The sequence below is a fragment of the Amycolatopsis acidiphila genome (assembly GCF_021391495.1).
In the GTDB taxonomy this organism is placed as follows: Bacteria; Actinomycetota; Actinomycetes; order Mycobacteriales; family Pseudonocardiaceae; genus Amycolatopsis_E; species Amycolatopsis_E acidiphila.
On record NZ_CP090063.1, the window covers coordinates 7778764 to 7891495 of the forward strand.

Annotated in this window: 119 protein-coding genes and 9 pseudogenes (2 of these 128 running past the window's edge); 62 read left to right on the plus strand and 66 right to left on the minus strand. The window is 67.4% G+C overall.

Going from position 1 to position 112732, the window contains the following annotated elements:
* From LWP59_RS38165 to LWP59_RS38205, 9 genes are all read left to right on the plus strand, one after another.
* On the plus strand, positions 1-369 hold the end of the coding sequence (locus tag LWP59_RS38165) for a 2-keto-4-pentenoate hydratase (RefSeq protein WP_144639214.1). The gene continues 432 nt to the left of window position 1, outside the view; only the last 369 of its 801 coding nucleotides appear in the window; its start codon lies beyond the left edge, outside the window; the stop codon is at positions 367-369.
* Positions 366-1280: an acetaldehyde dehydrogenase (acetylating) gene (locus LWP59_RS38170; RefSeq protein ID WP_373300077.1), complete on the plus strand. Its 915-nt coding sequence runs from the start codon at positions 366-368 to the stop codon at positions 1278-1280. Before LWP59_RS38165 ends, LWP59_RS38170 begins: the two co-directional genes overlap by 4 nt.
* On the plus strand, positions 1280-2407 hold the full coding sequence (gene dmpG, locus LWP59_RS38175; protein WP_144639151.1) for a 4-hydroxy-2-oxovalerate aldolase: 1128 nt from the start codon (positions 1280-1282) through the stop codon (positions 2405-2407). Before LWP59_RS38170 ends, dmpG begins: the two co-directional genes overlap by 1 nt.
* Complete coding sequence (locus LWP59_RS38180; protein ID WP_144639149.1) at positions 2404-3186, plus strand: 2-keto-4-pentenoate hydratase; 783 nt, start codon at positions 2404-2406, stop codon at positions 3184-3186. The genes dmpG and LWP59_RS38180 overlap by 4 nt, the downstream gene beginning before the upstream one ends.
* Positions 3186-3392 (plus strand): 2-hydroxymuconate tautomerase, encoded by a 207-nt coding sequence (locus LWP59_RS38185; RefSeq protein WP_229858579.1) that lies wholly within the window; start codon positions 3186-3188, stop codon positions 3390-3392. The genes LWP59_RS38180 and LWP59_RS38185 overlap by 1 nt, the downstream gene beginning before the upstream one ends.
* A gap of 4 nt (positions 3393-3396) precedes the next feature.
* Complete coding sequence (locus LWP59_RS38190; protein ID WP_144639145.1) at positions 3397-4836, plus strand: aldehyde dehydrogenase; 1440 nt, start codon at positions 3397-3399, stop codon at positions 4834-4836.
* Between the two features lie 330 nt (positions 4837-5166).
* On the plus strand, positions 5167-5418 hold the full coding sequence (locus LWP59_RS38195) for a class III extradiol ring-cleavage dioxygenase family protein (RefSeq protein ID WP_144639143.1): 252 nt from the start codon (positions 5167-5169) through the stop codon (positions 5416-5418).
* Complete coding sequence (locus LWP59_RS38200) at positions 5415-6272, plus strand: alpha/beta fold hydrolase (RefSeq protein WP_144639141.1); 858 nt, start codon at positions 5415-5417, stop codon at positions 6270-6272. The genes LWP59_RS38195 and LWP59_RS38200 overlap by 4 nt, the downstream gene beginning before the upstream one ends.
* A gap of 90 nt (positions 6273-6362) precedes the next feature.
* Positions 6363-6740: a Rieske 2Fe-2S domain-containing protein gene (locus tag LWP59_RS38205; RefSeq protein WP_222425550.1), complete on the plus strand. Its 378-nt coding sequence runs from the start codon at positions 6363-6365 to the stop codon at positions 6738-6740.
* On the opposite strand, the gene LWP59_RS38210 is transcribed toward LWP59_RS38205, so the two are convergent.
* Together LWP59_RS38210 and LWP59_RS38215 are read right to left on the minus strand one after the other, a co-directional pair.
* A complete protein-coding gene (locus tag LWP59_RS38210; protein ID WP_144639139.1) occupies positions 6722-7078 on the minus strand; it encodes a DUF397 domain-containing protein in 357 nt (118 codons plus the stop codon). The genes LWP59_RS38205 and LWP59_RS38210 overlap by 19 nt on opposite strands.
* Before the next feature lies 1 nt (position 7079).
* On the minus strand, positions 7080-7499 hold the full coding sequence (locus tag LWP59_RS38215) for a DUF5753 domain-containing protein (protein ID WP_233459050.1): 420 nt from the start codon (positions 7497-7499) through the stop codon (positions 7080-7082).
* Between the two features lie 112 nt (positions 7500-7611).
* On the opposite strand from LWP59_RS38215, the gene LWP59_RS38220 reads away from it, so the two are divergent.
* Entirely contained in the window at positions 7612-8895 is a 1284-nt protein-coding gene (locus tag LWP59_RS38220; RefSeq protein ID WP_144639112.1) for an IS256 family transposase, read from the plus strand.
* Positions 8896-8937: 42 nt separating this feature from the next.
* On the opposite strand, the pseudogene LWP59_RS38225 reads toward LWP59_RS38220, so the two are convergent.
* A pseudogene (locus LWP59_RS38225) lies at positions 8938-9432 on the minus strand (Scr1 family TA system antitoxin-like transcriptional regulator); the annotation flags it as partial.
* A 256-nt stretch (positions 9433-9688) separates the two neighbouring features.
* On the opposite strand from LWP59_RS38225, the gene LWP59_RS38230 reads away from it, so the two are divergent.
* The 11 genes and pseudogenes from LWP59_RS38230 (at position 9689) to LWP59_RS40845 (ending at position 16058) form a co-directional block, all read left to right on the plus strand.
* Positions 9689-9949 carry a hypothetical protein gene (locus LWP59_RS38230; RefSeq protein ID WP_144639137.1) on the plus strand — a complete coding sequence of 87 codons (261 nt, stop codon included), beginning with the start codon at positions 9689-9691 and terminating at the stop codon, positions 9947-9949.
* Complete coding sequence (locus LWP59_RS38235) at positions 9946-10083, plus strand: hypothetical protein (RefSeq protein WP_186383265.1); 138 nt, start codon at positions 9946-9948, stop codon at positions 10081-10083. The genes LWP59_RS38230 and LWP59_RS38235 overlap by 4 nt, the downstream gene beginning before the upstream one ends.
* The gene (locus LWP59_RS38240; protein ID WP_144639135.1) at positions 10080-10451 is read left to right on the plus strand and encodes a hypothetical protein; all 372 of its coding nucleotides are present in this window, start codon (positions 10080-10082) and stop codon (positions 10449-10451) included. Before LWP59_RS38235 ends, LWP59_RS38240 begins: the two co-directional genes overlap by 4 nt.
* Entirely contained in the window at positions 10448-10684 is a 237-nt protein-coding gene (locus tag LWP59_RS38245; RefSeq protein ID WP_144639133.1) for a hypothetical protein, read from the plus strand. Before LWP59_RS38240 ends, LWP59_RS38245 begins: the two co-directional genes overlap by 4 nt.
* 53 nt (positions 10685-10737) lie before the next feature.
* Entirely contained in the window at positions 10738-11151 is a 414-nt protein-coding gene (locus tag LWP59_RS40840; RefSeq protein WP_308431799.1) for a hypothetical protein, read from the plus strand.
* 13 nt (positions 11152-11164) lie between these two features.
* Entirely contained in the window at positions 11165-11404 is a 240-nt protein-coding gene (locus LWP59_RS38255; protein WP_233921964.1) for a hypothetical protein, read from the plus strand.
* A gap of 7 nt (positions 11405-11411) precedes the next feature.
* The gene (locus LWP59_RS38260) at positions 11412-11675 is read left to right on the plus strand and encodes a helix-turn-helix transcriptional regulator (RefSeq protein WP_144639131.1); all 264 of its coding nucleotides are present in this window, start codon (positions 11412-11414) and stop codon (positions 11673-11675) included.
* A 604-nt stretch (positions 11676-12279) separates the two neighbouring features.
* Positions 12280-12924 carry a hypothetical protein gene (locus LWP59_RS38265; RefSeq protein ID WP_229858588.1) on the plus strand — a complete coding sequence of 215 codons (645 nt, stop codon included), beginning with the start codon at positions 12280-12282 and terminating at the stop codon, positions 12922-12924.
* 2 nt (positions 12925-12926) lie between these two features.
* A complete protein-coding gene (locus LWP59_RS38270; protein WP_144639129.1) occupies positions 12927-13781 on the plus strand; it encodes an IS30 family transposase in 855 nt (284 codons plus the stop codon).
* A 637-nt stretch (positions 13782-14418) separates the two neighbouring features.
* A pseudogene (locus LWP59_RS38275) lies at positions 14419-15401 on the plus strand (reverse transcriptase domain-containing protein); the annotation flags it as partial.
* Between the two features lie 138 nt (positions 15402-15539).
* A complete protein-coding gene (locus LWP59_RS40845) occupies positions 15540-16058 on the plus strand; it encodes a group II intron maturase-specific domain-containing protein (RefSeq protein WP_233922008.1) in 519 nt (172 codons plus the stop codon).
* Here LWP59_RS40845 and LWP59_RS38285 read toward each other — a convergent pair.
* The 4 genes from LWP59_RS38285 to LWP59_RS41345 all read right to left on the minus strand — a co-directional run bounded on the left by LWP59_RS38285 (position 16006) and on the right by LWP59_RS41345 (position 17851).
* A complete protein-coding gene (locus LWP59_RS38285) occupies positions 16006-16452 on the minus strand; it encodes an integrase core domain-containing protein (RefSeq protein WP_233921965.1) in 447 nt (148 codons plus the stop codon). The two genes, LWP59_RS40845 and LWP59_RS38285, sit on opposite strands and share 53 nt — an antisense overlap.
* 35 nt (positions 16453-16487) lie before the next feature.
* Positions 16488-16844 (minus strand): IS3 family transposase, encoded by a 357-nt coding sequence (locus tag LWP59_RS38290; RefSeq protein WP_233921966.1) that lies wholly within the window; start codon positions 16842-16844, stop codon positions 16488-16490.
* 206 nt (positions 16845-17050) lie between these two features.
* Positions 17051-17272: a group II intron maturase-specific domain-containing protein gene (locus tag LWP59_RS41340; RefSeq protein WP_222425549.1), complete on the minus strand. Its 222-nt coding sequence runs from the start codon at positions 17270-17272 to the stop codon at positions 17051-17053.
* Positions 17273-17470: 198 nt separating this feature from the next.
* Entirely contained in the window at positions 17471-17851 is a 381-nt protein-coding gene (locus tag LWP59_RS41345) for a hypothetical protein (RefSeq protein WP_407653136.1), read from the minus strand.
* A gap of 447 nt (positions 17852-18298) precedes the next feature.
* Between LWP59_RS41345 and LWP59_RS38295 the strand changes: the two genes are divergently transcribed.
* From LWP59_RS38295 to LWP59_RS38310, 4 genes are all read left to right on the plus strand, one after another.
* Entirely contained in the window at positions 18299-18589 is a 291-nt protein-coding gene (locus tag LWP59_RS38295; RefSeq protein ID WP_101440879.1) for a transposase, read from the plus strand.
* A gap of 136 nt (positions 18590-18725) precedes the next feature.
* The gene (locus tag LWP59_RS40555) at positions 18726-19301 is read left to right on the plus strand and encodes a DDE-type integrase/transposase/recombinase (protein WP_407653137.1); all 576 of its coding nucleotides are present in this window, start codon (positions 18726-18728) and stop codon (positions 19299-19301) included.
* A gap of 186 nt (positions 19302-19487) precedes the next feature.
* The gene (locus LWP59_RS38305) at positions 19488-20570 is read left to right on the plus strand and encodes an IS110 family RNA-guided transposase (RefSeq protein ID WP_222425547.1); all 1083 of its coding nucleotides are present in this window, start codon (positions 19488-19490) and stop codon (positions 20568-20570) included.
* A 22-nt stretch (positions 20571-20592) separates the two neighbouring features.
* Positions 20593-20790, plus strand: a complete 198-nt coding sequence (locus tag LWP59_RS38310; RefSeq protein ID WP_144639120.1) for an IS3 family transposase — start codon at positions 20593-20595, stop codon at positions 20788-20790.
* A gap of 670 nt (positions 20791-21460) precedes the next feature.
* Here the strand turns inward: LWP59_RS38310 and LWP59_RS38315 are convergent.
* The gene (locus LWP59_RS38315) at positions 21461-21772 is read right to left on the minus strand and encodes a transposase (protein WP_101436350.1); all 312 of its coding nucleotides are present in this window, start codon (positions 21770-21772) and stop codon (positions 21461-21463) included.
* 378 nt (positions 21773-22150) lie between these two features.
* On the opposite strand from LWP59_RS38315, the pseudogene LWP59_RS38320 reads away from it, so the two are divergent.
* Positions 22151-22669: pseudogene (locus LWP59_RS38320) on the plus strand (IS30 family transposase); the annotation flags it as partial.
* Here LWP59_RS38320 and LWP59_RS38325 read toward each other — a convergent pair.
* The 3 genes and pseudogenes from LWP59_RS38325 to LWP59_RS38335 all read right to left on the minus strand — a co-directional run.
* Positions 22617-23291 (minus strand): IS3 family transposase, encoded by a 675-nt coding sequence (locus tag LWP59_RS38325; RefSeq protein ID WP_107503638.1) that lies wholly within the window; start codon positions 23289-23291, stop codon positions 22617-22619. The pseudogene LWP59_RS38320 and the gene LWP59_RS38325 overlap by 53 nt on opposite strands.
* 63 nt (positions 23292-23354) lie before the next feature.
* Positions 23355-24428 (minus strand): IS110 family RNA-guided transposase, encoded by a 1074-nt coding sequence (locus LWP59_RS38330; protein ID WP_101434552.1) that lies wholly within the window; start codon positions 24426-24428, stop codon positions 23355-23357.
* A gap of 210 nt (positions 24429-24638) precedes the next feature.
* A pseudogene (locus LWP59_RS38335) lies at positions 24639-24926 on the minus strand (transposase); the annotation flags it as partial.
* Between the two features lie 299 nt (positions 24927-25225).
* Here LWP59_RS38335 and LWP59_RS38340 point away from each other — a divergent pair.
* The 7 genes from LWP59_RS38340 (at position 25226) to LWP59_RS38365 (ending at position 33821) form a co-directional block, all read left to right on the plus strand.
* On the plus strand, positions 25226-26296 hold the full coding sequence (locus tag LWP59_RS38340) for an IS110 family RNA-guided transposase (RefSeq protein WP_229858590.1): 1071 nt from the start codon (positions 25226-25228) through the stop codon (positions 26294-26296).
* 270 nt (positions 26297-26566) lie between these two features.
* Positions 26567-27919, plus strand: a complete 1353-nt coding sequence (locus LWP59_RS38345; RefSeq protein WP_144639118.1) for a hypothetical protein — start codon at positions 26567-26569, stop codon at positions 27917-27919.
* Positions 27920-27934: 15 nt separating this feature from the next.
* The gene (locus LWP59_RS38350; protein ID WP_222425546.1) at positions 27935-28897 is read left to right on the plus strand and encodes a site-specific integrase; all 963 of its coding nucleotides are present in this window, start codon (positions 27935-27937) and stop codon (positions 28895-28897) included.
* On the plus strand, positions 28836-29132 hold the full coding sequence (locus LWP59_RS40560; protein ID WP_208637360.1) for a tyrosine-type recombinase/integrase: 297 nt from the start codon (positions 28836-28838) through the stop codon (positions 29130-29132). Before LWP59_RS38350 ends, LWP59_RS40560 begins: the two co-directional genes overlap by 62 nt.
* Entirely contained in the window at positions 29129-31402 is a 2274-nt protein-coding gene (locus LWP59_RS38355) for a tyrosine-type recombinase/integrase (protein WP_144639116.1), read from the plus strand. The genes LWP59_RS40560 and LWP59_RS38355 overlap by 4 nt, the downstream gene beginning before the upstream one ends.
* On the plus strand, positions 31392-31835 hold the full coding sequence (locus tag LWP59_RS38360) for a DUF6262 family protein (RefSeq protein ID WP_144639114.1): 444 nt from the start codon (positions 31392-31394) through the stop codon (positions 31833-31835). Before LWP59_RS38355 ends, LWP59_RS38360 begins: the two co-directional genes overlap by 11 nt.
* A 702-nt stretch (positions 31836-32537) precedes the next feature.
* Entirely contained in the window at positions 32538-33821 is a 1284-nt protein-coding gene (locus LWP59_RS38365) for an IS256 family transposase (protein WP_144639112.1), read from the plus strand.
* Between the two features lie 42 nt (positions 33822-33863).
* On the opposite strand, the pseudogene LWP59_RS38370 reads toward LWP59_RS38365, so the two are convergent.
* Positions 33864-34358: pseudogene (locus LWP59_RS38370) on the minus strand (Scr1 family TA system antitoxin-like transcriptional regulator); the annotation flags it as partial.
* Positions 34359-34614: 256 nt separating this feature from the next.
* Here LWP59_RS38370 and LWP59_RS38375 point away from each other — a divergent pair.
* The 10 genes from LWP59_RS38375 (at position 34615) to ltrA (LWP59_RS38420) (ending at position 40985) form a co-directional block, all read left to right on the plus strand.
* Entirely contained in the window at positions 34615-34875 is a 261-nt protein-coding gene (locus LWP59_RS38375; RefSeq protein ID WP_144639137.1) for a hypothetical protein, read from the plus strand.
* Positions 34872-35009 carry a hypothetical protein gene (locus LWP59_RS38380; protein ID WP_186383265.1) on the plus strand — a complete coding sequence of 46 codons (138 nt, stop codon included), beginning with the start codon at positions 34872-34874 and terminating at the stop codon, positions 35007-35009. The genes LWP59_RS38375 and LWP59_RS38380 overlap by 4 nt, the downstream gene beginning before the upstream one ends.
* Complete coding sequence (locus LWP59_RS38385) at positions 35006-35377, plus strand: hypothetical protein (RefSeq protein WP_144639135.1); 372 nt, start codon at positions 35006-35008, stop codon at positions 35375-35377. Before LWP59_RS38380 ends, LWP59_RS38385 begins: the two co-directional genes overlap by 4 nt.
* Positions 35374-35610: a hypothetical protein gene (locus tag LWP59_RS38390; protein ID WP_144639133.1), complete on the plus strand. Its 237-nt coding sequence runs from the start codon at positions 35374-35376 to the stop codon at positions 35608-35610. The genes LWP59_RS38385 and LWP59_RS38390 overlap by 4 nt, the downstream gene beginning before the upstream one ends.
* A gap of 53 nt (positions 35611-35663) precedes the next feature.
* Positions 35664-36077: a hypothetical protein gene (locus LWP59_RS40850; RefSeq protein ID WP_308431799.1), complete on the plus strand. Its 414-nt coding sequence runs from the start codon at positions 35664-35666 to the stop codon at positions 36075-36077.
* 13 nt (positions 36078-36090) lie between these two features.
* Positions 36091-36330, plus strand: coding sequence for a hypothetical protein (locus LWP59_RS38400; protein ID WP_233921964.1), 240 nt, complete (start codon positions 36091-36093; stop codon positions 36328-36330).
* Between the two features lie 7 nt (positions 36331-36337).
* Positions 36338-36601, plus strand: a complete 264-nt coding sequence (locus LWP59_RS38405) for a helix-turn-helix transcriptional regulator (RefSeq protein WP_144639131.1) — start codon at positions 36338-36340, stop codon at positions 36599-36601.
* Positions 36602-37205: 604 nt separating this feature from the next.
* Positions 37206-37850 carry a hypothetical protein gene (locus LWP59_RS38410; RefSeq protein ID WP_229858588.1) on the plus strand — a complete coding sequence of 215 codons (645 nt, stop codon included), beginning with the start codon at positions 37206-37208 and terminating at the stop codon, positions 37848-37850.
* Positions 37851-37852: 2 nt separating this feature from the next.
* Positions 37853-38707, plus strand: coding sequence for an IS30 family transposase (locus LWP59_RS38415; protein ID WP_144639129.1), 855 nt, complete (start codon positions 37853-37855; stop codon positions 38705-38707).
* 637 nt (positions 38708-39344) lie between these two features.
* Positions 39345-40985 (plus strand): group II intron reverse transcriptase/maturase, encoded by a 1641-nt coding sequence (gene ltrA / locus LWP59_RS38420; RefSeq protein WP_144639127.1) that lies wholly within the window; start codon positions 39345-39347, stop codon positions 40983-40985.
* Here the strand turns inward: ltrA (LWP59_RS38420) and LWP59_RS38425 are convergent.
* The 3 genes from LWP59_RS38425 to ltrA (LWP59_RS38430) all read right to left on the minus strand — a co-directional run bounded on the left by LWP59_RS38425 (position 40933) and on the right by ltrA (LWP59_RS38430) (position 43251).
* Positions 40933-41856, minus strand: a complete 924-nt coding sequence (locus tag LWP59_RS38425; RefSeq protein ID WP_144639124.1) for an IS3 family transposase — start codon at positions 41854-41856, stop codon at positions 40933-40935. The two genes, ltrA (LWP59_RS38420) and LWP59_RS38425, sit on opposite strands and share 53 nt — an antisense overlap.
* Positions 41857-41979: 123 nt before the next feature.
* Positions 41980-42201, minus strand: a complete 222-nt coding sequence (locus LWP59_RS41350; RefSeq protein WP_222425549.1) for a group II intron maturase-specific domain-containing protein — start codon at positions 42199-42201, stop codon at positions 41980-41982.
* A 15-nt stretch (positions 42202-42216) separates the two neighbouring features.
* Entirely contained in the window at positions 42217-43251 is a 1035-nt protein-coding gene (ltrA, locus tag LWP59_RS38430; protein WP_308431800.1) for a group II intron reverse transcriptase/maturase, read from the minus strand.
* Here ltrA (LWP59_RS38430) and LWP59_RS38435 point away from each other — a divergent pair.
* The 4 genes from LWP59_RS38435 (at position 43237) to LWP59_RS38450 (ending at position 45729) form a co-directional block, all read left to right on the plus strand.
* The gene (locus tag LWP59_RS38435) at positions 43237-43527 is read left to right on the plus strand and encodes a transposase (RefSeq protein ID WP_101440879.1); all 291 of its coding nucleotides are present in this window, start codon (positions 43237-43239) and stop codon (positions 43525-43527) included. The two genes, ltrA (LWP59_RS38430) and LWP59_RS38435, sit on opposite strands and share 15 nt — an antisense overlap.
* An 8-nt stretch (positions 43528-43535) precedes the next feature.
* On the plus strand, positions 43536-44240 hold the full coding sequence (locus tag LWP59_RS38440; protein WP_229858594.1) for an IS3 family transposase: 705 nt from the start codon (positions 43536-43538) through the stop codon (positions 44238-44240).
* A gap of 186 nt (positions 44241-44426) precedes the next feature.
* Positions 44427-45509 (plus strand): IS110 family RNA-guided transposase, encoded by a 1083-nt coding sequence (locus tag LWP59_RS38445; protein WP_222425547.1) that lies wholly within the window; start codon positions 44427-44429, stop codon positions 45507-45509.
* 22 nt (positions 45510-45531) lie between these two features.
* Positions 45532-45729 (plus strand): IS3 family transposase, encoded by a 198-nt coding sequence (locus LWP59_RS38450; protein ID WP_144639120.1) that lies wholly within the window; start codon positions 45532-45534, stop codon positions 45727-45729.
* A gap of 670 nt (positions 45730-46399) precedes the next feature.
* Here the strand turns inward: LWP59_RS38450 and LWP59_RS38455 are convergent.
* Positions 46400-46711 carry a transposase gene (locus LWP59_RS38455; RefSeq protein ID WP_101436350.1) on the minus strand — a complete coding sequence of 104 codons (312 nt, stop codon included), beginning with the start codon at positions 46709-46711 and terminating at the stop codon, positions 46400-46402.
* 379 nt (positions 46712-47090) lie between these two features.
* Here LWP59_RS38455 and LWP59_RS38460 point away from each other — a divergent pair.
* A pseudogene (locus tag LWP59_RS38460) lies at positions 47091-47609 on the plus strand (IS30 family transposase); the annotation flags it as partial.
* On the opposite strand, the gene LWP59_RS38465 reads toward LWP59_RS38460, so the two are convergent.
* From LWP59_RS38465 to LWP59_RS38475, 3 genes and pseudogenes are all read right to left on the minus strand, one after another.
* A complete protein-coding gene (locus LWP59_RS38465) occupies positions 47557-48231 on the minus strand; it encodes an IS3 family transposase (protein WP_107503638.1) in 675 nt (224 codons plus the stop codon). The pseudogene LWP59_RS38460 and the gene LWP59_RS38465 sit on opposite strands and share 53 nt — an antisense overlap.
* A gap of 63 nt (positions 48232-48294) precedes the next feature.
* Positions 48295-49368: an IS110 family RNA-guided transposase gene (locus LWP59_RS38470; protein ID WP_101434552.1), complete on the minus strand. Its 1074-nt coding sequence runs from the start codon at positions 49366-49368 to the stop codon at positions 48295-48297.
* 210 nt (positions 49369-49578) lie between these two features.
* Positions 49579-49866: pseudogene (locus tag LWP59_RS38475) on the minus strand (transposase); the annotation flags it as partial.
* A gap of 299 nt (positions 49867-50165) precedes the next feature.
* Here LWP59_RS38475 and LWP59_RS38480 point away from each other — a divergent pair.
* The 7 genes from LWP59_RS38480 (at position 50166) to LWP59_RS38505 (ending at position 58761) form a co-directional block, all read left to right on the plus strand.
* A complete protein-coding gene (locus tag LWP59_RS38480; protein WP_229858590.1) occupies positions 50166-51236 on the plus strand; it encodes an IS110 family RNA-guided transposase in 1071 nt (356 codons plus the stop codon).
* A gap of 270 nt (positions 51237-51506) precedes the next feature.
* Positions 51507-52859 carry a hypothetical protein gene (locus tag LWP59_RS38485; protein ID WP_144639118.1) on the plus strand — a complete coding sequence of 451 codons (1353 nt, stop codon included), beginning with the start codon at positions 51507-51509 and terminating at the stop codon, positions 52857-52859.
* A 15-nt stretch (positions 52860-52874) separates the two neighbouring features.
* Complete coding sequence (locus LWP59_RS38490; RefSeq protein WP_222425546.1) at positions 52875-53837, plus strand: site-specific integrase; 963 nt, start codon at positions 52875-52877, stop codon at positions 53835-53837.
* A complete protein-coding gene (locus LWP59_RS40565) occupies positions 53776-54072 on the plus strand; it encodes a tyrosine-type recombinase/integrase (protein WP_208637360.1) in 297 nt (98 codons plus the stop codon). The genes LWP59_RS38490 and LWP59_RS40565 overlap by 62 nt, the downstream gene beginning before the upstream one ends.
* Positions 54069-56342, plus strand: a complete 2274-nt coding sequence (locus tag LWP59_RS38495) for a tyrosine-type recombinase/integrase (RefSeq protein WP_144639116.1) — start codon at positions 54069-54071, stop codon at positions 56340-56342. Before LWP59_RS40565 ends, LWP59_RS38495 begins: the two co-directional genes overlap by 4 nt.
* Positions 56332-56775: a DUF6262 family protein gene (locus LWP59_RS38500; protein WP_144639114.1), complete on the plus strand. Its 444-nt coding sequence runs from the start codon at positions 56332-56334 to the stop codon at positions 56773-56775. The genes LWP59_RS38495 and LWP59_RS38500 overlap by 11 nt, the downstream gene beginning before the upstream one ends.
* A 702-nt stretch (positions 56776-57477) precedes the next feature.
* Complete coding sequence (locus LWP59_RS38505) at positions 57478-58761, plus strand: IS256 family transposase (RefSeq protein ID WP_144639112.1); 1284 nt, start codon at positions 57478-57480, stop codon at positions 58759-58761.
* On the opposite strand, the gene LWP59_RS38510 is transcribed toward LWP59_RS38505, so the two are convergent.
* From LWP59_RS38510 to LWP59_RS38560, 11 genes are all read right to left on the minus strand, one after another.
* The gene (locus LWP59_RS38510) at positions 58758-58964 is read right to left on the minus strand and encodes a hypothetical protein (RefSeq protein ID WP_144639110.1); all 207 of its coding nucleotides are present in this window, start codon (positions 58962-58964) and stop codon (positions 58758-58760) included. The genes LWP59_RS38505 and LWP59_RS38510 overlap by 4 nt on opposite strands.
* Positions 58961-59902: an ATP-binding cassette domain-containing protein gene (locus LWP59_RS38515; protein ID WP_101436357.1), complete on the minus strand. Its 942-nt coding sequence runs from the start codon at positions 59900-59902 to the stop codon at positions 58961-58963. Before LWP59_RS38515 ends, LWP59_RS38510 begins: the two co-directional genes overlap by 4 nt.
* 54 nt (positions 59903-59956) lie before the next feature.
* On the minus strand, positions 59957-61588 hold the full coding sequence (locus LWP59_RS38520) for a long-chain fatty acid--CoA ligase (RefSeq protein WP_144639108.1): 1632 nt from the start codon (positions 61586-61588) through the stop codon (positions 59957-59959).
* A 52-nt stretch (positions 61589-61640) separates the two neighbouring features.
* A complete protein-coding gene (locus tag LWP59_RS38525) occupies positions 61641-62048 on the minus strand; it encodes an SCP2 sterol-binding domain-containing protein (protein ID WP_144639106.1) in 408 nt (135 codons plus the stop codon).
* A gap of 59 nt (positions 62049-62107) precedes the next feature.
* Positions 62108-63607, minus strand: a complete 1500-nt coding sequence (locus tag LWP59_RS38530; RefSeq protein ID WP_144639104.1) for an aldehyde dehydrogenase family protein — start codon at positions 63605-63607, stop codon at positions 62108-62110.
* Between the two features lie 58 nt (positions 63608-63665).
* Positions 63666-64292: an RNA polymerase sigma factor gene (locus LWP59_RS38535; RefSeq protein ID WP_312878744.1), complete on the minus strand. Its 627-nt coding sequence runs from the start codon at positions 64290-64292 to the stop codon at positions 63666-63668.
* 60 nt (positions 64293-64352) lie between these two features.
* Positions 64353-64667, minus strand: a complete 315-nt coding sequence (fdxA, locus tag LWP59_RS38540; protein WP_144639102.1) for a ferredoxin — start codon at positions 64665-64667, stop codon at positions 64353-64355.
* 43 nt (positions 64668-64710) lie between these two features.
* Positions 64711-65733, minus strand: coding sequence for an NAD(P)/FAD-dependent oxidoreductase (locus LWP59_RS38545; protein WP_144639100.1), 1023 nt, complete (start codon positions 65731-65733; stop codon positions 64711-64713).
* A 62-nt stretch (positions 65734-65795) separates the two neighbouring features.
* Positions 65796-66779, minus strand: a complete 984-nt coding sequence (locus LWP59_RS38550; protein ID WP_144639098.1) for a R2-like ligand-binding oxidase — start codon at positions 66777-66779, stop codon at positions 65796-65798.
* A gap of 51 nt (positions 66780-66830) precedes the next feature.
* A complete protein-coding gene (locus LWP59_RS38555; protein WP_101436364.1) occupies positions 66831-67937 on the minus strand; it encodes an NDMA-dependent alcohol dehydrogenase in 1107 nt (368 codons plus the stop codon).
* A gap of 191 nt (positions 67938-68128) precedes the next feature.
* On the minus strand, positions 68129-69583 hold the full coding sequence (locus LWP59_RS38560) for a sensor histidine kinase (RefSeq protein WP_229857381.1): 1455 nt from the start codon (positions 69581-69583) through the stop codon (positions 68129-68131).
* On the opposite strand from LWP59_RS38560, the gene LWP59_RS38565 reads away from it, so the two are divergent.
* A complete protein-coding gene (locus LWP59_RS38565) occupies positions 69542-70234 on the plus strand; it encodes a response regulator transcription factor (protein ID WP_144639096.1) in 693 nt (230 codons plus the stop codon). The two genes, LWP59_RS38560 and LWP59_RS38565, sit on opposite strands and share 42 nt — an antisense overlap.
* Before the next feature lie 199 nt (positions 70235-70433).
* Here LWP59_RS38565 and LWP59_RS38570 read toward each other — a convergent pair whose 3' ends face one another.
* The 20 genes from LWP59_RS38570 to LWP59_RS38665 form a co-directional block, all read right to left on the minus strand.
* A complete protein-coding gene (locus LWP59_RS38570; protein ID WP_144639092.1) occupies positions 70434-71786 on the minus strand; it encodes a peptidylprolyl isomerase in 1353 nt (450 codons plus the stop codon).
* On the minus strand, positions 71783-74071 hold the full coding sequence (locus LWP59_RS38575) for an MMPL family transporter (RefSeq protein ID WP_144639089.1): 2289 nt from the start codon (positions 74069-74071) through the stop codon (positions 71783-71785). Before LWP59_RS38575 ends, LWP59_RS38570 begins: the two co-directional genes overlap by 4 nt.
* Positions 74072-74136: 65 nt before the next feature.
* Positions 74137-75435 (minus strand): MCE family protein, encoded by a 1299-nt coding sequence (locus tag LWP59_RS38580; RefSeq protein ID WP_229857380.1) that lies wholly within the window; start codon positions 75433-75435, stop codon positions 74137-74139.
* Positions 75436-75444: 9 nt separating this feature from the next.
* Positions 75445-76707, minus strand: coding sequence for an MlaD family protein (locus LWP59_RS38585; RefSeq protein ID WP_101436370.1), 1263 nt, complete (start codon positions 76705-76707; stop codon positions 75445-75447).
* Positions 76704-78032: an MlaD family protein gene (locus LWP59_RS38590; RefSeq protein WP_144639087.1), complete on the minus strand. Its 1329-nt coding sequence runs from the start codon at positions 78030-78032 to the stop codon at positions 76704-76706. Before LWP59_RS38590 ends, LWP59_RS38585 begins: the two co-directional genes overlap by 4 nt.
* A gap of 5 nt (positions 78033-78037) precedes the next feature.
* Complete coding sequence (locus tag LWP59_RS38595; protein WP_101436372.1) at positions 78038-79321, minus strand: MlaD family protein; 1284 nt, start codon at positions 79319-79321, stop codon at positions 78038-78040.
* The gene (locus LWP59_RS38600; protein ID WP_101436373.1) at positions 79321-80766 is read right to left on the minus strand and encodes an MlaD family protein; all 1446 of its coding nucleotides are present in this window, start codon (positions 80764-80766) and stop codon (positions 79321-79323) included. Before LWP59_RS38600 ends, LWP59_RS38595 begins: the two co-directional genes overlap by 1 nt.
* Positions 80763-81998 (minus strand): MlaD family protein, encoded by a 1236-nt coding sequence (locus LWP59_RS38605; RefSeq protein ID WP_101436374.1) that lies wholly within the window; start codon positions 81996-81998, stop codon positions 80763-80765. The genes LWP59_RS38600 and LWP59_RS38605 overlap by 4 nt, the downstream gene beginning before the upstream one ends.
* Before the next feature lie 3 nt (positions 81999-82001).
* Entirely contained in the window at positions 82002-82835 is an 834-nt protein-coding gene (locus LWP59_RS38610) for an ABC transporter ATP-binding protein (RefSeq protein ID WP_101436375.1), read from the minus strand.
* A 37-nt stretch (positions 82836-82872) separates the two neighbouring features.
* Complete coding sequence (locus LWP59_RS38615) at positions 82873-83745, minus strand: ABC transporter permease (RefSeq protein ID WP_101436376.1); 873 nt, start codon at positions 83743-83745, stop codon at positions 82873-82875.
* 20 nt (positions 83746-83765) lie between these two features.
* On the minus strand, positions 83766-84623 hold the full coding sequence (locus tag LWP59_RS38620) for an MlaE family ABC transporter permease (RefSeq protein WP_101436377.1): 858 nt from the start codon (positions 84621-84623) through the stop codon (positions 83766-83768).
* A 146-nt stretch (positions 84624-84769) separates the two neighbouring features.
* Positions 84770-85192: a hypothetical protein gene (locus tag LWP59_RS38625; protein ID WP_101440881.1), complete on the minus strand. Its 423-nt coding sequence runs from the start codon at positions 85190-85192 to the stop codon at positions 84770-84772.
* A gap of 13 nt (positions 85193-85205) precedes the next feature.
* The gene (locus LWP59_RS38630; RefSeq protein ID WP_229857379.1) at positions 85206-85889 is read right to left on the minus strand and encodes a hypothetical protein; all 684 of its coding nucleotides are present in this window, start codon (positions 85887-85889) and stop codon (positions 85206-85208) included.
* A 283-nt stretch (positions 85890-86172) separates the two neighbouring features.
* On the minus strand, positions 86173-87195 hold the full coding sequence (locus tag LWP59_RS38635) for a ribose-phosphate diphosphokinase (protein ID WP_144643589.1): 1023 nt from the start codon (positions 87193-87195) through the stop codon (positions 86173-86175).
* A gap of 94 nt (positions 87196-87289) precedes the next feature.
* Positions 87290-89125 carry a phosphoenolpyruvate carboxykinase (GTP) gene (locus tag LWP59_RS38640; protein WP_101436378.1) on the minus strand — a complete coding sequence of 612 codons (1836 nt, stop codon included), beginning with the start codon at positions 89123-89125 and terminating at the stop codon, positions 87290-87292.
* Positions 89126-89160: 35 nt separating this feature from the next.
* A complete protein-coding gene (locus tag LWP59_RS38645; protein WP_101436379.1) occupies positions 89161-89982 on the minus strand; it encodes a hypothetical protein in 822 nt (273 codons plus the stop codon).
* Positions 89983-89987: 5 nt separating this feature from the next.
* Positions 89988-90194: a hypothetical protein gene (locus tag LWP59_RS38650; RefSeq protein ID WP_101436380.1), complete on the minus strand. Its 207-nt coding sequence runs from the start codon at positions 90192-90194 to the stop codon at positions 89988-89990.
* Positions 90195-90357: 163 nt separating this feature from the next.
* A complete protein-coding gene (locus tag LWP59_RS38655; RefSeq protein WP_101436381.1) occupies positions 90358-91887 on the minus strand; it encodes a hydrogenase large subunit in 1530 nt (509 codons plus the stop codon).
* Positions 91884-93365 carry a proton-conducting transporter transmembrane domain-containing protein gene (locus LWP59_RS38660; protein WP_101436382.1) on the minus strand — a complete coding sequence of 494 codons (1482 nt, stop codon included), beginning with the start codon at positions 93363-93365 and terminating at the stop codon, positions 91884-91886. Before LWP59_RS38660 ends, LWP59_RS38655 begins: the two co-directional genes overlap by 4 nt.
* A 29-nt stretch (positions 93366-93394) precedes the next feature.
* Positions 93395-94060, minus strand: coding sequence for a hypothetical protein (locus LWP59_RS38665; RefSeq protein ID WP_101436383.1), 666 nt, complete (start codon positions 94058-94060; stop codon positions 93395-93397).
* A gap of 254 nt (positions 94061-94314) precedes the next feature.
* Between LWP59_RS38665 and LWP59_RS38670 the strand changes: the two genes are divergently transcribed.
* Positions 94315-95559 (plus strand): IS110 family RNA-guided transposase, encoded by a 1245-nt coding sequence (locus tag LWP59_RS38670; protein ID WP_144643590.1) that lies wholly within the window; start codon positions 94315-94317, stop codon positions 95557-95559.
* 24 nt (positions 95560-95583) lie between these two features.
* Here LWP59_RS38670 and LWP59_RS38675 read toward each other — a convergent pair whose 3' ends face one another.
* The 7 genes and pseudogenes from LWP59_RS38675 to LWP59_RS38705 all read right to left on the minus strand — a co-directional run.
* Positions 95584-96531 (minus strand): respiratory chain complex I subunit 1 family protein, encoded by a 948-nt coding sequence (locus LWP59_RS38675; RefSeq protein WP_101436385.1) that lies wholly within the window; start codon positions 96529-96531, stop codon positions 95584-95586.
* Positions 96528-98546, minus strand: a complete 2019-nt coding sequence (locus LWP59_RS38680; protein WP_101436386.1) for a proton-conducting transporter transmembrane domain-containing protein — start codon at positions 98544-98546, stop codon at positions 96528-96530. The genes LWP59_RS38675 and LWP59_RS38680 overlap by 4 nt, the downstream gene beginning before the upstream one ends.
* Positions 98543-99028: an NADH-quinone oxidoreductase subunit B family protein gene (locus LWP59_RS38685; RefSeq protein ID WP_208637361.1), complete on the minus strand. Its 486-nt coding sequence runs from the start codon at positions 99026-99028 to the stop codon at positions 98543-98545. The genes LWP59_RS38680 and LWP59_RS38685 overlap by 4 nt, the downstream gene beginning before the upstream one ends.
* Positions 99029-99134: 106 nt before the next feature.
* On the minus strand, positions 99135-99491 hold the full coding sequence (locus LWP59_RS38690) for an ArsR/SmtB family transcription factor (protein WP_101436387.1): 357 nt from the start codon (positions 99489-99491) through the stop codon (positions 99135-99137).
* Positions 99492-99928: 437 nt separating this feature from the next.
* Positions 99929-100264, minus strand: coding sequence for a group II intron maturase-specific domain-containing protein (locus LWP59_RS38695; protein WP_101436388.1), 336 nt, complete (start codon positions 100262-100264; stop codon positions 99929-99931).
* Positions 100265-100296: 32 nt separating this feature from the next.
* A pseudogene (locus tag LWP59_RS38700) lies at positions 100297-100536 on the minus strand (site-specific integrase); the annotation flags it as partial.
* Positions 100537-100645: 109 nt separating this feature from the next.
* Positions 100646-100780 (minus strand): annotated as a pseudogene (locus LWP59_RS38705) (transposase); the annotation flags it as partial.
* Positions 100781-100858: 78 nt separating this feature from the next.
* On the opposite strand from LWP59_RS38705, the gene LWP59_RS38710 reads away from it, so the two are divergent.
* The 3 genes from LWP59_RS38710 to LWP59_RS38720 all read left to right on the plus strand — a co-directional run bounded on the left by LWP59_RS38710 (position 100859) and on the right by LWP59_RS38720 (position 102989).
* A complete protein-coding gene (locus LWP59_RS38710; RefSeq protein WP_183123704.1) occupies positions 100859-101512 on the plus strand; it encodes a class I SAM-dependent methyltransferase in 654 nt (217 codons plus the stop codon).
* A gap of 189 nt (positions 101513-101701) precedes the next feature.
* Complete coding sequence (locus LWP59_RS38715) at positions 101702-102337, plus strand: hypothetical protein (RefSeq protein WP_143271397.1); 636 nt, start codon at positions 101702-101704, stop codon at positions 102335-102337.
* A 28-nt stretch (positions 102338-102365) separates the two neighbouring features.
* On the plus strand, positions 102366-102989 hold the full coding sequence (locus LWP59_RS38720; RefSeq protein WP_143271398.1) for a hypothetical protein: 624 nt from the start codon (positions 102366-102368) through the stop codon (positions 102987-102989).
* A gap of 17 nt (positions 102990-103006) precedes the next feature.
* On the opposite strand, the gene LWP59_RS38725 is transcribed toward LWP59_RS38720, so the two are convergent.
* The 9 genes from LWP59_RS38725 to LWP59_RS38765 all read right to left on the minus strand — a co-directional run bounded on the left by LWP59_RS38725 (position 103007) and on the right by LWP59_RS38765 (position 111250).
* On the minus strand, positions 103007-103270 hold the full coding sequence (locus LWP59_RS38725) for a DUF1883 domain-containing protein (protein WP_101436391.1): 264 nt from the start codon (positions 103268-103270) through the stop codon (positions 103007-103009).
* 108 nt (positions 103271-103378) lie between these two features.
* Positions 103379-104680 carry a hypothetical protein gene (locus LWP59_RS38730; RefSeq protein WP_101436392.1) on the minus strand — a complete coding sequence of 434 codons (1302 nt, stop codon included), beginning with the start codon at positions 104678-104680 and terminating at the stop codon, positions 103379-103381.
* Between the two features lie 355 nt (positions 104681-105035).
* Positions 105036-106223 (minus strand): tyrosine-type recombinase/integrase, encoded by a 1188-nt coding sequence (locus LWP59_RS38735; protein WP_144643591.1) that lies wholly within the window; start codon positions 106221-106223, stop codon positions 105036-105038.
* Positions 106223-106420, minus strand: a complete 198-nt coding sequence (locus LWP59_RS38740) for a helix-turn-helix transcriptional regulator (RefSeq protein ID WP_229857378.1) — start codon at positions 106418-106420, stop codon at positions 106223-106225. Before LWP59_RS38740 ends, LWP59_RS38735 begins: the two co-directional genes overlap by 1 nt.
* A 15-nt stretch (positions 106421-106435) precedes the next feature.
* Positions 106436-108046 (minus strand): replication initiator, encoded by a 1611-nt coding sequence (locus LWP59_RS38745; RefSeq protein ID WP_144643592.1) that lies wholly within the window; start codon positions 108044-108046, stop codon positions 106436-106438.
* Positions 108043-108444: a hypothetical protein gene (locus LWP59_RS38750; RefSeq protein ID WP_229857377.1), complete on the minus strand. Its 402-nt coding sequence runs from the start codon at positions 108442-108444 to the stop codon at positions 108043-108045. The genes LWP59_RS38745 and LWP59_RS38750 overlap by 4 nt, the downstream gene beginning before the upstream one ends.
* Positions 108441-109985 (minus strand): FtsK/SpoIIIE domain-containing protein, encoded by a 1545-nt coding sequence (locus LWP59_RS38755; protein WP_144643593.1) that lies wholly within the window; start codon positions 109983-109985, stop codon positions 108441-108443. Before LWP59_RS38755 ends, LWP59_RS38750 begins: the two co-directional genes overlap by 4 nt.
* Positions 109986-110498: 513 nt before the next feature.
* Positions 110499-110783 carry a GntR family transcriptional regulator gene (locus tag LWP59_RS38760; RefSeq protein WP_144643594.1) on the minus strand — a complete coding sequence of 95 codons (285 nt, stop codon included), beginning with the start codon at positions 110781-110783 and terminating at the stop codon, positions 110499-110501.
* A 14-nt stretch (positions 110784-110797) separates the two neighbouring features.
* Entirely contained in the window at positions 110798-111250 is a 453-nt protein-coding gene (locus tag LWP59_RS38765) for a hypothetical protein (RefSeq protein WP_144643595.1), read from the minus strand.
* Positions 111251-111429: 179 nt separating this feature from the next.
* Here LWP59_RS38765 and LWP59_RS38770 point away from each other — a divergent pair, with 179 nt between their 5' ends.
* Positions 111430-112197 carry a GntR family transcriptional regulator gene (locus tag LWP59_RS38770; RefSeq protein WP_144643596.1) on the plus strand — a complete coding sequence of 256 codons (768 nt, stop codon included), beginning with the start codon at positions 111430-111432 and terminating at the stop codon, positions 112195-112197.
* Between the two features lie 15 nt (positions 112198-112212).
* Positions 112213-112732 carry the 5' portion of a YdcF family protein gene (locus LWP59_RS38775; RefSeq protein ID WP_144643597.1) on the plus strand. Its footprint extends 146 nt past the window's final position, so the window shows 520 of its 666 coding nt (coding positions 1-520); the start codon lies at positions 112213-112215; its stop codon lies off the right edge, out of view.

Here is a 112732-nt window from a genome sequence, read left to right on the forward strand (position 1 = left end):
CGGGACTGGAAAATCAAGCTCGTCGACACCATCGCTGACAACGCCTCCTCCGCCGGGGTGGTGCTGGGCAGTACCGCTACCCCGCTGTCGCAGGTGAACGTCCGGCTGGTCGGTGGGGTGCTGTACCACAACGGGGAGCTAGTGGGTACCGGCGCGGGCGGTGCAGTGCTCGGCTCGCCGCTGAACGCGCTGGTGTGGCTGACGAACACGCTCGGCGCCCGCGGCGTGACGCTGCAGGCCGGGCACGTGGTGCTGCCCGGGTCGATCACCGCGGCGGTGCCGGTGGCGGCCGGTGATGTAGCCACGGCGACGTTCGCCGGCCTGGGGTCGGTGACCGCCCGGTTCTCGAAGGAAGGTGGAGTCAAGTGACGGCAGTGGGAGATTCGGCGCGCAGGGCCACAGCGGCCATCGTGGGGCCGGGCAACATCGGTACCGACCTGCTGGCGAAGCTGCGCCGCAGCGAGCGGATCGAGGTGCGGTACATGGTCGGCGTGGACCCGGCCTCCGACGGGCTGGCCCGGGCGGCCAAGCAGGGTGTGGAAGCCTCCGCCGAGGGGGTGGACTGGCTGCTGGCCCAGGAGCGGCCGGACCTGGTGTTCGAGGCCACCAGCGCCACGGCGCACGCGGCGCACGCGGTCCGCTACGCCGAGGCCGGTATCCAGGCGATCGACCTGACCCCGGCGGCGGTCGGCCCGTTCGTGTGCCCGCCGGTGAACCTGCCCACCCATATCGACGCGCCGAACGTCAACATGATCACCTGCGGCGGCCAGGCCACCATCCCGATCGTGGCGGCCGTGGCGGCCGTGACGCCGGTGCCGTACGCGGAGATCGTGGCCGCCATCGCCTCCCGCTCGGCCGGGCCGGGCACCCGGGCGAACATCGACGAGTTCACCGAGACCACCGCGCACGCCATCGAAGAGGTCGGCGGTGCGACACGGGGCAAGGCGATCATCATTCTCAACCCCGCCACGCCGCCGATAATCATGCGGGACACCGTGTTCTGCGCGATCGATCCCGACGCCGACCGCGACGCGATCAGCGCCTCGATTCACCGGATGGTGGACAAGGTTCGGACATACGTGCCGGGTTACACACTGCGTGCCGACCCGCAGTTCGACGACCCGCGCGAGGGCTGGGACGGCCGTGCCCGGGTCGGGGTGTTCCTGGAGGTGCGCGGCAACGGCGACTACCTGCCCGAGTGGGCGGGAAACTTGGACATCATGACGGCGGCCGCCGCGCGGGTGGGCGAGTTGCTGGGAGAAGCGAAGGTAGCGGCCTGATGACCACGAAGACGACGACGGCACGAGCATCGCAGGGTCGCCTGCGCCGCGGGCAGCGCAACACCGAGGAGCTGGCTCCTGTGACCGAGCAGGACCGCGGGCAGCAGTTGGACGTCCGGATCACCGATACGACGCTGCGCGATGGTAGCCATGCGATGTCGCACCGCTTCACCGAACGGCAGGTGCGCGATGTTGTGGCCGCGCTGGACACCGCCGGGGTGCGGGTCATCGAGGTGACCCATGGTGACGGGCTGGGCGCGTCCAGCTTCAACTATGGTTTCTCCACTACCGACGAGATCCGCCTGGTCACTGCAGCGGCCGAGGAGGCGGTGAGCGCGAAGATCGCGGTGCTGCTGTTGCCCGGCCTGGGCACGGTGGCGAACCTGCGGCAGGCGCACGACGCCGGGGCTCGGGTGGCCCGCATCGCCACTCACTGCACCGAGGCCGATGTGTCGATTCAGCACTTCGGTGCCGCCCGCGAGCTGGGCATGGAAACCGTCGGCTTCCTGATGCTGGCGCACATGATCAGCCCTGAGGAGCTGGCCGCGCAGGCGCGGATCATGGTCAACGCTGGGTGCCAGTGCGTCTACGTGGTCGACTCCGCCGGCGCGTTGCTGCCCGACGGCGCGAAGGCGCGCGTCGAGGCGCTGGTCGCCGAGGTCGGCGACCAGGCGCAGGTCGGGCTGCACGGGCACCAGAACCTCTGCCTCGGAGTGGCCAACTCGCTGGCCGCCTACCAGGCCGGGGCGCGGCAGATCGACGGCACGCTATGCGCGCTGGGCGCCGGGGCGGGTAACTCGCCGACGGAGGTGCTGGCGGCGGTGTTCGCGAAGATGGGAGTGCGCACCGGGCTGGACGTGCCGGGGCTGCTGGCCGCCGCCGCCGAGGTCGCGCTGCCGTTCATCCCGCGGCTGCCCTGGGCCGAGCGCAACGCGATCGTGCAGGGCTATGCCGGGGTGTATTCCTCGTTCCTGCTGCACGCCGAGCGAGCCGCCCACCGCTACGGGGTGCCCGCACACGAGATCCTGCAGAAGGTCGGCGAGGCTGGCTACGTCGGCGGCCAGGAGGACATGATCATCGACATCGCGCTGCAACTGGCAGGCGAACGGGAGAAGGCCACAGCATGACGGAGTGGAACGTGGAACGGGCTGCCACGGTGCTAGCCGCCGCCGAAGCCGACCGCGCCGACCGCGGCCCGGTCACCGACGAGTGGCCCGAGCTGGACCTGGACACCGCCTACCGGGTGCAGGACGAAATTCTGTGCCGCAAGGTCGCGTCCGGCGAGCAGATCGTCGGCGTCAAGCTCGGGCTCACCTCGCGGGCCAAGCAGCAGCGGATGGGCATCGACTCCCCGTTGACCGCGTGGCTCACCGACCGGATGGCACTGCCGGCTGGCGCGCCGCTGGTCACCGGCGAGCTGATCCACCCTCGGGTAGAGCCGGAGATCGTGTTCGTGCTCGGCGAGCGGCTGTCCGGGCCCGGCGTCACCGCGGCGCGGGCGATGGAAGCGGTCTCGCACGTCTACGCCGGACTGGAGGTCATCGACAGCCGCTACACCGACTTCAGATTCACCCTGCCCGATGTGGTGGCCGACAACGCCTCCTCAGCGCGGTTCACGGTCGGCGGGGTGATCCGCAAACCCGACGAGCTGGATCTCGCCCTGGAAGCCTGCCTGCTCGAGGTCAACGGCGAAGTGGTTGACTCCGCTACCGGCGCCGCCGTGCAAGGGCACCCGGCCGAGGCGCTGGCGCTGGCGGCGAACACCCTCGCCAAGCGGCGAGTGGTCCTGGAGCCGGGATGGATCGTGCTCACCGGCGGTCTGACCGACGCGGTGTTCGCCCACCCCGGCAGCCGCATCAGCGCCCAGTTCGCCAACCTTGGCTCGGTCACTCTGAGGTGCGAGTAATGCCGATGGTGGAAATCACCCTCGCCGAGGGCCGTACCCCGCAGCAGATCCGAACGCTGCTGGCGGCGGTGAGCGACGCGGTGCATCGCTCGATCGGTGTCCCCAAGGCGAACATCCGCGTGGTGGTACGGGAAGTCCCCCCAACACACTGGTGCGCAGGCGGCGTGACGCTGGCCGAGCGCGCCGCGGCAGCGAAGGAGACCTGAGGTCATGGAGTTCTTCGGGCACATCATCGACGGCGACGAGGTGACGTCGGCCTCCGACGCGACGTTCGCCTCCGTCGACCCCTACCTCCGCCAGCCGTGGGCGGAGGTCGCCCTCGGCGACGCCACCGACGCCGACCGTGCGGTGACCGCGGCGCGGCGGGCGTTCGACGAAGGCCCCTGGCCGCGGATGGGGCACGGCGAGCGGGCGCGGATCCTGCACCGGCTGGCCGATCTGATCGAGGCCCACGCCGACGAGCTGGGTCTGGCCGACACCCGGGACATGGGCAAGCCAATCAGCCAGTCCCGCGGTAACGACGTGCCACGGGCGGCGGCGAACTTCCGGTTCTTCGCCGACCACGCCCGACTGTCCACTGCGGACACACTACCGATGGACTCGGGGCACCACACCTACACCCGGTTCGAAGCCGCCGGAGTCGTTGCGGCAATCGCGCCATGGAACTTTCCGCTGATGCTGGAGACCTGGAAGGTCGCTCCCGCGCTCGCGTGGGGTAACACCGTGGTGCTCAAACCCGCCGAAGACACCCCCGCCTCGGCCACGATCCTAGCGCGCCTCGCCCTGGAGGCAGGGCTGCCACCGGGCGTGCTCAACGTGGTGCACGGTTACGGCCCCGACTCCGCCGGCCAGGCCCTGACCGAACACCCGTACGTCGACCGGATCACCTTCACCGGCGAGTCCGGCACCGGTCGCATCATCGCCGCCGCCGCCGCACGCAACCTCACCCCGGTGAGCCTGGAACTAGGCGGCAAAGGCGCCAACCTGGTGTTCGCCGACGCCAACCTCGACACCGCCGTGGACTGGTCCATCAAGGCCATCTTCACCAACAGCGGGCAGGTGTGCCTCGCGGGCTCCCGACTGTACGTGCAGCGCGACGTCTACACCGAGTTCCTGCGACGTTTCACCGCCGCGGCCGAGGCAATGATGATCGGTGACCCCAACGACGAAGCCACCCAGATCGGTCCACTGGCCTCGCGTGAGCACTACACCAAGGTACGAGACTACGTCGAGACAGTGGAATCCGAGGGCGGCACGATCCTCAGCGGCGGACTGGGCGACGGCTGGACCGTGCGGCCCACGGTGGTCACCGACCTTGGCCAAGACGCCCGCCACAGCAGGGAAGAAATCTTCGGGCCGCTCGCGGTGGTAATACCATTCGACACCGAGGCCGAAGCGGTCACCCTGGCCAACGACAGCCATTACGGCCTGAACGCCATGCTGTTCACCGACAACCTGCACCGAGCACATCGCGTTTCTGCCGCACTGCACGCCGGCACAGTGTGGGTGAACTGTTTCTTCGTCCGCGACCTGCGTGCACCCTTCGGCGGTGTCGCTGACTCCGGCATCGGCCGCGAAGGCGGCAACTTCAGCCGCGAATTCTTCACCGAACCCAAAGCTGTCGTCATACAGATCAACCAATCGGAGTAGGTCTCGCCACTGCGAACCGATCCGGTGTGCTCACCCGACAGTCCGCGGCTGACGGCGGCTGGAGCAGACTGTACAACTGTTCCAACGTGACACCGCGCTGGCTGGCGAGGCCGGGGCGCTGCCAGGGTGGGGACGCTGTCCGCTGCGTTCCCACCGGCCGACCGTAGTGCGATCAACACCCAGGTGCCTTGATCAGATCCCCTTGGGGGCGGGTGATCACGCGCCGAGTTCGTCGGCGGGCGAAATGGTCGGCCACGATTCCGTCACTCCGTCCAGTGGCTGGGGGTGGTCCTGGCCCGCTGTGGTCATGGGACCGATCATCCATACGCAGTGGCAACTCGGGTAGGGCAAGGCGCCGCCGGTCCGCTCTACGAGTCGCTGGTGGTGGGCGACTACGAGGCGTGGTTCAAGACCAGTGCCGACGACATCGTGCGGTTCGGCCAGCAGGAGATGCTGCTGTGGTTCTGCCTAGCCGGAGCGATGGCCGAACTGGGTCACCGGCCCACCTGGTCGACGTTCGTGGAGACCGAGGTCTTCAACTCCAACAAGTGCTTCGTCGTCTTCGAGGGGAGCAAGGCATGACCGCCACCGTGGCCGCCACCGTGCTGGCCGAGAAGTTCGTGGACGTCGGAGGGATCCGCACCCGCTACCTGGAGGCCGGATCCGGGGCGCGGACCGTCGTGCTGCTGCACGGATCCGGGCCGGGGGTGAGCGCCTGGGCCAACTGGCGGCTCACCATGCCGGTACTCGCGCAGGACTACCGCGTGCTGGCCCCGGAGATGGTGGGTTATGGCGCCAGCCGCGGACCGGCCGATATCCGCTACGGCGTCGCCACCTGGCTCGAGCACATGATCGGCTTCCTGGACGCGCTCGACGTGCCGCGCGCGTCGTTCGTCGGCAACTCGATGGGCGGGCTGATCTCCCTGCACATCGCGATCACCCAGCCGCGGCGCCTCGACCGAATGGTCCTGATGGGCACGCCCGGGATCGGTATGCGCCCCACCGAGGGGCTCACCGCGGTACGCAAATACGAGCCGTCACCGGAGAACATGCGGGAACTGCTCACCTCGTACTTCGCCCACGACCCGTCGATCATCGGCGACGACCTGGTGCAGGCCCGCTACGAGGCGAGTATCGCGGGCGACGCGCACGAGATCTACCGGTCCATGTTCTTCGACCCCCGCCACTCCGGCAACGACCTGGCCCTCGACGCGGACGCCGTCCGCGCCGTCACCGCGCCGACCCTGCTGGTGCACGGCATGCACGACAAGGTCATCCCGGTCGACGTGAGCTGGACCATGGCCGGGCTCCTCCCGAACGCGGACCTGCACGTCTTCGCCCGCTGCGGGCACTGGACCCAGATCGAGCGCGCGGACGAGTTCTCCCGCCTCGTCGCCGGCTTCCTCGGCGACAGCCACCCGGAAGGTGCGTCATGACGGTCACCGACTCCGCCCCCACCCACCGTCAGTACCGGCGTCGGACTGGTCGAGGAGGAGGCGCGACGGTTCCGGGTGCACCGCTCCAGCATGACCTCCCCGGCGATCCACGCGCTGGAGCTGGAACGGGTCTTCGCCCACAGCTGGCTCTACGTCGGCCACGAGTCCGAGGTGCGCGGGCCGGGCGACTACGTGCGCCGTCCGGTCGGCGGGCGGCCGGTGTTCATGGTGCGCTCGGTCAAGTCCGGCGCGATCCGGGTGTTCCACAATACGTGCACCCACCGCGGCGCGGTGGTGTGCCGCAAGGACTCCGGCAACCAGGGCCACGGCGGAAGGGTGATCCACCGTGGCCCGCCGCCCGGAACGCGGGCGTTGCCGAACACCAGGTCAAGGAGCGCGCCGATGGACCGCTCTCGTACGGGGATCGCGCCGCCTCCCCTGGTTGGTGATCAGGCGATGGCGAGCTGAGGGGTGAAGTCGAACTCACCGTCGGCGGCTCCGGCGAGGAAGGCGGACCACTCGCCTTCGTCGAAGCGAAGCTCGACCTCGGTGGTGAGCGACCTGACCAGGGTGTCGCTGCCGACCTTGGTGATGGAGGCGACCCCATTCGCGCTGGTGGAGCCATCTTCGGCGGCGTCACGGACGAAGGCTCTCCAGGCGCGATAGGGGAAGGTGATAGTACCTGCGGCGGGATGCTTGCTATGCCGGATAACCACGCCCTCGGCTGCCGGGGCGACCTCGACGCAGTTCTCGCCGTTGCTGCTGCGGGTGGAGGTCCGCCACTCAAGGCGGTCGGCGGGGGTCATCTCAGTCCTCCGAGTTGGTTGTCAAGGTCTCGATGCGCGCGGCGATGGCGTCGGCGGTATCGGACACCGACAGCGCGGCGGCACACAGCCGGTCGGCTGACAAAGTATACGCCCCGACTTGATCTTGGTCCTGAACGTAGATGGCTCCGGTGGGGTACTCGATGTAGCCGATGCTTTGGGCTTCGTCGAAGTCCAGCAGCAGGAAGTCCCCATCGAGCCCGTCATGGACGGCGACGTTGACCGGCATGACGTGTAGTTCGACGTTGTCGCGCTGCATCAGGGTGAGCAGGTGTTCCAGTTGTGCCCGCATGACCTGCGGGCCGCCGACGACACGATCAAGGACGTACTGCTCGATGACGGCGCGGAACCGCAGCGGGTTGGTCTCGTCGGTGAGCCGCTGTCGCGCCATGCGGGCGCGCACGAGCAATGCTTGGAATCTGTGGATGGCCGGGAGGGGGCGTACCTTCCCGGTGACCGGTTGAAGGTTCCAAGCATGGCCGACGCGCCAACGTCGGCCGGGAAGGTACGACCCGATGCTCACCGTAGTCCCTGACCCTGCCGCTGGCGATGACGGCGCTCCTGTCGGCTCGCGGTCGTTGATTGATGAGATCGTGCGTGAGGGCGCGTGTCGGATGCTGGCCGAGGCTCTGCAGGCCGAGGTGGACGCCTACATCGCGCGGTTCGCCGGCGAGCGTGACGAGCGCGGCCACCGCCTGGTCGTGCGTAACGGCTACCACCAGCCGCGTGAGGTGCTCACCTCGGCGGGCGCGGTCGAGGTGACGGCGCCGCGGGTCAACGACAAGCGCACCGATCCCGAGACTGGTGAGCGGATGCGGTTCTCCTCGGCGATCCTGCCGCCGTGGGCGCGTAAGACCCCGAAGATCACCGAGGTACTGCCGCTGCTCTACCTGCACGGCCTGTCATCCGGGGATTTCGTGCCCGCGCTGGGGCAGTTCCTGGGCTCGGCGAAGGGCTTGTCGTCGGCGGTGATCACGAAGCTGACCGAGCAGTGGAAGGCCGAGCAGCGCGCGTTCGCCCAGCGTGATCTGTCCACTGTGGACTTCGTGTATCTGTGGGCAGACGGGATCCACGTCAACATCCGCCTGGAGGAGGCGAAACTGTGTCTTCTGGTGATGATCGGGGTGCGCGCCGACGGCCGCAAGGAACTCGTCGCCTTGGCCGATGGCTACCGCGAGTCCACCGAGTCTTGGGCGGATCTGCTTCGGGACTGCAAGCGCCGCGGGATGCGTGCCCCGGTACTGGCCGCCGGGGACGGCGCGCTGGGGTTCTGGGGCGCGCTGCGCGAGGTGTTCCCTGAAACCCGCGAGCAGCGCTGCTGGTTCCACAAGATCGCCAATGTGCTGTCCGCTCTCCCGAAGTCGGCGCACCCCGGTGCGAAGAAGGCCCTCGCGGAGATCTGGAACGCCGAGGACAAGCGGCACGCGCTGGACGCGGTGAAGGCCTTCGACGCCGCCTACGGCGCGAAGTTCCCCAAGGCGGTCGCGAAGATCACCGAGGACATTGACGTGCTGCTCGCGTTCTTCGACTTTCCGGCCGAGCACTGGGTGCATCTGCGCACCACCAACCCGATCGAGTCGACCTTCGCCACCGTGCGGCACCGCACCAAGGTCACCAAAGGGCCAGGCTCGCGCGCCGCCGGGCTCGCGATGGCGTTCAAGCTCATTGAGTCAGCACAGGCCCGCTGGCGCGCGGTGAACGCACCCCACCTCGTCGCGCTCGTCCGCGCCGGAGCCCGCTTCGAGAACGGACAACTCGTCGAACGACCCGACGACCACACCCAACCCGCAGCAGCCTAAAAGATCTTCATCCACAGATCTTGACAATTGCTCGGCGCGCACGACCTGCTGGGCGTCCATCGGCGGGACGCGGAGGTTGCCCACCAGCAGCGCGGCGGCGTAGTCAGGCGTCTGAAGTTGGCCGGGCAGCAACAGCGACTCGTAGGAGAACTCGGCGGCGGCGAGCCCTTCGAGCCCGACGAAGATCTTGAACCAGTTGGGCAGTACGTCGCTGAACGGTGCCCACCAGGTGCCCTGATCGGCACGCGCCGCCAACGACGCCATGCGGTCGACGTGCTCCACGTCCGCGTCGTACGCCCGGAGCAACGCGGTGACCTCGTCGGGTTTCTGCTGTGTCTTCCCGGTCTCCAGGTAATTGATCTTTGCCTGGCTGCAACCGAGCACCTTGGCCGCTTCGGTCTGCTTCAGGTTCGCGCGCTCACGGGCGACCTTCAGGTCATGCCCGATCAGGAAACGCAACGCGGACGGGTCTGCGCGATGGTCGGCCACTGATGCCCTCCCGTATGCCTGCCAGATCACACACAGTGTCGCATCCATCGAGTCACATAACACCAGGTCCACCCAATGGATGTATAGATCATTGTATATATACAAGCTAGGTTACGGTGGTGCCGACATGGAGACGGTACACAAGGCGGACGGGACGCCAACGCGCGGGTGAGCAGCCGCGCTGCGGCTGTCCGACGCCGAAGCCCCGGCGGGGCCGGGCCGGACCCCCGACCTGGCCCGGCTTCGCCGGTACCACCAGCCGACCCGCACCCGCGCGGATCGGTGCGGCGAGCGGAGAGCGGTCATGTGGCGAACGCGACGCAAGCCTGGTCAGTGGGTGGCGGCGTGCCGGGATGTCGCCGACCGACGCCGGGAAATCCTGGTGCTGCCCACCGACGATGACCGGGTGGCGCTGGTCTTCCCGCCCGGCGAGGTCGCCGTGTTGGAGCCGTTGCAGGCCGGTCGCCTGCGCGCCGCGCTGCGTGACGCGGTGTTCGCGCTGGACCAGCCCCCGACACGCGAGGAGCACCAGCACGCCGTCCCGACCGTGCGGGCCAGCGCATGAGTCCCGCCGGGCAGGTCGTCGTGCTGGTCATCGCGGCCACGGTGTTCGTCGTCCGGTTGATCGCCGCGATCTACCACGCGCGGGTCGACGGCCGGATCGCCGCCCGCCGCGCCCGCCAGGAGCGACAGCCGTGAGCCCGCTGTCCGCGCGAGCCGCCCGCGAGCTGGGCAGACGCCTGCGCTCCGCTGGGTTCCGTCCCCTGCCCGACGTGGCCGACGACGGCGAGCTGATCGGCACCCGCCTGTGGCGAGTGCGCGCCGGATACGTGGAATACCTCGCGCTGCGCCCCAACGGACTCGCCCACGCCGTCCGCGCCGAAGCCACCTTCGACTACCAGAACCCCACCGAGCACGGCCCGGTGATCGAGCACCACTCCGGTCACGCCATCAACGCCCTCGACTGGCTGCTCACCAGCGCCAATCCGCCCTCCGGCGACCTGCTCCGCCCCTACGCCGCACCCGACGCCTCAGGCGAGCCCGACGAGCCAGGCGGTGGCCGATGACGACCCCGCCCCTCGCCGTGGACTGGCTCATGTCGGCCTACGACGCCACCTGGCACGCCTTTCCCACCGCGCAGCTCGCCGACCCGCGGCGCACGTTCTACCAGGCCATCTGTGACCACTCCGTGCCCGCACGGCACGCCGAGCGCACCGCGCCGCGCGTGTTCTGCCCCGCCTGCCTGGTGCTCTACGGCGCCCAGATCCCCGACGACCAGCGCTGGCAGATGGATGGCTGACCCGATGCCCGCACTGACCCTGCCCACAACCGGCAACCAATTGGAGGCACGTCATGACCACCGCAACGCCGACCCGCTCGGACGAGCAACAGGCCGCCGAACCCGCGCGTGAGCTGCCGAAACACCGTCACCTGCTGGACCAGGTCGTTCCCGACCCGTCAGGGCTGACGCCGTTGAGCGACGAACCGGGATTCGCCGCGATCCTGGAAAACATGGTCGCCGACGAGGCACCCCGCCTGTTCGCCATCGTGCAGGAGTACGGCGAGCGCGTGGACGGGCGGATCGCCGCGTGGGGCATCGCGTTCGACGACGGCCACGCCGAGATCGTGGCGCGCGGCGTGCAGGGCAGGCTACGCGCGCCGGAGGACGCGCTGCGCTTCTTCAACCTCGGTAGCCACATCCGCGCCCGACTGGTGTGGTTCAACCCGGACGCGGCCACACCGCCCGAGGACGACGAGGCTGCCTGAACCGGCGCTGGGCGTGTCGGCCGACGGTGTGCCGTGGCTGCCGGGAGTGTTCCGGCCGCTCTACCACGCCATCCCCGACAACCAACGCGCCACCGACTTCGGCGGCGTCATCGTGCTGTGGGCCGCCTGCGGAGCGCCCGTGACGCCCTGGGCGGGCAGCACCCTGCCGTACCAATCGTGCCCCGACTGCGAACGCCTCGTCGGCCCCATGCCGACCACAAACCCGGCCCGTCACGGCCAGAGGAAGGAGTGAACCAATCGTGGCCCGATCATCGCGCCCGCTGGCCAACCGGCGCGTCGTCGTCGGCTACACCCAAGAGGGACTGGCCGAGGCGCTGGGGGTCGATCGCACCACGATCGGCCGCTGGGAACGCGGCGAACAGCAGCCCCAACCGTGGCAACGCCCCGACCTCGCCCTCAAGCTCGGTATCACGCTGGAAGAGCTGGACGGGCTGTTGCGGCATCCCAACTCCGGGTTGCCGACGGTGCCCGTTGGGCCTGGGGCGGTCGGTCTCGGAACCTAAACTCCGTGTACAAGATTCACTCACCTGGGTAATCATGGAACGACAAGGCTGGCAAGGAGCGTGGAGACCATGAATACCCGCCTCGGCGTCGTCACGCGCCGGGTTAATGACTCGCGTCGCACATGGACTGCGATCGTCGACCAGCACGCTACGTGGATCGCGGTGAACCCTATCCAGGGCTGCCCGAAGGTCTGCTCGTACTGCTTCTTGAACGAGCGGGGGCAGACCGCTGTTCGACCTGAGCAGTTGGCCAGCCCAGCGGAGACGGTCGACCTGCTCACCGCATCGCCGTACTACGCGCCGGATCGCCCGGTCGCGCTGTACACGTGGACCGATGTGATGGCGCTGCCGAATTCCCGCGCGCACCTCGCCGATCTGCTGGCCGTGCTGGTCGACCGGAAGATCCCCAACCCCATCGTGCTGATAACCAAGTGCCCGATCCCCGATGACACGGTCGACGCGGTGACCACGGCCCGGCAAGCCGGGCTACGGACGATCGTGTACCTGAGCTATTCCGGCTTGGGGCGCGACCTGGAACGCGGTATCCGGCACGAGGAGTTGAAGGCCAACTTCCCCCGGCTGGCCCGACGCTGGTGTACCGGTCGTGCACTACTGGCGGCCCGCGTTTCCGGAGTCCGCGACCACGCGCACGATGGAAGCGGTCTTCGACTGGGCAGCGACGTACGCGCACTGCACCGTGGCCGCCGGTCTGAAGGTGGAACCCGCCGCGCTGCCCCGATTAGCCGAGCGGTGGCCGGAACTGGCCACCACGCCGGGCGTCACCGCAGCCGAATGCGTGTACCCGCAAGCGTTCTGGGACTTCATCCACGCAACCCACCAGCGCCGCCCCGGCTATCCGTTGTTCCACACCAACTCCTGCGCGTTGGCCTACGTTCTCGGCCAACCCGACCGGTTCGGGGTGTTTGGCAGCAACGTGTGTACGGCGCGAAATCACTGTCCGAGTGCGCAACGGCAGCGCTGTGAAGCCGACAACCTCCGCAGACCGGCACTGGCGGAGGCGACCGTTCGCGCCGCGCTGGCCCGGCGTGGACACGCCAACACGGCGTTCACCCTCGACCATCCCCGTGGAGAAGTCGTGATCCATGCGATCCTGCCCACCAACGCCGCCGCCGCGCTGACGCACGACCTGGGCATTCGGGTCCGCGTCGCCCGTCAGCACAGCGACCCCTACTGGAACAGCTGTCTTTGCCGCCTAGTTTTGGCCCCACTTGTCCGCCTTAGGTTCTAGCGGTGGTTGCAACGCCGAGCCTGAAAGGTGTTGCAGTGACTGGGTTTCGCCGGAACATCCGTAAGCGTGGTCCTGAGCCATTGGCTGCCAAGCGTGATCAATATCTTCAGCTCATGGATCAGGGCGTGAGCAACTCGGCGGCGTGCCGAGAGGTGGGGATCAACCGGCGGACTGGAACGCGGTGGCGTTACGGCCGGACCGAAACGGACAGCGCGGGGCGGACCTACTCCTACCCGTCGATCACCGAGCAGCCGCGGGTTATCTCGTCGCGGTTTCTGTCCGAGGACGAACGGGTGAGCATCGCTGACCTGCTGCTGGCCGGCCATTCGATCCGGCAGATCGCTCGCCAGCTCAAGCGCGACCCGGGCACGATCAGCCGCGAGATTCGTCGCAACCGTGACCCGAAGACCGAGAACTACCGGCCCCATCAGGCCGAACGTCGCGCTCAGGTGCGTCGCGCCCGGTCAAAGGAAGGCAAGCTGCGGCGCAACACCGAGCTGCGGGAGTACGTGCAACAGCGCCTCGACCAGCGCTGGAGTCCGGAACAGATCAGCTCTACGTTGCGGCGCGAGTTCGCCGAGGACCCGGAGATGCAGGTCGCCCCGGAGACGATCTACCAGGCCCTGTATCGACCCGAACGTGGTGGTCTGCACCGCGAGGCCGCCACGAAACTGCGCACCCGCCGACGCGCCCGGCGCAAGCGTCGCCGCCCGGACCAGCGCGTCACCCGGTTCGTCGACCCCGGTGCGCTGATCAGCGAGCGGCCCGCCGAAGTACTTGACCGTGCCGAACCCGGGCATTGGGAAGGCGACTGTGCGACACGAAGTTGCACGAATTTGAGTGGACTGACCGATTGAGAGGCGGCTGATGGCAAGGCCGTAGGTGCAGTCACGGGTCCGTGTCCGTACGACCCGTCCCCGCCTCTGACGTGCGATGCTGGTAACGGCGTGATGCGAAGCTCAGGGGAAAGCCCAAGGGCTCCCGTTCCATCCGGGAGCTACCGGCAAGGGGAAGACCGGACGGGTGAACGCAAGTGAACTCCCGATGATGCCTCGTGATCCCAAGCCCCGCCGATGGAAAGTTCCAGCGGGGTGCATGGCTGGCCGCTGAGAAGCGGCAGGCGCTGGCCGGCAGAGGTCACTCCGGCCAGGTGGACACCGCCGCCTCGGGGTAAAGGGAGCACCCACCCCGGTCGCATCTCGTTCGTGTGGAACGTGGAAACCCCGTTGAGGTCCGGGTCGTCGTGGCCCGGTCGGCCGACCGCGAGGAAGGCTCAACTCCCCAGCGGGAACAGGATGGCCCAAGAAGCCAATGCCGGAAGCCGAAAGGAAACGGGAACCCGGGCATGATGACCAGCCTCTCCGCCGGTCGCCCCGCATAACCGTCCGGATACGGGTGTTCTGCCCGGACCCGAAAGGGTGCTGACGTGGGCCAGGTGAGCTTGTACGGACTCACTGGACAAAGACGACGGAACCGAGAGACAAGTTGGACACCATGACCGACACGGCCGGAGCGGTCTCGACCATCCCGCCGACCGTCGCGACGGTGAACGGACCCGAGGACGAAGACCTGGACTGGGCGTCGATCGACTGGCACCGGGTCGAGGAAGACGTACGGCGTCTGCGGCAGAGGATCTTCACGGCATCGCAGGCAGGGGACCGCAAGAAGGTCCGCAACTTGCAGAAGCTGATGCTCCGGTCCCGATCGAACACGCTGCTGAGCGTGCGGCGGGTCACGGAAATCAACGCGGGACGAGCGACTGCGGGAGTCGACGGGAAGGTGGTGCTTCTATCTCAGTCCAAGGCCGAGTTGGCCGACTGGGTCCAGCACCGTGCCCGACCGTGGACTCCCAAGCCCGTCAAGCGGGTGTTCATCCCCAAACCAGGGACCACGAAGAAGCGCGGCCTCGGGATTCCGGTGATCATTGACCGGTGTCTGCAAGCGGTGGCACTGGGCGCACTGGAACCCGAGTGGGAAGCGCGGTTCGAGCCGAAGTCGTACGGCTTCCGGCCCGGCCGCGGCTGTCACGACGCGATCGGGGCCATCTACTCCACGCTCAACGGGAAGAACCCGCAGCGCGTGTGGGTGCTCGACGCGGACCTGACGGCGGCGTTCGACCACATCAACCATGAACGGCTGATGACCGCACTCGGTACCTTCCCCGCCCGGGACTGGTCCGGCAGTGGCTCAAGGCCGGGGCGGTGGATCGAGGCCGGCTCGCTCCGACCGAAGCGGGAACTCCGCAAGGCGGGGTGATCAGCCCGTTGCTGTTCAACGTGGCCCTGCACGGGATGGAGGAAGCCGCAGGGGTCCGCTACTACACGACCGGCAGAGACGCTGGGAGTGCGCAGAGCGGGAGCCCCGTGCTGGTGAGGTACGCAGATGATTTTGTCGCGATGTGCACCAGCCGTGAGCAAGCCGAACAGGTCAAGGAACGGCTGAGTGCATGGCTGGCACCAAGAGGGCTCGTCTTCCACGAGGACAAGACGCGCATCGTCCACGCGGACAGCGGGTTTGACTTCCTGGGATTCAACGTCCGCCGCTATCACGGCAAGCTGCTGATCAAGCCGAGCGCAGCGGCTCAACGACGGATCCGGGAACGGCTGAGCGCCGAGATGCTGGCCCTGAGAGGGGCCAACGCGGGTGCGGTGCTCAAGAGGATCAACCCGATCGTGCGGGGCTGGTCTGCCTATTACCGGACGGTGGTGTCCAGCGAGGTGTTCACCGCGCTGGACAATCACATGTGGACGCTCGCTTACAAGTGGGCCAAACACAGCCACCCGAACAAGCCGAAGCACTGGATATCCGACAAGTACTTCGGCCGGTTCAACAAGGCCAGGCAGGACCGGTGGGTGTTCGGCGACCGCGACAGCGGCGCCTACCTGCTCAAGTTCTCCTGGACGAAGATCGCCCGGCACCAGTTGGTCAAGGGCAGGGCGTCTCCGGATGACCCGGCGCTGGCGTCCTACTGGGCCCAGCGGCGTCGCAAGGGACCGCCCCCACCGGTCGACCGCATGACCATGCGCCTGCTTCAGGCACAGCAAGGTCGTTTGAGGTTCCCCCCGAACAGTGGACAGGTCTTCAAGCAGCTTTCGCTGCGCCTGTCAGGGACTGCTCGTAACACACAGGACTGAGCATCCCGATCGCGGAGTGACGTCGACTATCGTTGTACCGTCCGATCCAATTGTCAACCGCAGCAACAATTTCTGCCTTGGTAGCAAAGGTATGACGGTAGTAGTACTCATGCTTGAACGTCGACCAGAACGATTCCGCAGGGCTGTTATCCCAACATATTCCGGTATCACCCATCGATCGTTCCAGCTTATGTGCGGCACAGGCGTTCGCGGTCAACGCCGCAGTGAACTCCCCGCCACGATCGGAATGCAGCACCGTGCCGGCGACACCGCCGCCACGGCAGGCCGCCGCCGCGTCGATGGCCTGACGCACCATGTCCGCGCCGATATGGTCGGCCACGACGTGCCCCAGCACACGGCGAGAATGCCCATCCCGGATCGCGCACAAGTACATATCACCCTCACCGCAGGACAGGTAGGTGATGTCGGTCAGCCAGACCGCATCCAGCCGCCCTGGTCGAAGTGCCGCCGCACCAGATCCGGCGGAAACGACGCCGTCGGATCGGCCACCGTGGTACGCACCTTGAACGTGCGCGGACTGATGCCCTCGATCCCGATCTCCGCCATGATCGCCGCGACGGTCTTCTCGTTCACCGTCTCGCCTCGGTCCCGCAGCTCGCTGGTGATCCGCGGTGACCCGTACGTGCCATCGGAACCGGCGTGCACGTCCAGGATCTTCACCGTCAGATCCGCGCGCCGCTGCTGGCGCGGCATCAGCACCGTGCTCCTGGCGCGTTTCACGTACGCGTAGTAGCCGGATGTCGAGACACCCAGCAGCCGTGCCATGCGCCGCACGGAGAATCGTGTGTTCTTGGGTGAGGTGGCGCCGGCGGTCTCGGCGGGTTCGTCGGGGCGGCGTACTTCACCATCAGATCGAACCGTTCCGGTTCTTCTGCATCGCAGCAAAGTACGCCGAGGGTCGAGTGGCCCGGGGGAATCGCACCCCCGGGCTCTCACAGAACCGTGCGTGACAATCTCTCGTCACACGGCTCCTACCATCCAGTCGCCATGAACCCACGGGTGTATTGCCAGTGCGCGAACAGCCGGGGATACCCCAGCCCCAACGCTTTCCACCAGGCATTGACCTTCTTGAACCCGTGCAACCGCCGATACTTCTTCCGAGCCCACCGCACCAAGTAGGTGTTGATGCGTTTGCACAGCGCATACAGCTTCGACCGATAGAACCGGCCGTAGTACTGCAACCAGCCCCGCACGATCGGGTTGATCCATCACGCGATCTGGCCCAGAGTCCAGTCGGTATGCCGATGCAGCCGCCAACCGCGCACTTCGCGGTTGATCCGCTTCTCGGCCTCTTTGCTGATCGCAGGCAGGAACGACCCGAACAACTGACCGTTTTTGTCCCGCGCGTCCGCGCCCGGAACTCGTACCCCAGAAACGTGAACGACGTGTGCTCATACGAGCCGGTCCGCCGGTTCCAGTTCTGGCAGTACACGACTTTCGTCTTGTCCGGGTGCAGCGTCAGCCCGACCTTGGTCAGGCGCTTGGTGATGGCGTCGCGCAGCATCAGCGCTTGCTTCTCGCTGACACAGTGCACAACGGCGTCGTCCACAATACCGCTCGTACGCGACGCCCGGGAACTTCCGAGCCATCCACGCGTCGAAGGCGTAGTGCATGAATAGGTTCGCCAAAATCGGGGATACCACAGACCCTTGAGGGTTCCCCGGTCCCGTCGTTCCAGCGTCCATCCGAACGTTGCAGCGGCGCGGACAGCCACCGCTGCACATACAACACCACCCAAGCTGAGTCGGTGTTGGCCCGGACGCCTTCATCATCAGTTCGTGATCCACGGTGTCGAAGAACTTCGAGATGTCCAAGTCGAGCACCACTCGGCTTCAAACACCGCCGCCGGCACGCCGCGACCGCGTGCAGCGCCGAGCGTTTCGGCCGATAACCGTACGAGTCGGGATGGAACATGGCTCCACCCGCTTCTCGATCTCCATGGCCACCACCGTCTGCGCAACCCTGTCCGCAACCGTCGGAACACCCAGAACACGAACTCCGCCACCGGTTTTCGGGATCTCCACCGCCCGCACGGGCGGCGGAAAGTACGTCCCGAGGACATCCGATTCCAGACCTTGTAGAGATGTTCCGCAAGTCGGCTTCGAATTCCTCGATCGACACACTGTCGACCCCGGCGGGCACCCTTGTTGGCCTTGAGCTTCCCCCGGTTGTCCGGACACCTCACTGAGGTGACCGCCGGTCACCAGGAGGATGTTCTCGTGCCTGCACCACACCTGCCTGAGTTCCGTCAGCGTGCCGTCGAGCTGGCCCGGCTGGGCGACAAACCCGTCGCCGCACTGGCGAAAGATCTGGGCATCAGCCAGTCCTGCCTGCGCAACTGGATGGCCCAGGCCGACACCGACGAAAACGGTTCGGCCACCCGGCTCTCCAGCTCGGAAAAGAAGGAACTGGCCGAGCTGCGCCGCAAAAACCGGCAACTCGAACTGGAAAACGAGATCCTGAAACGGGCCGCCGCCTACTTCGCGCGCGAGAACATCCTCCCAAAGTAACGTTCCCGCTGGTCCACGAACTCGCCGCCGACGGAATCGACGTCGCGGTGGCCTGCCGGGTCCTGAACGTGTCCCGTTCCGGGTATTACGACTGGCGCGATCGGCCGAATCCGAGCGAGACCGGGACAACGAGCTGCTGCTGAAACACGTCGAGCAGATCCATGCCGATTCCCGACAAACCTACGGATCACCGCGAGTCCACGCCGAATTGACGCTGGGCTTGGGCCTGCCGGTGAACCGCAACGCGTCGAACGGCTCATGCGCGAGGCCGGCATCCAGGGCCTCTACCGGCGGAAACGAGCCCGGACCACCATTCGCGACCCGGCCGCCGAACCCGCCCCGGACCTGGTCAACCGCCACTTCGCCGTCACCGAGCCGGACCGGCTGTGGATCACCGACATCACCGGAGCACCCCACTGCCGAAGGGAAACTGTACTGCGCCGCGGTCATGGACGCCCATTCCCGGCTGATCATCGGCTGGTCCATCGCCGGCCACATGCGCACCGAACTCGTCACCGACGCGCTCGGCATGGCCATCATCCGACGCAAACCCGACCACAATGCGACGATCCTGCATTCCGACCACGGCTCCCAATACACCTCCTGGGCATTCGGACAGCGACTCCGCGCCGCCGGACTGCTCGCCTCCATGGGCACCGTCGGCGACTGCTACGACTGTGAGACTGTCTTTCGTCGCTCGAGTCCGGCGTGACCCGTGTTACGACTGGCCCTGCGGGTGCCCTGGCGTTGATCTGTCCGCCGGCTCGAGCGACGCCAGAGGGTGGCGCGCCGAGTGGGCAGTGACCTCATAGGAGCCTGATCGCAGCAGGTCCCATCACAGTCCTGTCCGCCCGCCCGGCTGCGCCGTGACCACGCAGCCCGGGAAGGACACGCGCCAGTGCCAAGCATCCCCCATCCCTCTCGTCCACGCATCGTCGTCGGCGTCGATACCCACAAACAGACCCACGTCGCTGTTGCGTTGAACCAGGTCGGAGCCGTGATTGGCGAAACCACGATCCCGGCGCACCGGGCTGGCTACGCCCAGCTGCAGCGTTGGGCGTGCGAGCTGGGCGAGCACGAGGGCGAGGTCGAGTTCGGCGTGGAGGGCTGCGGGTCCTACGGTGCTGGGCTGGCCTCGTTCCTGCGTCGGGCGGGTCATCGGGTCGTCGAGGTCAACCGTCCCGATCGCAGCGTGCGGCACCGGCGCGGCAAGGACGACACCATCGACGCGGAGACCGCGGCCCGTGCGGTGCTGTCGGGCGCCGCGACCGCGGTGCCCAAGACTGGCGACGGTACCGTCGAGATGATCCGCCAGGTCAAAATAGCGAAAGACACCGCGACCAAAGCGCGCAGCCAAGCGATCATCACGCTGAAGACCATCATCGTGAACGCGCCAGCCGAGCTTCGTGAAATTCTCGAGCCCCTCGGCGACAAAGCGCTGATCGAAGAATGCCGGAAACTTCGCTATGAATCGATGAGCGGTCCCATCGATGCCGCCTGCTACACGCTGCGCGCACTGGCCGACCGATACCACGCACTCGACCAGGAAACTCGCCTGCACGACCGCGTCCTGGCCACACTCACCAACCGCGCCGCACCCGCGTTGACCAGCCTGTTCGGCATCGCCGAGGACTCCGCGTCCGAGCTGCTGATCGTCGTGGGCGACAACCCTGACCGCATCAACAGCGAGGCAGCCCTGGCCAAGCTCTGCGGCGCCTGCCCCATTCCCGCGTCGTCAGGAAAAACGTCCCGCCACCGCCTCAACCGAGGCGGCCACCGGCAGGCCAACGCCGCACTGCACCGCATCCTCGTGGTCCGCATGCGATTCCACGAACCCACCATCACCTACGTCACCCGCCGCACAGCAGAAGGCAAAACCAAGAAAGAGATAATGCGCTGCCTAAAACGGTTCCTGATACGTGAAATCTATCAAATAATCGTGGCGCCGCACAAGACGAACCCTCTGCCATCTACAACTTGACAACTATAGGAGCATCAACGCGATGATGGAATCGTTCTGGGGAACCCTCCAACTCGAACTCCTCGACCAGAAACAATGGGAAACCCGCGACCAGCTTGCCAACGCGATATTCGAATGGATAGAATGCTGGTACAACCCGAAACGGAGACACTCCGCCATCGGGATGCACAGCCCCGTCACCTTTGACGCCTTGCACACCCGGTCAGACCAAGATCACTGACCCCACACCGCAGGTGTCCGCCAAACGGGGGGAAACTCACCTTGACCCTGCCAAACGCTTTTGCCACAGCCCATTTCGAAATTTCGAACGGCTTCATCAACGGCCCTGATCGACTCACGCGGCTCCTCCCGGCTGCTGCCGGTTGACCGCATCAGCGACCCGAATGGTCCGGCCCCTTCGCTCCACACCCATTACAGGCGCTTCACCACTACTACGAGCCGGTCCGCCAGCACGCCCCGCATCGGTACTCAACGCCTTACAGTTCTTGCTGCTTGGCGCACTCCCTCTCGCTGCCGAAGCAGCAGTATCAGGGCATGCCTTCCCACGTTCCGTGCGAACGCCGCAGATCAGGCTCACGTCGCCTCCATGCCGGACACCGCCTGGCCAGAAATCGGGACCCCCGCCAGACTTATCCCGGTGCCAAAAAGACGCCCCGGTTTCGATGTCATCTGTTTCCATTTCGACACGTCGTCAGCGATTCACTCACGTTCGTCTTCCTGATCCCCGCCTGACGCCCTCCAACGGGGCACCTTTTCCTCATCGCTCACCACGACGGTCGTCAGCCAACGCAGCATGAGGTGGTTTGGAGCCTCCCACCCGACGGGCGACTCCGAAGGGCCACAACCCCTTCATCATCCGCACAGCACCACGATCTGCTACCTGACCTACTTCACGCAGCGTCTCGTGTTCGTGGCACACCTTTTACCAGGAACGCGTTGTCCTTCTCCAACTCGCCGACCTGCCGTCGCAGCCGCGCCAGCTCGGCCCGCTCGGCCGGCTCCAGGGGTTTCTCCCCGTGGACCTCGGCGGCGGCGATCCTGCGCCGCTCGTCTTTGACCCAGGTGCTCAACATCCCTGGGTCGATTCCCAGTTCGCGGGCGACGTCGGCGATCGTGCGGTCGGAATCGATCACACGATGCGCAGCCTCGACCTTGTACTCGGCCGTGCAGGACCGGCGTTTGCGAGGAGGCATGATGGACATCCTTCCAGCAGGACGGTCGTCCTGCTAACTCGGTGTCCACTCCCCGGGGGGAACCTCAGTTGCCCGACCTGCGGAGGACTTCTGTTGCACGCCGATCACCCGCCACGAAGCCCCCACGAATGGGAAACGTGGCGGGCCGTCATCAGGAAGGCGATCTCCAAGCAGTACATCGCCTTCACAGACGATGACTCGCCGGACGATCACAGGCTCCGTCTCCTTCACACCCTTTGTCGGCGACGGATTGGAGCCGTCAGGCCGACAAATCCCGCGCCTTCTCCTGACCCCGAGCCCTTGGGGCTTGCTTGAGCCGTGTGCGGTGAACAGCTGCTTGCACGGTTCTGAGGGGCGGGGACGCAGTAATGCGTCCCCGCTACCCGACTGATCATCGGCGTGGGCAGCTCCGCGATCGGCACGCTGGTCGACCGGAGCACCAGGTTCACGATGCTGCTTCACCTGCCTCGCATGGACGGTCACGGCGTCGAACCGCGAGTGCACAACGGTCCCGCTCTCGCCGGCCGCGGCGCCGAGGCCGTCCGGGACGCGATCGCCTCGGCCATCGCCACGCTGCCCGAACCGCTGCGGCGGTCGTTGACGTGGGATCGCGGAAAGGAGATGGCCCAGCACGCCCGGCTGCGCATCGATACCGGCATCAAGGTCTACTTCGCCGACCCGCACAGTCCCTGGCAACGCGGCACCAACGAGAACACGAACGGCTTGCTGCGCCAGTACTTTCCCAAGGGCACCGATCTGTCCCGCTGGAGCCGTGACGAACTCGACGCCGTTGCTGCCGCTCTCAATAGCAGGCCCCGCAAGGCACTTGGCTGGAAGACGCCTGCCGAAGCCCTCAACGATCAGCTATTGTCGCTCCAGCAAGCCGGTGTTGCGACGACCGATTGATCTCAAGCTGACTGCCCGCGTCAGAATGATGAACCAGCTTGTCCTCACCTTCCTTCCACTGGTACGATCTGTCCCGCAAGCCAATTTCGATGGCGTCGATGGCGTCGAGGACTAGGTCTGTTTCCTTGGACATGCTGCACGTCCACCCGACGATTTTTCGGGAGAACACGTCAATCCCGAACGCGGTATACACAGTGCCCGCCCAGGTGGACACGTAGGTGAAGTCCGCCACCCACAACCGATTCGGCGCGCCCGCCGTGAACTGGCGTTTCACCAGGTCCAGGGCTCGGACACCGTCCTTGTCGGACACGGTGGTACGGACCGTCTTCCCACGAACAGCGCCGGCCAGGCCCATGTTCCGCATGAGCCGCTCCACCCGGCACCGCCCCACCGCGACGCCTTCACGCCGCAATTCCCGCCAAATCTTCCGGGCGCCGTAAACCTGGTAATTCTCGTCATACACGCGCTGGATTTCCTTCTTCAATTCCTCATCACGCACCTCCCGCGCCGACTTCGGGCGCGTCAAAGCCGCATAGTAAGTGGACGGAGCGATCTTCACACCGAACTCGGTCAGCGTGGTACAGATCGGCTCGACTCCGAACCGGTCCTTGCATTCCGTGATGAACGTTACGAGCGTGACTGTCGAGGGTCGAGCTCCCTGATGCTCCTATGTCAAGCCCCTATGTCAAGCCGCCTGCGGCAGCGGTGCAGATTCGGTTGTGGTCGGCCGCTTGGCCGGCGCGGCACGGTGCTCGTCGGCCAGAAGTGCGCGGAACACAACGTCGGAGAGCCGTCGCCGGAGCAGGCGGATGGCCTCTTTGCGGGTCTTGCCGCGCGCGAGGAGCTTGTCGACGTAGTCCTTGCCCGGTCCGATGCCTCGAACCTGGGTGATGGCGATCATGTGCAGGGCGCAGTTGATGGTGCGGTTGCCGCCGCGATTGAGCCGGACCTTGCCAGAGCTGCTGCCCGACCAGACGGGGATCGGGGCGGTTCCACTGAACCGGGCGTAAGCGTCCTTCGAGCGAAACCGTTGCGCCCCAGCCGTTTCCCCAAGGATAACCGCGGCGCCCAGAACCCCGCAGCCGGGGACTTCCAGCAGCGTGGGCGCCAGGACGCGCACCCGGTCACGCAGTTCACGCTCCAGGGCGTTGATCTGCATCGTGAGCTCCCGGCAGCGAGCCAGCAGTTCGCGGGCGATGCGCGCCACAAGACCGTCGCGGCCGGCCAGGCGGCGGGCCAACTCATCGATGACGCAGTAACGGCGCAGACCACGCGCGGGGACATGCAAGTTCGGGTCGATTTCGTGCAGGTGCCAGCGCAACCGATTGATCAGCTCCGTGCGCTGCTCGACGAGGTTGTGGCGGTAGTCGACCAGCAGCTTCACCTCGCGAGTCGGCCCATCCAGCTGCGCGACGGCCAGGTCTGGCTCGCGCAGAGCCGCGTGCGCCACTGCCAACGCATCGATCGGGTCGGACTTCCCGGGCGCGCGCCCGCTGCGACGGGACGCGGCCATCAGATGGGTGGGCACCCGCGCCACCGCGCACCCGGCGCTCAGCAAGTCACGTTCCAGCCTGCGTGTGACATGCCGGCAATCCTCGACCGCGAAGCGCGCGTTCGGCCACTGGCCGGCCCATTCCACAATCTTCAAGTGGTCCTCGCTGGTGGTGCCGACCGTCCGCTCGGCCAGCTTCCGGCCGATCCCGTCAACGGCTACCAGCGTGTGGCTGCGTTTGTGCGCATCCACACCGATCACGACCATGCTCAACCCGGGTTCCCTTTCCTCGCAGACCGATGACACCATCGGGCGAGGCGGGCACGCGTCAATCGGGCCTGCGGCGCGCTCCTATGAAGCCACATCCTCGCCCAGCGGGTGTCCGGCGGGGCCGCACATCAGGACAAGCCACCAGTCGCCTGGGGCAGCGAAGAAACGAGCGAACCCTGCCGGACACCAAGATCATGACATTGACGCGAAGAAAATCGACGCCGCTTTCAAAATCTCCGTCGCCCGACGCAATTCTCGGTTTTCGCGTTCAAGCTCACGAATCCGCTCCGCCTCCGCGCTCGTCGGCCCCGGTCGCTCCCCGGCACCCGCCTCCGCCTGGCGCACCCACCGGCGCAGCGTCTCCGCCGTCACCCCCACCTTCTCCGCGATCGACCGGATCGCGTCCCACTGCGACGAATACTGCCCCACCTGCTCAAACACCAACGCAACCGAGCGTTCACGCAGCTCACGCGGGTACCTCGACGACCGTCCCATGATCATATTCTCCACTCACACGTGGAGTCTCCATCAAACCCAGTGAGACTTGCGGGGCAGACGTCACCGGCGGGGTCTGACTCGATCAAACCCTGACCTCGAATGGGAGTGTCTTCGCCCCGATCTGTCGGCCTTGCCGGGGCGTCTGCTTGGTACGCGCCGGAGGGCCGGGACGTGACTTGATAGGAGCTTGCGACCGCCCATCACTGGTTTGTCCGCCCAGCCGTCCGGCGCGTGCCGCCTTGCCCGGAACGTCCCGCAGGAAGGCGACAGGCCCCAGGATGGCACAACGCGGTCAGATGAAAAAGCCCAGCAAGCGCAGGATTGCCGGTGGGGTGGACACCCACGGCGACACCCATCACGCGGCGGTGGTGCTGCTCAACGGCGCGCGGGTGGCCGATGCGGAGTTCCCCGCCACCCAGCGGGGATACGACCAGCTGCTGAGCTGGCTGCGCTCACACGGCAGACTGCACGCGGTCGGCGTGGAGGGCACCAGTTCTTACGGGGCGGGCCTGGCGCGCCACCTGGCCAGCACGGACGTGACGGTTGTCGAGGTCAACCGGCCCGACCGCCGCCAGCGCCGCGCGAAGGGCAAGTCCGACCCGCTCGATGCCTACGCCGCCGCCGAGGCCGTGCTCGCCGGCCGGGCCACGGCCATTCCCAAGGCGGGCAGCGGAATCGTGGAGGCAATCCGCACCCTGCACACCACCCGCGCCGGCGCGGTTAAATCCCGTACGGCCGCGATGAACGAGCTACGGTCGCTGCTGGTGACCGCCCCAGCCGACCTGCGCGACCGGCTACGCGGCCTCGGCGCGGTCGGCCTGGTTGAGGCATGCCTGCGCTTGCGCCCGGCAGGCGACCCGGCCAGCCCGCAGGCAGCTGCCCGGGTGGCGCTACGCGCCTTGGCCCGCCGCCACCGCAACCTGACCACCGAGATCGCTGATCTGGATGCCCAGCTGCGGCCGCTGGTTGAACGGGCCTGTCCCCGGCTGATCGCCATCCACGGCGTGGGCTACGAGACCGCCGCCCAGCTCCTGATCACCGCCGGCGACAACCCCGACCGAATCGGATCCGAGGCCGCCTTCGCCGCTCTCTGCGGCACCGCCCCAATCCCCGCTTCCAGCGGCAAGACCCACCGCCACCGCCTGTCCCGCGGCGGCGACCGCCAAGCCAACCGCGCCCTGCACCTGATCGCCTGCACACGCTTGGCCACCTGCCCCAGAACCCGCGCCTACCGCGACCGCCGCGCCCAGCAACAACTATCCACAAAGGACATCCTTCGCTGCCTCAAACGCTACCTCGCCCGCGAGATCTACAAAGTCATCACCACACTGCACGCCCCCGACCACGAACTTCCAGCTACCGCTTGACAAACCATAGGAGCATCAGTGACCAAACGCGTTCAGTCTTCGCGGGAGCGACTGTCTGCGTCGAAGCGGGTCTGGCATTGCCGGTGAGAACCACGGGACCGGTTTTCGATGAGGACGTCTGGGATTTCACCGAGGTCATCGGTCTACGGGTGCAGATGACGCCGGCCCGCCGCCGGTTCGACTTCACCCTCATCGCCGACGCCCGCTGGCGGCTGGTTGCCAAGGAACTGGTCCCTGGCCCTGCTTGCGCCTCGACACGAAGCCGTCGCGGTGCTGCCGCGCGCCCTGCGCACACCGCTGCACCCACAGACCTGCCACGGACGACTGGCCGAGCTGACCCGGTGGTTCACCTGGCTCGCCAAGTACGGCATCGTCAGCCTCGACGAGGTCGACGAGGACTGCTGCGCGGCATACCTGGCCCACCGCCGCTACGTTCGTGACGCGGACGGTGTCGTTGTCGGTGATCGCAGTCCCGCCGTCCGCCGAGCCGCTGCGCAGACGGTCGTCGACTTGCTCAACTATCGGGAGCTGTTCACCACTGATCGGGTCCGGGCGGACCTGCGGCCTTGGTCGGGCGCTTCTCCATCGGCCGTCGCCGAGATGCGATCCGGCCGGGACGGCAACACCACCCCGCCACTGGACGATCGAGTGCTGCAACCTCTGCTGGCCGCAGCGCTCTACCTGGTGACCGTGATCGGCCCGCGCACGGCCGAACTCACCGCTCAGATGCGCGAGCAACGCCAGTGGAAGCGTCGCCGAGACCCCGCCCATGACCTCCGCAAACAACCCCCAGAATCTCGAAAGGGATTCGCCCGCGTCCTCAGCGAATACCGGCAGGCCCGTCGACCGTTGCCGTTGCTTCCCGACCATATCGTCGCCGAGCGCGTGGACGCGGGCTGGTCCGTCAACGACCCGCTGACCCCGCTCGCGCTCGACAATTTGGCCAGGCAAGCCGGCTACGTCGTCTTCAACCCGAGCTGGACGCGCACGCTGCGCGATGTGATCGAGTCGACGCTCGACGTCGTCGGGGCAGAGAAACCCTTGGGACGCAACGCCACACACGTTCCTCTCGCCAACAACGACAACGAGACGGTCCCCTGGACTCTTCCCTTGCATGACGCCGAGGCACGCACGTTACTGGGTGCAGTCCGCACCGCGGCAATCATCACGATCACCCTGACCAGCGGGATGCGCTCGAGCGAGCTGATGGAGCTGCGGGCCGGCTGCCGCCAGCCCCCGCAAGAACACGCACCGGGGCTGGTGCGCTACCGGCTGGCCAGCCGCGTCGTCAAGGGCAAGCCGCTGGGCGGCGTCGAGGACGAGTGGGTCGTCGTCGAACCGGCCTACCTGGCCGCCGGCCTGGCCGAGCAACTCCTGGACGATCCCCAGTCCGGCGCCCTGTTGTTCGGACGGTTCGCCTTCGACGTCCGCTATCGATGGTTCCGCAACTGGGTGAATGGTCCCACTGGTCGCCGACTCGGACTGGCTTCCATCCCCGAGGACAACGTCACCATGCGCGCCATGCGCCGAACCCTGGCCCTTGAACTGGCCTACCGCCCCGGAGGGCTGCTGGCCGCGAAGGTCCAGCTGAAGCACATTTCCGTTGTTATCTTGAGCTGCTGAACGTGTGTCTTCCATGTGCGCCACGGGTTCGTGGGGCGGCGTGATCGACCTGGTGGACGTGGTTATCTCCGGCTCGTCTATCACGTTGATCACGTTGGAGGAGTTGTGCACGTTCAGCGCGTGGCGATGCCCGCGTCCCGGGTTCCATCCTGGACCGTCCTGAACGAGGACGGTATCCAGGTCGAGCCGATCGAGCGGTATCTGACCTACCTGACCGACATCGAGCGATCCCCGAACACCGTCAAGGCGTACGCCCATGATTTGAAGGACTACTGGGTCTTTCTGTGGCAGCGCGGGTTGGACTGGCGGGAGACCCGGTTGGAAGACATCGGTGAATACGTCGCGTGGCTGCGGCTGCCGCCGGCCGGCCGCGACGGCCACGTGGCCGTGTTGCCGTCGGTCCAGCCGCACGTGACGGCGTCCACGGTCAACCGGAAGCTCTCGGCGCTGGCGGCGTTCTACACCTACCAAGCGCGCAACGGCGTGGACGTCGGCGAGCTGCTGACCACCTGGCAGCTACCGGGCCGCCGGGGCGGGTGGAAGCCGTTCCTGCACCACATCAGCAAGGGCAAACCCCAGCCTCGGCGGGCGATCTCGCTGCGGGCCGAGAAGAAGCTCCCTCGCGTCCTGACAGTGGCGGAGATGCAGTCCATCATGGACGCCTGCGGTCGACTGCGGGATCGCTTCCTGCTTGCGTTGTTGTGGGACAGCGGCGTTCGCGTCGGCGAAGCGTTGGGGCTTCGGCACGCCGACATCGCCGCGGCTGAACGCGAGGTGACGATCGTGCCGCGGATCAACGACAACGGCGCGCGGTCGAAGTCGCGCGAGCAGCGCACCATCCCGGTGTCGGCGGAACTGATCCGGTTGTGGGGCGACTATCTGCACTGCGCAGTATGGCGATCTGGACTCGGACTACGTGTTCATCAACTTGTGGGCCCAGCCCCTGGGGCACCCATGGTCCTACCCGGCAGTCTATGACCTGGTGCGACGACTACGGCGGCGAACGGGGATCGCGTTCGACCCGCATTGGTGCCGGCATTCGGCGGCGACCAGGATGTTGCGCGACGGAGTCCCGATCGAGGTCGTGTCCAAACTCCTCGGTCATTCCTCTGTGACCACCACGCTTTCCGTCTATGGGCACCTCACGGCCGAGGACGCCCGGCGGGAGTTGGAGAAGGCCGGCTGGTTCACGGGGCGCGAGGTGAGCTGGTGACCACGTCCAAGGTGACGCCCGTCGGCGCGGTGCGTCCAGGCCTGCTGGAGAAGCTGGTCGCCGCGGTCCGACCGGAGTTCAGAGCAGAGATTCTGGCGTTCGGCCCGGACGATCCTGTCTTGGGTGGAAAGCCTTGCCGGGTAACGGGATGCGGGCGCACGGGTCGTATCCGAGGGTTGTGCTTCGGCCATGACAGCCGTTGGCGGCGCGAAGGAAAGCCAGACCTGGGCCACTTCATCGCCACTACCGACCCGAGGATGAAGGGTCACCAGCCCTTGGCGTCGTGCCGGATTCCGGGCTGCCTCAGGGGACGGAAGGAACGGGGGCTGTGCACGCGCCACCACTACGCCTGGCAGCGGTCGGGCCAGTCCGACCTCAACCAGTGGGTGGCCGCGCTGCCGCCGGTAGTGGAGCCCGATCCGCCGGCGACATGCCGGATCGCCTACTGCGACCTATGGGTCCATGCGGACTTGCCGTTCTGCCTGACGCACGGCATCCGCTGGAAAGAACAAGGCCGGCCGGACATCGACGACTACGCCCGCGGCTACGAGAACGACTCCACACCCGGCCACGAGCGCATCGACCTGCGCGAACTGGACGCGCATCTGCGACTGGAGACGCAGTACGCCTTGCAGTGCCGGCACGACGATGCAGCGATCCGGATCGCGCCGAGCGCGGTGCAGGTCGTGGTCAACTTCCTCGCCGCCACCGAGGTTTCCTCGCTGCTGGACCACGACGAACACGCTTGGCTACAGGCGTGGAAGCAACGATTCCCCAAGCGAGCACGGTTCTCCAACGGCGACTCCGGTCGCGCGCTGCTCATCTATGCGCGCCGCAAGGTCGAGGAGTCGCATCTCGGCCGAGGCTGGGACGTCGAGTACCGCCGTGACGTCTGGCGGCTGCGCAACCTAGGGGTCGAGGAGGGGCCCGCGACGGTGCGGTTCGACCAGATCAGCCAGACCTGGCTCAAAGAACTGGCCAAGCGGTGGATCCGGTGGCGGCTGAGCAGCGGCCTCGGCACCGGATCGGCCACCAAGGCCGCGCTCGCGCTCACCAGCTTCAGCCGGTTCCTGACCTCGCCCGCCGTCGGTGTCGACCGGCTCGCCCAGGTCGACCGGCCCCTGCTGGAACGCTACCTGGCCGACCTGCACACCGAGCTGGCCGGCAAGAAGATCCACGGCGAACGCATCAGCCAGCTGCACCTGTTCCTGCAAGCCATCCGCCGGCACGGGTGGGATGAATCGCTGCCCGCGAATGCGACGCTCCACAGCGAGGACTTCCCCAAGAAGGGGCAGTTGCTTCCCCGGGCGCTGGCCGAACACGTCATGACGCAACTGGAAGATCCCCACAACCTCAATCAGTGGAACGACCCCGACCGTCGGCTGATCACCCTCATCCTCATCCGCTGCGGGCTCCGGCTTGGTGACACCCTGCGCCTGGCCGTCGACTGCGTCGTCCACGACGCCGACAACGCCCCCTACCTGCGCTACGTCAACCACAAAATGAAACGCGAGGCCCTCGTGCCCATCGATGAGGAACTCGAAGCCCAGATCATCAAGCAGCGACGAAAAGTCAGCGACTGCTGGCCGAACCGGATCCCAGTGCTCTTTCCCCGCTCCAGAGCCAACCCCGACGGCAGCAAGCGCGCCAGCCACTCCGGCTACCAGCACGCGCTGGCCGAATGGCTGCGCCGCTGCGACATCCGCGACGCCCACGGCAACCCTGTCCATGTCACCCCGCACCAATACCGACACTCACTCGGAACCCGGTTGATCAACCTCGACGTCCCTCAAGAAGTCGTCCGACGCATACTCGATCACGATTCTCATGCCATGACGGCCCACTACGCCCGGCTGGCCGACACCACAATCCGCCGGCACTGGGAAAAGGCTCGCAAGGTCAACGCGACCGGCCAAACCGTCACCCTCGCCCCGGACGGCCCGATGGCCGAGGCGGCCTGGGCCAAGCAACGCATCGGCCGCGCCACCCAGGCCCTGCCCAACGGCTACTGCTCGTTGCCGCTGGTCAAGACCTGCCCGCATGCCAATGCTTGTTTGACATGCCCGATGTTCGTCACGACCGCCGAGTTCCTGCCCCAGCACCGGCACCACCATCAAGAAGTCCTTCAGATCATCTCCGCGGCCGAGGCCCGCGGCCACACCCGGCAGGCGGAGATGAACCGGCAGGTCGCCGACAACTTGGAGAAGATCATCACCACGCTTGAGGTCGACGATCCCGGCCAGCAAGAGGCGGCCGCCGATGCGTCCTGACAACACTAAGCCGATCATCGCCGCCGCCCGGCGGCGCCACGAGTTGACACGGGCCAAAGCGATCCAAGCACTACGCGAACTCGACCATGCCGGCACGCCGGTCACCTTCCACACTGTCGCCACTGCGGCTGCAGTCTCCCGGTCCTGGCTCTACGCCCAGCCCGACATCCGGGCCGAGATCGAGCGCCTCCGCGAGGCCACGGGACGCACGCCCACGCCGCCGATCCCGGCCAGCCAACGCACGACCGAGTCCTCGGCCCTGGCCAGGCTCGATGCTGCACTCAAACGAAACCGTGAACTCGCAGAGGAAAACCAGCGCCTGCGGCGCCAACTGGCCCACGCCCTCGGCCAGCTTCGTCATACACCCGACGCCAGCGACCCGACTGCTCCCGGCAAACGACGTCGCTCTTCGGTAACGATCGGGCCCTGCTGACAGGGATCCCACTACCAGCGGCGGCCGCGTCGGCGACACCGTTCACGACGTGGCCGCCCAGGTCACAGCCGGGATCAAATCGAAAGCTCAAGATAACCGTTGCTACGCCGTAGTCCTTCGCCGTGACCTCCCAGCCCAGGCATTCGATACCCGACCAGAAGTTCCCCACCCGAAATGAGGGGCGGGTGCGCACCGCGAACCAGCCCAGATCCACCGGGTTCGAGCTGGCGGCCCATGAAGAGGCGTAACAACACCGGTTTCTCGCGTATACCTTCCCGTCTCGCTCACCGCGCCCGGCCCATCCGGCAGTGCTGGACCGACGCGACTTCGTCGAGGCTGCTCCCACCCTCCCCGGCGACCCCCGGTTCAGGCTGCCTCCAGCTGCACCAGGCCGCTACGACGACCCAGCGATGGACGGTCTTCCACCTCCATCCGACACATCAGCGCCTCGTGGCGCACCGGACTTTGTGCCAGAGCCGGAATCCGGTCCGGACGAGCCCGTCCGCCTGGGCAAGGCCCGCGTCCAACACGTCTCGTTCGCCGCCTTGGCCAGGACGACCAGCCGTTTGACCAGGCCCCGTGCCTGGGTCGAGCAATGCTTGGAATCTGTGGATGGCCGGGAGGGGGCGTACCTTCCCGGTGACCGGTTGAAGGTTCCAAGCATGGCCGACGCGCCAACGTCGGCCGGGAAGGTACGACCCGATGCTCACCGTAGTCCCTGACCCTGCCGCTGGCGATGACGGCGCTCCTGTCGGCTCGCGGTCGTTGATTGATGAGATCGTGCGTGAGGGCGCGTGTCGGATGCTGGCCGAGGCTCTGCAGGCCGAGGTGGACGCCTACATCGCGCGGTTCGCCGGCGAGCGTGACGAGCGCGGCCACCGCCTGGTCGTGCGTAACGGCTACCACCAGCCGCGTGAGGTGCTCACCTCGGCGGGCGCGGTCGAGGTGACGGCGCCGCGGGTCAACGACAAGCGCACCGATCCCGAGACTGGTGAGCGGATGCGGTTCTCCTCGGCGATCCTGCCGCCGTGGGCGCGTAAGACCCCGAAGATCACCGAGGTACTGCCGCTGCTCTACCTGCACGGCCTGTCATCCGGGGATTTCGTGCCCGCGCTGGGGCAGTTCCTGGGCTCGGCGAAGGGCTTGTCGTCGGCGGTGATCACGAAGCTGACCGAGCAGTGGAAGGCCGAGCAGCGCGCGTTCGCCCAGCGTGATCTGTCCACTGTGGACTTCGTGTATCTGTGGGCAGACGGGATCCACGTCAACATCCGCCTGGAGGAGGCGAAACTGTGTCTTCTGGTGATGATCGGGGTGCGCGCCGACGGCCGCAAGGAACTCGTCGCCTTGGCCGATGGCTACCGCGAGTCCACCGAGTCTTGGGCGGATCTGCTTCGGGACTGCAAGCGCCGCGGGATGCGTGCCCCGGTACTGGCCGCCGGGGACGGCGCGCTGGGGTTCTGGGGCGCGCTGCGCGAGGTGTTCCCTGAAACCCGCGAGCAGCGCTGCTGGTTCCACAAGATCGCCAATGTGCTGTCCGCTCTCCCGAAGTCGGCGCACCCCGGTGCGAAGAAGGCCCTCGCGGAGATCTGGAACGCCGAGGACAAGCGGCACGCGCTGGACGCGGTGAAGGCCTTCGACGCCGCCTACGGCGCGAAGTTCCCCAAGGCGGTCGCGAAGATCACCGAGGACATTGACGTGCTGCTCGCGTTCTTCGACTTTCCGGCCGAGCACTGGGTGCATCTGCGCACCACCAACCCGATCGAGTCGACCTTCGCCACCGTGCGGCACCGCACCAAGGTCACCAAAGGGCCAGGCTCGCGCGCCGCCGGGCTCGCGATGGCGTTCAAGCTCATTGAGTCAGCACAGGCCCGCTGGCGCGCGGTGAACGCACCCCACCTCGTCGCGCTCGTCCGCGCCGGAGCCCGCTTCGAGAACGGACAACTCGTCGAACGACCCGACGACCACACCCAACCCGCAGCAGCCTAAAAGATCTTCATCCACAGATCTTGACAATTGCTCGGCGCGCACGACCTGCTGGGCGTCCATCGGCGGGACGCGGAGGTTGCCCACCAGCAGCGCGGCGGCGTAGTCAGGCGTCTGAAGTTGGCCGGGCAGCAACAGCGACTCGTAGGAGAACTCGGCGGCGGCGAGCCCTTCGAGCCCGACGAAGATCTTGAACCAGTTGGGCAGTACGTCGCTGAACGGTGCCCACCAGGTGCCCTGATCGGCACGCGCCGCCAACGACGCCATGCGGTCGACGTGCTCCACGTCCGCGTCGTACGCCCGGAGCAACGCGGTGACCTCGTCGGGTTTCTGCTGTGTCTTCCCGGTCTCCAGGTAATTGATCTTTGCCTGGCTGCAACCGAGCACCTTGGCCGCTTCGGTCTGCTTCAGGTTCGCGCGCTCACGGGCGACCTTCAGGTCATGCCCGATCAGGAAACGCAACGCGGACGGGTCTGCGCGATGGTCGGCCACTGATGCCCTCCCGTATGCCTGCCAGATCACACACAGTGTCGCATCCATCGAGTCACATAACACCAGGTCCACCCAATGGATGTATAGATCATTGTATATATACAAGCTAGGTTACGGTGGTGCCGACATGGAGACGGTACACAAGGCGGACGGGACGCCAACGCGCGGGTGAGCAGCCGCGCTGCGGCTGTCCGACGCCGAAGCCCCGGCGGGGCCGGGCCGGACCCCCGACCTGGCCCGGCTTCGCCGGTACCACCAGCCGACCCGCACCCGCGCGGATCGGTGCGGCGAGCGGAGAGCGGTCATGTGGCGAACGCGACGCAAGCCTGGTCAGTGGGTGGCGGCGTGCCGGGATGTCGCCGACCGACGCCGGGAAATCCTGGTGCTGCCCACCGACGATGACCGGGTGGCGCTGGTCTTCCCGCCCGGCGAGGTCGCCGTGTTGGAGCCGTTGCAGGCCGGTCGCCTGCGCGCCGCGCTGCGTGACGCGGTGTTCGCGCTGGACCAGCCCCCGACACGCGAGGAGCACCAGCACGCCGTCCCGACCGTGCGGGCCAGCGCATGAGTCCCGCCGGGCAGGTCGTCGTGCTGGTCATCGCGGCCACGGTGTTCGTCGTCCGGTTGATCGCCGCGATCTACCACGCGCGGGTCGACGGCCGGATCGCCGCCCGCCGCGCCCGCCAGGAGCGACAGCCGTGAGCCCGCTGTCCGCGCGAGCCGCCCGCGAGCTGGGCAGACGCCTGCGCTCCGCTGGGTTCCGTCCCCTGCCCGACGTGGCCGACGACGGCGAGCTGATCGGCACCCGCCTGTGGCGAGTGCGCGCCGGATACGTGGAATACCTCGCGCTGCGCCCCAACGGACTCGCCCACGCCGTCCGCGCCGAAGCCACCTTCGACTACCAGAACCCCACCGAGCACGGCCCGGTGATCGAGCACCACTCCGGTCACGCCATCAACGCCCTCGACTGGCTGCTCACCAGCGCCAATCCGCCCTCCGGCGACCTGCTCCGCCCCTACGCCGCACCCGACGCCTCAGGCGAGCCCGACGAGCCAGGCGGTGGCCGATGACGACCCCGCCCCTCGCCGTGGACTGGCTCATGTCGGCCTACGACGCCACCTGGCACGCCTTTCCCACCGCGCAGCTCGCCGACCCGCGGCGCACGTTCTACCAGGCCATCTGTGACCACTCCGTGCCCGCACGGCACGCCGAGCGCACCGCGCCGCGCGTGTTCTGCCCCGCCTGCCTGGTGCTCTACGGCGCCCAGATCCCCGACGACCAGCGCTGGCAGATGGATGGCTGACCCGATGCCCGCACTGACCCTGCCCACAACCGGCAACCAATTGGAGGCACGTCATGACCACCGCAACGCCGACCCGCTCGGACGAGCAACAGGCCGCCGAACCCGCGCGTGAGCTGCCGAAACACCGTCACCTGCTGGACCAGGTCGTTCCCGACCCGTCAGGGCTGACGCCGTTGAGCGACGAACCGGGATTCGCCGCGATCCTGGAAAACATGGTCGCCGACGAGGCACCCCGCCTGTTCGCCATCGTGCAGGAGTACGGCGAGCGCGTGGACGGGCGGATCGCCGCGTGGGGCATCGCGTTCGACGACGGCCACGCCGAGATCGTGGCGCGCGGCGTGCAGGGCAGGCTACGCGCGCCGGAGGACGCGCTGCGCTTCTTCAACCTCGGTAGCCACATCCGCGCCCGACTGGTGTGGTTCAACCCGGACGCGGCCACACCGCCCGAGGACGACGAGGCTGCCTGAACCGGCGCTGGGCGTGTCGGCCGACGGTGTGCCGTGGCTGCCGGGAGTGTTCCGGCCGCTCTACCACGCCATCCCCGACAACCAACGCGCCACCGACTTCGGCGGCGTCATCGTGCTGTGGGCCGCCTGCGGAGCGCCCGTGACGCCCTGGGCGGGCAGCACCCTGCCGTACCAATCGTGCCCCGACTGCGAACGCCTCGTCGGCCCCATGCCGACCACAAACCCGGCCCGTCACGGCCAGAGGAAGGAGTGAACCAATCGTGGCCCGATCATCGCGCCCGCTGGCCAACCGGCGCGTCGTCGTCGGCTACACCCAAGAGGGACTGGCCGAGGCGCTGGGGGTCGATCGCACCACGATCGGCCGCTGGGAACGCGGCGAACAGCAGCCCCAACCGTGGCAACGCCCCGACCTCGCCCTCAAGCTCGGTATCACGCTGGAAGAGCTGGACGGGCTGTTGCGGCATCCCAACTCCGGGTTGCCGACGGTGCCCGTTGGGCCTGGGGCGGTCGGTCTCGGAACCTAAACTCCGTGTACAAGATTCACTCACCTGGGTAATCATGGAACGACAAGGCTGGCAAGGAGCGTGGAGACCATGAATACCCGCCTCGGCGTCGTCACGCGCCGGGTTAATGACTCGCGTCGCACATGGACTGCGATCGTCGACCAGCACGCTACGTGGATCGCGGTGAACCCTATCCAGGGCTGCCCGAAGGTCTGCTCGTACTGCTTCTTGAACGAGCGGGGGCAGACCGCTGTTCGACCTGAGCAGTTGGCCAGCCCAGCGGAGACGGTCGACCTGCTCACCGCATCGCCGTACTACGCGCCGGATCGCCCGGTCGCGCTGTACACGTGGACCGATGTGATGGCGCTGCCGAATTCCCGCGCGCACCTCGCCGATCTGCTGGCCGTGCTGGTCGACCGGAAGATCCCCAACCCCATCGTGCTGATAACCAAGTGCCCGATCCCCGATGACACGGTCGACGCGGTGACCACGGCCCGGCAAGCCGGGCTACGGACGATCGTGTACCTGAGCTATTCCGGCTTGGGGCGCGACCTGGAACGCGGTATCCGGCACGAGGAGTTGAAGGCCAACTTCCCCCGGCTGGCCCGACGCTGGTGTACCGGTCGTGCACTACTGGCGGCCCGCGTTTCCGGAGTCCGCGACCACGCGCACGATGGAAGCGGTCTTCGACTGGGCAGCGACGTACGCGCACTGCACCGTGGCCGCCGGTCTGAAGGTGGAACCCGCCGCGCTGCCCCGATTAGCCGAGCGGTGGCCGGAACTGGCCACCACGCCGGGCGTCACCGCAGCCGAATGCGTGTACCCGCAAGCGTTCTGGGACTTCATCCACGCAACCCACCAGCGCCGCCCCGGCTATCCGTTGTTCCACACCAACTCCTGCGCGTTGGCCTACGTTCTCGGCCAACCCGACCGGTTCGGGGTGTTTGGCAGCAACGTGTGTACGGCGCGAAATCACTGTCCGAGTGCGCAACGGCAGCGCTGTGAAGCCGACAACCTCCGCAGACCGGCACTGGCGGAGGCGACCGTTCGCGCCGCGCTGGCCCGGCGTGGACACGCCAACACGGCGTTCACCCTCGACCATCCCCGTGGAGAAGTCGTGATCCATGCGATCCTGCCCACCAACGCCGCCGCCGCGCTGACGCACGACCTGGGCATTCGGGTCCGCGTCGCCCGTCAGCACAGCGACCCCTACTGGAACAGCTGTCTTTGCCGCCTAGTTTTGGCCCCACTTGTCCGCCTTAGGTTCTAGCGGTGGTTGCAACGCCGAGCCTGAAAGGTGTTGCAGTGACTGGGTTTCGCCGGAACATCCGTAAGCGTGGTCCTGAGCCATTGGCTGCCAAGCGTGATCAATATCTTCAGCTCATGGATCAGGGCGTGAGCAACTCGGCGGCGTGCCGAGAGGTGGGGATCAACCGGCGGACTGGAACGCGGTGGCGTTACGGCCGGACCGAAACGGACAGCGCGGGGCGGACCTACTCCTACCCGTCGATCACCGAGCAGCCGCGGGTTATCTCGTCGCGGTTTCTGTCCGAGGACGAACGGGTGAGCATCGCTGACCTGCTGCTGGCCGGCCATTCGATCCGGCAGATCGCTCGCCAGCTCAAGCGCGACCCGGGCACGATCAGCCGCGAGATTCGTCGCAACCGTGACCCGAAGACCGAGAACTACCGGCCCCATCAGGCCGAACGTCGCGCTCAGGTGCGTCGCGCCCGGTCAAAGGAAGGCAAGCTGCGGCGCAACACCGAGCTGCGGGAGTACGTGCAACAGCGCCTCGACCAGCGCTGGAGTCCGGAACAGATCAGCTCTACGTTGCGGCGCGAGTTCGCCGAGGACCCGGAGATGCAGGTCGCCCCGGAGACGATCTACCAGGCCCTGTATCGACCCGAACGTGGTGGTCTGCACCGCGAGGCCGCCACGAAACTGCGCACCCGCCGACGCGCCCGGCGCAAGCGTCGCCGCCCGGACCAGCGCGTCACCCGGTTCGTCGACCCCGGTGCGCTGATCAGCGAGCGGCCCGCCGAAGTACTTGACCGTGCCGAACCCGGGCATTGGGAAGGCGACTGTGCGACACGAAGTTGCACGAATTTGAGTGGACTGACCGATTGAGAGGCGGCTGATGGCAAGGCCGTAGGTGCAGTCACGGGTCCGTGTCCGTACGACCCGTCCCCGCCTCTGACGTGCGATGCTGGTAACGGCGTGATGCGAAGCTCAGGGGAAAGCCCAAGGGCTCCCGTTCCATCCGGGAGCTACCGGCAAGGGGAAGACCGGACGGGTGAACGCAAGTGAACTCCCGATGATGCCTCGTGATCCCAAGCCCCGCCGATGGAAAGTTCCAGCGGGGTGCATGGCTGGCCGCTGAGAAGCGGCAGGCGCTGGCCGGCAGAGGTCACTCCGGCCAGGTGGACACCGCCGCCTCGGGGTAAAGGGAGCACCCACCCCGGTCGCATCTCGTTCGTGTGGAACGTGGAAACCCCGTTGAGGTCCGGGTCGTCGTGGCCCGGTCGGCCGACCGCGAGGAAGGCTCAACTCCCCAGCGGGAACAGGATGGCCCAAGAAGCCAATGCCGGAAGCCGAAAGGAAACGGGAACCCGGGCATGATGACCAGCCTCTCCGCCGGTCGCCCCGCATAACCGTCCGGATACGGGTGTTCTGCCCGGACCCGAAAGGGTGCTGACGTGGGCCAGGTGAGCTTGTACGGACTCACTGGACAAAGACGACGGAACCGAGAGACAAGTTGGACACCATGACCGACACGGCCGGAGCGGTCTCGACCATCCCGCCGACCGTCGCGACGGTGAACGGACCCGAGGACGAAGACCTGGACTGGGCGTCGATCGACTGGCACCGGGTCGAGGAAGACGTACGGCGTCTGCGGCAGAGGATCTTCACGGCATCGCAGGCAGGGGACCGCAAGAAGGTCCGCAACTTGCAGAAGCTGATGCTCCGGTCCCGATCGAACACGCTGCTGAGCGTGCGGCGGGTCACGGAAATCAACGCGGGACGAGCGACTGCGGGAGTCGACGGGAAGGTGGTGCTTCTATCTCAGTCCAAGGCCGAGTTGGCCGACTGGGTCCAGCACCGTGCCCGACCGTGGACTCCCAAGCCCGTCAAGCGGGTGTTCATCCCCAAACCAGGGACCACGAAGAAGCGCGGCCTCGGGATTCCGGTGATCATTGACCGGTGTCTGCAAGCGGTGGCACTGGGCGCACTGGAACCCGAGTGGGAAGCGCGGTTCGAGCCGAAGTCGTACGGCTTCCGGCCCGGCCGCGGCTGTCACGACGCGATCGGGGCCATCTACTCCACGCTCAACGGGAAGAACCCGCAGCGCGTGTGGGTGCTCGACGCGGACCTGACGGCGGCGTTCGACCACATCAACCATGAACGGCTGATGACCGCACTCGGTACCTTCCCCGCCCGGGGACTGGTCCGGCAGTGGCTCAAGGCCGGGGCGGTGGATCGAGGCCGGCTCGCTCCGACCGAAGCGGGAACTCCGCAAGGCGGGGTGATCAGCCCGTTGCTGTTCAACGTGGCCCTGCACGGGATGGAGGAAGCCGCAGGGGTCCGCTACTACACGACCGGCAGAGACGCTGGGAGTGCGCAGAGCGGGAGCCCCGTGCTGGTGAGGTACGCAGATGATTTTGTCGCGATGTGCACCAGCCGTGAGCAAGCCGAACAGGTCAAGGAACGGCTGAGTGCATGGCTGGCACCAAGAGGGCTCGTCTTCCACGAGGACAAGACGCGCATCGTCCACGCGGACAGCGGGTTTGACTTCCTGGGATTCAACGTCCGCCGCTATCACGGCAAGCTGCTGATCAAGCCGAGCGCAGCGGCTCAACGACGGATCCGGGAACGGCTGAGCGCCGAGATGCTGGCCCTGAGAGGGGCCAACGCGGGTGCGGTGCTCAAGAGGATCAACCCGATCGTGCGGGGCTGGTCTGCCTATTACCGGACGGTGGTGTCCAGCGAGGTGTTCACCGCGCTGGACAATCACATGTGGACGCTCGCTTACAAGTGGGCCAAACACAGCCACCCGAACAAGCCGAAGCACTGGATATCCGACAAGTACTTCGGCCGGTTCAACAAGGCCAGGCAGGACCGGTGGGTGTTCGGCGACCGCGACAGCGGCGCCTACCTGCTCAAGTTCTCCTGGACGAAGATCGCCCGGCACCAGTTGGTCAAGGGCAGGGCGTCTCCGGATGACCCGGCGCTGGCGTCCTACTGGGCCCAGCGGCGTCGCAAGGGACCGCCCCCACCGGTCGACCGCATGACCATGCGCCTGCTTCAGGCACAGCAAGGTCGTTTGAGGTTCCCCCCGAACAGTGGACAGGTCTTCAAGCAGCTTTCGCTGCGCCTGTCAGGGACTGCTCGTAACACACAGGACTGAGCATCCCGATCGCGGAGTGACGTCGACTATCGTTGTACCGTCCGATCCAATTGTCAACCGCAGCAACAATTTCTGCCTTGGTAGCAAAGGTATGACGGTAGTAGTACTCATGCTTGAACGTCGACCAGAACGATTCCGCAGGGCTGTTATCCCAACATATTCCGGTATCACCCATCGATCGTTCCAGCTTATGTGCGGCACAGGCGTTCGCGGTCAACGCCGCAGTGAACTCCCCGCCACGATCGGAATGCAGCACCGTGCCGGCGACACCGCCGCCACGGCAGGCCGCCGCCGCGTCGATGGCCTGACGCACCATGTCCGCGCCGATATGGTCGGCCACGACGTGCCCCAGCACACGGCGAGAATGCCCATCCCGGATCGCGCACAAGTACATATCACCCTCACCGCAGGACAGGTAGGTGATGTCGGTCAGCCAGACCGCATCCAGCCGGCCCTGGTCGAAGTGCCGCCGCACCAGATCCGGCGGAAACGACGCCGTCGGATCGGCCACCGTGGTACGCACCTTGAACGTGCGCGGACTGATGCCCTCGATCCCGATCTCCGCCATGATCGCCGCGACGGTCTTCTCGTTCACCGTCTCGCCTCGGTCCCGCAGCTCGCTGGTGATCCGCGGTGACCCGTACGTGCCATCGGAACCGGCGTGCACGTCCAGGATCTTCACCGTCAGATCCGCGCGCCGCTGCTGGCGCGGCATCAGCACCGTGCTCCTGGCGCGTTTCACGTACGCGTAGTAGCCGGATGTCGAGACACCCAGCAGCCGTGCCATGCGCCGCACGGAGAATCGTGTGTTCTTGGGTGAGGTGGCGCCGGCGGTCTCGGCGGGTTCGTCGGGGCCGGCGTACTTCACCATCAGATCGAACCGTTCCGGTTCTTCTGCATCGCAGCAAAGTACGCCGAGGGTCGAGTGGCCCGGGGGAATCGCACCCCCGGGCTCTCACAGAACCGTGCGTGACAATCTCTCGTCACACGGCTCCTACCATCCAGTCGCCATGAACCCACGGGTGTATTGCCAGTGCGCGAACAGCCGGGGATACCCCAGCCCCAACGCTTTCCACCAGGCATTGACCTTCTTGAACCCGTGCAACCGCCGATACTTCTTCCGAGCCCACCGCACCAAGTAGGTGTTGATGCGTTTGCACAGCGCATACAGCTTCGACCGATAGAACCGGCCGTAGTACTGCAACCAGCCCCGCACGATCGGGTTGATCCATCACGCGATCTGGCCCAGAGTCCAGTCGGTATGCCGATGCAGCCGCCAACCGCGCACTTCGCGGTTGATCCGCTTCTCGGCCTCTTTGCTGATCGCAGGCAGGAACGACCCGAACAACTGACCGTTTTTGTCCCGCGCGGTCCGCGCCCGGAACTCGTACCCCAGAAACGTGAACGACGTGTGCTCATACGAGCCGGTCCGCCGGTTCCAGTTCTGGCAGTACACGACTTTCGTCTTGTCCGGGTGCAGCGTCAGCCCGACCTTGGTCAGGCGCTTGGTGATGGCGTCGCGCAGCATCAGCGCTTGCTTCTCGCTGACACAGTGCACAACGGCGTCGTCCACATACCGCTCGTACGCGACGCCCGGGAACTTCCGAGCCATCCACGCGTCGAAGGCGTAGTGCATGAATAGGTTCGCCAAAATCGGGGATACCACAGACCCTTGAGGGGTTCCCCGGTCCCGTCGTTCCAGCGTCCCATCCGAACGTTGCAGCGGCGCGGACAGCCACCGCTGCACATACAACACCACCCAAGCTGAGTCGGTGTTGGCCCGGACCGCCTTCATCATCAGTTCGTGATCCACGGTGTCGAAGAACTTCGAGATGTCCAAGTCGAGCACCCACTCGGCTCTCAAACACCGCCGCCGGCACGCCGCGACCGCGTGCAGCGCCGAGCGTTTCGGCCGATAACCGTACGAGTCGGGATGGAACATCGGCTCCACCCGCTTCTCGATCTCCATGGCCACCACCGTCTGCGCAACCCTGTCCGCAACCGTCGGAACACCCAGAACACGAACTCCGCCACCGGTTTTCGGGATCTCCACCGCCCGCACGGGCGGCGGAAAGTACGTCCCCGAGGACATCCGATTCCAGACCTTGTAGAGATTGTTCCGCAAGTCGGCTTCGAATTCCTCGATCGACACACTGTCGACCCCGGCGGCACCCTTGTTGGCCTTGAGCTTCCCCCGGTTGTCCGGACACCTCACCTGAGGTGACCGCCGGTCACCAGGGAGGATGTTCTCGTGCCTGCACCACACCTGCCTGAGTTCCGTCAGCGTGCCGTCGAGCTGGCCCGGCTGGGCGACAAACCCGTCGCCGCACTGGCGAAAGATCTGGGCATCAGCCAGTCCTGCCTGCGCAACTGGATGGCCCAGGCCGACACCGACGAAAACGGTTCGGCCACCCGGCTCTCCAGCTCGGAAAAGAAGGAACTGGCCGAGCTGCGCCGCAAAAACCGGCAACTCGAACTGGAAAACGAGATCCTGAAACGGGCCGCCGCCTACTTCGCGCGCGAGAACATCCTCCCAAAGTAACGTTCCCGCTGGTCCACGAACTCGCCGCCGACGGAATCGACGTCGCGGTGGCCTGCCGGGTCCTGAACGTGTCCCGTTCCGGGTATTACGACTGGCGCGATCGGCCGATATCCGAGCGAGACCGGGACAACGAGCTGCTGCTGAAACACGTCGAGCAGATCCATGCCGATTCCCGACAAACCTACGGATCACCGCGAGTCCACGCCGAATTGACGCTGGGCTTGGGCCTGCCGGTGAACCGCAAACGCGTCGAACGGCTCATGCGCGAGGCCGGCATCCAGGGCCTCTACCGGCGGAAACGAGCCCGGACCACCATTCGCGACCCGGCCGCCGAACCCGCCCCGGACCTGGTCAACCGCCACTTCGCCGTCACCGAGCCGGACCGGCTGTGGATCACCGACATCACCGAGCACCCCACTGCCGAAGGGAAACTGTACTGCGCCGCGGTCATGGACGCCCATTCCCGGCTGATCATCGGCTGGTCCATCGCCGGCCACATGCGCACCGAACTCGTCACCGACGCGCTCGGCATGGCCATCATCCGACGCAAACCCGACCACAATGCGACGATCCTGCATTCCGACCACGGCTCCCAATACACCTCCTGGGCATTCGGACAGCGACTCCGCGCCGCCGGACTGCTCGCCTCCATGGGCACCGTCGGCGACTGCTACGACTGTGAGACTGTCTTTCGTCGCTCGAGTCCGGCGTGACCCGTGTTACGACTGGCCCTGCGGGTGCCCTGGCGTTGATCTGTCCGCCGGCTCGAGCGACGCCAGAGGGTGGCGCGCCGAGTGGGCAGTGACCTCATAGGAGCCTGATCGCAGCAGGTCCCATCACAGTCCTGTCCGCCCGCCCGGCTGCGCCGTGACCACGCAGCCCGGGAAGGACACGCGCCAGTGCCAAGCATCCCCCATCCCTCTCGTCCACGCATCGTCGTCGGCGTCGATACCCACAAACAGACCCACGTCGCTGTTGCGTTGAACCAGGTCGGAGCCGTGATTGGCGAAACCACGATCCCGGCGCACCGGGCTGGCTACGCCCAGCTGCAGCGTTGGGCGTGCGAGCTGGGCGAGCACGAGGGCGAGGTCGAGTTCGGCGTGGAGGGCTGCGGGTCCTACGGTGCTGGGCTGGCCTCGTTCCTGCGTCGGGCGGGTCATCGGGTCGTCGAGGTCAACCGTCCCGATCGCAGCGTGCGGCACCGGCGCGGCAAGGACGACACCATCGACGCGGAGACCGCGGCCCGTGCGGTGCTGTCGGGCGCCGCGACCGCGGTGCCCAAGACTGGCGACGGTACCGTCGAGATGATCCGCCAGGTCAAAATAGCGAAAGACACCGCGACCAAAGCGCGCAGCCAAGCGATCATCACGCTGAAGACCATCATCGTGAACGCGCCAGCCGAGCTTCGTGAAATTCTCGAGCCCCTCGGCGACAAAGCGCTGATCGAAGAATGCCGGAAACTTCGCTATGAATCGATGAGCGGTCCCATCGATGCCGCCTGCTACACGCTGCGCGCACTGGCCGACCGATACCACGCACTCGACCAGGAAACTCGCCTGCACGACCGCGTCCTGGCCACACTCACCAACCGCGCCGCACCCGCGTTGACCAGCCTGTTCGGCATCGCCGAGGACTCCGCGTCCGAGCTGCTGATCGTCGTGGGCGACAACCCTGACCGCATCAACAGCGAGGCAGCCCTGGCCAAGCTCTGCGGCGCCTGCCCCATTCCCGCGTCGTCAGGAAAAACGTCCCGCCACCGCCTCAACCGAGGCGGCCACCGGCAGGCCAACGCCGCACTGCACCGCATCCTCGTGGTCCGCATGCGATTCCACGAACCCACCATCACCTACGTCACCCGCCGCACAGCAGAAGGCAAAACCAAGAAAGAGATAATGCGCTGCCTAAAACGGTTCCTGATACGTGAAATCTATCAAATAATCGTGGCGCCGCACAAGACGAACCCTCTGCCATCTACAACTTGACAACTATAGGAGCATCAACGCGATGATGGAATCGTTCTGGGGAACCCTCCAACTCGAACTCCTCGACCAGAAACAATGGGAAACCCGCGACCAGCTTGCCAACGCGATATTCGAATGGATAGAATGCTGGTACAACCCGAAACGGAGACACTCCGCCATCGGGATGCACAGCCCCGTCACCTTTGACGCCTTGCACACCCGGTCAGACCAAGATCACTGACCCCACACCGCAGGTGTCCGCCAAACGGGGGGAAACTCACCTTGACCCTGCCAAACGCTTTTGCCACAGCCCATTTCGAAATTTCGAACGGCTTCATCAACGGCCCTGATCGACTCACGCGGCTCCTCCCGGCTGCTGCCGGTTGACCGCATCAGCGACCCGAATGGTCCGGCCCCTTCGCTCCACACCCATTACAGGCGCTTCACCACTACTACGAGCCGGTCCGCCAGCACGCCCCGCATCGGTACTCAACGCCTTACAGTTCTTGCTGCTTGGCGCACTCCCTCTCGCTGCCGAAGCAGCAGTATCAGGGCATGCCTTCCCACGTTCCGTGCGAACGCCGCAGATCAGGCTCACGTCGCCTCCATGCCGGACACCGCCTGGCCAGAAATCGGGACCCCCGCCAGACTTATCCCGGTGCCAAAAAGACGCCCCGGTTTCGATGTCATCTGTTTCCATTTCGACACGTCGTCAGCGATTCACTCACGTTCGTCTTCCTGATCCCCGCCTGACGCCCTCCAACGGGGCACCTTTTCCTCATCGCTCACCACGACGGTCGTCAGCCAACGCAGCATGAGGTGGTTTGGAGCCTCCCACCCGACGGGCGACTCCGAAGGGCCACAACCCCTTCATCATCCGCACAGCACCACGATCTGCTACCTGACCTACTTCACGCAGCGTCTCGTGTTCGTGGCACACCTTTTACCAGGAACGCGTTGTCCTTCTCCAACTCGCCGACCTGCCGTCGCAGCCGCGCCAGCTCGGCCCGCTCGGCCGGCTCCAGGGGTTTCTCCCCGTGGACCTCGGCGGCGGCGATCCTGCGCCGCTCGTCTTTGACCCAGGTGCTCAACATCCCTGGGTCGATTCCCAGTTCGCGGGCGACGTCGGCGATCGTGCGGTCGGAATCGATCACACGATGCGCAGCCTCGACCTTGTACTCGGCCGTGCAGGACCGGCGTTTGCGAGGAGGCATGATGGACATCCTTCCAGCAGGACGGTCGTCCTGCTAACTCGGTGTCCACTCCCCGGGGGGAACCTCAGTTGCCCGACCTGCGGAGGACTTCTGTTGCACGCCGATCACCCGCCACGAAGCCCCCACGAATGGGAAACGTGGCGGGCCGTCATCAGGAAGGCGATCTCCAAGCAGTACATCGCCTTCACAGACGATGACTCGCCGGACGATCACAGGCTCCGTCTCCTTCACACCCTTTGTCGGCGACGGATTGGAGCCGTCAGGCCGACAAATCCCGCGCCTTCTCCTGACCCCGAGCCCTTGGGGCTTGCTTGAGCCGTGTGCGGTGAACAGCTGCTTGCACGGTTCTGAGGGGGCGGGGACGCAGTAATGCGTCCCCGCTACCCGACTGATCATCGGCGTGGGCAGCTCCGCGATCGGCACGCTGGTCGACCGGAGCACCAGGTTCACGATGCTGCTTCACCTGCCTCGCATGGACGGTCACGGCGTCGAACCGCGAGTGCACAACGGTCCCGCTCTCGCCGGCCGCGGCGCCGAGGCCGTCCGGGACGCGATCGCCTCGGCCATCGCCACGCTGCCCGAACCGCTGCGGCGGTCGTTGACGTGGGATCGCGGAAAGGAGATGGCCCAGCACGCCCGGCTGCGCATCGATACCGGCATCAAGGTCTACTTCGCCGACCCGCACAGTCCCTGGCAACGCGGCACCAACGAGAACACGAACGGCTTGCTGCGCCAGTACTTTCCCAAGGGCACCGATCTGTCCCGCTGGAGCCGTGACGAACTCGACGCCGTTGCTGCCGCTCTCAATAGCAGGCCCCGCAAGGCACTTGGCTGGAAGACGCCTGCCGAAGCCCTCAACGATCAGCTATTGTCGCTCCAGCAAGCCGGTGTTGCGACGACCGATTGATCTCAAGCTGACTGCCCGCGTCAGAATGATGAACCAGCTTGTCCTCACCTTCCTTCCACTGGTACGATCTGTCCCGCAAGCCAATTTCGATGGCGTCGATGGCGTCGAGGACTAGGTCTGTTTCCTTGGACATGCTGCACGTCCACCCGACGATTTTTCGGGAGAACACGTCAATCCCGAACGCGGTATACACAGTGCCCGCCCAGGTGGACACGTAGGTGAAGTCCGCCACCCACAACCGATTCGGCGCGCCCGCCGTGAACTGGCGTTTCACCAGGTCCAGGGCTCGGACACCGTCCTTGTCGGACACGGTGGTACGGACCGTCTTCCCACGAACAGCGCCGGCCAGGCCCATGTTCCGCATGAGCCGCTCCACCCGGCACCGCCCCACCGCGACGCCTTCACGCCGCAATTCCCGCCAAATCTTCCGGGCGCCGTAAACCTGGTAATTCTCGTCATACACGCGCTGGATTTCCTTCTTCAATTCCTCATCACGCACCTCCCGCGCCGACTTCGGGCGCGTCAAAGCCGCATAGTAAGTGGACGGAGCGATCTTCACACCGAACTCGGTCAGCGTGGTACAGATCGGCTCGACTCCGAACCGGTCCTTGCATTCCGTGATGAACGTTACGAGCGTGACTGTCGAGGGTCGAGCTCCCTGATGCTCCTATGTCAAGCCCCTATGTCAAGCCGCCTGCGGCAGCGGTGCAGATTCGGTTGTGGTCGGCCGCTTGGCCGGCGCGGCACGGTGCTCGTCGGCCAGAAGTGCGCGGAACACAACGTCGGAGAGCCGTCGCCGGAGCAGGCGGATGGCCTCTTTGCGGGTCTTGCCGCGCGCGAGGAGCTTGTCGACGTAGTCCTTGCCCGGTCCGATGCCTCGAACCTGGGTGATGGCGATCATGTGCAGGGCGCAGTTGATGGTGCGGTTGCCGCCGCGATTGAGCCGGACCTTGCCAGAGCTGCTGCCCGACCAGACGGGGATCGGGGCGGTTCCACTGAACCGGGCGTAAGCGTCCTTCGAGCGAAACCGTTGCGCCCCAGCCGTTTCCCCAAGGATAACCGCGGCGCCCAGAACCCCGCAGCCGGGGACTTCCAGCAGCGTGGGCGCCAGGACGCGCACCCGGTCACGCAGTTCACGCTCCAGGGCGTTGATCTGCATCGTGAGCTCCCGGCAGCGAGCCAGCAGTTCGCGGGCGATGCGCGCCACAAGACCGTCGCGGCCGGCCAGGCGGCGGGCCAACTCATCGATGACGCAGTAACGGCGCAGACCACGCGCGGGGACATGCAAGTTCGGGTCGATTTCGTGCAGGTGCCAGCGCAACCGATTGATCAGCTCCGTGCGCTGCTCGACGAGGTTGTGGCGGTAGTCGACCAGCAGCTTCACCTCGCGAGTCGGCCCATCCAGCTGCGCGACGGCCAGGTCTGGCTCGCGCAGAGCCGCGTGCGCCACTGCCAACGCATCGATCGGGTCGGACTTCCCGGGCGCGCGCCCGCTGCGACGGGACGCGGCCATCAGATGGGTGGGCACCCGCGCCACCGCGCACCCGGCGCTCAGCAAGTCACGTTCCAGCCTGCGTGTGACATGCCGGCAATCCTCGACCGCGAAGCGCGCGTTCGGCCACTGGCCGGCCCATTCCACAATCTTCAAGTGGTCCTCGCTGGTGGTGCCGACCGTCCGCTCGGCCAGCTTCCGGCCGATCCCGTCAACGGCTACCAGCGTGTGGCTGCGTTTGTGCGCATCCACACCGATCACGACCATGCTCAACCCGGGTTCCCTTTCCTCGCAGACCGATGACACCATCGGGCGAGGCGGGCACGCGTCAATCGGGCCTGCGGCGCGCTCCTATGAAGCCACATCCTCGCCCAGCGGGTGTCCGGCGGGGCCGCACATCAGGACAAGCCACCAGTCGCCTGGGGCAGCGAAGAAACGAGCGAACCCTGCCGGACACCAAGATCATGACATTGACGCGAAGAAAATCGACGCCGCTTTCAAAATCTCCGTCGCCCGACGCAATTCTCGGTTTTCGCGTTCAAGCTCACGAATCCGCTCCGCCTCCGCGCTCGTCGGCCCCGGTCGCTCCCCGGCACCCGCCTCCGCCTGGCGCACCCACCGGCGCAGCGTCTCCGCCGTCACCCCCACCTTCTCCGCGATCGACCGGATCGCGTCCCACTGCGACGAATACTGCCCCACCTGCTCAAACACCAACGCAACCGAGCGTTCACGCAGCTCACGCGGGTACCTCGACGACCGTCCCATGATCATATTCTCCACTCACACGTGGAGTCTCCATCAAACCCAGTGAGACTTGCGGGGCAGACGTCACCGGCGGGGTCTGACTCGATCAAACCCTGACCTCGAATGGGAGTGTCTTCGCCCCGATCTGTCGGCCTTGCCGGGGCGTCTGCTTGGTACGCGCCGGAGGGCCGGGACGTGACTTGATAGGAGCTTGCGACCGCCCATCACTGGTTTGTCCGCCCAGCCGTCCGGCGCGTGCCGCCTTGCCCGGAACGTCCCGCAGGAAGGCGACAGGCCCCAGGATGGCACAACGCGGTCAGATGAAAAAGCCCAGCAAGCGCAGGATTGCCGGTGGGGTGGACACCCACGGCGACACCCATCACGCGGCGGTGGTGCTGCTCAACGGCGCGCGGGTGGCCGATGCGGAGTTCCCCGCCACCCAGCGGGGATACGACCAGCTGCTGAGCTGGCTGCGCTCACACGGCAGACTGCACGCGGTCGGCGTGGAGGGCACCAGTTCTTACGGGGCGGGCCTGGCGCGCCACCTGGCCAGCACGGACGTGACGGTTGTCGAGGTCAACCGGCCCGACCGCCGCCAGCGCCGCGCGAAGGGCAAGTCCGACCCGCTCGATGCCTACGCCGCCGCCGAGGCCGTGCTCGCCGGCCGGGCCACGGCCATTCCCAAGGCGGGCAGCGGAATCGTGGAGGCAATCCGCACCCTGCACACCACCCGCGCCGGCGCGGTTAAATCCCGTACGGCCGCGATGAACGAGCTACGGTCGCTGCTGGTGACCGCCCCAGCCGACCTGCGCGACCGGCTACGCGGCCTCGGCGCGGTCGGCCTGGTTGAGGCATGCCTGCGCTTGCGCCCGGCAGGCGACCCGGCCAGCCCGCAGGCAGCTGCCCGGGTGGCGCTACGCGCCTTGGCCCGCCGCCACCGCAACCTGACCACCGAGATCGCTGATCTGGATGCCCAGCTGCGGCCGCTGGTTGAACGGGCCTGTCCCCGGCTGATCGCCATCCACGGCGTGGGCTACGAGACCGCCGCCCAGCTCCTGATCACCGCCGGCGACAACCCCGACCGAATCGGATCCGAGGCCGCCTTCGCCGCTCTCTGCGGCACCGCCCCAATCCCCGCTTCCAGCGGCAAGACCCACCGCCACCGCCTGTCCCGCGGCGGCGACCGCCAAGCCAACCGCGCCCTGCACCTGATCGCCTGCACACGCTTGGCCACCTGCCCCAGAACCCGCGCCTACCGCGACCGCCGCGCCCAGCAACAACTATCCACAAAGGACATCCTTCGCTGCCTCAAACGCTACCTCGCCCGCGAGATCTACAAAGTCATCACCACACTGCACGCCCCCGACCACGAACTTCCAGCTACCGCTTGACAAACCATAGGAGCATCAGTGACCAAACGCGTTCAGTCTTCGCGGGAGCGACTGTCTGCGTCGAAGCGGGTCTGGCATTGCCGGTGAGAACCACGGGACCGGTTTTCGATGAGGACGTCTGGGATTTCACCGAGGTCATCGGTCTACGGGTGCAGATGACGCCGGCCCGCCGCCGGTTCGACTTCACCCTCATCGCCGACGCCCGCTGGCGGCTGGTTGCCAAGGAACTGGTCCCTGGCCCTGCTTGCGCCTCGACACGAAGCCGTCGCGGTGCTGCCGCGCGCCCTGCGCACACCGCTGCACCCACAGACCTGCCACGGACGACTGGCCGAGCTGACCCGGTGGTTCACCTGGCTCGCCAAGTACGGCATCGTCAGCCTCGACGAGGTCGACGAGGACTGCTGCGCGGCATACCTGGCCCACCGCCGCTACGTTCGTGACGCGGACGGTGTCGTTGTCGGTGATCGCAGTCCCGCCGTCCGCCGAGCCGCTGCGCAGACGGTCGTCGACTTGCTCAACTATCGGGAGCTGTTCACCACTGATCGGGTCCGGGCGGACCTGCGGCCTTGGTCGGGCGCTTCTCCATCGGCCGTCGCCGAGATGCGATCCGGCCGGGACGGCAACACCACCCCGCCACTGGACGATCGAGTGCTGCAACCTCTGCTGGCCGCAGCGCTCTACCTGGTGACCGTGATCGGCCCGCGCACGGCCGAACTCACCGCTCAGATGCGCGAGCAACGCCAGTGGAAGCGTCGCCGAGACCCCGCCCATGACCTCCGCAAACAACCCCCAGAATCTCGAAAGGGATTCGCCCGCGTCCTCAGCGAATACCGGCAGGCCCGTCGACCGTTGCCGTTGCTTCCCGACCATATCGTCGCCGAGCGCGTGGACGCGGGCTGGTCCGTCAACGACCCGCTGACCCCGCTCGCGCTCGACAATTTGGCCAGGCAAGCCGGCTACGTCGTCTTCAACCCGAGCTGGACGCGCACGCTGCGCGATGTGATCGAGTCGACGCTCGACGTCGTCGGGGCAGAGAAACCCTTGGGACGCAACGCCACACACGTTCCTCTCGCCAACAACGACAACGAGACGGTCCCCTGGACTCTTCCCTTGCATGACGCCGAGGCACGCACGTTACTGGGTGCAGTCCGCACCGCGGCAATCATCACGATCACCCTGACCAGCGGGATGCGCTCGAGCGAGCTGATGGAGCTGCGGGCCGGCTGCCGCCAGCCCCCGCAAGAACACGCACCGGGGCTGGTGCGCTACCGGCTGGCCAGCCGCGTCGTCAAGGGCAAGCCGCTGGGCGGCGTCGAGGACGAGTGGGTCGTCGTCGAACCGGCCTACCTGGCCGCCGGCCTGGCCGAGCAACTCCTGGACGATCCCCAGTCCGGCGCCCTGTTGTTCGGACGGTTCGCCTTCGACGTCCGCTATCGATGGTTCCGCAACTGGGTGAATGGTCCCACTGGTCGCCGACTCGGACTGGCTTCCATCCCCGAGGACAACGTCACCATGCGCGCCATGCGCCGAACCCTGGCCCTTGAACTGGCCTACCGCCCCGGAGGGCTGCTGGCCGCGAAGGTCCAGCTGAAGCACATTTCCGTTGTTATCTTGAGCTGCTGAACGTGTGTCTTCCATGTGCGCCACGGGTTCGTGGGGCGGCGTGATCGACCTGGTGGACGTGGTTATCTCCGGCTCGTCTATCACGTTGATCACGTTGGAGGAGTTGTGCACGTTCAGCGCGTGGCGATGCCCGCGTCCCGGGTTCCATCCTGGACCGTCCTGAACGAGGACGGTATCCAGGTCGAGCCGATCGAGCGGTATCTGACCTACCTGACCGACATCGAGCGATCCCCGAACACCGTCAAGGCGTACGCCCATGATTTGAAGGACTACTGGGTCTTTCTGTGGCAGCGCGGGTTGGACTGGCGGGAGACCCGGTTGGAAGACATCGGTGAATACGTCGCGTGGCTGCGGCTGCCGCCGGCCGGCCGCGACGGCCACGTGGCCGTGTTGCCGTCGGTCCAGCCGCACGTGACGGCGTCCACGGTCAACCGGAAGCTCTCGGCGCTGGCGGCGTTCTACACCTACCAAGCGCGCAACGGCGTGGACGTCGGCGAGCTGCTGACCACCTGGCAGCTACCGGGCCGCCGGGGCGGGTGGAAGCCGTTCCTGCACCACATCAGCAAGGGCAAACCCCAGCCTCGGCGGGCGATCTCGCTGCGGGCCGAGAAGAAGCTCCCTCGCGTCCTGACAGTGGCGGAGATGCAGTCCATCATGGACGCCTGCGGTCGACTGCGGGATCGCTTCCTGCTTGCGTTGTTGTGGGACAGCGGCGTTCGCGTCGGCGAAGCGTTGGGGCTTCGGCACGCCGACATCGCCGCGGCTGAACGCGAGGTGACGATCGTGCCGCGGATCAACGACAACGGCGCGCGGTCGAAGTCGCGCGAGCAGCGCACCATCCCGGTGTCGGCGGAACTGATCCGGTTGTGGGGCGACTATCTGCACTGCGCAGTATGGCGATCTGGACTCGGACTACGTGTTCATCAACTTGTGGGCCCAGCCCCTGGGGCACCCATGGTCCTACCCGGCAGTCTATGACCTGGTGCGACGACTACGGCGGCGAACGGGGATCGCGTTCGACCCGCATTGGTGCCGGCATTCGGCGGCGACCAGGATGTTGCGCGACGGAGTCCCGATCGAGGTCGTGTCCAAACTCCTCGGTCATTCCTCTGTGACCACCACGCTTTCCGTCTATGGGCACCTCACGGCCGAGGACGCCCGGCGGGAGTTGGAGAAGGCCGGCTGGTTCACGGGGCGCGAGGTGAGCTGGTGACCACGTCCAAGGTGACGCCCGTCGGCGCGGTGCGTCCAGGCCTGCTGGAGAAGCTGGTCGCCGCGGTCCGACCGGAGTTCAGAGCAGAGATTCTGGCGTTCGGCCCGGACGATCCTGTCTTGGGTGGAAAGCCTTGCCGGGTAACGGGATGCGGGCGCACGGGTCGTATCCGAGGGTTGTGCTTCGGCCATGACAGCCGTTGGCGGCGCGAAGGAAAGCCAGACCTGGGCCACTTCATCGCCACTACCGACCCGAGGATGAAGGGTCACCAGCCCTTGGCGTCGTGCCGGATTCCGGGCTGCCTCAGGGGACGGAAGGAACGGGGGCTGTGCACGCGCCACCACTACGCCTGGCAGCGGTCGGGCCAGTCCGACCTCAACCAGTGGGTGGCCGCGCTGCCGCCGGTAGTGGAGCCCGATCCGCCGGCGACATGCCGGATCGCCTACTGCGACCTATGGGTCCATGCGGACTTGCCGTTCTGCCTGACGCACGGCATCCGCTGGAAAGAACAAGGCCGGCCGGACATCGACGACTACGCCCGCGGCTACGAGAACGACTCCACACCCGGCCACGAGCGCATCGACCTGCGCGAACTGGACGCGCATCTGCGACTGGAGACGCAGTACGCCTTGCAGTGCCGGCACGACGATGCAGCGATCCGGATCGCGCCGAGCGCGGTGCAGGTCGTGGTCAACTTCCTCGCCGCCACCGAGGTTTCCTCGCTGCTGGACCACGACGAACACGCTTGGCTACAGGCGTGGAAGCAACGATTCCCCAAGCGAGCACGGTTCTCCAACGGCGACTCCGGTCGCGCGCTGCTCATCTATGCGCGCCGCAAGGTCGAGGAGTCGCATCTCGGCCGAGGCTGGGACGTCGAGTACCGCCGTGACGTCTGGCGGCTGCGCAACCTAGGGGTCGAGGAGGGGCCCGCGACGGTGCGGTTCGACCAGATCAGCCAGACCTGGCTCAAAGAACTGGCCAAGCGGTGGATCCGGTGGCGGCTGAGCAGCGGCCTCGGCACCGGATCGGCCACCAAGGCCGCGCTCGCGCTCACCAGCTTCAGCCGGTTCCTGACCTCGCCCGCCGTCGGTGTCGACCGGCTCGCCCAGGTCGACCGGCCCCTGCTGGAACGCTACCTGGCCGACCTGCACACCGAGCTGGCCGGCAAGAAGATCCACGGCGAACGCATCAGCCAGCTGCACCTGTTCCTGCAAGCCATCCGCCGGCACGGGTGGGATGAATCGCTGCCCGCGAATGCGACGCTCCACAGCGAGGACTTCCCCAAGAAGGGGCAGTTGCTTCCCCGGGCGCTGGCCGAACACGTCATGACGCAACTGGAAGATCCCCACAACCTCAATCAGTGGAACGACCCCGACCGTCGGCTGATCACCCTCATCCTCATCCGCTGCGGGCTCCGGCTTGGTGACACCCTGCGCCTGGCCGTCGACTGCGTCGTCCACGACGCCGACAACGCCCCCTACCTGCGCTACGTCAACCACAAAATGAAACGCGAGGCCCTCGTGCCCATCGATGAGGAACTCGAAGCCCAGATCATCAAGCAGCGACGAAAAGTCAGCGACTGCTGGCCGAACCGGATCCCAGTGCTCTTTCCCCGCTCCAGAGCCAACCCCGACGGCAGCAAGCGCGCCAGCCACTCCGGCTACCAGCACGCGCTGGCCGAATGGCTGCGCCGCTGCGACATCCGCGACGCCCACGGCAACCCTGTCCATGTCACCCCGCACCAATACCGACACTCACTCGGAACCCGGTTGATCAACCTCGACGTCCCTCAAGAAGTCGTCCGACGCATACTCGATCACGATTCTCATGCCATGACGGCCCACTACGCCCGGCTGGCCGACACCACAATCCGCCGGCACTGGGAAAAGGCTCGCAAGGTCAACGCGACCGGCCAAACCGTCACCCTCGCCCCGGACGGCCCGATGGCCGAGGCGGCCTGGGCCAAGCAACGCATCGGCCGCGCCACCCAGGCCCTGCCCAACGGCTACTGCTCGTTGCCGCTGGTCAAGACCTGCCCGCATGCCAATGCTTGTTTGACATGCCCGATGTTCGTCACGACCGCCGAGTTCCTGCCCCAGCACCGGCACCACCATCAAGAAGTCCTTCAGATCATCTCCGCGGCCGAGGCCCGCGGCCACACCCGGCAGGCGGAGATGAACCGGCAGGTCGCCGACAACTTGGAGAAGATCATCACCACGCTTGAGGTCGACGATCCCGGCCAGCAAGAGGCGGCCGCCGATGCGTCCTGACAACACTAAGCCGATCATCGCCGCCGCCCGGCGGCGCCACGAGTTGACACGGGCCAAAGCGATCCAAGCACTACGCGAACTCGACCATGCCGGCACGCCGGTCACCTTCCACACTGTCGCCACTGCGGCTGCAGTCTCCCGGTCCTGGCTCTACGCCCAGCCCGACATCCGGGCCGAGATCGAGCGCCTCCGCGAGGCCACGGGACGCACGCCCACGCCGCCGATCCCGGCCAGCCAACGCACGACCGAGTCCTCGGCCCTGGCCAGGCTCGATGCTGCACTCAAACGAAACCGTGAACTCGCAGAGGAAAACCAGCGCCTGCGGCGCCAACTGGCCCACGCCCTCGGCCAGCTTCGTCATACACCCGACGCCAGCGACCCGACTGCTCCCGGCAAACGACGTCGCTCTTCGGTAACGATCGGGCCCTGCTGACAGGGATCCCACTACCAGCGGCGGCCGCGTCGGCGACACCGTTCACGACGTGGCCGCCCAGGTCACAGCCGGGATCAAATCGAAAGCTCAAGATAACCGTTGCTACGCCGTAGTCCTTCGCCGTGACCTCCCAGCCCAGGCATTCGATACCCGACCAGAAGTTCCCCACCCGAAATGAGGGGCGGGTGCGCACCGCGAACCAGCCCAGATCCACCGGGTTCGAGCTGGCGGCCCATGAAGAGGCGTAACAACACCGGTTTCTCGCGTATACCTTCCCGTCTCGCTCACCGCGCCCGGCCCATCCGGCAGTGCTGGACCGACGCGACTTCGTCGAGGCTGCTCCCACCCTCCCCGGCGACCCCCGGTTCAGGCTGCCTCCAGCTGCACCAGGCCGCTACGACGACCCAGCGATGGACGGTCTTCCACCTCCATCCGACACATCAGCGCCTCGTGGCGCACCGGACTTTGTGCCAGAGCCGGAATCCGGTCCGGACGAGCCCGTCCGCCTGGGCAAGGCCCGCGTCCAACACGTCTCGTTCGCCGCCTTGGCCAGGACGACCAGCCGTTTGACCAGGCCCCGTGCCTGGGTCGAGCAATGCTTGGAATCTGTGGATGGCCGGGAGGGGGCGTACCTTCCCGGTGACCGGTTGAAGGTTCCAAGCATGGCCGACGCGCCAACGTCGGCCGGGAAGGTACGACCCGATGCTCACCGTAGTCCCTGACCCTGCCGCTGGCGATGACGGCGCTCCTGTCGGCTCGCGGTCGTTGATTGATGAGATCGTGCGTGAGGGCGCGTGTCGGATGCTGGCCGAGGCTCTGCAGGCCGAGGTGGACGCCTACATCGCGCGGTTCGCCGGCGAGCGTGACGAGCGCGGCCACCGCCTGGTCGTGCGTAACGGCTACCACCAGCCGCGTGAGGTGCTCACCTCGGCGGGCGCGGTCGAGGTGACGGCGCCGCGGGTCAACGACAAGCGCACCGATCCCGAGACTGGTGAGCGGATGCGGTTCTCCTCGGCGATCCTGCCGCCGTGGGCGCGTAAGACCCCGAAGATCACCGAGGTACTGCCGCTGCTCTACCTGCACGGCCTGTCATCCGGGGATTTCGTGCCCGCGCTGGGGCAGTTCCTGGGCTCGGCGAAGGGCTTGTCGTCGGCGGTGATCACGAAGCTGACCGAGCAGTGGAAGGCCGAGCAGCGCGCGTTCGCCCAGCGTGATCTGTCCACTGTGGACTTCGTGTATCTGTGGGCAGACGGGATCCACGTCAACATCCGCCTGGAGGAGGCGAAACTGTGTCTTCTGGTGATGATCGGGGTGCGCGCCGACGGCCGCAAGGAACTCGTCGCCTTGGCCGATGGCTACCGCGAGTCCACCGAGTCTTGGGCGGATCTGCTTCGGGACTGCAAGCGCCGCGGGATGCGTGCCCCGGTACTGGCCGCCGGGGACGGCGCGCTGGGGTTCTGGGGCGCGCTGCGCGAGGTGTTCCCTGAAACCCGCGAGCAGCGCTGCTGGTTCCACAAGATCGCCAATGTGCTGTCCGCTCTCCCGAAGTCGGCGCACCCCGGTGCGAAGAAGGCCCTCGCGGAGATCTGGAACGCCGAGGACAAGCGGCACGCGCTGGACGCGGTGAAGGCCTTCGACGCCGCCTACGGCGCGAAGTTCCCCAAGGCGGTCGCGAAGATCACCGAGGACATTGACGTGCTGCTCGCGTTCTTCGACTTTCCGGCCGAGCACTGGGTGCATCTGCGCACCACCAACCCGATCGAGTCGACCTTCGCCACCGTGCGGCACCGCACCAAGGTCACCAAAGGGCCAGGCTCGCGCGCCGCCGGGCTCGCGATGGCGTTCAAGCTCATTGAGTCAGCACAGGCCCGCTGGCGCGCGGTGAACGCACCCCACCTCGTCGCGCTCGTCCGCGCCGGAGCCCGCTTCGAGAACGGACAACTCGTCGAACGACCCGACGACCACACCCAACCCGCAGCAGCCTAAAAGATCTTCATCCACAGATCTTGACAATTGCTCGCCTGGGTCAACCAGATCCGGTTGCTGTCCAGCACGACCTGCGAGTCGTCGATCAGTGCCTGGTAGCGGTGGTTGAGATCGCCGTGGTCGTCAACGATCCGGATCGCATGGGCCAAGGCCGCAAGCTTTGCCGTGCGGACGCTTTGCAGGTACGGATCATCCATCGTCACGGCCCGCCGAAGACGGTGCCCGCGCTGGACCAGAACACGAAGACGATTACCAGCAGCAGGAGCGCGACGACCCACCACACCGGCAGGTCGGGATCGATCGCGAAGAACCGCCTCGCCGGCTCGCCGCCTCGCAAGCCGCCTTCGACGACGTCCCTGCACAGCGGCCCGGCGAGGTCCGTCCGGAAGAACCGCCTGGCGAACTCTTCGCCGGTCCGCACGCCGCGCAGGAGGACGTCCGGCGGCCCGTGGGAGACGATCTTGCCGTTCCACAGGACGGCGACCTCGTGTGCCACTTCCCGTGCGAAGTCCAGGTCGTTCGCCGTGATCAGTACCGTGGCCCGCGCCTTCTCGTTGACCGACTTGATCGCCCTGACGATGGCACCCGTGTAGCGGGAATCGAGCGCGGTGTCGACGTCGTCGAGGACGATCAGCGGCATGCCGGACACCAACGCCTGCGCGAGGAGCACCCTGCGCCTCGCGTGCGCGGGGATCTCCTCGGGGAAGGAACGCGCGAAGGCCTCCAGGCCGAATTCCCGCATCAACGGCGCGGTGGTCGCGTGCACCTCATCGTCCGTCGCACCGGCACGACGCAGGACACAAGCGACGTTCTCGTAGACGTTCATCGAGGAGAACAGCCAGCTGTCGAACGGGTGTGAGCCGCCGACCACGGCCGCGATCCCGCCACGAGCACTGACGAGCTCGGCCGAGGTCAGCGACCAGACGTCACGTCCGTCCAGCCGGACGCTGCCGCCCGTCGGCGGCAGCAGGCCCACGAGGTGCCGCAGGAGAGTCGTCTTGCCGCACCCCGACTGTCCGAGGATCACCGTGACCTGCCCGTCCGGCACCGACAGCCGAAGCCGGTGCAGCACCGGTTCGTCGCCGAGAACCGTCGTCACGCCGTCGAATTCGATCTTCAAGGCGCTGGGGGCACTCTCCATGCGCTCACCTCCTCCTCACAGTCGGCTACACCGCGAACTTCACGGCGCGGAAGGTCATTCGAGGGTCTCCACCTTCAACCGGCCGTCCGCGTAGTCCCCGCGCAGCACCTTCTTGTCGAACTTCCCGACGCTGGTGCGCGGGATCTCCTCGACGAAGGTCCACCGCTCGGGCAGCCACCACCGAGGCAGCTTGTCCGACAACCAGGATCGGAGTTCCCCCGGCGAGACGATCGCTCCCTCACGAAGGACGACGGCCGCCAGCGGACGTTCCTGCCAACGCTCGTCCGGTGCTGCGATGACCGCCGCTTCGAACACGTCGGGGTGCCCCGCCAGGGCCGACTCGAGCTCGACCGACGAGATCCACTCGCCGCCGGACTTGATGACGTCCTTCATCCGGTCGGTCAGCGTCAGGAAGCCCTCGGCGCTGATGTGCCCGACGTCGCCCGTGCGCAGCCATCCGTCGTGGAAGCGCGCGTCATCGTCGACCTGGTAGTACGAGCCGGTCACCCACGGTCCCCGCACCTCCAGCTCGCCGACGGCCTGCCCGTCCCGCGGCTGAGGCGTGCCGTCGTCGCCGACGATCCGCATCTCGACACCACAGACCGGGCGTCCCTGCGTCGCCCGCATCCGCCACGCATCGGCTGGGCCGGCGGTGACCGCCGGGCGAGCCACCGACGCCATCGGGGAGGTCTCGGTCATGCCCCACGCCTGCAGGATGGTGACGCCGAGCCGGTTCTCGAACGCCTCCATGAGAGAGCGCGGCACGGCGGACCCGCCGCAGACGACCAGCCTCAACGACGAGAAATCCAGACCGGCGTCCTTCTCCGTGTCCAGGAGCACGTCGTTCCAGATCGTCGGGACCGCGCCGGCCACGGTGGGCCGTTCCGTGTGGACCATCCTGGCCAGCGGGGCCGCCTGCATGAACCGGTCCGGCATCAGCAGTTCCGCACCGGCCATCAAGGCCGCGTACGGCAGGCCCCACGCGTTGGCGTGGAACATCGGCACGATCGGCAAGATCCGGTCTTGCTCGGCGATGCCCAGTCCGTTGCCCGTGCAGGCGGCCATCGAGTGCAGATACAGCGAACGGTGGCTGTACACCACACCCTTCGGGTCGCCCGTCGTGCCGCTGGTGTAGCACATCGCGGCCCCGGCGTCCTCGTCCGCGTCGGTCCACGTGAACTCCGGTGACTCCGCGCCGAGGACGTCTTCGTAGCGGAGCACCGCCTTGCCGCTGCCCTCCAGCGGTGTCAGGTCACCGTCGTCGCCGGTGACCAGCACGACCTCGACCGTATCGACCCCGGGCAGGACGCGGGCCAGCAGCGGCACGAGCGAAGAGTCGACGATGACGACCTTGTCCTCGGCGTGCCCGGCGATGAAGCGGATCTGCTCGGCGGACAACCGGATGTTGAGCGTGTGCAGCACCGCACCCATCGCAGGCACCGCGGCGTACGCCTCCAGGTGCTCCTGGTTGTTCCACTGGAACGTGGCCACCCGGTCGTCGCCGGCGATCCCGAGGCGGCGCAACGCGTTGGCGAGCTGACCGCACCGCCGACCCACCTGCTCGTAGGTCGACCGGCGGAACCCGTCGCCCGTCGCGGTGGTCACCTGCCGGTCACCGTGGACCTCCACGCCGTGCCGCAGGATCGACGCGACCGTGAGCGGTGTGCCCTGCATGGTGCTGCGCATCACTTGACCTCCGTCACGCCGACGACGTAGTCACCGGAACCCTGTCCGCCGCTCACGCCTTCAGCAGGTCGTCACGGCCGTCACGCTCGAGCAACGACTCGTAGGCGGGGAACAGGGACTTCGCCGCCGGCACCAGCTTCAGGATCTTCGAGACCGGTCCCTTCGCCCGGACCTGCCCCTTGGCCATCGCGACGGACAGGTTCACCTTGCCCAGCCAGAACCGGTTGCCGGTGTCGGCCGTCATGAACAGCTCGACCTGCGGCGTCAGGTCGCTCGCACCCCGGTGCACCTCACCGGAGGGGAAGTCGACCGTCAGGACCGAGTCGGGGTCGGTGTAAGTGATCTGGAGGACGACGCCGGAGCCCTTCAGCTTCGGGCCCACCTCCGGGTCGGCCAGACCGTTCTCGAAGACACCACCGATGTACTTGTAAACCTCGGAGTCATCCTTGAACGCACCCATTTTGCACTCCTCACTGAGTTTCTTGCGGAAAAATGTGGAATATGGACGGACGGCGGGTTTCAGTCCATCCCGATCCAGACCGACTTCGTCTGTGTGTACCCCAGCAGTGACTCCTCGCCGAGGTCACGGCCGTAACCCGAGGACTTGTAGCCACCGAAGGGAGCCGCCGGGTCGATCATGTTGTACATGTTCACCCAGACCGTGCCCGCCTCCAGATCACGCGCAACGCGGTGAGCTCGCTTCAGGTCGTTGGTCCACACGCCCGCGGCGAGTCCGTAGACGCTGGAATTGGCGCGGCGCACCGCCTCGTCCTCGTCGTCGAACTTCAGGACCGAGAGCACCGGGCCGAAGATCTCGTCGGCGCCGATGGACATCTCGTCCCGCACGTCGGTGAAGATCGTCGGCTCGAGGAAGTGCCCACCGGCCAGCGCGCCTCCGGGCCGTTCGCCGCCGCACACCAGCGTCGCGCCGTCGCGAACACCCGCCTTGACAAAGCCTTCCACCCGGTCCAGCTGCCGCGCCGAGATCAGCGGACCCATCTGGGTGTCCTCATTCAGGCCGTGGCCCAGCTGGATTCCCCGGGCCTCCGCGGCGAGAGCGGCCACGACCTCGTCGTGGATGTCGCGGTGCACGAACAACCTCGAGCCCGCACAGCACACCTGACCCTGGTTCAGGAAGATGGCGTTGAGGGCACCCTGCACCGCCGCCTCGATGTTGGCGTCCGGGAAGACGAGGTTCGCCGACTTCCCGCCCAGCTCGAGCGTGAGCTTCTTCAAGCTCCCGGCGCTGGCGGTCACGATCCGCCGCCCGGTTTCGGTCGACCCGGTGAACGAGATCTTCGCGACGCCCGGGTGGTCGATGAGGGCCTGGCCGGCTTCCGGTCCCAGACCCGTCACCAAGTTCAGCACGCCCGGGGGCAGCCCCGCTTCGAGTGCGACCTCGATCAGCCGCAGTGCGCTCAACGACGTGAACTCGGAAGGCTTGAGCACCGCGGTGTTCCCCGCGGCGAGCGCCGGTGCCACCTTCCACGACGCGATCATCAACGGGAAGTTCCACGGCACGATCGCGCCGACCACGCCGAGCGGCTCGCGCTGGGTGTAGACTAGGGCTTCGCCCACCGCGGGCGACACCGGCAGGGTCTGGCCGCCGAGCTTCGTGGTCCACCCGCCGAAGTACCGCCAGATCTGCGCAGAGAGGCTGACGTCGAGGTAGGTCGACTCGGTGAGTGGCTTCCCGTTGTCCAGCGTCTCGAGGGTGGCCAGTTCCTCGGCGTACTCGTCGATCACGTCGGCAACGTCCAGCAGCACGCGGCCGCGCGCGGCCGGGCTGAGGCGCCGCCAACCGGCGAAGGCCTTGTGCGCGGTCTCGACGGCGCGGTCCACGTCCGCTTTGCCGCCTGCCGCGATGTTCGCCAGCAGCGCGCCCGTAGCAGGGTCCGTGGTCGGGATCTCGCCCCCTGCGGCAGCCGTCGTCTCCTCGGCACCGATGACGATGCTCGCGGCCGCGTTCTCCAGGAAGGGACGCACCGCCGGCGGAATCTCGACTGACCCCATCGTCATCAGCGAACGCCTTTCTGACTGGGTTCTTCACCAAGCAACTTTGTCTCCACTTCGGGTCTCAATCCACCGCGACCGGGTCGACCAGCTCTGCCAGCCGCCGGACGGCGCGGTGCTGCAGTGCGCGCACGGCGCTGTTCTTCCGCTGCATGACCTGCGCGGTTTCCGACACGGACAGACCGTCGAAGAACCGCAGCCGCAGGCAGATCCGCTGGTCCTCACTCAACTCGAACATCTGCCGGGCGATTTCCTCCCGGCAGGGCTGCGAGAAGACGCTGAACTCCGGAATCACGACGGCCTGCTCCTGCTCGGAAAACTCCGAGACCATCACCTCGTGCCGGAAGCGTCCCGACTTCACGTGGTCCAGGATGATGTTCCTGGCGATCGTCAGCAGCCAAGCCCGGACGCTGGATCCGAAGTACCGCACCGTGCCGATGCTGCGGAGCGCACGGAGGAACGTTTCGCTGGTGACGTCTTCGGCAGCGTGTTCGTCGCGCAGCCGTCCTCGTGCGAAGCGGTACACGTCCACCGAGAACCGACTGTACAGCAGGCCGAACGCCCGGTGGTCACCCTCTTGCGAGGCACGGACCAAAGACCATGGATCCGTTTCGGAGGGCGCGAAGCAGGCCTGGCCGTGCCCTCTGTCCTCGTCCCCACGTTCGCAGTCAATCGTCGCCATTGACGTCATCCGGAACTCCTTTGTGGCCCACTCGCGGCCGAGACCGGTCCGAAGCGCGCAGTGTCGCGGCTAGTGCTTTTCGAAGTTCTTCACGTACTCCGTGTCCTCGATCGGGGGGTCGACCTTGGTGGACCCGCCCGGGCTGCCGAGTACGTCGAACGCCGACTTCGCCGATTCCTGGAACGGCCGCCAGCGGTCGTCGACGTGCTGGGCCGGCCTGATGGCCTCGACCGGGCAGACCGGTTCGCACGCCGCGCAGTCGATGCACTCGGAGGGGTGAATGTAGAGCATGCGCTCGCCCTCGTAGATGCAGTCGACCGGGCATTCCTCGATGCAGGTCATGTCTTTCACGTCCACGCACGGTTCTCCGATGACGAAAGCCATCAGTTCCACCTCCTCAGGGTCGTTCGATGAATGTCGGTGTGCTTCAGGCGCCGACTTGGGCGGGAAGGGTCAAGTCACTCGAGTGCCCCGGCGCGAGCCCGGCCTGCGGGTCGAGCGCCACGGCCGCGTTGTTGACCGCGGTCGCCACTTCGCCGAAACCGACGGCGATGAGTTTGACCTTGCCGTCGAAGGTTGCGGCGTCGCCGGCCGCGAAGACCTCGGGCAGGTTGGTCCGCATCCTGCTGTCGACCCGGATCGCGCGGCCCTCGAGTTCGAGCCCCCAATCCTTGATCGGACCGAGGTCCATCAGGAACCCGAGCGCGGCGACGACGACCTGCGCCTTGGTCTCGCGGACCTCGGCCTCGCCGGCCACCTTGATGGCGACGCTCTCCACCCGGTCCTGCCCACGCAGTTCGGTCACGTTCGCGTCGACCAGCACGGTGCAGGCGGACCGGTGAAGCAATTGGACCGAGTGCTCGTGCGCGCGGAACTGCCGTCGGCGGTGCACGAGTGTGGTCGACCGCGCACGCGGCAACGCCGCCAGCGCCCAGTCGACCGCGGAATCCCCGCCGCCGACCACCACGACGTCCTTGTCATCGAGCACCTCCAGCCGCGGGACGAAGTAGCACAGGCCGCGGCCGAGAAAATCCTCGCCTGCCGGGATGGGGCGCGGGGTGACCGCCCCGACGCCGGAGGTGATCACGACCGCGCGGGCGTCGACCACCACGCCGGCCGACGTCGTGGCCCGCCACCCGCCGTCACGGCGCTCCAACCGCTGTACCTGCTGCGAAAGCAGGTACAGCGGGGAGAACGGCGCGGCCTGCCGGACGAGGTTGCCGATGAGCTCCTGCCCCGGCACGCCCGGCAGGCCGGCGATGTCGTAGATCTTCTTCTCGGGGTAGATCGCCTGGACCTGGCCGCCGACCTCGGGAAGGGCGTCGACCACCGCCATGCTCAGGCCGCGGAATCCTGCGTAGTACGCGCCGAAGAGACCCACCGGCCCGGCGCCGATGAAGAGCAGGTCGACGTTCGTGTTCGCTTCTTGCGCAGAGGTGTCCCGCAGCATGTCGGTGATTTCCTTGGGTTCGAGGTCGGCGTCGACCTGGTTACCGGTGAGAACTCGACGGGTCAGGAGCCGACGGCCGTCAGCGCCTGCTCGACCGCCGCTTCGTCTTCCGCGGCGAACTTGTCCTCGAGCTGCATCGGGGAGTAGTCCTCGTCGATTTCCTCGACCGCGCAGCCCCGTGCGCTCTCGATCGACTCGAGCCTGCGGTTGACCTTGTCCAACCCGTAATCGGTCATCTCGTCGAGGCTGATGCCGAACGGGGTGTTGTCCCCGAAATTGTCGAACAGCCGCACGATCAGCTGCAGCGCCGGCTGGAGCAGCTCCTGCATCCGCTCGTCGACGACGTCCCAGTTGCGGTCGTCGGCGGCGACGTGGCGCCGGCAGGTGAAGGTGCCCCACGCCATGTGACGCCGCTCGTCGTCGCCGATGTACTTCACGACCTGCTGCATGCCCGGCAGGATGTTGCGGCTCTTGCACACCTTGGCCCACGCGTAGTAACCGGTGAGGGCGAGACAACCTTCGACCACGTGGTTGTAGGTCACGGACGCGCGGATCTGGGCGGCCGGAGACGGATCCGTCGTCAGCGCGTACAGCGATTTCGGCAGCTCTTCGGTGAAGATCTTCGTGTACGCCTCGCTGTACTCGACGAACTCGTGGAGGTCGGTGCCGAGACCGACCGCGTCGAACCACAGGCGGAACGCCTGCATGTGCTTGGCCTCTTCGAAAGTGAACTGCGTCAGGTAAGCCTCGTCGGCCAGCCGGCCTTCGACGGCCATCGCCGTCATGAAGGGCTGCAGGTCCTGGGTCACGGACTCCTCACCGGCCATGAACTGGGCGGCCAGGATCGACGTGAGCCGCTTCTCGTCGGGGCTCATCGCCGCGAAGTCCTTGGCGTCCTGGGAGAAGTCGATGTCCTCGGGGTTCCAGAACTTCTTGTTCCCCTTGCGGAACAAGCGCATCGGGAACGACTCCATGCGGAGACCACCCTCGCTCAGACTGCCGAAGCCCGTGCGCTTGCCGTGTTCGATGTTGCGTTCGATAGCCATGAAACTGTCCTCACATCACGAATTTGAGCCGTTGCGGGCGACCGAGGTGGGCTAGTACCGGATGAGGCCGCGGATGTTCTTGCCGTTGCGCATGTCCTCGTAGCCCTGGTTGACGTCCTCCAGGGAGTACTCGGTGGTGATGAGCTCATCGAGCTTCAGCAGCCCGGCGTTGTAGAGCTCGAGCAGCCGCGGCACGTCGTGCTGGCCGTTGGACGAACCGAACAGGGAACCGCGGAGCTGCTTTTCGTACAGCGTCAGCTCGATGAGACTCGTCGTGATCGACGTTTCCTCGGGATGGCCGATGGCCGTGACGACGACCCGGCCGCGCTTCCCGACGAGCGAAAGGGCGGGCGTGATGTGTGCACCCTCGGCGACGTCCGTGGTGATCACGCACACGTCGGCCAGCTGGCCGCGGGTGAGCTCGCTGACGGTGTTCCACGCCTCGTCCATCGACGCGGCCGTGTGGGTGGCCCCGAACTCGAGAGCCTTGGTGCGCTTGAACTCGACGGGGTCGATCGCGACGATGAGCCGGGCGCCGGCGATCCGGGCACCCTGGATCGCGTTGACGCCGATCCCGCCGACGCCGACGACGACCACAGCGTCACCGGCCCGCACTTCGCCGGATCGGACCGCGCTGCCGAAGCCGGTCGTCACGCCGCAACCGACGAGCGCGGCCTTGTCCAGCGGAATGCCGTCGTCGATCTTCACGACCGACGCCGCCGGCACGACGGTGTATTCGGAGAAAGTGCCGAGCAGGCACATCTGGCCGACGTCTTCGCCGCGGGCGTGGAAGCGGTAGGTGTTGTCCAGCTGCGGGCCGAGCATCACGGCGGCGCCGGCGTCACAGAGGTTGCCCAGACCCCGCGCGCAATACGAGCACCGGCCGCAGGCAGGCAGGAAGGTCATGACCACGTGGTCGCCCTCGGCGATGTCCATGACGCCAGGGCCGGCGGCCTCGACCACACCGGCGCCTTCGTGGCCGCCGACCAGGGGGTAGGGGAAGGGCAGGTCTCCGGTGACGAGATGCTCGTCGGAGTGGCACAGCCCGCTGGCGGTCAGCTTGACCAAGACCTCGCCGGCCTTCGGTGGATCCAGGTCTATTTCCTCGACCTGCCACTTTTCGTGCTGTCCCCAAAGGACCGCAGCCTTCGTCTTCATTGACGTCAACTCCTCGTAGGTGAAGGACTCGGGTAATCATCACAAGATTCGGCGCGATGCACACCGATCGCGCGAGCCATCGGTGGCCCGCGCGTGCCAACCCCGCCGACCCGCGCGGGCCACGCACACGGAAACGGACGCGAAAAGACGTCAGAAAATGAAAAGTAGCCGGCCCGAACGGCGAGACCCGCTCAGCCGACCGGCATGTCGAGGCAGACGACCAAGCCGCCACCCGAACGCGGGCGGAACCGGATCCGGCCGTCGAGCGACTGGACGATCTGTTCGGCGATCCACAGTCCGAGCCCCGCGGTGCCACGGTGTTCCCCGGAAACGAACCGCTCGGTGACGATGGGCGCGAGTTCGGCCGGGAAACCCGGCCCCCGGTCGAGGATCATGACCTGGAGCCGTTCTGGTCCCAGCCGCGCGACGACCTCGACGGGCGCGCCCCGGCTGTGCCGTCCGGCGTTTTCCACGAGGTTGGTGATGACGCGTCGCAGCAGTTGTGCGTCCAGGCGGGACTGTGCGCCCGGCGGCGTGACGGTGATCCGCAGCTCGGAGCCCGCCAGGCCGGCGGCGTCTCCGGCCGCGGACAAGAACTCCTTGATGTCGACGACCCGGCGACGCCCGGTGCTGAAGGTGGGCCGCCGGCTCGCGGCGACGTCGCCGAGCGCGTCCATCATCGACGAAAGGTGGCCCGCGTGGGCCGCCAGCAGCCGCAGGCTGGCCCGGCTGTCGTCGCCTTCGGCCGCCGCCGTGCCGGTTCGCTCGACCAGGTTGTCGGTCAGCGCCTTGAGCGAGGCGATGGGAGTGCGGAACTCGTGCAGAATGACGTGCAAGCCGGTTTCCTGGGCCTCGTAGGACTTCATGAGGCGGGCACGCAGGTCCCGTTCCTCTTCCGCCGCCGCCCGTTCCGCGATCGCCTGTGCCCGGGCGGCGCTGTGTGCTTGTATCGCCCGTTCGGTCAACAGCGCGAAGCCGCCCGTCAGTGCTGCGGTGAACACCAGGTAGACCGGCCACCACAACCCGGACTGCATGCGGGTGGCCGACGAGGTCTGATCGGCGTCCACCAGCACCGCGATCAGGAAGTAGGCGCCACCGAGGGCTATCGACATGGCCACAGTGGCCACGAAGGACAGTCGCATCGCCGCGGCCGCGATGACCAGGAACAGCAGCGACACCGCGACGCTGCTCGCACCGCCGGTGAACGCGATGATGGCCAGCGACAGGACCGAGTCCAGACCGGACACCACCGAAGCGGACCGGATGCTGCGTAACTCGATCGTAGGATCCCAGAAGACGATGAGCGCGTAGATGCCGCCGATAGCCAGCCACATCAACCCGATCGCGAGGTGGTGCCGCACGGAGTTCGGCCCGAGCGCGAGGAGCAGCCCGACGGACACCACGACGCCGACCCGGACGCTGGCGGGCACCCGTTCCACGATCCGGATGTCGGTCTCCCGGAACGTATCCGTCTGGAGGATCGTGCTTGACCGCACGGAACGCCACCACGGTACGGTCGACATCGGTGCCTCCACGACGCTGCCGCCAGCGCCTCTGCCGGTGGGCTCGTATAGTGATTTTGTCATCTTCCGACGAGGAGAGCCATGCAAGACCACAAGCTCGTCCTGGTGCTCGTCGATGACCACGACCTGTTCACCCAGGGGCTGGCTCTGCTGCTCAAGGCGAAAGCCGGCGACCGGTTCGAGATCGGTGGTACGACGAACCGCGCGGAGGAGGCGGCCTCGCTCGTCGGCTCGTGCGAGGCCGACATCGCGATAGTCGATCTCGCCATGCCGCCCGTCAACGGGATTCTGGCGATCCGCCATATCAAATCCCGCCATCCCGATACAAAAGTCATTGCGCTGTCAGGCACGTCGGACCTGAAGCTCGCCGAAGAAGCTCTCCGGGCCGGCGCCGACGGATTCCTGCCGAAGTCGGCTGATCCGGATGTGCTGGTCGCTCCCCTGCTGTCCGTGGCCGCGGGCTTCCGAGTGGTCGAGGACACCTTGTTCACCGCGTTGCTCGACGCGGTGCGGCACCCGCCGGAGGAGATCTTCGGTCAGCTGGCGGTGGAAGAGATTCGCCTGTGGGTACTGCTGTCCCGCGGCTTGGAGACCACAGAAATCGCCGAACGCATGCTGGTTTCCGAGCGGACCGCGAAGCGCCTGGTCGCCTCGCTCCTGAACAAGCTGGGGGCGCCGAACCGGATCGTCGCCGCCGGCATGGCCGGTCATTACGGCTTGTTTGGTAAGCAGGCGCCGAGCCCGGGCCGACCAGGCTCGGCACCCGCCGGCTAGAAGAGCGCGGCAACCGACACGACGACGAAGACAGCCGCGACAACGTAGGCGCTGACGGCGCCTCGGCGGACGACTTTCGCGCGCCGCTCGCGCTCGGCCATCGGCAAGTTCGCCGGAACGAGATCCTGTGAGCGCCAGCTACCCCACCGTCCCAAAAGGACAAGCAGAACCGCCAAGACGAGGAACGGAGCGGCCGTGCTCATCGCGAAGGAGCCGGCTGTCCTGGTGAAGGCGGGCCCGGGTTCGCCGCGCCCTGCTGACCGGCAACCGGGCTCTCGCCCGGCTTCACGTCCGGCGCGGCGTCGGGATTGTCCGGCCGGTACTCGTCCGCGTACTCCACGCCGGCGCTCTTGATCTGGTCTCCCAGCCAGGAACGCCACACGGCGAGCATCTTTTCCATCTTCAGCTGCTGTTTGAGGCTGTCGTGCACCTTTTCGAAGGTGGCCGGCACCGGAGCCGTCACTTCATTGACCCGGCCGACGTTCCAGCCGAACTGGTTCTGCACCGGACCGAAGACTGTCCCCGCCGCTGCACCGAAAGCCGCTTTTCCATAGTCGTCCTGCAGCTGGCTACGGGAAAGCGTGCCGAGGTCGCCGCCCTTGTCGCGCGTCGCGGTGTCGATGCTGCGCTGCTGGGCCACGGTTTCGAATTTGGCTCCGTGCGACAGGTCGGCGATGACCTGGTCTGCCTCTTCCCTCGTCCGGACCACGATGTTGCCGATCTCGCGCCGCTCCGGGGTGCCCAGCTGGTCCCTTCGCCTCGCGAAGGCGTCCTTCACTTCCTGCTCGCTGACGTCGCCGGATCCCTTGGTCACCGCGTCGAACAGCTGAGAGAGAGCCAGCTGCTGTTTGATTTCCTCGATCACGGCCGGTTCGGACGTGCCGACGTTGCCCAGTTGCTGAACGAACTTGTCGTGCGCTTCCGTCCCCTCGCCGAGCTGCTGCGAGATCAGCCTGGTCAAGGCGTCCTGCGCCACCTTGTCACCGATCACGATCCCGCGGTCCTGCGCGGCTTTCTGCAGGATCAGGCTCACCGCGTACGCCTTGGCGGAATCCTTGCGGAACTTGCCGAGGGTCGCTTCGTCCTGCGGCGGCTGGACCCCGTACATGGCCCGCCAGGTCTCGAGGACGCCGCTGAGCTGGTCGGCGGTGACGGTTCGGCCCGCGACGCGGAAGGCCGCGTCGTCCGGCAGCCGCTGGGAGTCGTACCAGACGTAGCCGCCTACCCCGCCGCTGGCCAGAAGCAGCAGGACCACGAGCAGGATCACGCGCACCTTGCGGGTTTTCGGCAGTTTGGCCCGGATGACGTCCTTCAGACCGATCTTCGGGCTCTCCGGCCCGGCTTCGGCGTCCTCGCCGGACTCGTCCTCGCCGTCGTCCGATTCGGACAAGTCGTCCGGGCTGTCGCTCTCGGCCGGTTCTTCCGCCTCGTCGTGGCCGTCCTGGAGGTCGACGACGTCGGCTTCCTCGTCTTCGATCGTGCTGGGGCTCGAGGTCTTCACGGTAGCCTCCTCGTCGTCAGTCTTCTTCTCGCGTTCGACTCGCAGGCTCATCGACCCACCTCCGCCACGACTCGTTCGACAGGTTCGGGAACGGGTGCCGCCACCCGGGTAACGCGATCACGCGGTGGCCAGAGCCACACCACGCAGCCCGCGGACAGCAAGGCCAGCACGACCGAGCCGGCCAGCAGGACGCCGAACTCGCGTACGGCGGCCAGCTTGGACAGCACCAGGACCGCGTACCCCACGGTGGAGGTGGACGCGGCGAGCAGGATCGACAGCCGCAGTCCCCGGCTGCGACGGCGGGCGGCTTCCGACAGCAGGACCGTGAACTCACACCCGACCGCCGCGGTCAGCGATCCCAGGCCGGCGGTGACGGGGCTCAGCGGCACCCCGGCCAGCCACAGGAAGCACAGCCCCGCACCGGTGGCGGTGGCCGCCGCCGCGACCGCGCGCGCCGCGTCGGCCCGGCGCCGCAGCGCGATCAGCAGGACCGCGCCTGCGGCCAGGATCCCGGCCAGGTTGGTGAGCAGGCGGTCGGCGGACACGAGCTCGTTCCCGCGGACCGCGACCATCGGCAAGCCGGTCAGGTCCACGTGATACCCCTGCGGTGGCGGCGGCAAGTGCCGCAGCACGTCGTCGCGGAGGGTCTGCAACTTGCTCAGGTCTTCCATCCGCACGCCGAAGCTCAGCAGCGCGGACGTCCGGTCGTTGCGAAGAACCGCACCGGTGAGGTACGGCGGCAGCAACCGGACACCGGCCGCGATCTGGCTCGCCGTGGGCGAGCTGCCCAGGAACTGCAGCAGAGTCGGCGGCGACACCACCGGGCGCATCTGGTCGCCGTGTCGCGATACGATGCCTTCTTGCGCCTCCCTGGTCCATTTCATGGCCTCGGGCGACAGCACGTCAGGACCGTTGAGGACGACGGCGACCTCGCCCGAGGAGCCGATGACGGATTCGACGTGCTGGGCGTCGGTGAGCGCGTCCAGTCCGGTGGCGAAGCTCTGGAAGTTGCTTTCCAGCTCGATCCGGGGAAGCGCCATCCAGCCGGTCAGTGCCACCGCGGCCACGACGACGCCGGCGGCGACCCGAGCCCATCGAGGCGACGTCACCGCGCGCGGTGAGGAGACCATTTCATCGAGTGGCCGGTCCGGTTCGGCGGTGAACGAGAGACCGCGGACGAGGAGCATGCCGACCAGCGCCGCGATGAGCCCGCCCATCGAAAGCGCGAGACCGAGCTCACGGACGAACGGCAACGGCGACAGCAGCAGCATCGCGAACGCCGCCGCGGTGGCGGTGGCGACCACGAGCACCACCCGGCGTCTGGCCTGCTGGGCGAAGTAGGTCGGGTAGTAGCTCCCGACGCCGAGCAGGACGGGGAGGAAGGCGACGACGCCGAGCGACAGCGGCCGCCCGAGCCACCCGAAAACGGCGAGCGTCAGCCCGATCGCGACGACGGTCGTCATGACCGGCACCAGCCTGCGGCGCACCTTCCGGGTCCAGGGAATCAGCAGGAAGCACGCGCCCACCGCGAGCAGGGCGGTCCCCCCGATCCACGGGATCTCGCGCTGCACCTGGTCGCCCAGGGAAACGGCGATGACCGGGACACCGGACACCGTGATCCGCTGCGCGTCCGGCTTGGCCGTCGCGACGGCGTCACGAACCGCCCGAACCAGCCGTTCCGTGCCCTGCTGGTCCAGGCCCTCACGCGGACGGACGAGGATTGCCGCCGACCGGTCGGAGGGCACGACGAACCGCCACTGCGGGCGGGGCTCGCCGGCACCGGTGTACACGACCGTGTCCACGAAGGACGGATTGTGCAGGGTCGGGAGGCCGGCCGGCATGCCTTGGACCAGCAGCGGCCCGTACCGGGCGTCGAACGCGGCGACCGCGGCGTCGCCGGCCTTCTCCGCGTCCTTGCCGGTCTTGCCCTGCTGGGCTTGGGACCGGACGGCGTCGCGGCGTCCGGACAGCTCCGCGAGCAGGTCCTGTGTCCGGCCGGCGATCTGGTTCAGGGTCGTCCCGGGGCCGTAGACGGCCGCGACGTCCGGCAGCCGTGACAGCCGGCCTTCGAGGTTGAGCAGCGCCGGCAGGTGCTGCTGGTCGAGCTGCGCCCGCGGCTGCCCGGACTCCAGCAGGACGACGATCGGGTCCCCACCGAAGGAGCCCGACTCCGCCTCGAACTGGCGCACCACCGGGTCGTCGCTGGGCAGGAACGAGTCCACGCTCGTCTCGACCCGCACCTTCGCGAGCCCGCCGAGTACGAAGCCCGCCGTCGCGAGCACGCCCAGTGCTACGAAGAGACCGCGCTTGGTCGGCCGTCGCCAGAGGGCGCGCACCCTTCGCGCCCCTCCGCGGAGGAGTGAGCTCGGGGACAGCTTGCGCAACGACGGCCGACGCACCATCACTTCGTTCCCTTCTCCACTCGCGGGTACGAGCCGCCCTGGTACGGCCCCGGGTTCGAGGACTGGCCGGGTGCTGGGTACGGGTTGCTCTTGTCGAGGGGCGGGATGTTGTTGAGGTTGAGCGGGTTCCCGCGCAGGCTCTGCTCGTTGAGGATGATGAAGGTGCGCAATGCCGTGCCGTTGTCGTCGCCCCTCGACAGGGCCTGGCCCATGTTGGTGAACATCGCCGCGACGTCGTGCCCGTACGGCTGCAGGTAGGACAGCATCGGGTTGACGTCGCCGAGCGCGACGTTCAGCGTCGGCAGCAGCTGGTGGGCGTCGGCGGCCACGACCGGCACCCGCGCCAGCGTGTCCGGGGCGTGGTCGAGCACGCCGTTGAGCGAGGGCAGCAGGCCGCGCAGGTCGCCGGCGGTCTGCGGCAGCTGCTCCAGCGCCTTGCTCAGGTCCGGGGCGGCGGTGTTCAGGTTCTTCGCCACCGGCGCGAGCGAACCCGACAGCTCGTTCAGGCCGTCGCTCGCGCTCTTGGCCTTGTCCATGACGCCCGGCAGCTCCCGCATGACGGCCTGAAGGTCTTGCCCGCCGTCCGCGGTGGTCTTCGTCAGGGTGTCGGCGTCACGCACCAGCTGCGCGATCTGCCCCTGCCGGGTGTCGAGTGCGGCGAGAAGGTTGGCCGCGTTCCCGCTGAGCTTCTGCAGGTCCTCGCTCTGCGCGGACAGCGCGGACAGCGCGCCGTGTCCCTCACGGCCGAGGTCACCGAGACCGCTCAAGGCGCGGGAGATGCTGTCCTGGCTGTCCTTGGTGGATGCCCCGAGCGAGCGGATGGTGCTCGCCAGCGCCTGCCTGGTCGAAGGATCGATGCTGGCCAGCACGTCGTTCAGGCCGACTGCGGGCTTGCCCGCGTTCGCCGGCAGGACCGTTCCGCTGTCCAGCACCGGACCGTCGCCGTCGGTCAGTTGGAGGAAGGTCTCCTCCACGAGCGTCTTGTTCCGGACCTGGACGGTTACGCCCGCGTGCAGCGGGTACTGCTGATCGAGTTCCATGGTCACGTGCGCGCGGTCGCCCTCGTTCTTGATCTCGGCCACCTTCCCGACGGCGACGCCGCTGATCATCACGTCGGAGTCGGGCACGAGGTTCGCCACGCTCGGGAAGGTCGCCGTGACCGTGTAGCGGGAGCTGCTGAAGGGGAGTTTGCCGCCGGAGTTCACCCAGAGGTAGCCGAAGAACACGGCGCAGCCGGTGGCGAACACGACGAGCACGATCAGCCGGATCACCGGCATCGCGGAATGAGAGATCCTCATGGCAGCCACCTAGTGGGGGGTCTGGCCGGACGTGGCGCCACCGGGGGTCCCCAGGCTGCTCGGCGTGAGCTCGAGCAGGCCGCGCAGGATCCCTCCGTTGGCGTCGTGCAGGCTGGTCAGGGAATTCGTCTGGTAGACGAAGGCCGAGAGGTCGTTCAGGTACGGCAGGACGGCCGCCGTGATCGGGTTGAGCCGGCCGGTGACCTCGTGCAGGTCCGGCAGCGTCCCGTTGAGGTCGCCGACCAGCGGGCGCAGGTCGTCGACGACGGGCTTGGCCTTCGTCACGACCGGGGTCGCCTGGTCCACTGTGTTGCCGGCCTGGTCCACGGCTTTCGTCAGCTTCGACAGGGAATCGGGCAGCTCACCCGAGGCCTTGCGCAGGTTTTCCAGTGTCGGATCGAGCTGGTCGCTCAGCCCGACCACGCTGCTCGTCGCCTCGTCGAGCTGATGGGTGAGGTCGGGCAGCTGCGCCAGCGACGCGTTCAGCGGACCACTCTGCGCACCAGCGGCTCCGAGCGTCTCCTGCAGGCTCTGGGCCAGCGACGACAGCCGCGCGTCGTTTCCGCCGACGGACTTGGAGATCTGGGCGAGAGCGGTCACCAGCTTCGCCAGCGTGTCCTTGCGGGTCTGCAGCGCCGTCACGACTGGCTTGAGGCTGGTCGCGACCTGGTCGGTCGCCGACAGGCCACTCGCCAGCGACTGCGGGGCGTGAGCCAGGGCCGCGTCGGACTCGTTGACCAAGGACGTCAGTGCGTTCAGCGTGTTGTCGTCCAGGTGCCCGAGCACCTCGTCGACCTGGATCGGCCGCTGCGAGTGGCTCGCCGGGAGCGTCCCGTCCTGCGGGAGTTCCTTCCCCGGTGGCCCGCCGGGGTCGATTTCGACGTACATCTCGTTGAGCGGGCTCTTCGGGCGCAGCACCGTGCGTGCGTTGTCGTACACCTTGTACTTCGGGTCGATGGAGAGGGTGAGCAGCGCCTTGCCGTCGTCCGAGACGGACGCCGAGTCGATCTGGCCGACCTTCACCCCGGCGATCCGGACTTCCTGGCCGTTGCCGGGGCTGATGGCGGGAGCGTTGTCGAACTCCGCCTTCATGATGAACCTGTCCTGCCACGGCCAGGTCGTGGTCCCCGCGCCCTGCTGGCTGACGATGTAGCCCCCGACCGCCAGCCCGACCACCAGCAGCACCGCGAGTGTGAGCACGTTCCGGCCGAGCTTCGGCTCGTTGCGGACGCGTTCCCAGGTCTTCTTGATCCGGCCTTGATCGCGGGTCATCGCCCCTCCTGCTGCTGTCCGAGCCTCATGAGGTTGCTGTAGAGCTGTTCGAGGCTGATCGGCAGACCGCCGATGCTGCCGGGGCCGATCCCGGGTTCGAACGCGATCGACGCGCCGTTGCCGTCGGTCATCGACGATGCCCTGTCCACGTTGGACAGCATGTATCCGAGTTCCTGGTAGAGCGGCCGGTCACCGGAGGTGCCGGCGTACGGTCCCGTTCCGCGGTACGGCGAGAGGATCGTCGACTTGATCGGCCCGTTCACCCGGTCGAGGACCGGTCCGCGCACGTCGTCGAGCACTGTGGTCAGGCCCTGCGCGGTCGGTACGAGATCACGGACGACGGGCCTGGCGTCGGTCAGCAGGTTCTTCAGGTCGTTCACCAGCGGACGTGCCTTCGCCAGCACCGGGTCGGCGTGCTGCAGAGCCGTGTCGAGCTCGCGGGCCACCGGACGGGCCGGGCCGGCGACGTCCTTGATCTTGGCCAGCGTGCCGTCCAGCCGGGAGAGCCCGGCGTTCGTCGAGTCCAGCGCCTCGGGCAGGCCGGAGACCGTGTGGGACAAATCCGACGCGCGGTCCCCCAGCACGGTGCTGACCTTGCCGAGGTTCTGGACGATGGAGTCGAGCTGCCCCGGCTCCTTCGTCAGCGCGGAGGAAGCCGATTCGAGCCCGCTCACCACGTCGGTGAGGTCCTGGCGCGGCCGGGTGCCCTGCGCGGCGTGCAGGACGTCACCGGCCGGGTCCAGCGTGCCCGGCGCGTCGGCCAGGAGCTGGTCGATGGCCCCTCGGCCTTCGTCGTCCAGTGTGGCGTCCAGGTTCCCGACCGTCTTCTGCAACGAGTTCAGGGTGTTCGGCGGCAGCGCGTCGACGACCTTGTCGAGTTCGACCGGCACCCGCGTGCGGTCCTTGGGGATTTCGCCGGCCGGCGTGCCCTTTTCCCCGCCGGGAACGAGGTCCACGTAGTACCTGCCGCCCAGCACGGTGGCCGCCCGGATCACCGCCGAGGGGGCGGTGCGCAGCTTGGCGGGCACGTCGTCGTCGACCTTCACCGTGACGTCGGCGGAGCCGTCGGGTGCCTCCCGGACATCCACGACCTTGCCGATCGGGATGCCGGCGACCTTGACCTCCGTGGTAAAGGGCTGGAGCCGGTAGTCACGCGCGAAGTTGATGCTCAACTCCGTGCCCGGTCGCAGCATGGTGAGGATCCGGTCCTTGTTGAAGAGAGCGAGACCGGCGACGAGCGCCACGACGACGAACATCGCGCCCAGTTTGAACAGCGATCCCTTGCTTTTCGGACGTCGGCGCCGGTTCTTGATACGCAAAGCCATCTTCCTCACCTCGGCCCCAGCAGAGAGCTCTTCTTGTCCTGCGGTGCCTGTCCCGGTGCGGGATAGGCGTTGCGCGCGGTGACCGGGTCCTTCAGCGCGCTCAGGGCGCCGGACAGGGACTCGGTGTTGAACAACGGGTAGATGCGCAGCCAGTGGCCCGACGCGTCACCCTGGCTGAGCGCGTTGGCCGCGTAGGAGAACCACGACGCGATCTCCGGCGAGTACGGCGCGAGGATCTCGAGCGGCACGTGCGCCGAGCCCACGGCCGAGCGCACCGCCGGCGCCAGCGGCCTCGCGTCGGAGAAGGTCTGCGTGAGCGCCCCGACCGCCGGGTCGGCCTGCCCGGCGACGCCCGGCACCTTGTCGAGCGGCGGAACGCCCTCGCGCAGCACCCCGCGGACGTCCGGGGTCGCCTGGCCCAGCGCGTCCGCGCCCGGCTTCAGCGACGACATCGCCGCCTGGGCATCGGCCAGCGGCGCCTGCAGCGACTGCAGTGCCCCGCGTGCCTTGCCCAGCGTGTCCGGCGCCTTGTCCACGACGTCCGCCAGCGGCTTGCCGCCATCGACACCGACTGCGTCCAACGTGGTCTTCAGTTGCCCGACCAGCGCGGAGATCTCCTGCTGGCGGTTGGTGAAGCGGCCGCTGAGGCTGTCCAGCGCACGCAGTGTCCGAGTCAGGTCCTTCCCGTCGTCGGTGGCCAGCGCGCTGGCCACGGTTCCGAGGTCAGGCAGTTCCTCGGGCAAGGCCCCCAGCGCGTCGCGGAGGTCCTGCTGGTGTCCGCCGACGCCGCCGCCGGTCTCGCGCAGCGTGTCCTGCAGGGCCTTCCGCGTCGGCTCGTCGAAGACGGCCAGCACGTCGGAAAGCTCCTGCGCGCCCTCGGTCTTCGCCGACGGGATGACGTCGTTTTCGCCGACCTCGCCCGCGTCGGGCGTTCCCGGCGTGAAGTCGACGTACTTCTGGCCCAGCGCCGATCGCGCGCCGACCGATGCGGTCACGGCCTTGGAATTGCGGTAGATCGGCTTGTCGCCGTCGAACTTCAGCTCGACGACGGCCTGGTTGCCGACCAGGTTGATGTCGCCGACCTGGCCGACACGCACACCGCCGATACGGACGTCGTCCCCGCTGCGCAGGGCACCGACGTCAGCGAAGGCGGCCTTCACGACCGTCGTCGGCTTGCCGGGCAGGCCGTCGCTCGCGGTGATCGCGATCCCGACCGAGGCCACGAAGAGGGCGAGGACGACTAACCCGATGAACAGGGACCGCCTCTTGCGGCCGACCGTGCTCGCCATCACTGACCTCCACCGATGAGGAACTGCAGAGCGCCGCTTTCCTGCTGCTGGTTGAGCCCGGTCACGCCGCCGTCGGATTGCTGTCCCGTGGCCAGCAGCCCGCCGAGTACCCCGCCTGAGGCGGTGAGTCCCGGGAGGCTCGGCAGCGGCAGGGGCGGAGCCGCTTGAGCCGGCGTGCCGGTGTCGCCCTGGGGAGGGCCCTGCGGCGGGGGCGTAGGAGCCCCGTTGGGCGCGTTGAGGCCGGGCACGAGGCCCGTCAGCAGGTCGGGGTTGACGACGAGCATGGCCCGGAAGTAGTGGGAAACACCGTCGCCGCCGTTGGTGGTCAACGCCCAGTTCCGGATGAAGTTCAGCACGTTCCCGAAGTTGTTCGTCAGGTCGGTGACAATCGGGCGGGCAGCGCCGACAGCGGATCGCAGGTCCGGGCCGGCGGCCTTGAGCTGGTCGACCACCGGCCGGGCCTCGTCAAGCAGGCCTTGCGCCTTGTCCAGAACCGGCTTCGCGCTGGCCAGCGCGGGGTCGAGCGACTCGGAGAACTTCTTGAGCTCGTCGCTGATGGCGCTCAGGTTGTCCGTGGTCGGCCTGATCGACTGCAGGATAGGCGTCGTGGCCTGCGCGGTACCGGTCAGCTGCCCGAGCGTCTTCCGGGCCGCGGAGAGGGTGTCCGGCAGCTGGCTGAGGGTCGACTCGAGCGCGGCACGGTTCTTCGCAGTGGCTTCGGTGGCGGTCTGCGCGGACGAGAGGAGACCGTCGAGGGTCGCCCCGTTGTCCACGGCCAGGGCCTGGGCCACCGGTTCGATCTTGTCGACCACGCTGGTGAGCAGGCCGTTCTGCTCCTTGAGGACCTTCGCCAGCCCGTCCGTGTCCTTCATCGACGACGCGAGCGCCTGGATGGTCGCATCGGCGTTCTGTCCGTTCTCCCGCATGCCTTCGCCAAGCACGGTCACCAAAGCCGCCAGCGACTGCCCGGTGGGGTCGTCGACGGTGTTGAGCACCTGGTCGAGGTCGGTGTAGACGCTGGTCTGCCGGACCGGCAGGACGCCGCCGTCCTGAAGCGCGGGCGCCGAGGGCGTCCCGCGGTCCAGGTCGAGGTAGCGCTCGCCGAGGATGCTGACCGGCTTGATGGTGACCTTGGCGTCGGTGTGGACCGGCAATGCCGCGGGATCCAGGCTCAGCGCCACCGCGGCGTGCTTGTCGCTGTCCACCGTCATGGCCGCGACCTGGCCGACGTTGACGCCGTCGACCTTCACCTCGTTGCCCGGGATCAGCGGGCTGGCGTCGGTGAACTTGGCGACGATCGTGATCTCGCCGGGTTGTCCTTTGTCGTTCGCGCCCACGGCGCCGGCGGTCACGCCGAGGCAGGCGACGGTGACCACGGCGAGGCCACGGAGCCGGTAGGACGCCGGGCGGGACCGCCGGGGCGGCCGGGAGGTGCGCTTGCTCATCGGATCCCACTTCCGAACGCGTCGGTCCAGGGCTGGCCGACCGGCGATCCGGGCAACGGTGTCGGGTTGCTGGTGAAGCCCGGCGGCACGATGCCCGGGTTGACGTTCACGCTCGACGCCCCAGCCTGTACGTAGATGCGGCCGTAGTGGCCGTTGGCGTCGTAGTTAGCGCTCGCCGAACCCCAGTTGGACAGCAGGCCCACCGCTTCCGGGGTGAACGGACGCAGGAAGCTCAACGCGGGCATGAGGCTGCTCACGGCCGAGTTCAGGCCGGGCGCCGTCGCGTGCGCGGTGTCCAGCAGTCCCGGCGTGTAGTTCAGCAGGGTCTGCGCGTCGGCCAGAGTCGGCCGCAACTCGGCGACCAGCGGCCGCAGGTCGGTCAGCACCGGCCGGAGGTTCCGGCTCACGTCCGGCAGCTTCGCCGTCGCCGGTTCGAGGTCCTTCAGCAGCGGCACCGCCTGCCCGACCGCGTCGGGCACGTCGCCCAAGGTCTTGCCCGCGGTCTGCAAGGTGCCGGGCAGCTTCTTGAGCGCCGAGGCGAGTGCCTCGTGCTGCTGCGCGGTGAGCGAGGTCGTCTTCGACAGCTGGTCGATCACCGTGCGCAGGTCGGCCTCACGACCGGCGAGGGTTCCGACCATGGTGTCGAGCTGGGTGACCATCTGCTTGATGGCCGGCCCGTCGCTGCCGAGTCCCCGCAGCACTTCACCGAGCGCTTGCACGGCGGGGCCGGCCGAGCGCACCGTCTGGTTCACGTCGGCCTCGTTGCCCTTGACCGTGCTGTCGAGCCGGTTAATCAACGAGCTGAGCTTGGCCCGGGTCGGCGGATCCAGCGCGTTGAGCACCTGGTCGAACTCCATCGGCACCGGCATGTCGCCCTTGATCATGCCGTGGTCGGGGATCTCCGCGTTCCCGCTCGGTCCGTCGGTGATGTTCACCATCCGCTCGCCGAGCGCCGCCTTCCACTCGATCCGCACCTGCGCGCCGTCGTGGAGGGGAACGTGGTTCCCTTCGAGGGCGAGCATCAGCTTCGCCTTGCCGCCCTCGACCGAAATGTCGGACACCTTGCCGACTTCGAAACCGTTGACCTGCACGGTTCCCCCGTCCACCACGTTCGTCGCGGAGTCGAGGATGACGCCGACCTGGTAGTCGTCGCTTCTCATCGCGGCGACGGCACCGGCCCCGACGCCCAGGGCCGCCACCACGATGACGCCGACCGTCAGCACACGTTTCATGAGTCAGTCCATCCCCAGCGGGCCCGCGGATTCGCCGGCCAGGAACTGCCGCACGAACGGGTCGTCGGACGCGAACGCTTCCTCGGCCTCGCCGTAGTGCACGACCTGCCCTTGCCAGATGAGGCCGACGTAGTCGCTGACCTTGCGCGCGGTGCGGATGTCGTGCGTGACGAGCAAGTAGGTGCCCTTGTGCTCGCGGTGCATGTCCAGGATGAGGTCGTTCAGCAGGCTGGTGCGGACCGGGTCCAGACCGGAGTCCGGCTCGTCGAACAACACGATGTCCGGGTTGAGCACGAGCGCCCGCGCGAACCCGGCGCGCTTCCGCATACCACCCGATACCTCGTTCGGGAGTTTCGTGATCGACCGCTCCAAGCCGACTTCCGTCAGCCGGGTCATGACGATGTGCTCGATCTCCGCCTCGCTCATGTCCGTGTGCTTGCGCAGCGGGAAGGCGGTGTTGTCGTAGATGTTCATGGACCCGAACAAGGCACCGTCCTGGAACAGAACACCGAAGCGCTTGCGGAGATCGTAGCGCTCCTGCTCGGTGATCTTCCACAGGTCCTGGCCGAAGACGACGATCTCGCCCTCGTCAGGCTCGAGGAGCCCGACGAGGTGCTTCAGGAGCACGCTCTTACCGGTACCCGACGGCCCGAGCACCGTCGTGATGGCGTCGTCGACGAAGTTGATGTTCATGCCGCGCATGACGTGGAAGTTCCCGAACGCCTTGGAAACGTTCCGGACTTCCATCGAGTGCGTCCGGTCGGCCGGGCCGGCCAGGAGGTGGCCGCTGCGGGTGTGGGTCCGCGGGGGTGCGTCAGCGGTGTTCGATGTGGACACAGAGTTCTCCTCGCGGGACGAAGGGGCGGCGTGCTGATCAGTTGGCGATGGGTGCATTCGGCGCTAACCCCCAGAAGAGCTGCGTCCCCAATACACCGATGATATGTATCAGCACCATGTTCAGCATCATCGACTTCGCCGTATTTCTTCCCACACCGACGGATCCGCCACTGGCGTTGTATCCGTAGTAGCAGCCGACGAAGATGATCGCCGTTCCCATGGCCATCACCTTGCACAGGGAGAAAAATAGATCCTGCGGGTTCTGGTAGAGCCAGAAGATGAAATTGTAACCACCGGGGGAAACTCCGCCGAGCATCTTCACCGTCGTGAGGAACTCCCCGATGTACATGATCCCGAGGCCCACCACGTAGAGGAACGGCATCGCGATCCAGGCCGCGACGATGCGGCTGCCGACCAGGTAGCTCCTCGACTTGACGCCCATGACCTCCATGGCGTCGATCTCGTCCGAGATGCGCATCGAGCCGATCTCGGCGACCAGGCCGCAGCCGACCTTCGCCGCGAAGATGTAGCCCCACATGTACGGCGCCATCTCGCGGATCGCGCACCAGGCGTTGAAGATTCCCGAATAGAGGGGAACGCCGATCTGCTTGAGCGTGTAGTTGCCTTCGAGGCCGCACTCGTACCCGATCACGAACTGCATGAGCCAGATGACGAGCCCGCTGGACAGGATGAGCACGCCGCACTGGTGGAAGACTTCGGTGGCGGAGTGCCGGAGATCGGGCAACGCCCGGATCGTCCGGCCGGAGAACCGGGCGATATCGCCGCCGGTTTCGACCGCGGACTTGACCGAAGTCGCCATGCCCTTGAACGAAATCTCGACGTCGGCGGGCTTCGGCGCACCGGGCAGCTTCTTTTCGCCGACTCCGCCGTTCTGCACAGCTCGGGTCACGGTGTCTTCTCCCCGCCTCGTCACTTGTAGATCTGCATCTCGGGGTTGAGACCGAGCATGATCGCGGTGAAGACCGCGTTGAAGATCCAAATCGCCGCGAACGCGATCACCACGGCCTGGTTGACCGCCCGCCCCACCCCGATCGGCCCGCCGCCGGTGTGCAAGCCCTTGTAGCAGCAGACGACGCCGATGATCAGCCCGAAGATCGACGTCTTGACCACGCTCGCCCAGAGGTCGGTCGTCGTCGCGTTGTCGAAGAAGCTGCCGAAGAACGCGCTGCTGTTCGCCTTGAGGATCGGCACGGCGGCGATGTACCCGCCCACGACACCGAAAGCCAGCGCCACCAGGTCCATCAGCCCCGTGATCAACGTCATCGCGACCACCCGCGGCACGATGAGCGTCCGGATCGGGTCGACGCCCAGGACTTCCATCGCGTCGATCTCTTCACGGATGCGGCGGGCACCGAGGTCCGCAGTGATCGCGGTGCCCATCACGCCGGCCACGACCATCGCGTTGATCCAGGGCGCGAACTCGCGGACGCTCGCCATGATGAAGAACGAGCCAAGCCGTTCGGGGATACCGAAAAGGGAGAAGATGTTCCCGCCCTGCAGCCCCGGAGCCCCAAGGCCGAAGGCCGTGGTCGAGATGATCATCGGGATCCAGCACAGCTTCAGCGTCTGGAACATCTGCTCACGAACTTCGCCCCAGTAGCCAACAGGGTGCCGGAGGGCGGAGTAGAGCACGTCGCCCATCAGCCACACCATTTCGCCGGCCTGCTCCAGCGGACGCGCGACCGCGGAACCCAGGCCTGATCGCCGGCTCGCCTTCCGGCGCTGCCGGCCTTTCGCCTTGGGCGGTGCCGCTGCGTGCGTCGTCATCGGTGCACTCCTTGGTCGACTTCGAGTCTTGGTGGACTTCGAGTCAGTTCTGTCCGGCGGGACTCACCTGGGAAACGAGTCTCGCGCGATTCCGCCACGCTAGGATCGTCGAATCCTGCTTGGAAGCCACAGAACCGTTGCCATCACTACGAATCTCCGGATTTTTCCACTCCGCTCATGCGTCCGCGAAAAAAGCCGGACGCGCCGCCGACCACCACAGCCGTAGCCGCCGTCAGCCCGATCTGGAGAGGATCGCGGCCCGCTGGTACGAGCAAGGACAACGGAAGCGCGAGCAGATAGCTGCACAGCGCGGCTAGCGCGCCGTGTACCACGGGAAGGCTGGCGTTGCCGATTCGCCTTGAAGCAACGAAGAACGCGACCACAGCGACAAGCGGAAGCCACACATAACCCAGGACCGGTACCAAGGCCACGACCAGTGGCTGGACCAACCCGCCGATGAGGAGAACGCTGAACCCGGTCGAAGCGCCCCGGACCGCCTCGGGCGCGTCGATCCGGTCCACCCAGGACTGCCGGTCCGGACCGGCGGCGTTGTCACGAGCACGCGTCATGGAGATCCCGCCTTTACGCTGGCCCACCCCGACCTGGACGACGTCCTGCCGGACGTGCTCGGTAGCGACGGATTTCGAGTTGCGCACCCGCGGGAGGCATTCCGCTCGCGGCCGCGCCGGTGTCGCGGCGCTGAGCGCGGAGGATCGGACGGCGATTCGCGGCGATCGTCCACACCGGGCGAAAGCCGATTGGCGTTCCACGGCTGAGCCAGGCATCGTAGGCCGACGGACAGTACGCCGAGCACGGGTTCCCGGCGTCGCTGTTCCCGGAGTTCGACAATGAACACTGCGGAAGTATGTCCGGCCAACGCTGGTCCATATGGGCCAACGACGGCACCCGAGGGCCAACTTCAATCTCGGCCGAACGGGCCGAAGTTCTCCGGCGGTACCGCCTCGACCAACAGGCCGAAACGACGGCCGCGATGTCGCGGACCGCGTCGCCCTCGTCGGCCACGGCGTGCCAGGCCGTTGCGCCGCAACCGGACAGCGTGGCGAGCCGGCGCCGGACGAACTCCAGTTGCGCGTCCCGGGAAGAGAACGCCCGAGAACCGCGCTGCCAGTCGTCCACAGCCTTGCCGTCCTGGTCGGCGTGTTCCAGCCCCACTTCCCAGTCCCGTCGATACGGGTTGCGTTCGTTGTCCACCGAGATGCTGTAGGTGTGCCCCTGGTGCTCACTGGTGTAGACGGTGGCGTCCATGGCATGAGTCTCCGTAGTAGTAGTTCGGTTGTGGTGTAAGGAATCATGCTCGCTGGCGAGGCGGGTCGAGCAGTTTGGTGGCGGCGGTGACTGCGGCGAGTCCGGGGGCCACGGCCGATCACACCCCGCACTGGCACACCCAGCGCGACCTGCTGCACACCATCAGCTGCTGCGTGAACTGGCCGAAGCCTGAGTCGGAAAACACCGCTCCTACGCCCATCGCCCCGACCCCGGCCGATGAACGACTCCCCGCTGTTGCGTCGCTACGTTCGGAACCCGCCGGTCAGTTACCGGCGTTGAACAGGCTGGTCACCGATCCGTCAGAGAAGACTTCGTCAATAGCGCGAGTCAGCAGGGGGGCGATGGATTGCACGCTGAGCTGGGTGAAGTGCTTGTCGTCTGGAATGGGGAGGGTGTCGGTGAGGACGACTTCCCGGATTCCGCTAGAACTCAGGCGCGCAGTGGCGTCGCTGGAAAGCACGCCGTGGGTGGCAGCGGCAATGACGCCAGCGGCACCTGCGGCATTCAACAGTCGGGCGGCGCCGACCATCGTGGTCGCGGTGTCGATCATGTCGTCCACGACCACGCACAGCCGGTTTGCGACGTCGCCGACGAGCTGGCCGGTGTCGGGATGTTCGGCGTGGAGGGATTTCCGGTGCTGGATGAACGCGATGGGTTGCCCGCCGAGAAGGTCGGCCCAGGTTTCGGCGAGTTTGACGCGCCCGGCGTCTGGTGCGACCACGGTAATGGTTGCGTCCTCGTAGCGCTGCCGGATGTGGGCGGCGAGCAGTGGTTGCGCCAGGAGGTGGTCGACCGGGCCGTCGAAGAACCCTTGGGCTTGGGGAGTGTGCAGGTCGACGGTGATGATGCGATGGGCGCCGGCTGTGGTGAGCAGGTCAGTGACCAGCCTGGCGGAGATGGGTTCCCGTCCTCGGTGTTTCTTGTCTTGGCGGGCGTAGGGGTAGAAGGGCCAGATCACGGTGATGCGTTTCGCGCTGGCACGTTTGAGCGCGTCGATCATGATCAGCTGTTCCATGAGCGCCGTGTTCAGTGGCGCGGTCGCGGTGTGCAGGACGAAGGCGTCACAGCCGCGAACGGACTTGTCGAAGCGCACGAAGGTCTCGCCGTTGGCGAAGGTGTGCGCGGTCTGCGGGGTTACCGACGCGCCCAGTTCGTCCGCGATGTGCTGAGCCAGGGCGGGGTGAGCGCCGCCGGCGAAGAACATGAGCCGCTTGGTCACCTCTCCCGGCAACCTGTTGCCCGGAGCGACGCCAGTGGCGATCGGGGTCGGTGTGGCGGCTCTCATCCGTTGTCTCCAGTAGACGCGTGGCAGGTGGTGGAACCGCGGGCGGAGCCGAGCGGGGAGCCGCCGACGGCTCCGCCCGCGGGATCGTGGGGCGTTATGCCAGGCGCCGGGTCAGCGCGTCGAACTCCTCGCGCAGGGCCGTGGGCAGCTTGTCGCCGACGGTGGCGAACCAGTCGCGGATCAGGTCGAGTTCGGCTGACCACTCGGCCGGGTCGATAGTGAGGGCCTCGTCGACATCGGCGGGGTTGATGTCCAGGCCGGTCAGGTCGAGGTCGCCAGCCGTCGGCACGGCCCCCAGCGGCGTGTCGGTCGCGTCGGCGGTTCCCTCGATGCGACCGAGGATCCAGGCGAGGACTCGTGAGTTCTCCCGGAACCCTGGCCACAGGAATCGGCCGTCCTCGCCGCGGCGGAACCAGTTGACTCCGAAGATCCGCGAGAGTTTCGCAGGATCAGCACGCTCGCCGAGGCTCAGCCAGTGGGCGAAGTAGTCGCCGACGTGGTAGCCGGTGAAGGGCAGCATGGCCATCGGGTCCCGGCGCACCACCCCGACCTCGCCGGTGGCGGCAGCGGTGGTTTCCGAGGAGAGGGTGGCGCCCAGGAACACGCCGTGCTGCCAGTGCCGGGACTCGGTCACCAGCGGGATGGTGGAGGCGCGGCGACCGCCGAACAGGATCGCCGAGATCGGCACCCCGGCGGGATCGTCCCATTCCGGGGCGATGCTCGGGCACTGCTGGATGGGGGTGCAGAACCGGGAGTTGGGGTGGGCAGCGGGCTCGGTGGAGTCGGGGTGCCAGTCGCGGCCCTGCCAGTCGGTGAGGTGCTCCGGCGCGGTGTCGGTCATGCCTTCCCACCAGACGTCGCCGGTGTCGGTGAGCGCGACGTTGGTGAAGATCGTGTTGCCCTGCTCGACCATCCGCATCGCGACCGGGTTGGTGCGGTAGCCGGTGCCGGGGGCGACGCCGAAGAACCCGAATTCGGGGTTCACGGCGTAGAGGCGGCCGTCGTCGCCGAAGCGCATCCAGGCGATGTCGTCGCCGAGGGTCTCGGCTTTCCAGCCGGGCAGGGTCGGTTGCAGCATGGCGAGGTTCGTTTTGCCGCAGGCGCTGGGGAACGCGGCGGCGACGTAGTGGACCGCGCCTGCAGGTGAGGTGAGTTTGAGGATGAGCATGTGCTCGGCGAGCCAGCCTTCGTCGCGGGCCATGACCGACGCGATCCGCAGAGCGTAGCTTTTCTTGCCCAGCAAGGAGTTCCCGCCGTAGCCGGAGCCGTAGCTCCAGATGGTGCGGTCCTCGGGGAAGTGCGTGATGTATTTGACGTCGCTGCACGGCCACGCCACATCGGCCTGGCCGGGCTTGAGCGGGGCGCCGACCGAGTGCAGGGCCTTCACGAAGTCGGCGTCCTCACCGAACTTCTCCAGCGCCATGGCGCCCATGCGGGTCATCAGCCGCATGGAGACGGCGACGTAGGCGGAATCGGTGATCTCCACGCCGAGTTTCGGGTTCTCCTCGGCGAGGGGGCCCATGCAGAACGGGAGCACATACATCGTGCGTCCGCTCATGCTGCCCCGGTAGAGCTCGGTCATGATGATGTTCATGTCGACCGGGTCCATCCAATTGTTGGTGGGCCCGGCGTCGTCGGCGTTCTCGGAGCAGATGTACGTGCGGTCCTCGGCCCGCGCGACGTCGCGCGGGTCCGATGTGGCGAGGAAGGAGTGGGGTTTCTGCGGGACGCGGACCAGCGTGCCGGCCTCGACCAGCGAGATCGTCAGGCGGCGCCATTCGTCGTCGGAGCCGTCGCACCACACCACCTTCTCGGGCGTGGTGAGTTCGGCGACTTCGTGCACCCACGCCAGCAGAGCGTGATGGGTGGTGGGTGCGTGATCCAGTCCAGGGATGGCACCGGCTGGGCGGTTGTCCGTCGAGGTGGTCATGGTGCCGCTTCCTGTGTTGCGGTTCCCGGTGTTGGTCAGCGGGAGGGTTGGGTGTGAAAGACGCTGGTTACCGCGTCGGTGACGAGGCGGGTCACGGCGATGCCTTTGACGAAGGGCACGGACCTGCCCGACGGTGGGATGTCGGTGAGGGCGATGGCGCACGCGCGGAGAATCTCGACGTCGAAGGCCAGGCCGGGTGCGTACACGGCGGCTCCCAGGAGCCCGGCCGCCGCGTACGGTGCCGCGCCGGTGTCCTCGCGGGTGATCACGGTGAGCCCGCCGAGCCGCCTGGTCGCGCTGGAGGGCAGCTCCCCGATGAGGTCGATCACGAGGTCGGCGCCGAAGACGATGTTGTGCAAGGGAAAGATCGTGGCGTCGGAGGAGTTCCAGGTGGTGATGTCGTCGACCCCGGTGGCCATGAGCAGCGAGGTGAGGACAGGCAGGTCCCGCGCTCCGGCAAGGACCACCCTGCTGCCGTGGGCTCGCCGCCCCGCCTTGGCCAGCGAGTCCACTGCCGCGGCGGCCAGGGCGATCGCGGTGACGTCCTCGTCGGTCAATAGCGGACGCGCGTGGCTGTCCTGCAGCTCCCGCTGCACCTCGCGGGCCCGCGCAGGGGCCACCCGGGTCAGCAGGACCGCGCCGATATCGGCGGGCAACGCCCGGATGCCCGCCGCGAGGCCGGCCGCGTCGGAGGCGAGGATGACGGTCGGCCGGACGGGAACGCGGGCCAGGCCACTGATCAGCTCAGCGCCGTCACGTAGCGTCGCTGTCAGGTCGGTGCCGCTGGGCAGGGCGCTGCCATCGGACACGATCGCCACCCGCTGGGCCTTGGAGTCCGCAGAAGAAGCCGACGTCATGGTTGCTATCCCCTGGCCTCTGTTGTGGTCAGTTCCGCGGGGTCGATCCAGTCGGTGGTGTCGATGCCATGGCGTTCGGCCAGGTCGAGCAGATCCTTGATGCGGGCGATGTGCAGGTAGATCTCGTAGTCGTGCCCGGCTTCCCGAGCGGTGGCCAGCTTTTGCTGCGCGCCCTGGACGCGACCTCGCAGCACTGTCACGAACTCACTCATCGTCTTCGCCTTTTCTCCGTCCCGACGCCCACGCGGGCGAGCCCGTACCCCGTCCACGCCGACTTCTCTATCGTCTATGCAGTTAAAGAAGTATGCAAGTCTTAACTTATGCGAGAATGCACACACCGTGCGTACGTCGACACGCCACGCACGGTGAGTGCGTCTACAGGTCGTTACCTGCGTAGGAGAGGTTGAAGCTCTTATTGGTCAGCGGGAAGTCCGGGACGATCGTGTCGGCCAGCGCGACCGGCAGGGCGGGCCAGTTGAAGAAGCTGGGGTCCACGATTTTCACCCGCGACAGCGTCCCGTCAGTGGTGATCTCCACGCGGTGCACGATGGTGCCGCGCCAGCCCTCGGTGATGCCCACCCCTGAGCGTGCGGCACCGCTGAGCCGGCCGAGACCCGAGGTGAAGGACGCGAGCCCGTCGTCGATCTCGCCCGCCAGGTAGGTGATCGCCCTGATCGATTGGGCGATCTCCTCGGCGCGCACCAGGAACCGCGACAGCACGTCACCCTCGGTGCGGACGTGCTCGACGCGGGGAAACGCCCCGTCCAGGAACGGATGGTCATGGCGGGCGTCGACGGTCAGGCCGCTGGCGCGGGCCACATACCCCAGGGTGCCCAGGTCCGTGGCCTGCGTGGTGGTGAGGATCGCGGTGCCGGTGAACCGGTCGGCGACAACGCTGTTGCCCAGGGCGAGGTCGACGATCTCGGCGACGTCGGCGCCGATCGCGGCCAGCTGATCGGGGTCGGGCAGGGTGTGGACGCGCGTGCCGCCGGGCCGGATCGCGCCGCGCAGCAGCCGGTGCCCGGTGACGTCGTCGTTGATCCGCAGCAGTTGTTCGCGGACGCGCTGGGCGTGGGTGTTGAGGATGGCGTGGCCGACGTCGTTGCACAGCGCGCCGAGATCGGTGACGTGGTTGTAGAGCCGTTCCAGCTCCAGCAGGATCGCCCGCAGCCGGTTGGCGTCCTCGGAGACCGGGATGCCGCATGCGTCTTCGACGGCGTGGCAGAACGCGAGGGTGTGCCCGACGGCGGCGTCACCGCTGACGCGTTCGGCGAGGTCGAGCGCCTGCTCGGGGCGGCGTCCCTGAAACAGCTTCTCCAGTCCTTTGTGGACGAACCAGAGGCGGGCTTTGAGGTTGAGGATGGTCTCGCCGACGACGGAGAAGCGGAAGTGGCCGGGTTCGATCATCCCGGCGTGCACCGGGCCGACCGGGATCTCGTAGACGCCGTCTCCTTCGACGGTGCGGAACGGGTACGGGCCGTCGACGTCGCCGAACTCGGGGGGTTCGCCAGCGTCGCTCAGCATCGGGTACCAGCCAGCCGGCCAGTGGAAGTGGCGGACCAGACGACGGGGCAGCGGGTGGTCGGTGGGCACGATGCCGAACAGGTCGCGCATCTCGCGTTCGAACCGCCCAGCCGCGAAGGACAACCCGGCCAGGCTGGGCACCCGCGGGTCGGCGGGATCGAGCCGGACGTGTAGTTCGACGCGCCGCTCCGGGCCGGTCGCGGTGAACAGGTACACCGCTCGCAGCGTGTCGCCGTCGTCGTGTCCGGCGACCAGCGCGAGGCGGTGTCCGTGCTCGAGTAACGCCTGCGCCCGCTCCGGTAGCTCGGCGGCGGCGATGGTGCGGGCAGTGCGGCGATATCCGGCCGCGCTGCTGAACGACGACGACGGCGCGCTGGTCATGGTGCCCCCGTGACGGCGGTAGCGGCGGTGTGCAACAACGAGGTCAGCGGTCCAGCGGCGATACCGAGGGCCGCACATGCCACCAGCCCGGCCGTCAAGACGACGGCGACCGTGATCGGCAGCGGCCGGGTAGCGGTGGCCGCGCCCGGCCCGTCCGGCGGTGCGCCCAGCAGCATCCGGCTGGTGTGCCCGATCAGGGCAGCGGCGATCACCAGCACCACGAGCAGCGCGGCAGCGGTCACCCAGCCGAGCCCCGCCGCGAAACCGGACCGGGCGATGCCCAGTTCACTGGCGAAGATGCTGAACGGCGGCAGCCCGATCAACGCGAGGACCCCGAATCCCAGACACCCGGCCAGCACGGGTTGCCGCGCGGCCAGCCCGCGGACACCGTCGATACGACTGGTGCCGGTGGTCTGCAGCAGCCGCCCGGCACCGAGGAACAGCACCGCCTTGGCCAGGCCGTGACCGAGGACGTGCAGCAGGGCAGCGGCCAGTGCCAGTGGGCTGCCGACGGCGGCGCCGAGGGCGACCAGGCCGAGGTGTTCGATGCTGGAGTAGGCCAGCATCCGCTTGTAGTCCCGCTGCGCCAACAGGAGCGACGCCGCCACCGCGAGGGACGCCAAGGCCATGACGATCAGCACGGCGCGGGTGAACCCGGTGCCCAGCGCGGCGTCGGCGATGACCTTGACCCGCAGGATCGCGTAAAACGCCACCGACAGCAGCACCCCGGACATCAGCGCCGACACGGGCGCCGGGGCTTGGCTGTGCGCGTCGGGCAGCCACGCGTGCAGCGGTGTGAGTCCGGCCTTGGTGCCGAACCCGAGGATGAGCAGCACCACGGCGATCCGCGTCACGCCCGGGTCGAGGCTGTGCGCTGTGTGGGCGAGCGCGGCGAGGTCCAGGCCCGGCGTGCCGGGGGCGTGCTGGGCGGCGAAGTTGAGCAGGAACGTGCCCAGCAGGGCGAGCGCGATGCCGGTGGAGCAGATCACCACGTACTTCCACGCCGCTTCGATCGCGGTCCGGGTGCGTCGTTGCCCGACGAGGAACGCGGTGACGATGGTGGTGGCTTCGATCGCGACCCACAGCACGCCGAGGTTCGCGGCCAGCACCGCCAGGGCCATCGCGGCGAGGAACACCTGCACCAGGACGCTGTGCCGGGCGGCGGTGCGTGCGGTTGCCCGGTCCGCGTCGATTTCGCCGCGCAGGTACGCCGGGGTCGCGGCGGTCGCCAGCAGCGCGACCGAGCCGATCACGATCAGCATGAATGCCGACAACGCGTCGACCCGGATCAGCCCGGCCAGCGCCGTGCGCGGCCCGGACCCCGACACGGCGGCGGCCGTGATAATCGCGGCAGCCAGCACGAGGGCGGAGGAGCCGGCGCTGATCCATCGGGTGGCTGGTCGCCACCCGCCCAGCAGGTACACCGCGGCACCGAGGAGTGGCACGACGATCGGGGCGAGGACCAAGGCGGTGTTCATACCGCCTCCGGGAGAAAGTACGGCGGCGGTCATGAGTCGCGTAGCTCCCGCAGTTCGTCGAGGTCGGCGGTGCCGAAGGTCTCCCACATCCGAGACGCCAGGATCTGCAGCACCAGCACCGCCAGCAGCACGTCGAGGGACACCCCGAGCTCCACGACCAGGCCGGCACCGGAGGTGGTGAGGAACCCGACCGCGGTGATCCCGTTGTCCATCAACAAGAACCCGACCAGTTGGGACAGGGCGCGGCGGCGGGTGACGAGCACGAAGAACCCGATCAGCACCACCGTCATTCCGACCGGGATCGCCTGCGTCGCCGCCGAGGGCGCCAACGCAATCAGCGGCTGCGACACCGCATAGGCCAGCATCGTCAGCACCGCCACCGACAGCAGGGACGCGGCCACGTTGACCAGCGGCCGGGTTTCCCGCCGCGCCGCACCGGCCTTCACCAGCGCCCGGCGCAGCAGATACGGCAGGACACCGACCCGCAACACCGCGATCCCGGCCGCGACGAACCCCAGTTCGACCGAGCGTTCGTGCACGGCCAGCACCGCCACCAGGGCCGTCAAGGCCAGTCCCTGAACGGCGAACACCCGGATGATGACCGCGAGTTCGCGGCGCCACACGATGAGCACCGCGGTCAGCAGCAGCGCACCACACGCCAGATCCAGCGCTTGCACATACGCGGTGTCACTCACGAAGCCAGTCCTCAGCGGACATTCGACGAAGTCCTTTCATGTCAGTGCTCCATGACCCGTGGCCGGGTCGCTCGGTAGGGGTGAGAATGTGTGGGTCGTCCGGCGACGTCGTGTGGCCTTGATGCCGGGTGCTCGAATGTCAGTGGGACGCGGGAGCCTGCGGTACCCGGTAGTGCTGCCATGAGCGCGTGATTCAGACTCGTTGTCGACAGGCTCCTCCGGACGGCGCGACTGCGTCGGAAGGAGCCGAGGCGATGGACGTGGTGATCCAGCGATGCGCGGGGATCGACATCGGCAAAAAGACGATGGCGGTCACGATCCGGACGCCCGGGCAGGGCAAGCGCCGCAGGACCGAGACGCGCACGTTCGCGACGATGACCGATCAGGTGCTCGCGCTGCGCGACTGGCTGCTCGGCGAAGGTGTCGAGGTCGCGGGGATGGAAGCGACCGGGGACTACTGGAAACCGGTGTTCTACCTGCTCGAAGACGCGCTGGAGTGCTGCCTGCTCAATGCCGGGCACCTCAAGGCCGTCCCGGGACGCAAGACCGACGTCAAAGACTCGGAGTGGATCGCCCAGCTGGTCGAGCACGGGCTGGTCCGCCCGTCGTTCGTCCCGCCGCCCCCGATCCGGGAACTGCGCGACCTGACCCGCTACCGCAAGACCGTCATCGAGGAACGCACCCGCGAAGTGCAGCGGCTGGAGAAGATCCTCGAAGACGCCGGCATCAAACTCAGCTCGGTCGCCTCCAGCACCGTCAGCGTCTCCGGCCGGGCCATGCTCGCCGCCTTGATCGACGGGGAGCGGGACCCCGCGGCGCTGGCGAACCTGGCCAAGGGACGCATGCGCCGCAAAACCCCGATCCTGCAGCAGGCGTTGCGCGGACGCTTCGACGCCCACCACGCCGTCCTCGTGCGGGAAATGCTCGCCCGCATCGACGCCGCCGACGCCACCGTCGCCCGGCTTTGCCACGAGATCGCCGAACGGCTGCGACCCTTTCAAGAGCAACTCGACCTGCTGATGTCCATCCCCGGCATCGCCCGCCGCAACGCCGAGGTGCTCATCGCCGAAACCGGCGGCGACATGACCGCGTTCGGTTCCCCCCACCGGCTCGCGGCCTGGGCCGGCCTCGCACCCGGCAACAACGAGTCCGCCGGCAAACACCGGCCCGGACACACCCGCAAGGGCAACAAATGGCTCGGCTCCGCACTCGTGGAATCCGCGCACGCCGCCGCCCGCACCAAAAACACCTACCTCGCCGCGCAGTACTGGCGCCTCTCCGGCCGCCGCGGCAAGAACCGCGCCGCCGTCGCCGTCGCCCACTCCATCCTCGTCATCGCCTACCACCTCCTCGACCGCCACCAGCCCTACCGCGACCTCGGCGGCGACTACTTCACCAGCCGACTGCCCGACCACGCCCACGTCCGCCGACTCGTCGCGCAACTCGAACGACTCGGCCAGCACGTCACCCTCACCCCCAACAACCCGGAGGCGGCTTGACAGACCAACTCGCCTATTCACGATTCAGGCCAGGAAGAACGACGCGGCGACCGCGAGCAGGGCGAGCAGGAACGACCCCGCGAGGAGTTCGGGAACCCGGAACAGGCGCAGCTTCGCCAGGAACACCTCACCGGCGGCCAGTACCGTGCCCAGGACCGCGACCTTCACCACCCACACCAGCACCCCGGCGAGGATCGCGAGCGGGGCGGCGGTGGTGGCGATGCCCCAGGGCAGGAACAGGTTCGCCAGCAACCCGAGAAACACCGTCAGCCGCATCGCCGAGGCGAGCTCGACCAGCGCGAGGTCCGGACCCGCGTATTCGAGGATCATGGCCTCGTGCACCATGGTCAGTTCCAGGTGCGTGGAGGGGTTGTCCACCGGCAGCCGCCCGGTCTCGGCGACGATCACCACGATCAGCGCGACCGCGGCGAGCAGGCTGGCCGGGGAGATCACCCGCGCCGGGTCGTGCAGGGTCGAGGTGACGATCGAGGCCAGGTTGGTCGACCCGACCCGCACCGACAGCGCGAAGATCGCCACCAGCAACGTGGGCTCGACCAGCGCGATGATCGTCATCTCGCGGCTGGCGCCCATCCCGCCGAACGCGGTCCCGGTGTCCAGCCCGGCCAGTGCCAGCGCGACCGTGCCCAGCGCGAGCAGCGCGACCACCGCGAACAGGTCCGCCACCGCGGCCACGGCGGAGTCGGTGGTCGCGAACGGCGCCACCACCGCGACCACCAGTGTCGTGGCGACCAGCACCAGCGGCGCGAACCGGAAAATCTCACTCGTGCCGCGCGGGGCGATTCGCTCCTTGCCGAAGAGCTTGCGCAGGTCCCGCCACGGCTGTCCGATCCCTGCGCCGGCGCGGCCTTCCAGCTTGGCCCGGACCTGTCGCATTACCCCGGCCAGCACCGGGGACGCGGCCACCACGACGACTGGCTGCAGCACCCCGCCGACGATCCCGAGCGCGCTCACCGGGTCACCGCCAGCAGGACCAGGACGGCGCACACGGTGTAGAAGCCGTAGCCGAGGTACCGGTGCACGCTCCCGGTCGCCAGCCTGCGTCCCACCCGGCCCCACGCGGACACCGCGGTCAGCACAGGCTGGTAGAGGCGGCGTTCGATCCGGTCGGGTACGCGGCGCCGGTACTCCACGGCTTGCACGAGGTAGGCGGATTCGCGGTGGTGCGTGACGTCGACGTCGGTTTCGGGCTGCACGACGTCGTCGAACACCCGCTGCAGTGGCTCGGCGAACGAGGTCGCGGTGTATTCCATCCGCGCCGACATCGGCCCGGCGCCGCAGTCCCACAACCGGGCGGCCCGCCGTGCCCGCCGGGTTGCGACCAGCCGCACCGCCCCGGCCGCCACGAGCACGGCGGCCAGCAGCGCGAGCGTGAGCATCAGCGGTGAGAGGGCACCGGTGATCCCGGCCAGCCGCATCGTGACCGCTCCGGTCACCGCCGGCCCCGCCGAGGGCAGCGCCGTGCTGGCAGCCGTGGCGATACTGGGCAGCACGAGGGCGGGCGCGACCGCCAGGACCGCGCTGACCGCGGCGGCCACTCCCATCCCGGCCAGCATCGTCGGTGGGCTCTCGTGCGCGTTCTCCGCGGCGGTACTGCGGGGCCGGGCCAGGAACCCGACGCCGAACGCCTTCACGAACGTCGCCACCGCCAGCCCGGCGGTCAAGGCGACCGCCGCGACCGCCAGCGGCATCGCGATCGCCGTCGCGACGCCCGATGTGGGCAGGCCGTGGATCAGGGCTTGCAGCAGCAGCCACTCCGACACGAACGCCGTCCCTGGCGGCAACGCCGACGCCGCCAGCGCGCCCCACCCGAACGCCGCCGTCGTCACCGGCATCGTGGCGCGCAGGCCACCGAGCGCGTCGAGGTCGCGGCTGCCGGTCGCGTGCAGCACCGACCCGGCCGCGAGGAACAGCAGGGTCTTGAACGCCGCGTGCCCGATCACGTGCAGCAACGCCGCGCTCAACGCCAGCGCCGCCAGCACGTGGTCACCGGACGCGGCGAACAAGCCGGACGCGCCGACACCGACCAGGACCAGTCCCATGTTCTCCGTCGTGGAGTACCCGAGCAGCCGCTTCAGATCGGTCCCCATCGCGGCCTGCAGAATCCCGTACACCGCCGAGACCGCGCCGAGCGTGAGCACCAGCAGCCACCACCACCGCGGGCCGCCGCCGAGCAGGTCGGACCCGATCCGCACGATCCCGTACACCCCGAGGTTCACCATCGCCGCCGACATCAACGCCGACACATGACTCGGCGCCTCCGGATGAGCGCGGGGAAGCCACGCGTGCAGCGGCACGATCCCGGCCTTCGACGCGAAACCCGCGAACATCAGCACGAAAACCAGCCCCGCGGTCGCGGGCGGCAGGTGCGAGGCGGCCTCGCGCAGCGCCGGGAACGAGTCGCCGGTGGCGTGCCCGGCCAGCACCAGAAGCCCGATCAGGATGGTCACAAACCCGAGGTGGGTCATCACCGCGTACCAGCGGCCCGCCCGCGCCACCTCCGGGCGGCGACGGTGCTCGGCGAGCACCAGCAGCAGCGAGGTGGCCGCCATCAGTTCCCAGCACACCAGCAGCGTGCCCGCGCTGGAGGCGACCGGCACCAGCAGCATCGCCGCCACGAACACCGGGAACACGGCCTGGAACAGCCGGGAATCGAGGCCGTGCCGGGTGTAGGAGATGCCGTACATCCCGGCGGCGACCGCGACGCCACCGGTGACCGCCATGAACAGGCCGCCCAGCCCGTCCATCGTGAACGAGACACCGGACAGGGGCAGCACCCCCGGCAGGGCAAGGGAAAACGCCTGACCGGCCATCGCGGCGGCACCCGCCGTCACACCGGCGGCCCCGGCCAACGCCGTACCGACACCCACCACCGCCGAGCGCACCCGCTGCGGCACGACCAACGCCGCAACGGTGCCGAGCACCCCTACCACCATGGCCGCACCGAAGCCGACAGCAGCGACGTTCATCGACCGGTCAGCTTCCGCAATCCCTCGACAATCGCCTCCGGCCGCGGCGGGCATCCCGCGATCTCCAGATCCACCGGCACCACGTCCGACACCGCACCGGCCAGCCCGTAAGCCCCAGCGAACGCGCCGCAGTTCCGGGCGCAATCCCCGACCGCGACCGCGAGCCGGGGCGCGGGGGTCGCCTCGTAGGTGCGCCGCAACGGTGCCGCCATGTTCCGCGTCACCGGCCCCGTCACCAGCAACGCATCCGCGTGGCGCGGCGAGGCGACCAGGCGCGCGCCATAGCGTTCGGCGTCGTAGACCGGCCCGAACGCCGACCCGATCTCCACCTCGCACCCGTTGCACGAGCCGGCGTCCACGTGCCGCACCTGCACCGAACCGCCCAGTGCAGCGGCGGCCGCGGGCATGTCACCGCTCGGTCGAGGTGGCGCGGGCTCGGCCACCCGGCCGGTCCGGCGGATCTTGCGCCACAAGCTCAGCACACGCTGCTCCTGACTGTCGTTCTCAAGAAGGGTGCGGTCCAGTCCGCCTGGGCGACTGAGCAGAGGACCAGGCGCAGTGGACCGCGGCTCATGCGCTCCGCGAGTCCTACGTCGGCGGAGGCGGCCCTGCCGACCCGGCCGGAGCGCGCAGGTCGTCGAGCAGCTCGATCTGCCCGGTGAGCACACCGGTCAGGATCTGCCGCGCGACCCGCAGCAGCTCCGCGACGTGCGGGCTGGTCAGCGAGTAGTAGACAGTGGAGCCTTCCTTGCGGGTCACGACCAGCCCGGCGCGGCGCAGCACGGCCAGCTGCTGGGACAGGTTCGCCGCTTCGATCCCCACCTCGGGCAGCATTTCCGCCACGGCATGTTCGCGTTCGCTCAGCAGCTCCAGCACCCGGATCCGCGCGGGGTGGCCCAGGGTCTTGAAGAACTCGGCCTTCGCTTGGTAGAGGGGTCTGCTCACGGACGCTCCTCCTCACGCACGCGCCACCACGGCATCATGTTCAACACTTGCTAACCTTAGCAAGTCTGAAATCCTATTGTGCACTGAGTGGACCGCATCGAGAGGCACGAGATGCGCCAACCGACCGTCGCCGACGTCGTGACCAGGGCCGTCGTGTTGCGGGGCATGACGTTGGTGTCGGTGCCTCCCGTCGTTGTCGGGGCTGCTTTCCACCCGGTCCAGTCGTCTCACCGGACCCGGCTGCCCCCAGCTCCTACCGCTCCGCTGCGACGGACCGGCGGCGCGGGCCTCACACCCGCACACGGATCAGTGAGGTCGGCTCGGAGCGCCGTGCCCGCGTTGCCGCGGGTGGGTTTCTCCGAGCCGCCTCCCGAACCCGGCGTGCCAGTTGTCCCGGCACCGGGCTCTCCACAAGTCCCGGCGGGATCGTGTTGGTCTCATGCGACGCTCGGCCATGGCGACGGGATGCGCGCGCCCCGGTAGTAGTAGCGCTTCGCGCGTACCCTGGCGGGGTCGAACAGCCCAATATCGCCATCGGCGGGCCAGATGCCGTAGCGTCGACGCAGTTGCTTCCATGGGGTGCGTCGATGCTTGCGTTTCTGCCACCGGACGATCTCCTTCCACAAGTATGACCGTAGGTAGCTGAAGGTCGCGTTCGAGCATCCGTACTTGAAGTACGCGGTCCAGCCCCGCAGCATCCGGTTGAGCTGGAGCAGCAGGACTGCGAGCGTTTGGTTCGTGTTCTTCCGGCAGGTCGTCTTGATCTTGGCCATGACGGCAGCGAGCGCCTTCTTGGCCGGGTAGACGCGACGAACTCGCCGATGTCTTCCAGCCGCACCTCCCGCCAGTCCACGCCGCGACCGTCGAGGAAGGCGAACCAGTCCTTCAAGTCATGGGCGTAAGCCTTGATCGTGTTCGGGGACCGCTCGATGTCGGTCAGATAGGCCAGATACCGCTCGATCGGGCCGACCGGGGCGTCGTCATCGCCCAGAACGGTCCACGACTCCAGCGGCGAGGCGGGTGAAACGACCCGCTGAACAAGCATTGCTCCTCCGGAAGATCCGCGTGATGGACGGCGGCAGATAAGCACGTCCAGCACGCAGTCGCCCGGCTCTCACCTCCTCGTGTCCAACATGGACGACACAGGCCAGCGGGCTCAAGATAACGATCGCGTTCGTGGTGCACACCACCGTGCGGATTTCCTTGTCAAACTGGAGAAACGGCACGAACTCGGCCCACGCGTTCTCCCACAGCCTGATGATCGCCGGGTAGCGGGCCTCCCACTTCTCGCCGAAGGCGGCCAGTGGGGGCTCTCCCAGCTGGCACCCGGCGGGCGGCTGGTGATACCCCTGCGGATTCGCGGAAGCGTGTCGCGCTCGATCGCGTTTGAGCGGGACCCCGACGGTGGCTGGCGCAGCGCCGAACACGCGATGTGCGGCTTCGTCCCGCTGCGCGGCGGCATCGCCGACGACCCCCGCAGCCGGATCGACCTGACCGGCGACAACACCGTCACCCTCCAATCCCACCAGGACCAGCCCTTCGCCCCCGAACGGCTGACCGGCGTGCTCGACCAGCCCCGCAGCGAGATGTGGACCGGGGTCACTTTCGCCCGGATGGAATCGTTGGAGTGGATGTACCTCTGGCTCACCTGCGCGCTACCCGGCGGCCTGCGCAGCATGCCCGCGGAGCAGACCGCGATCGACTCCGGCCGCATCACCCCGATGTTCCGCACCGGGATGGCCGTACCCGGCGACGGCGAGTTGGCCTACCTCGCCAAACGTCCCGGCGGCCACGACAGCGACGGCCACGAACTCACCGAAACCGGCGTCATCGGGCACGGCCCCCACGGTGGCGAACTGGCGGCCCGCGTCGCCGACGAGATCCGAACCTGGCACCGGGACTTCCGGCACCGGGACGTCCGGTTCGAGATCCCCGCCGACGGCACCGACACCTCCGACCCCACGCGCGGCCGGTTCTTCCTCGACCGCCCCCATCACCCCATCACCGTCGTCTGGCAGTAAGCCGAACCAGTGGTGGTGTTCGACCACGCGGGGCGACTACCGGACACACGAGAAGGCCGGGGCGGCGCGTTCCTGATCGCCGCTCCGGTCCCCTCGCCCTTCCCGTCAGGCCGATGCCCGCACGAGTTGGCGTGAGGCTTGCCCGATCACCCGTTGGTGTCCGCACCGTGGCTGGCTACGGTCGTTGACGTGACCGAAACCGAAGCTGGTGCTCGCCACAAGCCCAGTGCGCTGGAACTGATCGCGGAGTGCGTCGCACGGCTGCGGATGACCGAGCCTGCGGACACGCCGGCCGTGCTTCTGGCGGCGTGGCACGGGTTCGGCACCGCCGAGGCCGCCGGCCGCATGCTGCGCTGCGACAACGACGAGGACGCCGTGCTCGCGCGCAACGCGACGCCGGTGTTCGAGGCCGTCGCCGTGCTGATGCGGCGAGCACCGTCGATGCCCTACACCGACTTCGTGGTGGAGAACATCAGCGGCCTGGTCCCCGATGGCTACCAGCCGACGAGCAACGCCGACCAACTCGACGACCCACTCGCGGTCCCCGACATGTCGCCGGCTGGGAGTGTTCGCAGCGGCATTCTCGCGCTCGCGCTCGAACTGAACACCCTGCTGCCCGAAGCAGCCGAGAACGCCACCGCACCGGACGACCGCGTCGCGTGCGAGCACGGAACCAGACTGGCCTACGAGCTGTCGAACTGCTGGGAGGGCAAGCTCACCTCCTACATGAATGGCGGGCGGGATCTCATTGGCGACCGTCGAACCCAACCGGTAGGCGCGAAACCCAAGCAGGGAAAGAAAAAGCGCAAGCCGAAGCGGAAATGATCTGAGCATGTTGCCGACAGATCGGGTCGTGCTGGTCGATCTGGAAAACGTGGTGGGGTTTCGGCCCAAGCGACGAACCTTGCGCAGCCGGATGACCGCGCTGCTCGACGCCGCCGGGCCGTGGCACCACGCCGTCGCCGCCTACGCCTGCATCGAGGACGCCGACGACGCCACCGCCTCCACCCTGGCGGCGCTCGGCGTCGCACCCCTGCGCGTCACGCCCGGACCCGACGCCGCCGAACTCGCCCTGCTCGCGCACGCGCGGCGGATGCAGGCCGACGGCTGCACCCGCTTCACCGTCTGCTCCGGCGATCACGCCTTCGCCGTACTCGGCGACGCCGACGCCTCGACTCTCGAAGTCCTTGTCTGGCAAGGACAACCGGTCGCCGCCGGCCTCGCGGCAGCCGCCGACCACGTGCACCGACTCCCTCGGCTGGGCGAAGGCGACATCCCGGTTCGGCCCGAGAACACCGGCAACCTCGGGCGCCTCACGCAGCGCCGCGCCACATCCCGCTCGAAGCGACAGCCTCAACTGCCGTGGGACGGGCTTGTCACAGGATTCGCCACCGGCATCGGCATCGTCCTCGGTGCACGGCTCGGCAGCCTGCTCTGGCCCGGCGCCGCCGTTGACGAACGCCGCGGCCCGCGTTAACCGAAAGTGTCAGGGCGTCAGTCAACGAGTTTCGTCACCGTGGCGGTGATCCGTCCGTCGTAACCATCGACCACGAGGTACCAGCGAGCGTCGTAAGGCACATCGAGGATCGTGGGGCTGCTTTCCCAGTAACCGCCGTGGTATTCGTACTCCTCGCCGTCGAGGTAAGCCTGGTACTCCTCGACATCCATCAGGCACACCCTGGCAGGAACTCCGCGCAATTCGACCTCGACGGACGTGGCACCCACGCACGGGCCGAGATCCCAATACAGGTGTTCCATGCCACCATCCTTTCGCAGCCCGACCGGGCGCGGTGATCACCCGCTTATCCGGGAGGCGTGCGTCCGGGGTTCGGACCGGCGCATGCAGGTCCGCGTGCGGATCGAGTGTCAGTGCTCGTTCAGGAAGGCCGTCTTGACCAGTTCGGCGGCGTCCACGAGCGGGCCGGCGGGGACGGCCATCTCGCCCTGGGTTGTCAGGTCGCTGCTGTCTTCGGTGAGCACCCAGGTCACGCGCACGGAGGTGGCCTGCGGGTCGCGGGCCACGAGCACGTAGTCGTCCACTTCAGTGCGCCACTCCACGTTCGGCCGCAACGACTCCGGTGTGAGCGTTACCTCGGCGTTCGCGCCGCGCTGTGCCCAGTCCACTGGGTAGCCGCGCGGGGTTATCCGCGAAGCCACCGAATCGAGCACGCTCCAGTGCGAAGTCTCGCGCCCCCGGACCGGCTCGACCAGCCGCGACAAGTCCGCCTCGTCACGCTCGTCGAAGTCGGCGATCTCGCAGTTGTGGAAGGTCAGGACGATTTCCGGTCTGGCGACGAACCGGTCCCGGCTGACCACGCGCACTCCCACACCGTCGAGGGCTACGCCGAACAAGTGTGCACGGCCTGCCTCGATGTGCGTCGGGCGCGCTTGCCTCCATGCGTCCAGCCGCGCGGCCCGATCCTCGGTCGTCGGCGTCACCGTGTCGCCGAACAGTCCCGGTGGGACATAGCCAGGCAGCGGCGACGTCTTCTCCTTCGACGGCGGCTCGAGGTATTGCTGCTCTTCGAGGTCATACAGCCGGTCGAGGATCTCCGCGACCCGGTCCACCCGGCTGATGGAGCCGAGGAGGTCGATGTCGAGGGTGATCGGAGGCCGCGGGACACCGCGAGCCCGGTCGGTCAGCGCCATGATCTCGCCGGCGTTCGCGGTCCTGGTGTTGCTGTGATCGCGAACGTAGATCGCGCCATCGGCCAGCTGGTCTTCTCCGGGCACGCCGTACGCCTTGTGGCAGGGGTAGATCGGTTGCCCGTCCTCGGGTGGCAGCCCGATGACGAATAGCACCTCCCGATCGCCGTCCGCGCTGATCCGGCCGAACTCGAAGCCGGGGAACGTCGCACCCAGGTAGGGCCGGAGCCGGTCCGCGAGCTCGTGGGGCTCCGCACCGCGAGCGACACCACCCGCCTCGCCTTGCTGCGCGCCGATCACCAGCACGGCGTAGCCCTTGAAGTGCCGGGCCGCATCCTCGGGCAGCCGGTTCGCGCAGGCCAGGAGAAACTTGGCGATCTTCACCAGCCCCGGCTTCGAGGCGATGTCCACGGTGCTCTTGGCTTCGAGATAGCTCGTCTCCGCCGCATCACCATTCGCGACGACGTGATTCAGAACGGACCGCAGAATGCGCTCGCCCAGCGGTACGACATTCGTATCCACCCATCAACCTCCACACGCCTGCCTTCGTCCGTTCGGTCAGACGGTAATGCCAGACATCGAACCCCCGCGCGAACGAGGCAAAACCCCAGGTCAACCCGTGTCGCGGACCCGCTTGAGCACAGCAGGAAGAACGGAGACATAACGGAGCCCAGACTGCCCGTTAGCAACCGCAAACATGATCTTGAAGTCGCCAAAACCGCAGGTAGAAGCCCTGCAATCGAAGCCCGTTTCAAGATCGCCGCGATCGAACCCGCGGGCTTTTAATCCGTAGGTTCTGGGTTCGAGCCCCAGGCGGCCCACTCTTCCGGCTGGTCAAGCCCTTGCGCGACACCTGGGGCAAGATCATCTCCCCGCTTTATCCCCGCTTTTGGCCCCCGGACGGTTTATCCAGCAGTCCCTCCAGCGCGGCCGCCGTCGCAGGGTTGACCGACCTCCGGCCCAGGTACACGTCCTGCGTCATGGACACCCTGGCATGTCCGAGCTGGTCGGCGATGAGCCGGGTGGGCACGTCGGCATCGTCCAGCGCGGTCGCCGTGGTCTTGCGGAACGTGTGGGAGGTGACCCATAGGAACTCCTCCCGGCCCCGCGTCTCGCGAATCACCCGCAGCAGGTTGCTCGGATCACGGAGACCGCCGGTCGAGCTGGCGAAGACCGGGCTGTCCGGGCCCCGCCCGTCGTTAACTGCTTCCACCCTGCGCTTCTCCAGCAGTTCCAGTGCCCACGACGGTAATGGCAACAGTCGCTCGCTCTTCTTGGTCTTCGGCCTGGGCTTGCGGTAGAGGCCCTTGCCCTTGATCCGCACGACGGTGTGCGTGACCTCGACTGTGCCCGCCACGAAGTCGACGTCTTCCCAGAAGACGCCCAACGCCTCTCCGATCCGGACGCCCGTCGCCATCATGAACTTGGACAGATCCGGCAGGCCCCACCGGACCGCCTTCTCGTTGCTCTCCAACTGGACCAGCCACTGTGTGCGCTCCATCGGTTCCAGGGCTCGCGGCTGCTTGGTCTGCCCGGAGGAGATCCGGCGGGTATCACGCGTCGGGTTACTCGCAATCGCGTCATACCGCGCGGCCAACCCGAACATCCCGGACAGGACAGTCCGCGCAGTCTTGGCCGACGACGCGCCGACGTTCCGCAGCAAGGCAGCCAGGAAGCGGTCAATACGCGCCACCGTCGCCTCACGAACCCGCAGCTCACCAAGGCCAGGAACGATGTGGCGATCCAGGATCGAGCGGTAGGTGGTCACGGTGTTCGGCGACTTCTCGCCCCGCTCCACCTCGCCCTCGACCTGCTCCATCCACAGGGCAGCGAGATCGCTCAACTTGGTCTCCCGCGTGACGTCACCACTCGTCGAGCCCGTCCACTCACGGATGGCTTCCTTCAATCGCTGCGCTGCCTTGCCCTGGGTCTTGCCGGTGCGCTCGACCGGCCGGGTCTTGCCGTCGAAGTCGCGGAACTGCGTACGAGCCCGCCAGCCACCGCCAGGGATGGCCGAGTAGCGAATCTTGCCGTAGGTGCCGATATCGAGGGGCGGACGAGGCATCAGGCCACCTCCTCAGCCAACCCGTCAACCCAGGACTTCACGTCCTCCGGCCGGTAGCGGACGTACTTGCCCATCCTCCGGCCGGCGGGTCCGTACCCTTTGCTGCGCCACTGGTAGAGCGTCGCCACGGGGATACCCAGGTAGTTGGACACGTCCTCCACGCTCCACAGCCGCCCGATGTTGTTCACGTTGCCCACTCGAACCCCCTCTGATCAGGCCGCTTGCTGAGTTGCCGAAGTTTCTGGCTCCCCTGGTGGACTCGCGGCCAGTAGCGCCCGGTCGTACTCGGCCTTCCACGTGATCCGCTCGGCGATGGCCCGCATGAGCAGGTGCGCACGTGGCGGCGCGTCCCGATCGCCGGGGTCGACCTTGCGCCAGATCAGCCGCGAGGTGTCAACCTCCGGCTTCTCGATCCCGACGCCCGCGAGCATGTCCCGGACGAACGCCTTGCGGTCGGCCTTGTGGTCGACCAGGGTCTTGCCGGACCACTTGCGCGACACCAGCACCCGGCGACCAGGCAAGCCCAGCGTGGTCCGGCGGTGCGTCCGCCCCTTGCAGTGCCCTGGAGTCGTGCGGCTGGTCGCGCCGAGGGGCTGGATCCCGTACAGCAGCCACACCGCACACCGAGGCGAACACGGGGTGATCGACAGCTCGGCATGCAGCCGGTCGTGGTGCTCCCGCTGCCTCGCACTCGTGGCCTCGACCACCTCACCCGTCGACTTGGTGAGGTACTTGGTCAAGTACCCGATGTGCCGCCCGGCCTCCTCCGTGCCGCCGAGGATGCCCTTGGAGTGCACCTGCCGCCCGAAGGTCACCACGTGCGCGGGTTCCTCCACGTCCTCTATCGCGTCCTCCCACTGCCGCAACGGTGCCCGCGTCTGCGGGTCTACAAAGGACTTCGACCGCATGTCCCACACCGGCAGGTGCTCCCCGCCATAGACGGGCTGGTCATGGTTGGGCCACCACACTTGGTGGTAGGTGGCTTCGGTGACCTGCCGGACGACCTCATGGGGGATGGAGCCGCGCAGCGCGGTGTGCAAATGCGGGGCGGCCCGCTTCTGTGGCTCGACGGTGGCGAAGTACTGCACGTCCCACCCCACGACGCGGCGCAGGTTCTGCCACCACCGATCCACGAGCGAGGAGAAGTGCACGGCGTCGCGGGCGGCCCGCCGGTAGTCGTAGGTCGTCATGTCGACTGGGGTTCCGTCGTCGCGGACCCGCCCGTAGGTGTCGCAGGTCAGGGTGACGAACATCGAGGGCCGGAACTTGCCCGCGTACTCCCGCCCCACGGTGGTTTTGGCGACCTTCCGTCGAGGTAGGTTGGGTGCGTCCTGCCGCCGCTTGGTCGACCGCTTCTTCGGTCCCTTGCCGGGCAGGTCCGGTGAGGGCAGGCGGCCGCGCATGCCGAGTTGCCGAAGTTCGTCGTCGACGCCCCGGATCTCCTCGCGCAACTCGTCCGCCTGGCCCTCCTCCCCGGTCTCCACCGCCTCCCGATACCGCGCCACGAGGTCAGCCCGGAAGGCCATCAACTCCTTCTGATCGTCGGTGGGCGGGGCCGAGGTGAAGTCCGGTTCTTCGGTCAGGTGCCAGCCTTCGCGGCACTGGACCATCCGCAGCGCCTTCGCCTTCTTGGCGCACGGTGCACAGACGCTCTCGACCGTCGAGCCACAGGGCACGGCGACGTAGCGGAGTTCGCCGGTGTCGGGGTCGCCGACCTCCATGGTGAACGGCCGGACACAGACGCCGTACTTCTCGGCGGTGGCCTTCATGACCTCCGTCGACAGCGGCAGCCGCATCCGCTGAGCGCGGGTTCCCTCACTCATGCAGCCACCCCCTCGCCGAGGAGGTCCCGCAGCGCGTACAGCTCGTCCACCGACACGCCCTCGGACTCGCCGACCTCGAGAGGCACGAGACCGGTGCAGTCGGCGAAGGTGATACCGCCGTAGACCCGGAAGCGTGCCCCGCCGGCCACTCGTCCCCAGATGGTGATGTGCAGGGTTCCGTGGTCGGTGTGCCACCAGGTGGCGGTGACCTGGTCGAGGGTGTACGCCCACACCAGCAGCTCCGCGAGGTGCGACACGGCCGTACCGGGCGAGACCTGGACCTCGACCTCAGGCACGGCAGGGTTGAGGGTGACCGTGCAGGGCTCGGGCAGTGGGTGTTCGTGCAGGTGCGTCCAGAACGCCCCGGCCAGCATCTCCAAGCGAGTACGGATACTCATGCCGCAACACCGCCCTCGAAGCCCGGCAGGGACACCACGCTGCCACCGGCCACGAACGCTTCCAGTGCCTTCACGGTCTCGTCGGGCACCCACCCGGCGCGGACGCGCAAGGGTTCGCGGATGCCTTCACCCCACACGTAGCCGGTGCCCGCTTCGGACTCGCCGATCCGGTTCGCCCACGCGCCCCGCTCGTACGCCTGGTCGCCGAGGACCATGCCGACGTGGGACTTCGCGGTCACCCGCAGGCAGATACGGCGCGGGAACAACTCCCGGACGGGAACGGTCTCCTTGGTCGGTTCCTGCACGTAGCCGCGGACGGTGAACCCGAGTGCCCGGCCCTGCGTGGTCAGCAGCGCCACCTTCTCGATGATCGCTTCGCGGGTCTTGCGGTCGGTGTACTTGGTCAGCGCCCCGATCTCGTCGAACTCGACCAGCTCCAGCGGGTTGTCCGTGCTGACCGGCACCGCACGGACCCGCCCGGCGAACTCGCGCTTCCGAGTGTCCATCGCGGTCACGAGGTCGTTGAGGACTTCGAGCGCATCGGCCGGAGTCACGGCGTAGCGGTGGAAGATGTCGCGCCCGTAGGCCAGCTCCATGCCCTTCGGGTCGATTCCCGACACTCGCACGAGGCCATCCCGGATCGCCGGGGCGATCGAGACCAGCGGGCACCACATCACCGAGTTCTTCCCCGCACCCGAGGCACCGGCGACCAGGGTGTGACTGCCGGAGCCGTACAACGGGAGGTGCCAGTCCTGCCCGTACTCGGTCCGTCCGGCCCACACCCGTCGCAGGTCCACCCTGCCCTCGTCCAGGGGCGGGCACTGCACGGGTGCGGCGAGCAAGTCACGTCGCTGGAAGTCCAGGGACACGACGTTCGGCCCCACCTCCCGCACCTGACACCGCGAAACCTTCCGCGCTGAGGCCAGGGCGCGAGCGGCCTCGTCGAAGTCCTCCGGCTTCTGACCGGGCACCAGCACCACGCGGACCTCATCCCAGGAGGCCCCCGACTTCACCCGCCGCACCCTCGGAACGTGCACCCGCGACTCCTGCTGATCACGGTTGATCTTCTTGCACCCGACCAGCGTCACGGTCACGTCGACGGGCACAGTGTCGTCCTTGACGCTCAAGCCGCACGCATGCAGCCAGCCAGGCAGTTTCGGCATGTAGACCGCCCACCGGAACCACCAGGAACGCAGCGGACCGCCCGCCCACTGATCGAACGAGACGAGGTGGAACCTGCGCCAGGACAGAAGTCCAGCGGTCACGACGGTCGCGGTCACGACGAGCGAGAGCCAGCCGAGCCACAGGCACCATGAGGCAACAGCGACGACAGTCAGACTCGTTCGAGGATGCGTCACGATCTCCTTGACAACCCAGACGAAGGCCCTGATCAGTGACCACAGGGCAATGAACACGACGGCGGTCGCCGCGAGTGCTTCGGCGATCGAGGCGAGCGCACGGCCGAGCTTGTGCAGCACCCACACCACGACCGCCAGGCCAACGCCGCCGAGGAACAGGACTCCGAAGGTGTGTGCGCTCATCGAGCACCCCCCGGAACCGGAAGCGGCAGGCGTCCAGCACACGAAGCGCACTCCGTGTCGCCGGGGAATAGCCGAGCGAATTTCTTGCACGCGGCACACCGCTGCGGGGCGCGACCGCTTGACACGCGTTGGTTCGCGTTGTCTATGGTTTCCACTTGTCTGCTCCAACGGGTGGACAGCGCAGAAGCGGGAAACAGGTTGGTAGCCAGGGTTCCGCTTCTGCGCCTTGACTTTCTGAACGAGGACGCGATTCATCGCCGCACGAGTGGGCGTGCGTTCTTGTCTACTGTGGATCTTCGGTCAGAGACCTTCGAACGGGCGGAGCGTGCAGGCTCTGCACACATGGACTCTGTCGCGGATCAACCGATGTGGCTGCCCGCAGAGCAAACAGCGCCTACGGACCAACCAGCGCCGTCGTGACGGTCGTAGTCTTGAAGACACCACGATCACCCCTCTGGGATTGGGCACGGAGGCGGACAGGCCTGCAATCCCGCGCCCGCCCCCGTGCTGGTCCTAAGTCCTGCGTTTCGCCACGTAGGTCCCCTTGGATCGGACCGTGACCAGCAGTCCGCGATACCGGAGAATCCGCGTGGCGTGCCGCGCCGTTCCCAGGGACACGCCGTACTCGGCTGCCAGATCCCGTTCACTGGGGAGTGGAGTGTGCGCAGGTAGTTCGCCGGACACGATGCGAGCGGCCAACTGAGCAGCCATCCACTCGTAGACGTAACCCGGCTGACCACCCGGCTGCCCCTTCGGTGGTTCTTCCTCCTCAGGTGACGAGTGGTCCTGGAGCACCATCAGTCCTTACCTCCTCACGCGGCCTTTGCCGACTGCTCACCGTTGGTCGGCGACTTGCCCGCACGGCCGCCGGTCGCCGCCTTGAACCCAGTCGCGCGGAACACGTAGGACTGGTACTTGAACTCGCCGGTACCGGACACGCGCGGCTCAGCCGTCAGCCCCTCCAGCTCGATCGGCCGCATACCCGGCAGAACCTCACTCGTCGTCGGAACCGGCTGGACGTCCGCCAGGAACGTGACCTCGTACGAGGCCCGCTTGGCATTCGGCTCGGACGGGTCTGTCACTGTCGCCTTCCACTGCCGCTTGCCCGTCACCTCATCGATTCGCTGACGCGCAGGCCGACCAGCGCTTCGGTCCTCCCGCGACTGATACTCGTTGTTCGGCGAGACGTCGCCGACCATGACCAGACCCTGCGGAAACGCCTCATCAAACTCGATCGGGAACCGATGCCCCTTCGAGATCGCCATCTCGTGAACCCTTCGTCGCTGTCACCATCGGAGACCCCTCGGGTCTTAACCTCCGCATTAGAGGTAGTTCTATTAGACACCCCGCGACAGCTTTCGTCAATAGAACTATCTCTATATGTCGGCTGGACCGTTGGCCAGCGATACCGCTAGCGTTATCGCGCAACGACGAAGGAGGTCCCGTGAGCATCGGGTACCGAGAGCTGGCCTCGACCCTGCGCGATGCGATCCAGAAGGGCGACTACGGCCCGGACACGACGCTGCCCAAGCAGGAGGAGCTTGCCGCCGAGTACGGGGTCAACGTCAACACCGTCCGCAAGGCCATTGGCGTCCTGGAGGCTGAAGGGCTGGTCACTCCGATCCGCCGTCGTGGCACCGTCGTCCGTGCCCGGCCGCCCATGAAGCGCCTTGGTGCCGACAGGTATGCGAAGAGCAAGTGGAAGTACGGCGACACGGTCGCGTTCATCGCAGACCGCGAGGCATCCGGGCGTGAGTGGAAGCCCACCGACCAGACCCAGACCGTGAACAAGGTCGTCGCGGACAAGGAGATAGCGGACGCCCTGGGCGTCATGGTCGGCTCGCCCGTGTACGAGCGCGCCCGCCTGGTCAGGGACGCAGGACACCCGACCCACACGCTGACCAGCTACTACCGTCCCGCTGATGTCGAGGGCACCCGGTTGGTCGACCCCACTCCCGGCCCGGCCGGCCGAGGCGGCGGCTTCCTGGTGTTGACACTTCAGGGGCTGGAGCCCGACACCATCACCGAGACCTTCTACTCGCGCATGCCCACCCCGGCCGAGGTCGAACAGCTCGAACTTCCCGCCGGTGAGCCGGTGATGATCCTGCAACGCCGCACGTTCACCGAAGACGGTCGCGTGATCGAGTTCGCCCGAGGCGTGCACGCCGCGAGCCGCTTCTCCTGGTCGTATACCTTCAAGATTCCCGACTGACCAGGAGCTTCACCGATGCCCGAGCGTTCGACCCACATCCCGGACGAGCTACGCACCGACGTCGAAACGCTCTGGAACTACCACGACATGCACCACGAGCTCCGGCCCACCGACGTCGGCATCGGACTCGGCAGCCACGACCTCGGCGTCGCGACCTACACCGCCGAGCTGTACCACCAGGGCATGTTCCCGCTCATCGTCTTCACCGGGGCGAACGCCCCCACGACGATCGAGCGCTTCCCGCGGGGCGAAGCCGTCCACTACCGCGAAGAGGCTTTACGGCTCGGCGTCCCCGACGAGGCGATCCTCATCGAGACCGAGGCGGGCAACACTGGGGACAACATCACTCTCACCCGGCGACTGCTGGAGGAGCGGGATATCAAGGTCCGGTCCGTGACGCTGATCAGCCGTCCGTACCAGCAGCGCAGAGCGTACGCGACCTGTAAGAAGCTCTGGCCCCAGGTCGACGTCGTTTGCGCGTCTCGGCCGCAGCCGTTGGATGAGTACGTCGAGTCCATTGGGGATGTGGACCGGG

Bases quoted from the DNA above. Each gene is read 5' to 3' on its own strand.
- dmpG (WP_144639151.1), top strand. From the start codon at position 1,280: ATGACCACGAAGACGACGACGGCACGAGCATCGCAGGGTCGCCTGCGC.
- LWP59_RS38180 (WP_144639149.1), top strand. From the start codon at position 2,404: ATGACGGAGTGGAACGTGGAACGGGCTGCCACGGTGCTAGCCGCCGCC.
- LWP59_RS38185 (WP_229858579.1), top strand. From the start codon at position 3,186: ATGCCGATGGTGGAAATCACCCTCGCCGAGGGCCGTACCCCGCAGCAG.
- LWP59_RS38190 (WP_144639145.1), top strand. From the start codon at position 3,397: ATGGAGTTCTTCGGGCACATCATCGACGGCGACGAGGTGACGTCGGCC.
- LWP59_RS38200 (WP_144639141.1), top strand. From the start codon at position 5,415: ATGACCGCCACCGTGGCCGCCACCGTGCTGGCCGAGAAGTTCGTGGAC.
- LWP59_RS38205 (WP_222425550.1), top strand. From the start codon at position 6,363: ATGACCTCCCCGGCGATCCACGCGCTGGAGCTGGAACGGGTCTTCGCC.
- LWP59_RS38210 (WP_144639139.1), bottom strand. From the start codon at position 7,078: ATGACCCCCGCCGACCGCCTTGAGTGGCGGACCTCCACCCGCAGCAGC.
- LWP59_RS38220 (WP_144639112.1), top strand. From the start codon at position 7,612: ATGCTCACCGTAGTCCCTGACCCTGCCGCTGGCGATGACGGCGCTCCT.
- LWP59_RS38230 (WP_144639137.1), top strand. From the start codon at position 9,689: ATGTGGCGAACGCGACGCAAGCCTGGTCAGTGGGTGGCGGCGTGCCGG.
- LWP59_RS38235 (WP_186383265.1), top strand. From the start codon at position 9,946: ATGAGTCCCGCCGGGCAGGTCGTCGTGCTGGTCATCGCGGCCACGGTG.
- LWP59_RS38245 (WP_144639133.1), top strand. From the start codon at position 10,448: ATGACGACCCCGCCCCTCGCCGTGGACTGGCTCATGTCGGCCTACGAC.
- LWP59_RS40840 (WP_308431799.1), top strand. From the start codon at position 10,738: ATGACCACCGCAACGCCGACCCGCTCGGACGAGCAACAGGCCGCCGAA.
- LWP59_RS40845 (WP_233922008.1), top strand. From the start codon at position 15,540: ATGCTGGCCCTGAGAGGGGCCAACGCGGGTGCGGTGCTCAAGAGGATC.
- LWP59_RS38285 (WP_233921965.1), bottom strand. From the start codon at position 16,452: ATGTACTTGTGCGCGATCCGGGATGGGCATTCTCGCCGTGTGCTGGGG.
- LWP59_RS38290 (WP_233921966.1), bottom strand. From the start codon at position 16,844: ATGGCACGGCTGCTGGGTGTCTCGACATCCGGCTACTACGCGTACGTG.
- LWP59_RS41345 (WP_407653136.1), bottom strand. From the start codon at position 17,851: ATGATGAAGGCGTCCGGGCCAACACCGACTCAGCTTGGGTGGTGTTGT.
- LWP59_RS38310 (WP_144639120.1), top strand. From the start codon at position 20,593: ATGATGGAATCGTTCTGGGGAACCCTCCAACTCGAACTCCTCGACCAG.
- LWP59_RS38315 (WP_101436350.1), bottom strand. From the start codon at position 21,772: ATGTCCATCATGCCTCCTCGCAAACGCCGGTCCTGCACGGCCGAGTAC.
- LWP59_RS38330 (WP_101434552.1), bottom strand. From the start codon at position 24,428: ATGGTCGTGATCGGTGTGGATGCGCACAAACGCAGCCACACGCTGGTA.
- LWP59_RS38340 (WP_229858590.1), top strand. From the start codon at position 25,226: ATGAAAAAGCCCAGCAAGCGCAGGATTGCCGGTGGGGTGGACACCCAC.
- LWP59_RS38360 (WP_144639114.1), top strand. From the start codon at position 31,392: ATGCGTCCTGACAACACTAAGCCGATCATCGCCGCCGCCCGGCGGCGC.
- LWP59_RS38365 (WP_144639112.1), top strand. From the start codon at position 32,538: ATGCTCACCGTAGTCCCTGACCCTGCCGCTGGCGATGACGGCGCTCCT.
- LWP59_RS38375 (WP_144639137.1), top strand. From the start codon at position 34,615: ATGTGGCGAACGCGACGCAAGCCTGGTCAGTGGGTGGCGGCGTGCCGG.
- LWP59_RS38380 (WP_186383265.1), top strand. From the start codon at position 34,872: ATGAGTCCCGCCGGGCAGGTCGTCGTGCTGGTCATCGCGGCCACGGTG.
- LWP59_RS38390 (WP_144639133.1), top strand. From the start codon at position 35,374: ATGACGACCCCGCCCCTCGCCGTGGACTGGCTCATGTCGGCCTACGAC.
- LWP59_RS40850 (WP_308431799.1), top strand. From the start codon at position 35,664: ATGACCACCGCAACGCCGACCCGCTCGGACGAGCAACAGGCCGCCGAA.
- ltrA (WP_144639127.1), top strand. From the start codon at position 39,345: ATGACCGACACGGCCGGAGCGGTCTCGACCATCCCGCCGACCGTCGCG.
- LWP59_RS38425 (WP_144639124.1), bottom strand. From the start codon at position 41,856: ATGGTGAAGTACGCCGGCCCCGACGAACCCGCCGAGACCGCCGGCGCC.
- LWP59_RS38450 (WP_144639120.1), top strand. From the start codon at position 45,532: ATGATGGAATCGTTCTGGGGAACCCTCCAACTCGAACTCCTCGACCAG.
- LWP59_RS38455 (WP_101436350.1), bottom strand. From the start codon at position 46,711: ATGTCCATCATGCCTCCTCGCAAACGCCGGTCCTGCACGGCCGAGTAC.
- LWP59_RS38470 (WP_101434552.1), bottom strand. From the start codon at position 49,368: ATGGTCGTGATCGGTGTGGATGCGCACAAACGCAGCCACACGCTGGTA.
- LWP59_RS38480 (WP_229858590.1), top strand. From the start codon at position 50,166: ATGAAAAAGCCCAGCAAGCGCAGGATTGCCGGTGGGGTGGACACCCAC.
- LWP59_RS38500 (WP_144639114.1), top strand. From the start codon at position 56,332: ATGCGTCCTGACAACACTAAGCCGATCATCGCCGCCGCCCGGCGGCGC.
- LWP59_RS38505 (WP_144639112.1), top strand. From the start codon at position 57,478: ATGCTCACCGTAGTCCCTGACCCTGCCGCTGGCGATGACGGCGCTCCT.
- LWP59_RS38515 (WP_101436357.1), bottom strand. From the start codon at position 59,902: ATGGAGAGTGCCCCCAGCGCCTTGAAGATCGAATTCGACGGCGTGACG.
- LWP59_RS38520 (WP_144639108.1), bottom strand. From the start codon at position 61,588: ATGCGCAGCACCATGCAGGGCACACCGCTCACGGTCGCGTCGATCCTG.
- LWP59_RS38525 (WP_144639106.1), bottom strand. From the start codon at position 62,048: ATGGGTGCGTTCAAGGATGACTCCGAGGTTTACAAGTACATCGGTGGT.
- LWP59_RS38530 (WP_144639104.1), bottom strand. From the start codon at position 63,607: ATGACGATGGGGTCAGTCGAGATTCCGCCGGCGGTGCGTCCCTTCCTG.
- LWP59_RS38535 (WP_312878744.1), bottom strand. From the start codon at position 64,292: ATGACGTCAATGGCGACGATTGACTGCGAACGTGGGGACGAGGACAGA.
- fdxA (WP_144639102.1), bottom strand. From the start codon at position 64,667: ATGGCTTTCGTCATCGGAGAACCGTGCGTGGACGTGAAAGACATGACC.
- LWP59_RS38545 (WP_144639100.1), bottom strand. From the start codon at position 65,733: ATGCTGCGGGACACCTCTGCGCAAGAAGCGAACACGAACGTCGACCTG.
- LWP59_RS38550 (WP_144639098.1), bottom strand. From the start codon at position 66,779: ATGGCTATCGAACGCAACATCGAACACGGCAAGCGCACGGGCTTCGGC.
- LWP59_RS38555 (WP_101436364.1), bottom strand. From the start codon at position 67,937: ATGAAGACGAAGGCTGCGGTCCTTTGGGGACAGCACGAAAAGTGGCAG.
- LWP59_RS38565 (WP_144639096.1), top strand. From the start codon at position 69,542: ATGCAAGACCACAAGCTCGTCCTGGTGCTCGTCGATGACCACGACCTG.
- LWP59_RS38570 (WP_144639092.1), bottom strand. From the start codon at position 71,786: ATGAGCCTGCGAGTCGAACGCGAGAAGAAGACTGACGACGAGGAGGCT.
- LWP59_RS38580 (WP_229857380.1), bottom strand. From the start codon at position 75,435: ATGAGGATCTCTCATTCCGCGATGCCGGTGATCCGGCTGATCGTGCTC.
- LWP59_RS38585 (WP_101436370.1), bottom strand. From the start codon at position 76,707: ATGACCCGCGATCAAGGCCGGATCAAGAAGACCTGGGAACGCGTCCGC.
- LWP59_RS38590 (WP_144639087.1), bottom strand. From the start codon at position 78,032: ATGGCTTTGCGTATCAAGAACCGGCGCCGACGTCCGAAAAGCAAGGGA.
- LWP59_RS38595 (WP_101436372.1), bottom strand. From the start codon at position 79,321: ATGGCGAGCACGGTCGGCCGCAAGAGGCGGTCCCTGTTCATCGGGTTA.
- LWP59_RS38600 (WP_101436373.1), bottom strand. From the start codon at position 80,766: ATGAGCAAGCGCACCTCCCGGCCGCCCCGGCGGTCCCGCCCGGCGTCC.
- LWP59_RS38605 (WP_101436374.1), bottom strand. From the start codon at position 81,998: ATGAAACGTGTGCTGACGGTCGGCGTCATCGTGGTGGCGGCCCTGGGC.
- LWP59_RS38620 (WP_101436377.1), bottom strand. From the start codon at position 84,623: ATGACGACGCACGCAGCGGCACCGCCCAAGGCGAAAGGCCGGCAGCGC.
- LWP59_RS38625 (WP_101440881.1), bottom strand. From the start codon at position 85,192: ATGACGCGTGCTCGTGACAACGCCGCCGGTCCGGACCGGCAGTCCTGG.
- LWP59_RS38630 (WP_229857379.1), bottom strand. From the start codon at position 85,889: ATGGACGCCACCGTCTACACCAGTGAGCACCAGGGGCACACCTACAGC.
- LWP59_RS38635 (WP_144643589.1), bottom strand. From the start codon at position 87,195: ATGAGAGCCGCCACACCGACCCCGATCGCCACTGGCGTCGCTCCGGGC.
- LWP59_RS38640 (WP_101436378.1), bottom strand. From the start codon at position 89,125: ATGACCACCTCGACGGACAACCGCCCAGCCGGTGCCATCCCTGGACTG.
- LWP59_RS38645 (WP_101436379.1), bottom strand. From the start codon at position 89,982: ATGACGTCGGCTTCTTCTGCGGACTCCAAGGCCCAGCGGGTGGCGATC.
- LWP59_RS38650 (WP_101436380.1), bottom strand. From the start codon at position 90,194: ATGAGTGAGTTCGTGACAGTGCTGCGAGGTCGCGTCCAGGGCGCGCAG.
- LWP59_RS38655 (WP_101436381.1), bottom strand. From the start codon at position 91,887: ATGACCAGCGCGCCGTCGTCGTCGTTCAGCAGCGCGGCCGGATATCGC.
- LWP59_RS38660 (WP_101436382.1), bottom strand. From the start codon at position 93,365: ATGAACACCGCCTTGGTCCTCGCCCCGATCGTCGTGCCACTCCTCGGT.
- LWP59_RS38670 (WP_144643590.1), top strand. From the start codon at position 94,315: ATGGACGTGGTGATCCAGCGATGCGCGGGGATCGACATCGGCAAAAAG.
- LWP59_RS38680 (WP_101436386.1), bottom strand. From the start codon at position 98,546: ATGAACGTCGCTGCTGTCGGCTTCGGTGCGGCCATGGTGGTAGGGGTG.
- LWP59_RS38695 (WP_101436388.1), bottom strand. From the start codon at position 100,264: ATGGCCAAGATCAAGACGACCTGCCGGAAGAACACGAACCAAACGCTC.
- LWP59_RS38725 (WP_101436391.1), bottom strand. From the start codon at position 103,270: ATGGAACACCTGTATTGGGATCTCGGCCCGTGCGTGGGTGCCACGTCC.
- LWP59_RS38735 (WP_144643591.1), bottom strand. From the start codon at position 106,223: ATGCCTCGTCCGCCCCTCGATATCGGCACCTACGGCAAGATTCGCTAC.
- LWP59_RS38745 (WP_144643592.1), bottom strand. From the start codon at position 108,046: ATGAGTGAGGGAACCCGCGCTCAGCGGATGCGGCTGCCGCTGTCGACG.
- LWP59_RS38750 (WP_229857377.1), bottom strand. From the start codon at position 108,444: ATGAGTATCCGTACTCGCTTGGAGATGCTGGCCGGGGCGTTCTGGACG.
- LWP59_RS38755 (WP_144643593.1), bottom strand. From the start codon at position 109,985: ATGAGCGCACACACCTTCGGAGTCCTGTTCCTCGGCGGCGTTGGCCTG.
- LWP59_RS38760 (WP_144643594.1), bottom strand. From the start codon at position 110,783: ATGGTGCTCCAGGACCACTCGTCACCTGAGGAGGAAGAACCACCGAAG.
- LWP59_RS38765 (WP_144643595.1), bottom strand. From the start codon at position 111,250: ATGGCGATCTCGAAGGGGCATCGGTTCCCGATCGAGTTTGATGAGGCG.